This is a genomic window from Flavobacterium sp. (genome assembly GCF_017744675.1).
In the GTDB taxonomy this organism is placed as follows: domain Bacteria; phylum Bacteroidota; class Bacteroidia; order Flavobacteriales; family Flavobacteriaceae; genus Flavobacterium.
In genome coordinates this window covers 862,376-977,718 of record NZ_JAGIAV010000004.1, presented here as the reverse complement: position 1 = coordinate 977,718, position 115,343 = coordinate 862,376, and the positions used below count along the sequence as shown (strand labels likewise).

General features: G+C 36.5%; 92 protein-coding genes and 3 pseudogenes (2 of these 95 running past the window's edge). 47 read left to right on the top strand and 48 right to left on the bottom strand.

The window, feature by feature from the left end; genetic code table 11:
- Window positions 1–662, top strand: partial view of a hypothetical protein gene (locus J7574_RS14435; RefSeq protein ID WP_290969756.1) — the 3' portion only. The gene continues 31 nt to the left of window position 1, outside the view; only the last 662 of its 693 coding nucleotides appear in the window; its start codon lies beyond the left edge, outside the window; it ends in the stop codon at window positions 660–662.
- 82 nt (window positions 663–744) lie between these two features.
- On the opposite strand, the gene J7574_RS14430 is transcribed toward J7574_RS14435, so the two are convergent.
- From J7574_RS14430 to J7574_RS14420, 3 genes are all read right to left on the bottom strand, one after another.
- Window positions 745–1,182 (bottom strand): thioesterase family protein, encoded by a 438-nt coding sequence (locus J7574_RS14430; protein WP_290969754.1) that lies wholly within the window; start codon window positions 1,180–1,182, stop codon window positions 745–747.
- Window positions 1,183–1,308: 126 nt separating this feature from the next.
- Complete coding sequence (locus tag J7574_RS14425) at window positions 1,309–1,782, bottom strand: DUF1203 domain-containing protein (protein ID WP_290969751.1); 474 nt, start codon at window positions 1,780–1,782, stop codon at window positions 1,309–1,311.
- Window positions 1,783–1,858: 76 nt separating this feature from the next.
- Window positions 1,859–2,320, bottom strand: coding sequence for an SRPBCC family protein (locus J7574_RS14420; protein ID WP_290969748.1), 462 nt, complete (start codon window positions 2,318–2,320; stop codon window positions 1,859–1,861).
- A gap of 257 nt (window positions 2,321–2,577) precedes the next feature.
- On the opposite strand from J7574_RS14420, the gene dnaK reads away from it, so the two are divergent.
- The 5 genes from dnaK to J7574_RS14395 all read left to right on the top strand — a co-directional run bounded on the left by dnaK (window position 2,578) and on the right by J7574_RS14395 (window position 7,671).
- Window positions 2,578–4,461: a molecular chaperone DnaK gene (gene dnaK / locus J7574_RS14415; protein WP_290969745.1), complete on the top strand. Its 1,884-nt coding sequence runs from the start codon at window positions 2,578–2,580 to the stop codon at window positions 4,459–4,461.
- A 206-nt stretch (window positions 4,462–4,667) separates the two neighbouring features.
- Complete coding sequence (locus tag J7574_RS14410; RefSeq protein ID WP_290969742.1) at window positions 4,668–5,222, top strand: helix-turn-helix domain-containing protein; 555 nt, start codon at window positions 4,668–4,670, stop codon at window positions 5,220–5,222.
- Window positions 5,219–6,475 carry a site-specific integrase gene (locus J7574_RS14405; protein ID WP_290969739.1) on the top strand — a complete coding sequence of 419 codons (1,257 nt, stop codon included), beginning with the start codon at window positions 5,219–5,221 and terminating at the stop codon, window positions 6,473–6,475. Before J7574_RS14410 ends, J7574_RS14405 begins: the two co-directional genes overlap by 4 nt.
- Window positions 6,475–7,224, top strand: coding sequence for a hypothetical protein (locus tag J7574_RS14400; RefSeq protein WP_290969736.1), 750 nt, complete (start codon window positions 6,475–6,477; stop codon window positions 7,222–7,224). Before J7574_RS14405 ends, J7574_RS14400 begins: the two co-directional genes overlap by 1 nt.
- Before the next feature lie 108 nt (window positions 7,225–7,332).
- Complete coding sequence (locus J7574_RS14395; RefSeq protein WP_290969733.1) at window positions 7,333–7,671, top strand: helix-turn-helix domain-containing protein; 339 nt, start codon at window positions 7,333–7,335, stop codon at window positions 7,669–7,671.
- A 453-nt stretch (window positions 7,672–8,124) separates the two neighbouring features.
- Here the strand turns inward: J7574_RS14395 and J7574_RS14390 are convergent, their stop codons facing one another.
- The 7 genes and pseudogenes from J7574_RS14390 to J7574_RS14365 all read right to left on the bottom strand — a co-directional run bounded on the left by J7574_RS14390 (window position 8,125) and on the right by J7574_RS14365 (window position 14,017).
- Window positions 8,125–8,298 (bottom strand): hypothetical protein, encoded by a 174-nt coding sequence (locus J7574_RS14390; protein WP_290969730.1) that lies wholly within the window; start codon window positions 8,296–8,298, stop codon window positions 8,125–8,127.
- A 467-nt stretch (window positions 8,299–8,765) separates the two neighbouring features.
- A complete protein-coding gene (locus J7574_RS14385; RefSeq protein WP_290969727.1) occupies window positions 8,766–9,125 on the bottom strand; it encodes an MliC family protein in 360 nt (119 codons plus the stop codon).
- 277 nt (window positions 9,126–9,402) lie between these two features.
- The gene (locus J7574_RS14380) at window positions 9,403–9,636 is read right to left on the bottom strand and encodes a hypothetical protein (protein ID WP_290969724.1); all 234 of its coding nucleotides are present in this window, start codon (window positions 9,634–9,636) and stop codon (window positions 9,403–9,405) included.
- Between the two features lie 826 nt (window positions 9,637–10,462).
- Window positions 10,463–11,078, bottom strand: a pseudogene (locus J7574_RS14375) (DNA topoisomerase); the annotation flags it as partial.
- 6 nt (window positions 11,079–11,084) lie between these two features.
- A pseudogene (locus tag J7574_RS14370) lies at window positions 11,085–11,345 on the bottom strand (hypothetical protein); the annotation flags it as partial.
- 65 nt (window positions 11,346–11,410) lie between these two features.
- A pseudogene (locus J7574_RS23185) lies at window positions 11,411–11,500 on the bottom strand (hypothetical protein); the annotation flags it as partial.
- A gap of 72 nt (window positions 11,501–11,572) precedes the next feature.
- The gene (locus J7574_RS14365) at window positions 11,573–14,017 is read right to left on the bottom strand and encodes a TonB-dependent receptor (RefSeq protein WP_290969721.1); all 2,445 of its coding nucleotides are present in this window, start codon (window positions 14,015–14,017) and stop codon (window positions 11,573–11,575) included.
- Between the two features lie 1,004 nt (window positions 14,018–15,021).
- On the opposite strand from J7574_RS14365, the gene J7574_RS14360 reads away from it, so the two are divergent.
- The 15 genes from J7574_RS14360 (at window position 15,022) to ppdK (J7574_RS14290) (ending at window position 42,292) form a co-directional block, all read left to right on the top strand.
- Window positions 15,022–16,521 carry an aminotransferase class V-fold PLP-dependent enzyme gene (locus J7574_RS14360; protein WP_290969718.1) on the top strand — a complete coding sequence of 500 codons (1,500 nt, stop codon included), beginning with the start codon at window positions 15,022–15,024 and terminating at the stop codon, window positions 16,519–16,521.
- Window positions 16,522–16,559: 38 nt separating this feature from the next.
- Window positions 16,560–17,507 carry a thioredoxin-disulfide reductase gene (gene trxB / locus J7574_RS14355; protein WP_290969715.1) on the top strand — a complete coding sequence of 316 codons (948 nt, stop codon included), beginning with the start codon at window positions 16,560–16,562 and terminating at the stop codon, window positions 17,505–17,507.
- A 126-nt stretch (window positions 17,508–17,633) separates the two neighbouring features.
- Entirely contained in the window at window positions 17,634–20,432 is a 2,799-nt protein-coding gene (gene ppdK, locus J7574_RS14350) for a pyruvate, phosphate dikinase (protein WP_290969713.1), read from the top strand.
- A gap of 846 nt (window positions 20,433–21,278) precedes the next feature.
- Window positions 21,279–21,827, top strand: a complete 549-nt coding sequence (locus J7574_RS14345; RefSeq protein WP_290969710.1) for an RNA polymerase sigma-70 factor — start codon at window positions 21,279–21,281, stop codon at window positions 21,825–21,827.
- 147 nt (window positions 21,828–21,974) lie between these two features.
- Window positions 21,975–23,132, top strand: a complete 1,158-nt coding sequence (locus tag J7574_RS14340) for a FecR family protein (RefSeq protein ID WP_290969707.1) — start codon at window positions 21,975–21,977, stop codon at window positions 23,130–23,132.
- A gap of 125 nt (window positions 23,133–23,257) precedes the next feature.
- A complete protein-coding gene (locus J7574_RS14335) occupies window positions 23,258–26,731 on the top strand; it encodes a TonB-dependent receptor (protein ID WP_290969705.1) in 3,474 nt (1,157 codons plus the stop codon).
- 31 nt (window positions 26,732–26,762) lie between these two features.
- Window positions 26,763–28,259, top strand: a complete 1,497-nt coding sequence (locus tag J7574_RS14330) for a RagB/SusD family nutrient uptake outer membrane protein (RefSeq protein ID WP_290969703.1) — start codon at window positions 26,763–26,765, stop codon at window positions 28,257–28,259.
- 185 nt (window positions 28,260–28,444) lie between these two features.
- On the top strand, window positions 28,445–29,653 hold the full coding sequence (locus J7574_RS14325; protein ID WP_290969701.1) for a thioredoxin family protein: 1,209 nt from the start codon (window positions 28,445–28,447) through the stop codon (window positions 29,651–29,653).
- A 16-nt stretch (window positions 29,654–29,669) separates the two neighbouring features.
- The gene (locus J7574_RS14320) at window positions 29,670–30,887 is read left to right on the top strand and encodes a TlpA disulfide reductase family protein (RefSeq protein ID WP_290969699.1); all 1,218 of its coding nucleotides are present in this window, start codon (window positions 29,670–29,672) and stop codon (window positions 30,885–30,887) included.
- 53 nt (window positions 30,888–30,940) lie between these two features.
- Window positions 30,941–32,149, top strand: coding sequence for a TlpA disulfide reductase family protein (locus tag J7574_RS14315; RefSeq protein ID WP_290969697.1), 1,209 nt, complete (start codon window positions 30,941–30,943; stop codon window positions 32,147–32,149).
- A gap of 66 nt (window positions 32,150–32,215) precedes the next feature.
- Window positions 32,216–32,662, top strand: coding sequence for a protein-disulfide reductase DsbD domain-containing protein (locus tag J7574_RS14310; RefSeq protein ID WP_290969695.1), 447 nt, complete (start codon window positions 32,216–32,218; stop codon window positions 32,660–32,662).
- A gap of 12 nt (window positions 32,663–32,674) precedes the next feature.
- Window positions 32,675–34,597, top strand: coding sequence for a thioredoxin family protein (locus J7574_RS14305; protein WP_290969693.1), 1,923 nt, complete (start codon window positions 32,675–32,677; stop codon window positions 34,595–34,597).
- A gap of 203 nt (window positions 34,598–34,800) precedes the next feature.
- Window positions 34,801–37,575 carry a pitrilysin family protein gene (locus J7574_RS14300; protein WP_290969691.1) on the top strand — a complete coding sequence of 925 codons (2,775 nt, stop codon included), beginning with the start codon at window positions 34,801–34,803 and terminating at the stop codon, window positions 37,573–37,575.
- Between the two features lie 1,298 nt (window positions 37,576–38,873).
- Window positions 38,874–39,326, top strand: a complete 453-nt coding sequence (locus J7574_RS14295; RefSeq protein WP_290969689.1) for a hypothetical protein — start codon at window positions 38,874–38,876, stop codon at window positions 39,324–39,326.
- A gap of 212 nt (window positions 39,327–39,538) precedes the next feature.
- The gene (gene ppdK / locus J7574_RS14290; RefSeq protein WP_290969687.1) at window positions 39,539–42,292 is read left to right on the top strand and encodes a pyruvate, phosphate dikinase; all 2,754 of its coding nucleotides are present in this window, start codon (window positions 39,539–39,541) and stop codon (window positions 42,290–42,292) included.
- A gap of 649 nt (window positions 42,293–42,941) precedes the next feature.
- On the opposite strand, the gene J7574_RS14285 is transcribed toward ppdK (J7574_RS14290), so the two are convergent.
- Window positions 42,942–43,532 carry a hypothetical protein gene (locus J7574_RS14285; RefSeq protein WP_290969685.1) on the bottom strand — a complete coding sequence of 197 codons (591 nt, stop codon included), beginning with the start codon at window positions 43,530–43,532 and terminating at the stop codon, window positions 42,942–42,944.
- Between the two features lie 124 nt (window positions 43,533–43,656).
- Between J7574_RS14285 and J7574_RS14280 the strand changes: the two genes are divergently transcribed.
- The 3 genes from J7574_RS14280 to J7574_RS14270 all read left to right on the top strand — a co-directional run bounded on the left by J7574_RS14280 (window position 43,657) and on the right by J7574_RS14270 (window position 47,649).
- The gene (locus J7574_RS14280; RefSeq protein ID WP_290969682.1) at window positions 43,657–44,238 is read left to right on the top strand and encodes an RNA polymerase sigma-70 factor; all 582 of its coding nucleotides are present in this window, start codon (window positions 43,657–43,659) and stop codon (window positions 44,236–44,238) included.
- A 2-nt stretch (window positions 44,239–44,240) separates the two neighbouring features.
- Entirely contained in the window at window positions 44,241–45,197 is a 957-nt protein-coding gene (locus J7574_RS14275; protein WP_290969680.1) for a FecR family protein, read from the top strand.
- An 88-nt stretch (window positions 45,198–45,285) separates the two neighbouring features.
- Window positions 45,286–47,649 carry a TonB-dependent receptor gene (locus tag J7574_RS14270; protein ID WP_290969676.1) on the top strand — a complete coding sequence of 788 codons (2,364 nt, stop codon included), beginning with the start codon at window positions 45,286–45,288 and terminating at the stop codon, window positions 47,647–47,649.
- 1,411 nt (window positions 47,650–49,060) lie between these two features.
- Here J7574_RS14270 and J7574_RS14265 read toward each other — a convergent pair.
- The 23 genes from J7574_RS14265 to J7574_RS14160 all read right to left on the bottom strand — a co-directional run bounded on the left by J7574_RS14265 (window position 49,061) and on the right by J7574_RS14160 (window position 73,247).
- Window positions 49,061–49,681: a hypothetical protein gene (locus tag J7574_RS14265; RefSeq protein WP_290969674.1), complete on the bottom strand. Its 621-nt coding sequence runs from the start codon at window positions 49,679–49,681 to the stop codon at window positions 49,061–49,063.
- A gap of 155 nt (window positions 49,682–49,836) precedes the next feature.
- Window positions 49,837–51,387 (bottom strand): hypothetical protein, encoded by a 1,551-nt coding sequence (locus tag J7574_RS14260; protein ID WP_290969670.1) that lies wholly within the window; start codon window positions 51,385–51,387, stop codon window positions 49,837–49,839.
- Between the two features lie 4 nt (window positions 51,388–51,391).
- Window positions 51,392–51,853 carry a hypothetical protein gene (locus J7574_RS14255; RefSeq protein ID WP_290969667.1) on the bottom strand — a complete coding sequence of 154 codons (462 nt, stop codon included), beginning with the start codon at window positions 51,851–51,853 and terminating at the stop codon, window positions 51,392–51,394.
- Between the two features lie 990 nt (window positions 51,854–52,843).
- Window positions 52,844–53,569, bottom strand: coding sequence for a hypothetical protein (locus J7574_RS14250; RefSeq protein ID WP_290969665.1), 726 nt, complete (start codon window positions 53,567–53,569; stop codon window positions 52,844–52,846).
- 89 nt (window positions 53,570–53,658) lie between these two features.
- Window positions 53,659–56,637: a P-loop NTPase fold protein gene (locus tag J7574_RS14245; RefSeq protein ID WP_290969663.1), complete on the bottom strand. Its 2,979-nt coding sequence runs from the start codon at window positions 56,635–56,637 to the stop codon at window positions 53,659–53,661.
- Between the two features lie 444 nt (window positions 56,638–57,081).
- Window positions 57,082–57,366 carry a hypothetical protein gene (locus tag J7574_RS14240; RefSeq protein WP_290969660.1) on the bottom strand — a complete coding sequence of 95 codons (285 nt, stop codon included), beginning with the start codon at window positions 57,364–57,366 and terminating at the stop codon, window positions 57,082–57,084.
- Window positions 57,366–58,418, bottom strand: coding sequence for a hypothetical protein (locus J7574_RS14235; protein ID WP_290969657.1), 1,053 nt, complete (start codon window positions 58,416–58,418; stop codon window positions 57,366–57,368). Before J7574_RS14235 ends, J7574_RS14240 begins: the two co-directional genes overlap by 1 nt.
- 28 nt (window positions 58,419–58,446) lie before the next feature.
- Window positions 58,447–59,610, bottom strand: a complete 1,164-nt coding sequence (locus tag J7574_RS14230; protein ID WP_290969656.1) for a hypothetical protein — start codon at window positions 59,608–59,610, stop codon at window positions 58,447–58,449.
- Between the two features lie 36 nt (window positions 59,611–59,646).
- Window positions 59,647–60,489, bottom strand: coding sequence for a conjugative transposon protein TraN (gene traN, locus J7574_RS14225; RefSeq protein WP_290969655.1), 843 nt, complete (start codon window positions 60,487–60,489; stop codon window positions 59,647–59,649).
- An 11-nt stretch (window positions 60,490–60,500) separates the two neighbouring features.
- The gene (gene traM / locus J7574_RS14220) at window positions 60,501–61,793 is read right to left on the bottom strand and encodes a conjugative transposon protein TraM (RefSeq protein WP_290969654.1); all 1,293 of its coding nucleotides are present in this window, start codon (window positions 61,791–61,793) and stop codon (window positions 60,501–60,503) included.
- Window positions 61,794–62,068: 275 nt separating this feature from the next.
- Window positions 62,069–62,677, bottom strand: coding sequence for a conjugative transposon protein TraK (gene traK, locus J7574_RS14215; protein WP_290969651.1), 609 nt, complete (start codon window positions 62,675–62,677; stop codon window positions 62,069–62,071).
- 23 nt (window positions 62,678–62,700) lie between these two features.
- Entirely contained in the window at window positions 62,701–63,912 is a 1,212-nt protein-coding gene (gene traJ, locus J7574_RS14210) for a conjugative transposon protein TraJ (protein ID WP_290969649.1), read from the bottom strand.
- A gap of 4 nt (window positions 63,913–63,916) precedes the next feature.
- On the bottom strand, window positions 63,917–64,552 hold the full coding sequence (locus J7574_RS14205; protein ID WP_290969647.1) for a TerB family tellurite resistance protein: 636 nt from the start codon (window positions 64,550–64,552) through the stop codon (window positions 63,917–63,919).
- Between the two features lie 10 nt (window positions 64,553–64,562).
- Complete coding sequence (locus J7574_RS14200) at window positions 64,563–65,033, bottom strand: hypothetical protein (RefSeq protein ID WP_290969645.1); 471 nt, start codon at window positions 65,031–65,033, stop codon at window positions 64,563–64,565.
- Window positions 65,034–65,194: 161 nt separating this feature from the next.
- Entirely contained in the window at window positions 65,195–65,878 is a 684-nt protein-coding gene (locus J7574_RS14195) for a conjugal transfer protein TraI (RefSeq protein WP_290969643.1), read from the bottom strand.
- A 12-nt stretch (window positions 65,879–65,890) separates the two neighbouring features.
- Window positions 65,891–68,359, bottom strand: coding sequence for a TraG family conjugative transposon ATPase (locus J7574_RS14190; protein ID WP_290969641.1), 2,469 nt, complete (start codon window positions 68,357–68,359; stop codon window positions 65,891–65,893).
- Window positions 68,360–68,393: 34 nt separating this feature from the next.
- On the bottom strand, window positions 68,394–68,708 hold the full coding sequence (locus tag J7574_RS14185) for a DUF4133 domain-containing protein (RefSeq protein WP_290969639.1): 315 nt from the start codon (window positions 68,706–68,708) through the stop codon (window positions 68,394–68,396).
- Window positions 68,709–68,718: 10 nt separating this feature from the next.
- Entirely contained in the window at window positions 68,719–69,057 is a 339-nt protein-coding gene (locus J7574_RS14180; RefSeq protein ID WP_290969637.1) for a DUF4134 domain-containing protein, read from the bottom strand.
- Window positions 69,058–69,183: 126 nt separating this feature from the next.
- The gene (locus J7574_RS14175) at window positions 69,184–69,645 is read right to left on the bottom strand and encodes a hypothetical protein (protein WP_290969636.1); all 462 of its coding nucleotides are present in this window, start codon (window positions 69,643–69,645) and stop codon (window positions 69,184–69,186) included.
- Window positions 69,646–69,893: 248 nt separating this feature from the next.
- Window positions 69,894–70,088, bottom strand: coding sequence for a YqaE/Pmp3 family membrane protein (locus J7574_RS23180; RefSeq protein WP_091490775.1), 195 nt, complete (start codon window positions 70,086–70,088; stop codon window positions 69,894–69,896).
- A 72-nt stretch (window positions 70,089–70,160) separates the two neighbouring features.
- Window positions 70,161–71,339 (bottom strand): hypothetical protein, encoded by a 1,179-nt coding sequence (locus J7574_RS14170; protein WP_290969635.1) that lies wholly within the window; start codon window positions 71,337–71,339, stop codon window positions 70,161–70,163.
- A gap of 36 nt (window positions 71,340–71,375) precedes the next feature.
- Window positions 71,376–72,263, bottom strand: a complete 888-nt coding sequence (locus tag J7574_RS14165) for a helix-turn-helix domain-containing protein (RefSeq protein ID WP_290969634.1) — start codon at window positions 72,261–72,263, stop codon at window positions 71,376–71,378.
- Window positions 72,264–72,563: 300 nt separating this feature from the next.
- Window positions 72,564–73,247: a hypothetical protein gene (locus tag J7574_RS14160; protein WP_290969632.1), complete on the bottom strand. Its 684-nt coding sequence runs from the start codon at window positions 73,245–73,247 to the stop codon at window positions 72,564–72,566.
- A gap of 335 nt (window positions 73,248–73,582) precedes the next feature.
- Here J7574_RS14160 and J7574_RS14155 point away from each other — a divergent pair, with 335 nt between their 5' ends.
- Together J7574_RS14155 and J7574_RS14150 are read left to right on the top strand one after the other, a co-directional pair.
- Complete coding sequence (locus J7574_RS14155; RefSeq protein ID WP_290969630.1) at window positions 73,583–75,280, top strand: helix-turn-helix domain-containing protein; 1,698 nt, start codon at window positions 73,583–73,585, stop codon at window positions 75,278–75,280.
- Window positions 75,281–75,347: 67 nt separating this feature from the next.
- A complete protein-coding gene (locus J7574_RS14150; protein ID WP_290969628.1) occupies window positions 75,348–75,524 on the top strand; it encodes a histone H1 in 177 nt (58 codons plus the stop codon).
- Window positions 75,525–75,939: 415 nt separating this feature from the next.
- Here the strand turns inward: J7574_RS14150 and J7574_RS14145 are convergent, their stop codons facing one another.
- The 7 genes from J7574_RS14145 to J7574_RS14115 form a co-directional block, all read right to left on the bottom strand.
- On the bottom strand, window positions 75,940–76,467 hold the full coding sequence (locus J7574_RS14145) for a hypothetical protein (protein ID WP_290969626.1): 528 nt from the start codon (window positions 76,465–76,467) through the stop codon (window positions 75,940–75,942).
- 86 nt (window positions 76,468–76,553) lie between these two features.
- The gene (locus J7574_RS14140; RefSeq protein WP_290969623.1) at window positions 76,554–76,679 is read right to left on the bottom strand and encodes a hypothetical protein; all 126 of its coding nucleotides are present in this window, start codon (window positions 76,677–76,679) and stop codon (window positions 76,554–76,556) included.
- 292 nt (window positions 76,680–76,971) lie between these two features.
- On the bottom strand, window positions 76,972–77,589 hold the full coding sequence (locus tag J7574_RS14135; RefSeq protein WP_290969621.1) for an HNH endonuclease: 618 nt from the start codon (window positions 77,587–77,589) through the stop codon (window positions 76,972–76,974).
- Window positions 77,590–78,747, bottom strand: coding sequence for an AAA family ATPase (locus tag J7574_RS14130; RefSeq protein WP_290969618.1), 1,158 nt, complete (start codon window positions 78,745–78,747; stop codon window positions 77,590–77,592).
- A 244-nt stretch (window positions 78,748–78,991) separates the two neighbouring features.
- Complete coding sequence (locus tag J7574_RS14125) at window positions 78,992–79,384, bottom strand: hypothetical protein (protein ID WP_290969615.1); 393 nt, start codon at window positions 79,382–79,384, stop codon at window positions 78,992–78,994.
- Between the two features lie 304 nt (window positions 79,385–79,688).
- On the bottom strand, window positions 79,689–79,934 hold the full coding sequence (locus tag J7574_RS14120; protein WP_290969613.1) for a hypothetical protein: 246 nt from the start codon (window positions 79,932–79,934) through the stop codon (window positions 79,689–79,691).
- Between the two features lie 67 nt (window positions 79,935–80,001).
- A complete protein-coding gene (locus tag J7574_RS14115) occupies window positions 80,002–80,289 on the bottom strand; it encodes a hypothetical protein (protein ID WP_290969611.1) in 288 nt (95 codons plus the stop codon).
- Between the two features lie 521 nt (window positions 80,290–80,810).
- Between J7574_RS14115 and J7574_RS14110 the strand changes: the two genes are divergently transcribed.
- From J7574_RS14110 to J7574_RS14100, 3 genes are read left to right on the top strand one after another with little or no spacing between them, the layout of a single operon-like run.
- Window positions 80,811–83,831: a SusC/RagA family TonB-linked outer membrane protein gene (locus J7574_RS14110; protein ID WP_290969609.1), complete on the top strand. Its 3,021-nt coding sequence runs from the start codon at window positions 80,811–80,813 to the stop codon at window positions 83,829–83,831.
- A gap of 10 nt (window positions 83,832–83,841) precedes the next feature.
- The gene (locus J7574_RS14105) at window positions 83,842–85,215 is read left to right on the top strand and encodes a RagB/SusD family nutrient uptake outer membrane protein (protein WP_290969607.1); all 1,374 of its coding nucleotides are present in this window, start codon (window positions 83,842–83,844) and stop codon (window positions 85,213–85,215) included.
- A 10-nt stretch (window positions 85,216–85,225) separates the two neighbouring features.
- Window positions 85,226–87,862 carry a prolyl oligopeptidase family serine peptidase gene (locus tag J7574_RS14100; protein WP_290969605.1) on the top strand — a complete coding sequence of 879 codons (2,637 nt, stop codon included), beginning with the start codon at window positions 85,226–85,228 and terminating at the stop codon, window positions 87,860–87,862.
- A gap of 71 nt (window positions 87,863–87,933) precedes the next feature.
- Here the strand turns inward: J7574_RS14100 and J7574_RS14095 are convergent, their stop codons facing one another.
- The 3 genes from J7574_RS14095 to J7574_RS14085 form a co-directional block, all read right to left on the bottom strand.
- Window positions 87,934–88,209 carry a DUF6520 family protein gene (locus J7574_RS14095; protein WP_290969603.1) on the bottom strand — a complete coding sequence of 92 codons (276 nt, stop codon included), beginning with the start codon at window positions 88,207–88,209 and terminating at the stop codon, window positions 87,934–87,936.
- Window positions 88,210–88,299: 90 nt separating this feature from the next.
- A complete protein-coding gene (locus J7574_RS14090; protein ID WP_290969601.1) occupies window positions 88,300–89,907 on the bottom strand; it encodes a DoxX family protein in 1,608 nt (535 codons plus the stop codon).
- Window positions 89,908–90,049: 142 nt separating this feature from the next.
- On the bottom strand, window positions 90,050–90,337 hold the full coding sequence (locus J7574_RS14085) for a hypothetical protein (protein ID WP_290969599.1): 288 nt from the start codon (window positions 90,335–90,337) through the stop codon (window positions 90,050–90,052).
- A 307-nt stretch (window positions 90,338–90,644) separates the two neighbouring features.
- Here J7574_RS14085 and J7574_RS14080 point away from each other — a divergent pair, with 307 nt between their 5' ends.
- From J7574_RS14080 to J7574_RS14065, 4 genes are all read left to right on the top strand, one after another.
- A complete protein-coding gene (locus tag J7574_RS14080) occupies window positions 90,645–91,034 on the top strand; it encodes a plasmid mobilization relaxosome protein MobC (RefSeq protein WP_367272606.1) in 390 nt (129 codons plus the stop codon).
- Entirely contained in the window at window positions 91,022–92,332 is a 1,311-nt protein-coding gene (locus tag J7574_RS14075) for a relaxase/mobilization nuclease domain-containing protein (RefSeq protein WP_290969593.1), read from the top strand. Before J7574_RS14080 ends, J7574_RS14075 begins: the two co-directional genes overlap by 13 nt.
- A 17-nt stretch (window positions 92,333–92,349) precedes the next feature.
- The gene (mobC, locus tag J7574_RS14070) at window positions 92,350–94,335 is read left to right on the top strand and encodes a conjugal transfer protein MobC (RefSeq protein WP_290969590.1); all 1,986 of its coding nucleotides are present in this window, start codon (window positions 92,350–92,352) and stop codon (window positions 94,333–94,335) included.
- Between the two features lie 259 nt (window positions 94,336–94,594).
- Entirely contained in the window at window positions 94,595–95,842 is a 1,248-nt protein-coding gene (locus J7574_RS14065) for a competence protein CoiA family protein (RefSeq protein WP_290969587.1), read from the top strand.
- A gap of 17 nt (window positions 95,843–95,859) precedes the next feature.
- Here the strand turns inward: J7574_RS14065 and J7574_RS14060 are convergent, their stop codons facing one another.
- On the bottom strand, window positions 95,860–96,345 hold the full coding sequence (locus J7574_RS14060; RefSeq protein WP_290969585.1) for a hypothetical protein: 486 nt from the start codon (window positions 96,343–96,345) through the stop codon (window positions 95,860–95,862).
- A gap of 37 nt (window positions 96,346–96,382) precedes the next feature.
- Complete coding sequence (locus J7574_RS14055) at window positions 96,383–97,510, bottom strand: hypothetical protein (protein WP_290969582.1); 1,128 nt, start codon at window positions 97,508–97,510, stop codon at window positions 96,383–96,385.
- A 170-nt stretch (window positions 97,511–97,680) separates the two neighbouring features.
- Between J7574_RS14055 and J7574_RS14050 the strand changes: the two genes are divergently transcribed.
- A complete protein-coding gene (locus J7574_RS14050; RefSeq protein ID WP_290969579.1) occupies window positions 97,681–98,688 on the top strand; it encodes a DNA/RNA non-specific endonuclease in 1,008 nt (335 codons plus the stop codon).
- A gap of 61 nt (window positions 98,689–98,749) precedes the next feature.
- Here J7574_RS14050 and J7574_RS14045 read toward each other — a convergent pair whose 3' ends face one another.
- Window positions 98,750–99,109 (bottom strand): hypothetical protein, encoded by a 360-nt coding sequence (locus J7574_RS14045; RefSeq protein WP_290969576.1) that lies wholly within the window; start codon window positions 99,107–99,109, stop codon window positions 98,750–98,752.
- A gap of 198 nt (window positions 99,110–99,307) precedes the next feature.
- Window positions 99,308–99,568: a hypothetical protein gene (locus J7574_RS14040; RefSeq protein ID WP_290969573.1), complete on the bottom strand. Its 261-nt coding sequence runs from the start codon at window positions 99,566–99,568 to the stop codon at window positions 99,308–99,310.
- 513 nt (window positions 99,569–100,081) lie between these two features.
- Here J7574_RS14040 and J7574_RS14035 point away from each other — a divergent pair.
- From J7574_RS14035 to corA, 13 genes are all read left to right on the top strand, one after another.
- Window positions 100,082–100,471 carry a single-stranded DNA-binding protein gene (locus tag J7574_RS14035; protein WP_290969570.1) on the top strand — a complete coding sequence of 130 codons (390 nt, stop codon included), beginning with the start codon at window positions 100,082–100,084 and terminating at the stop codon, window positions 100,469–100,471.
- A gap of 35 nt (window positions 100,472–100,506) precedes the next feature.
- A complete protein-coding gene (locus tag J7574_RS14030; protein ID WP_290969568.1) occupies window positions 100,507–100,866 on the top strand; it encodes a hypothetical protein in 360 nt (119 codons plus the stop codon).
- A gap of 29 nt (window positions 100,867–100,895) precedes the next feature.
- Window positions 100,896–101,276 (top strand): Cas9 inhibitor AcrIIA9 family protein, encoded by a 381-nt coding sequence (locus tag J7574_RS14025; protein WP_290969566.1) that lies wholly within the window; start codon window positions 100,896–100,898, stop codon window positions 101,274–101,276.
- Window positions 101,273–102,589, top strand: coding sequence for a PcfJ domain-containing protein (locus J7574_RS14020; RefSeq protein ID WP_290969563.1), 1,317 nt, complete (start codon window positions 101,273–101,275; stop codon window positions 102,587–102,589). Before J7574_RS14025 ends, J7574_RS14020 begins: the two co-directional genes overlap by 4 nt.
- Window positions 102,590–102,811: 222 nt before the next feature.
- Window positions 102,812–103,282, top strand: coding sequence for a JAB domain-containing protein (locus J7574_RS14015; RefSeq protein ID WP_290969560.1), 471 nt, complete (start codon window positions 102,812–102,814; stop codon window positions 103,280–103,282).
- Window positions 103,283–103,476: 194 nt separating this feature from the next.
- Window positions 103,477–104,127, top strand: a complete 651-nt coding sequence (locus J7574_RS14010; protein WP_290969558.1) for a hypothetical protein — start codon at window positions 103,477–103,479, stop codon at window positions 104,125–104,127.
- On the top strand, window positions 104,124–106,280 hold the full coding sequence (locus tag J7574_RS14005; RefSeq protein ID WP_290969555.1) for a hypothetical protein: 2,157 nt from the start codon (window positions 104,124–104,126) through the stop codon (window positions 106,278–106,280). The genes J7574_RS14010 and J7574_RS14005 overlap by 4 nt, the downstream gene beginning before the upstream one ends.
- A complete protein-coding gene (locus tag J7574_RS14000; protein ID WP_290969552.1) occupies window positions 106,280–108,070 on the top strand; it encodes a hypothetical protein in 1,791 nt (596 codons plus the stop codon). Before J7574_RS14005 ends, J7574_RS14000 begins: the two co-directional genes overlap by 1 nt.
- A 635-nt stretch (window positions 108,071–108,705) precedes the next feature.
- Entirely contained in the window at window positions 108,706–109,017 is a 312-nt protein-coding gene (locus tag J7574_RS13995) for a hypothetical protein (RefSeq protein ID WP_290969549.1), read from the top strand.
- A 1-nt stretch (window position 109,018) separates the two neighbouring features.
- Window positions 109,019–109,777: a hypothetical protein gene (locus J7574_RS13990; RefSeq protein WP_290969546.1), complete on the top strand. Its 759-nt coding sequence runs from the start codon at window positions 109,019–109,021 to the stop codon at window positions 109,775–109,777.
- 120 nt (window positions 109,778–109,897) lie between these two features.
- Window positions 109,898–113,149 (top strand): DEAD/DEAH box helicase family protein, encoded by a 3,252-nt coding sequence (locus J7574_RS13985; protein WP_290969543.1) that lies wholly within the window; start codon window positions 109,898–109,900, stop codon window positions 113,147–113,149.
- 416 nt (window positions 113,150–113,565) lie between these two features.
- On the top strand, window positions 113,566–114,111 hold the full coding sequence (locus J7574_RS13980; RefSeq protein ID WP_290969540.1) for a DUF6252 family protein: 546 nt from the start codon (window positions 113,566–113,568) through the stop codon (window positions 114,109–114,111).
- Window positions 114,112–114,282: 171 nt separating this feature from the next.
- Window positions 114,283–115,343, top strand: partial view of a magnesium/cobalt transporter CorA gene (corA, locus tag J7574_RS13975; RefSeq protein ID WP_290969537.1) — the 5' portion only. It continues 13 nt past the right edge of the window; only the first 1,061 of its 1,074 coding nucleotides appear in the window; the start codon lies at window positions 114,283–114,285; its stop codon lies beyond the right edge, outside the window.

Genomic DNA, 115,343 nt, shown 5'->3' with positions numbered 1-115,343 from the left:
CAGTCCCCACATTTGCCCAAGAACTCAATACTTTTGATTTCGCCGTTATAAACTCGACTTTAATTTCTCCAAATATAGATCTTGATAAAGGCCGGAGCGTTGTTGCGGCAAATCAAGATCAATATTCAGCTTATTTTCAGTATGCTCTTACGATGTGTGAAGATGATATCATTTTTGGTGCTGGAATTGACAAATCTGAAATTGACCGCACTTATGTAGCTTACATCGGAAAAATTTGCGATAAATTTAGAGCTACGATAGGTATAGGTTATGTAGATTCTAGAAGCGGATATGAGGGAACTTTTACAGGTTTTAGTATCTCATGGCATTTTTCTGAGAATACGTATATCGGCGGAAACTTAGAAAACCTGCATTCCTCAATAATTGATTATGAGACCGATGAAAGTTTTGATTACTACAAAAAACTGGTTCCCAAAATCTTTGGAAGTTATGAAATTATCCCACGTGTGATTGCATTTGGACAGTTGAGTTCTAGAGTAAATGATATAGCTTTAAAATATCAGGTTCGCCGATTTTCAGCTGGCGGATTTTATTCGGGACATTCGGTAGGAGGTATCTTTGGAACTTTAAATATAGGAAGATTTGCAGTTTCCTGCAGTACTACTTTTGAAAAAGTAAACTTTGGGTTAAAGTTTGAATAACAAAATAAGTTTTGGTTGAGAGAAAAAATCCCAAAAACAAGATTTAAAATATTTTTGGGATTTTTTGTAAAGTAGTGTCGTTTTATAATCCGACAAAATCATCACTTTTAGGGAAAATGCTCAAAGCTTGAATTGCAATTTCTGGCGTTGGAGAAGCAAGTTTTCTCAATTTTGTGTCCATCCATGCTCCGTCAACTGTAATTGTTGCGCAAAGCGTATCGTCTTCTCTTCTAAATTCATGTACGATTGACCAGCGAGAAGCATCGGCTTTCATTTTTGAAGTTTTAGTATGAATGAATATTTTGTCAGAAAGTTTTAATTCTTTTCTAAAAACGCATTCCTCTCTAAATAAAACAGGACCAAAACCCTGTGTTTGCATTACTTTTAAAGTTAAACCCAATTCTTCTAGAATTTCGATACGATGCTGTGCGCCAAAATCGTAATAAGCGCTATGACGAACGTGAAAATTAGGGTCAAGATCTGACCAGCGAAAAGATATTTCTTTTGTAAATGAAGCCATTTTAATATTGTATTTATTGAAAATCCGAAATTACGAATAAAAAATACACGAATAGTATAAAATTACTATGCGTGCATATTTTTTTACTGTTTTCCAATTTTCAGGATTTCATTTTACAGAAAAGAATTAAGCTCTTTCGACTAAACAGTTATAGCAGCCAGGTCTTGCGTTATGAATGTGGATGTATTCTATTTTTTCGTTTTCAAAAAATTTGAAAATCTGTTCTTTAAGTAGATTTCCTTCTATAACAGCCGTTTCCTTCATTATGCCGTTTTCATCATAACCGCGTAGCGAAAGCAATCGATGATTGAGCATTTTTGGTATTTCGTTGTTTTTGAATATTGGTGTATTGGTTCTTTTTCGAATAAAAATTGCTCCGCTTGCTTGATAAGGCGAGTCTGTTTTATGATGTTTGTATGGCAAAAGAATAACTTCTTCACCTATTTCTGCATCTTCTAGACTTATCCTGCAAGGAAATCCAGGAAATTTATCAACGGTCATTTTAATGGCGCCAATTTTTTCTAGTTCTAAATCACTTAATTCGAAAATGCCTGAAAATTCCATATGATTTAAAGGCAGGATTTTAAAGTTTGCTTTCATAATTTTTTTAAGCAAAAATCATAAGTTTTAGGATGCTAGAAAATCCAAATCTTGCTATGTTTCTTTTGCCGATTTTTTACAATGCCATTTTCGCTAATTCAACTTCCAATTTATCAAAGTTTTCTTCGTTTTTATCTACAACATACGGCTTTAGTTTCTGGCATTCTTCTTCTGTTTCAAAAAGCATTTTAAAAACTACTTTGGTCTGGTTTTCGGCAACCGTTTCAAAAGTGGTTAAGATTTGAAAGAGGGGTTTCGAATGGCGTTTCCATGCAATAAGATTCGGTTTTTCTATTTTGATGAATTCACATTCGTTGGCATAATTTCCAACTTCTGGACCATGCATGATAAAGCTCCATTTTCCGCCTTCGCAAAAATTAAACTCATGAAAAGTATTCGTAAAACCTTTCGGTCCCCACCAATTTTTTAAATGTTCGGGCGTGCTCCATGCTTTAAAAACAAGTTCTTGCGGGAAATTCAAAATTCGTGTGGTTACAATTTCTGAATCTGGTGTTGTGGTAAGGATATCTGAAGTCATTTTTTTTAGTTTTTGATTGAAGATCAGTCGAATTAGTAAAGTTACATTTATTTTATCAAATGATAATTTAGTGTTTTAATGACATATAAAATTGGTTATGCCATCAATGTCAGGTTATAAAAATGTCATGTTGTCAGATGAATTTTAGGGCATTGACGCTAAAACTGACAATTTTATTTGGTTTTTTATATTGGCACAAAGATTGACTTATGCCACCTGAGTTATTAAAATTAAATCAAAAATTAAATATATAAAAAATGGGTAAAATAATCGGAATTGACTTAGGTACGACGAACTCTTGTGTTTCTGTAATGGAAGGTAACGAAGCAGTTGTTATCCCTAACGCAGAAGGAAAAAGAACTACACCATCTATCATCGCTTTTGTTGAAGGTGGAGAAATTAAAGTAGGTGATCCTGCAAAAAGACAAGCAGTAACGAATCCTACAAAAACGATTGCTTCTATTAAACGTTTTATGGGACACACTTTTGCTGAAACTGAAGGAGAAGCAAAAAGAGTTCCTTACAAAGTGGTAAAAGGTGACAACAATACTCCACGTGTGGATATTGACGGTCGTTTATACACTGCTCAAGAATTGTCTGCAATGACACTTCAAAAAATGAAAAAAACTGCTGAAGACTATTTAGGTCAAACAGTAACTGAGGCAGTTATTACAGTTCCTGCATACTTTAACGATGCTCAACGTCAAGCTACAAAAGAAGCTGGAGAGATTGCTGGTCTTAAAGTTATGCGTATCATCAACGAGCCAACTGCTGCTGCACTTGCTTACGGATTAGATAAAAAAGGAAATGATCAAAAAATTGCTGTTTACGATTTAGGTGGAGGTACTTTTGATATCTCTGTTCTTGAATTAGGAGACGGTGTATTTGAAGTATTATCTACAAACGGTGATACTCACTTAGGTGGTGATGATTTTGACCAAGTTATTATTGACTGGTTAGCTGACGAATTCAAATCTGAAGAAGGAATTGATTTACGTTTAGATCCAATGTCATTACAGCGTTTGAAAGAAGCTGCTGAGAAAGCTAAGATTGAATTATCATCTTCTGCTGAAACAGAAATCAACTTACCATACGTAACTGCTACTGCTTCTGGACCAAAACACTTAGTTAAAAAATTAACTAGAGCTAAATTTGAGCAATTATCTGATTCTTTAGTAAAACGTTCTATGGAGCCAGTTGCTAAAGCATTAAAAGATGCAGGTTTATCTACATCTGATATCGACGAAGTAATCCTTGTAGGAGGTTCTACTCGTATGCCAAGAATCGCTGACGAGGTAGAGAAATTCTTCGGTAAAAAAGCTTCTAAAGGAGTTAACCCTGATGAGGTTGTGGCTATTGGAGCTGCTATTCAAGGTGGAGTTTTATCTGGAGATGTAAAAGATGTATTGTTACTTGACGTAACTCCTCTTTCTTTAGGTATCGAAACTATGGGTGGTGTATTAACTAAATTAATTGAGGCTAACACAACTATCCCAACTAAAAAATCTCAAGTATTCTCTACTGCTGCAGATTCTCAACCATCTGTTGAAATCCACGTATTGCAAGGAGAAAGAGCAATGGCTGTAGATAACAAAACTATCGGTCGTTTCCACTTAGACGGTATTCCACCAGCACCAAGAGGAGTTCCTCAAATCGAAGTAACTTTCGATATCGATGCTAATGGTATCATCAAAGTTTCTGCAACTGACAAAGGAACAGGAAAATCTCACGATATCCGTATCGAAGCTTCTTCTGGATTAACAGCTGAAGAAATCGAAAAAATGAAAAAAGATGCCGAAGCTAACGCTGATGCTGACAGAATCGCAAAAGAAAGAGCTGAGAAATTAAACGAAGCTGACAGTACTATTTTCCAAACTGAATCTCAATTGAAAGAGTTAGGAGATAAATTGACAGACGAGCAAAAAACAGCTATCGAATATGCTTTAACTGAATTGAGAATGGCTCACCAATCTCAAGATCTTGACGCAATCCAAAAAGGATTAGACAATGTAAATGCAGCTTGGAAAACAGCTACAGAAGCAATGTACGCTCAAGGAGGTGAAGGACAACAAGCTGCTCCACAACAAGAGCAGTCTTCTGGAGACAATGTTGAAGACGTTGAATTCGAAGAAGTCAAGTAAGTACTGATTAACATCAGTTAATAATAAGTGCTAAAGCGCTGTAAACTTAATGTTTACAGCGCTTTTTCTTTTGGGGTCTTTTTTAATGGTGCTGTTTTTTAATCGTTTTTTATCATATATTTGTACCATATTTGTACCTGTCACTTAAAAGGAGACAAAGTGGAACTTATGTACCCTTATGGTACCTTAATGAGGAGACAAAGACGATGAAAAGAACTAAAAAACAATGTCTTAACTGCGGGGGGGAATTTCTGCCTAAAACCGTGACTTCTGTCTACTGCTCGCATGTATGTAGTAAAAAAGCCTACAAACAGAAGATGAAACAGCTTAAAATTGAAGAGGAGCTCAAAGCGCTTACGGATAAAATACCCGAGAACAGGGCATTTATTTCTGTTCCTGAAGCTGGCATGCTTTTTGGCATTACCAATAAATCCCTTTACCGGCTAATCGATCAAGGAAAAATTCCGTCAGCTAATCTGGGAACCCGCCTTATAAGAATTGACCGCAGAGTTATGGAAGGGATGTTCGGCTCTGCACGAAGCCTGCCGCAGACTGAAAGCGGATCGAGGAAAAAATTATATAGCCTTGAAAAAGAGGACTGTTATTCTATCGGAGAAATAGCTGAGAGATTTCAAGTATCTGAAGGTTCTGTTTACAGCCATATTAGAAAATATTCAATCCCGACCAGACAGATTGGAAAACATGTATATGCTCCAAAAAGCGAAATTGATAACTTGTATAACGGAAATGATTTTATATGAAACAATTAGCAAAAACCAAAGTGACTGTTCGTCTTAGAAAAGCAGAACACAGAAAAGAATGGTATGTTTACATAGAAAGCTATCCTGTAGAGGTTTTCGGAAAGAAAACTCCCCGGAGAGTCCGTGAATATTTGAACAGAATTGTAACAACAGTGGAATGGGACAAAAAAAGAATTTCCCGCACAGATGAAGAGGGGCGAAAATCTTACAAACCTAAACGAAGCGATAACGGAATAATATTCTGTAGAAGCGAAAGCGACCGAGAGACAATGCTGTATGCTGACGGAGTGCGAAAAATTCGGCAGAAAGAATACGATAATACAGATCTGTACAGTGATGTTGAGAGCCGAATGGCTGAACAGAAAGAGAAAGGAAAAGAGGATTTTATTAAGTATGTATCTACTGTGGCATCTAAAAGACACGCCCAAAGTTCAAAATCCATTCAGATTCATTGGGAGCGGACTGGAGAATTTTTAAAGAGCTATTCGGCAGGCAGCCTGATTTTTTCCCAGATTGGCACCAGAATGGCTGAAGATTTTAAAATATTTTTATTATCAGCTCCATGTGGCGGAACTAAAAAAGGAACCATTTCCCGCAACACTGCGAGAACGTATTTCTCCATATTTAAGGCGGCTTTGAAACAGGCGTTTATCGACGGATATCTAACTGTTGATTTATCTTCAAAAATAAAAGGCATCCCGGAGCAGGAATCAAGACGTGAATATCTTACATTTGGAGAATTGAATGTACTGGTATCAACAACTTGTGAAAAAGACGTCCTTAAAAGAGCAGCGCTTTTCTCAGCGCTTACAGGACTTAGGCATTCCGACATTCAGAAGCTCCGCTGGAAAGAGATTAGTCTGGAAGATGGTAAAGTGAAACTGCATTTCACGCAGAAAAAGACAAGAGGTGTGGAATACATGCCTATTTCCGAGCAGGCTTTTCAACTCTGCGGAGAACCGAGGCTTCCAGGGCAACTTATTTTTGAGGATCTGATGGACCCGTCATGGATTTCACGTCCGCTGAAAAAATGGGTTGAATCTGCAGGCATTAAAAAAAATATCACCTTCCATTGCTTCCGCCATACATTTGCAACACTACAGCTATCGAGCGGGACAGATATTTATACGGTCAGTAAAATGCTGGGGCATACCAACATAAAAACTACTCAAATCTATGCAAAAGTAATAGACGAAAAGAAAAACAAAGCATCAGAAGCAATACAATTGGTATCTTTAAAGAAAAAAGAGTAATGAAAATAAAGTACTTCGAATATATTGTAGTTTACCTGTCTGTGTTTTTAGTCTGTTTCTTAGTCGGCATAATTGGAAGAATGGTGCTGTTGGAAAAAGGTGCGGATGAATATACGGCGGGTGTTTTCTTTTGGATCAGCACAGGATTTGGAGTTTTAATGTTTGCAATTCTAAGTTTATTTATAAATGATTTGGCTGAAAGAGCACTAAAACGTTTTAAAAAGGCAAAAAAAAATGAATCGCCTGAAAACTGGATTCCAAATGAAAAACTTGAAAAAATTGAAGAGCAAAAACAGAATACTTTAACTAAAACAGGTTGGTCTGAAGATAAAAATTCAGCCATCGATATTGAACAGATAAGGAAAGAGAGGCAAAATGCATTCAAAGATCAGAAACAAGCCAGAATTGATACAGTGATCCGTTATGCACAGCAAGAGTTTGCAATGTATGCGTCGGATGATGATTTAAAACAATTGAGTAATAATATAATCATATATGCTGAAGAAATAAATTTTGAAAAGATTAAACCTTTAAAAGTGAAAGATCTGTCCAATTTAGATTTGTATCATTTTGGCTGGAATATCTGGAATTATTTTAAAGTAAGCAGACAGGACAGAGCCGCGCAATTTTTAAAACTGACTTTTGCTGACGCTTTAAAAGATGTGGAGGAGAACAGCATTAAAACGCATCTCAAAGACGAGGAACAGAAAGGGCTTATTAAGATAAGAGAAGATTTTAATCATTTTTAAAATGAAATAGTTACAAAACCACAGTGTTTTTTAAGTGTTTTTGTTGTATATCAGGACACAGCAAAAACACTTTTTTCATTTGTACCATAACGATTAAAAACGATAGTTATGGACATCAATAATATCTCTTTTGAAGACCTGCCTAAAGCAGTATCATACTTAGCGAAAGAAATTGCAGAGATTAAACTTTTGATTCAGAATGTGCAGGTATTTGAATCTAAAGCAAAAAGCAATCCCATCGGCATTGAAGAAGCAAGCCGGCTGGTAGGCAAAGCAAAGCCCACGATTTACGCTCTTGTAAGACAGAGAAAAATTCCTTGTTATAAATATGGTAAAAAACTCTATTTTTTTGAAGAAGAACTTTTAGAATGGATTTCTAAAGGGAAAAAGAAAACAATACTAGAAATCGAATCAGAAGCATTGAAGTATAATCATAAGAATCGATAGATAATAGCCCGCAAGAGGAGAGCAGGATCGAACTTAATCGCTCAACCCGCTTATATGCTAGGATTTTAAAATGTCTTAAACCTTAGTGCACCGATTCTGCACCGGAATTTTGATTGCTGCTTTTTTGATGTTTAACTAGTTAATATTCAGTTATATTGTTCTGTGTAATTTCATTGTAAATGATATGAATATTTTTTTATTATTAATAATTTTAATTTTTAATACTTCCCAAATGTCAAGTCTTTTGAAAATCCCTTAGCTTTTTGCTGTAAAAAGTACCAACTCCAAAAATAAATGTGCCAGGATTCTGCCATAAATTTTGATGCTTTATTTAACTAATATGATATTTTTATTCATTAATGCTGAATGTAGAATCTTTGCTTAAAAATTATTATTTAAAAAATTATAAGTACTGCAATAAATTTTTCCTTCGGTAGAGACATTTTGTTTCTGCTAACTTTTAGTTGGAGTTTCATTTTTTTCAGCTAGTACATCCTCTTCTGCAATTTCAGTTCTTTTTGGATCTTTTAGAAATTTCTTCACTGTAATTTCTGCCATAAGTCTTAAAATAGATAGTATTTCCGTTGCCTTATCCAGTGTAACATTCATGCCCTCATCGGCTAACATTTTAAGTGCTTTCTCAGGAGTAATTTTCCATTTTTCATTTTCATTATTGCCTTACATAGTCTAGCTTTTTGTAGCAAAAAAGGTATCACTTCCACTAATTTTTTGTCTATGTTTTGCAAGAATTATAATCGAAAAATATAATGGTGATGTGATCATATGCCAATTTATAAATCAGATCGAATTATTAGAAGTAGAAGACAAGTTTAGTAAAATTCAAGAAAATAAAAACAAAAATAATTCAAAGTTACCTTACCCAATAGTTTAAATAAGAAAATGGCGCTAATTGTCTTAAATTGGCGCCATTTGGCGTTTTGACAGCAACATGACAAAATATTGCTGAATTTTCTTAGGTTTTATTTTTGTTTTTAAAGTCCCACTCTTCAAGATTTTCAATCTGTGGTTCAATGACAGGAATAAAAAGCCTCAGGCAGTTTGTGAACCTGTGCGCTTTTAATTAGAGTTTTTACTTATTTCTTCGCAAAAATAATATTGCCATCTTTAGTTAAAGTCACTTCGCCGTGATGTTCTATAAATTTATATTTCTTGTTACTGCATTGAACGCCCGAAGCCGTTGTATCCTGTTTTAAATGAATAGTGTCCATATTAAAAACAAAAGTTGCAGTTCCCGCAGTGTTATCAAACTCCATATCCAGTGTATTTCCCTTATCATCTGTTAGGGAATTTGTGACAATTTCATGGCTGTCAGCATTAACAACTGCTCCTTCTGTAGCATGTTTTTCAGTTTTTGTTTTCTTGTTTCCATTCTGGCAAGAGCTGACGCTTAATATAACAGCTGCCAGTGTTACTCTTAAAAAAAATGTTTTCATATTATATTAAATGTTAAAGTATAAAATAATGAGAAATGTTGATTATGATAAATATAGAAATAACTATTTTTCCGGATGATTATTATTGGCTTTCCATAAATTTTGTGGGACATCATTTGTTTGTCTTTTAAATAATTACTCACCAGTTCTTCAGCAACAGGGTTTCTTATACTTCCTTTATCCTTTTTGCAACGTTACAATATTTGTCGTAATTAGAGTGTGATATTTGTCACCGTAACTATCAGTTTAGTAGAAGTCTAAATTATTTTATTGGATTTTATAACAATAATTTGTTTTTATTATTTGAGTGTGACAAAAGGTACAGAAAAAATGCCTTAATGCCATTATTTTTGTCCGCGCTTGCATTAAGGATTTCATCCCATATACTTTCATTGTCTGCATCTATTGCATGTATCTCAATATTGTCATCGCTTGAAGTTGCCAGCAGACCTCCCAAATAATACAGCTGTCTTTGAGGAGATGATAATGCTCCGATTTCTGATTGGGCCAATCCGGAAAGGATATTGATTATAAGCCCTGAAATGTGGCCTAAAAACTACTGAGTATCAAATTTGCTAACTAACTCCTTTAAAGTTTTTGAATGGTTTTCTAAGTGTTTTAGTATATCGAATAAGTAAATTTATACAAGTCAAAAATGGCGCAAATGCATTTTTCTTAGCTGGCTTTGTGCAATCAGTATTTTTTTTAAGCGAATTATAGTAATAAAATACTTATTTTTTTTCACTGATGTATGAATAGCTGCAAATAAGTTTTAATTGTTTTGTTCTGTCTTAGCAAAATTGAAAAACAGCTGACTTTCTGAAGCCTTTTAAAGTTTTTTTGTTTCAGTATCTGCTAAGTCCAGTGCTGCCTTTAAGAGAATTCACCCGCGGAGCGGAATACTTTCTTACTTATTCTCCTTATCCACATCATACCAATTTCTTCCCTTTATCTTTTTGATTAAAAAGCCGGTATGCTTTTGTCTTATTCCACGAGCAAAGGCAGTTCCGTGTTCTTTGGCAGAAGCTGGGCCGGGCCTTTAAGGTCTCGCTTTAAAATCTCCATCCCTTCGGGTAGTATTATTCTTTTTAAGCCTTGATATCAGTCTTGTATAGATTTAAATGCTGTTCTCGGGGCGGTAAACCGGATATAAAAAAGACAGCCCTGCAGCAATTGCAAAGGGCTGTCTTTTTCAGTCAGGCTCTTTATGGATAATTTTAAACAGCCGTCTGGTATGGGGAAGGAGCCTGGTCTGGGATTTCTTCAAAAGGTGTTTCTTCGATTTTTTCCACAGCGGTCTGCTGGGCGTTTTTTTTCATCAGGATATAAAAATCCCTCAAGGCCAGAGTTGGTGTCTGCACCCTTCCAAGTGAACAAATCCCATTGTCAGCTATTATTGAGAGCGCTTGAGTAGCGTTGATCCCTACCAGCCAGTCAGCACGGCTTCTGGCTTGGGCTGCCAGATATAATGCGTCAAATTCTTCTGCTTCTCTCAGATTATTAAAACCTTGTTTTATGGCTTTTCAGGTAAGGGAACTTATCCATAGACGTTTGAAGGGTTTGCTGTATTTTCAGGTACTTATATATATATGTACCTGAAAATAAGTTCGCCCTCTCGTCCCGCATCTGTTGCGGCTATAATGCTATCGTTGCTTTTAAAAAGCTCTTCAATGATTTTCAGCTGTTTTAAAGCTCCTATATCGGCTGAGCAGCCCTTAACTTTTTTTACCTTTCTGACAGTTAGTAAAAATGGGTCCGGGATTATCGGCAGCGATGCCTTGTCAAATCCTGTGATCCTATAATCCTCAGGCATACCCAATCCTACAAGGTGGCCTAGTGCCCATGTAACAAAATAGCCGTTACCTGTCAGATAGCTCTCTTTTTTTCTATGGCTCCGATTATAACGGCTATTTCCCTTGCTACACTTGGCTTTTTTGCAATAATTGTTATCATATTTTATTACATTTTATGCACTTTTGATTTAATAGGCGTGTTTGCTTGTTCTTGCTGCTCCATCTGTTTTGTATCATCGGGATTTGTCTGTCCGGATTTTAAAGGCTCTTTTATATTCTTTGTTGCTTCATTAGTTTTCCCATCGGAATTGACGGCTGTCTGAGTTTTATGAGCCTCAGAGGGTTTGATCTGTTCTTTGATTTTATCAGTCTCCTTGTTATAGGTGATATATCCATTATATTCCCTGCCTTTTTTATCTGCTAAGCCGCTGGGATTTCCATCACTTTTTTAGATAGATAAATTGTTTTTTAAGAGATATAAAAAAAATGTCGAAGTTCCTCTTCAAATACCAAAACACTTCCTGTAAGGGCTACTATTATAAGCACAATCAGCCCGGAGGTAAGTCCGAGCCAAAGGTGTAATAAACTATTGTTTTTTTAAGTTTTATTCCTTTTATTTTTTCAGCATTTTTTTCAAATATCAAAGAATGCTTTTTAGAACGAATAGCCCAATGTTAACAGCCAGTTTGAAGGAGCTCCAGGAAATAAGCGGATATAATCATATCCTCCAACCCAATAAGTCCTGTTAAGAATATTATTAGCATTCAGCTGAATTTTAAATTTGTTGATGTTGTAGTAAAAAGCAGCATTAAACAAAGTGTATCCAGGAAGCGTTTCTGTAGTGGTCTGGCTCATAGTACGTGTTGTTGCAAAGTTCGATCCCATTGCAATTCCAAAATCTTTTAAAACTCCATCGGTAAAATTATATCGGGTCCAGATATTACCCTGCTGTCTTGGAGTATTTGCTTTTTGTCTTCCAATTTCAACTTCAATCGGACTTTCTGTAATGAAAGCTTCGTTATAAGTATACGCAGCAGAAATACTCCAATTGCGTGTAATATTACCGTTCAAATCAATTTCGATACCTTTTGATTCTTCTTCACCAACAGATCTCATTAAGTCGGGATTTATAGGATCGTTTGCTGGATATAAAGTGTTTTTCTGCTGGATTCTGAATAGAGCCACTGTCACAAAAAGCTTTTCTTTAAACCAGGATGATTTTCCTCCAAACTCGATCATGTTGCTCTCCAACGGATTAAACGGACCTCCTGTATTTGGATTGGCTAAAGTGGAAGCTGTTTGAGGATTGTAACCCTGCACATAAGTTCCGTATAAGTTGATGTTAGGATTAAGCGTGTAAGTAAGGCCGAAGCGGGGTAAAAACGAATGCTGTTTCACTTTGGTTTCTGTTGCTTTTTTAAAGTTTACTTTATCCGAATATTCATCGTAACGAATACCAATTAAAGCTTGAAAAGCACCAAATTTAATATGGTCCTGAAGGTAAATTCCATATAATGAATAGTATGTTGGATCAATCTGGCGGGCCGCATAAAAGTATTTGCTCATATCCTTTAACTGCTGTGATGCAAAAGGATTACTCAAATCAAAATGAGCCGCGTTTGGAACTGGATTTCCTTTGCTGTCCAGTAAATAATTGGCTTTGTTTGCAGGATTGTAAACAGCAATAAAACCATTGTTTGCCGCATTTCTGTAACCACTAGCAGTCAATTGTGAACCACCTGAAGGAACCTGTTCTTGGGCGTAATCAAAACCTGCAATTAAATTATGAATTAACGCGCCTGTTTTGGCTTCATACTTAAAGAAAGTGGAAAGATTGTCAATGTAACGTTTACGTTTACGCATAAAAACCTGCATTTCGATTGCGGTCGGAATGGCGCTTCCGTCGCCCGCAGATGCATATTTATTTGCACCGCGATGCTCTAAAAGATCTTCATTATATCCTGTTCTAATATAGGATCCTGAAAATGATAAATGATCAGAAAACTGATGATTTAATGAGGTGGTTACAACATAAGTTTCCTCTTTTAAATAATCGTTTGTAGAATTTAATGAATTGGAAGTTTTTGTAGAATACAGATTGTCTTTATAAGTAGACTGTCCTCTGTCCAAGTTTCCATTTGAACTGCTGTAAATCAAATCAAAATTTACACTTGTCTTATCATTTGGAAGAAAGGAAAGTGAAGGAGCTACAACAATATTCTTATCATATTGTAAATCTCTAAATGAATTGGCATTTTCATAACCCAGGTTCAAACGGTACAAAAGTGATTTGTCTTCAGTTAGAGGACCTGTGAAGTCTGTTAATGCTCTAAGAGTGTTAAAACTTCCTGTGGAAAAACTGACACTGTTTGCAGCCTGATCCAGTGGTTTTTTAGTCACACGGTTTAAGACCCCACCTGGAGACGCGTTTCCAAATAAAGCTGATGATGGACCTTTTAAAACTTCAACACGCTCTAAATAGTTGGCAAGAGGCTGTTTCCAGAATCCTGTTGAGGTGCGCATACCGTTAAGCAGCTGGGTATTGCTTCCTCCGTTCACTCTAAAACCTCTAATTGATATATCATCATAAAAAGTAAACTGGCTCACACCGCTGAAGTTTTTTACCACTTCACCAACACGAATAGCTCCTTGATCTGCTATAAGTTCTTTGGTAGCATACGAAACAGCCTGCGGAAGATCTTTTAAAGCAATTTCTGTTTTTGCTCCAATAAAAGATTTTGTATTGCGGTATGACTTTTCTTTTCTTCCAGTAATTTCTACAGTCTGAAGTGTATTGATGTTTTCCTGTAAGATAATTAAAAGTTCAAAATTCTCGTTTTCATGCAGCTCAACAGTTTTTTCTTGTCCAGAAAAACCTATAGCTGAAAAATGAACAGTATAGGTTCCAGGTACTAGGTTTATAATTTCAAAATTTCCTTTATCATCGGAAACCGTATTTTTTTTAAGACTTTTAATGGTGATTGAAGCATAAGAAACAGCTTCATTAGATTCGGAAATAAGTTTTCCAATGATTTTGGCATTTTGTGCCATGCTGATATTGAAGGCAGCACAAAAAAGCAGTAAGTAGATTGACTTCATGATAGTTATTTAAAATTTAAGGGACAAAATTAGTTTTTATTTAGATTAAATAAAAATAAAATTAAATAAAATAAAAATATGCCGTTAAGGCCTTTTAGCTGGATTTGTTTTCTGATACGTTTTTGAGCAGGTAGTCCTGCCGAAATCCCAGTCATTTTGCTGGGGTATAGTATCTGGACTTTGTCGGGCGGAAATGTTTTGGTCTGCGGTGGAGAAACAGCATTTTTTATGTCTTTAATTTTTTACCTATTTTTATTGTTATAGCAGAAAATTATGGGTATTTGAGGTCTGAGAAATTAATTATCCAGCTGTACATTCGAATCTTAACAGCTCCTTATCTTAGCTGCCCAATATTTCATTCCAAACCAGCTAAAATAAAAGCTACAAGTGTTATTGGGATTATGAAAGTTTTAAGAAAAGTTACAAATAGACTAATTTAATTTCACGGCCGATTAAACAAATCTGTTAAGATACTATGCCTTTCGGTTTATGATATTGGATTAGTTCTTTTGAAAAAGGGATGGAATAGGATATTTTGGCATACTAAAAGTTTAAAATCAAATCTAGCAATTTAGTTTGTAACCGATTCAAAAAACTCTTTATAATATCATCTGGGTTTTATTTTTTATTCTTTTATCTCTCTTAGGGCAGTTTTATCTTCCGGTTTCTTTTCTGCTCCAGTTTCCCCTATTATTTCAGATCTTGAGAGATGTTCTGAGATGCTGTAAAAAACGAGCCTGTAATGCTGTATTTTTTTTGATTACTAAAGTTTTAGAAGTGAGGAGTTTAAATATTTACCACTACTGTGACAAAAGGTACACAAAATTTGATCTTGCGGCATTACTTTTAGCCTCGCTTAAATCTGGGACTGGACTTGAGAATTATTCTCAAACTTATATGTACCTGATTTTAGCGGCAAATCGCTGGGTAAACCATTTTTTTACAGACAGAGCATTACTGCCCCAGTACAAATAAAAAAAAAATAAATAAATAATTGAAAAGAAATGAATACAGATAATATTGAGAATAATATAGGCATTTTAGAAGAATATTTCTCAAAGTTTAGAGAAAATACAATTGGATTCGACCATCATTTTGAATCTATATATGGGACCCAAAAAATGATTTATGCTGATTGGATAGCCAGCGGCAGGTTGTACGGGCCGATTGAGGAAATTATGAAAAATAAAATTGGGCCAATGATTGCCAATACGCATTCTTTTTCAAGTGAGACTGGTAAGACCTCTACTTATGCATATAAATATGCTCGTGAGATCATCAAAAAAAAGGTCAATGCTGATCAAGGGGACATATTGGTAGCCACCGGAACTGGAATGACAGCAGCACTCAATAAACTGCAGCGTATTATGGGATTGCGTTCTAAGGATAATATTTACAATGCAAAATTGAATTTTGATGATCAAAGGCCCGTGGTTTTTATTACACATATGGAGCATCATTCCAATCAGGTTCCGTGGTATGAAACCATTGCAGATGTGGTTGTTTTGCCTTGCGATGAAAATAATTTGGTTGACCCGAGAACACTTTCAGAAGAACTTAAAAAATATCAAAGCAGAGCTTTAAAAATTGGTTCTTTTACCGCTTGTTCAAACGTTACGGGAATAATTACGCCCTTTTATGAACTGGCCAAAATAATGCACAGCAACGGCGGTTATTGTTTTGTGGATTTTGCCGCTTCGGCGCCTTATGTAGAAATCAATATGCATCCTGAGGATCCCGAGCAAAGCCTGGATGCAATTTTCTTTTCGCCTCACAAATTTTTGGGCGGACCCGGAACTTGCGGCATTTTGGTTTTTAATGGAAAATTATACAAGTCAGAATTTCCGGATAATCCAGGCGGAGGAAATGTCAGGTACACAACACCATGGGGAGGCTATTGCTATAATGATGAGATAGAAGCCAAAGAAGACGGAGGTACGCCCGGATTTTTGCAGGTTATGAGAACAGCCCTGTGTTTTGAACTTAAAGAACAGATGGGAATAGAGAACATGAAAAAGAGGGAAGCAGAATTATTATCTATTTGTTATGCGGAATTTGATACAATACCTGGATTAACAGTTTTGGGAAGCAGAGAAGCCGAAAGAATCGGCTGCGTTTCTTTTACCATTACAGATATCCATTATAATTTAATCGTAAGGCTTTTAAATGACCGTTTTGGAATTCAGGTCCGCGGGGGCTGGTCCTGTGCCAGTACTTATGCACACTCTTTATTTAATATTGATCAGCTTGGATCTGCCGCCATAGCGAAAGGCATTTTAGAAAAAGATTTAACAAGCAAGCCGGGATGGGTCCGTTTATCACTGCATCCAACAATGAGTGATCAGGAACTTTTGTTTGTCTGCGGTGCCGTAAAAAAAGTGGCGCTTTACGCCGAAGAATGGAAAGCTCTTTACCAATATAACCCATGTACTAATGAATTTGAAAGTCTTATCAAAGAAGAATCAATTGGGGAGGATGTAAAGCAATGGTTCTCTCTTCATTAATGAGATAAAAAAGATACTAACTCAAAAACAAAAATTTAATGTCAGATACAATCGAAATAATTAAATGCCTTATTATAGGTTCTGGCCCTGCAGGTTATACGGCAGCAATTTATGCTGCCAGAGCAAACATGAATCCGGTTTTATATCAGGGAATGCAGCCGGGCGGACAGTTGACTACAACTAATGAAGTAGAAAATTTCCCAGGTTATGTTGACGGTGTTACAGGACCGGAAATGATGATACAGTTACAGGAACAGGCAAAACGTTTTGGTGCCGATATCCGTGACGGCTGGGCAACCAAAGTAGATTTTTCCGGAGATATTCATATAGTCTGGATTAACGATTCAATCGAATTACACTGTGAAACTGTTATTATTTCAACAGGTGCATCGGCAAAATATTTAGGTTTGCCATCAGAACAGCATTATCTGCAGATGGGCGGCGGGGTTTCTGCCTGCGCAGTCTGCGACGGGTTTTTCTACCGTGATCAGGAAGTTGTAATCGTTGGAGCAGGAGATTCTGCTTGTGAAGAAGCACATTACTTATCTAAACTTTGTAAAAAAGTAACGATGTTAGTAAGAAGCGAAAAATTCAGAGCTTCTAAAATTATGGAACAGCGTGTTCGCAAAACAGAAAATATCGAAATTTTAATGCACCATGATACGGTAGAAGTTGTAGGAGACAATCAGGTCGTTCACGGGATTAAAGCATTAAATAAGCAGAATGGTGAAGTAATTGAGATTCCAGCAGCAGGATTTTTCGTAGCCATTGGTCATAAACCAAACACCGATATCTTCAAAGACTATATTACACTTGATGAAATAGGATATATTGTAAATACTCCTGGAACATCTAATACAAATGTTCCAGGAGTTTTTGTAGCCGGAGATGCTGCAGATCATGTATACCGTCAGGCAATTACTGCTGCAGGTACAGGATGTATGGCGGCATTGGATGCTGAAAGATATTTAGCTTCAAAGCAATAATCTAAAGTGAAAAAAAAATAAATTTTTGGAAGTGTTATATTTTCTAAATTTTTTTTATTTATTTAACTATATCGATTTCGTAAAATAAAAATCACAATAAAACTACTAAATTAACAACTGAAAATTATGTTTAATTCAAAAAAAAAGGTTTTTACTTTCGGCAATAAAAATGCAGAAGGAAATGCCGCAATGAAAGACCTGCTCGGTGGGAAAGGCTCCAATTTATGCGAAATGAATCTTATAGGCATGCCGGTTCCGCCGGGATTTACCATTACAACGGAAATGTGCCGGCTGTATATTGAAAAAGGACGGTATGCAGTTTTGGATATTATTAAAAATGAAGTAGAGGATGCTGTAAAATTTATCGAAATACAAATGGGAAGCAAATTTGGCGATCATGCAAATCCCTGTTTGGTTTCAGTTCGTTCCGGATCAAGAGCTTCAATGCCTGGAATGATGGATACTATTTTAAATCTCGGTCTAAATGAACGATCCGTTCAGGGTTTAATCAAGAAAACTAGTAACCCAAGATTCGTATGGGATTCCTATCGCAGGTTTATTCAGATGTACGGTGAAGTGGTGATGGGAATGAAACCGGAATCCAAAGAAGATCAGGATCCGTTTGAAGAAATTATAGAGCAGCTTAAAAAAGAAAAAAGGGTAAAGCAGGATAGCGAGTTTACTGCTGAAGACTTAAAAGAAATGTCAGCCCGTTTTCAGAAAGCAGTAAAAGTGGTAACCGGAAAAGATTTTCCAAATGATCCCTGGGAACAGCTTTGGGGCGCCATAATTGCCGTTTTTGACAGCTGGAGCAATAAAAGAGCGGTGTTTTACCGCCAGCTAAATAATATTCCCGAAGAATGGGGAACTGCTGTAAACATACAAGCCATGGTTTTTGGTAATATGGGAGATAAATCGGCTACAGGAGTTGCTTTTACCAGAGATGCCGGTACGGGAGAAAATCTTTTTAATGGAGAATATCTGGTCAATGCGCAGGGGGAAGATGTTGTAGCAGGTATCCGTACGCCGCAGCAGATTACCCTTGAAGGCTCAAGGCGGTGGGCCGCTTTGTCCAATATCTCTGAAAGAGACCGCTTTGAAAATTTTCCTTCATTAGAAGAAACAATGCCTGAGATTTTTGATCAGCTTACCACAATTGCCAAAAAATTGGAGCACCATTTTAAAGACATGCAGGACATTGAATTTACCATTCAACAGGGCAAACTCTGGATGCTGCAAACCAGAAACGGCAAGCGCACCGGAACTGCAATGGTAAAAATGGCTGTTGAGATGTATCATGAAAAACTTTTGGATGAAAAAACAGCAGTATTGCGGGTAGATCCAAACAAACTCGATGAACTCCTGCATCCTGTATTTGATCCCGATTCCCTTAAAAAAGCGCAAGTTATAGCACAAGGATTACCGTCATCTCCGGGCGCTGCGACAGGAAAAATTGTTTTCTTTGCAGATGATGCGGAAGACTGGTCAAAAAATGGGCATAAAATTATTTTAGTGCGAATAGAAACTTCTCCCGAAGATTTAAACGGAATGGCAGTTGCAGAAGGAATTCTTACTGCAAGGGGGGGAATGACATCGCATGCAGCAGTTGTGGCGCGCGGAATGGGAAAATGCTGCGTTTCAGGAGCTGAAAACATCAAAATAGATTATAAAAAACGTACCGTTCAATTGGAGGGAATTGTACTTACAGAAGGTGATTGGATTTCGCTGAACGGGTCAACAGGAAAAGTATATAATGGAAATATCCAAACCAAGGCAGCAGTTTTGGACCAGGATTTTGACCAGCTCATGCAAATGGCCGATAAATATTCCAGGATGCTGGTTCGTACCAATGCAGATACTGCCGAAGATGCAAAGACGGCACGCAATTTTGGCGCAAAAGGCATAGGACTTTGCCGAACCGAACATATGTTTTTTCAGGACAATAAAATCAAAGCCATGCGCGAGATGATTTTAGCAGAAGACGAAACAGGAAGAAGAAAAGCGCTTGCAAAATTACTCCCGATGCAGCGCGAAGATTTTGAATGTATTTTCAGGGCAATGGATGGTTTTCCTGTTACGATCCGATTACTTGATCCTCCTCTGCATGAATTTGTCCCGCATCAGGAGCAAAGCCAGCAGTGTATGGCAGATGAGATGGGAATTACAATCAAAGCCGTAAAAGAAAAAATAGAATCCATGTATGAGTTTAACCCAATGCTGGGACACCGTGGATGCCGTCTGGGGAATACCTATCCGGAAATTACAGAAATGCAGACCAGAGCGATAATGGAAGCGGCTATGAATCTGAAAAAAGAAGGGATTAAAAGCCTTCCCGAAATTATGGTTCCCCTTACCGGAACAGTGGAAGAAATGGAAATGCAAAAACAGATCATAACCCAAACCGCAGAAGAAATTTTCACACAATATAGCGATCGGATAGAATATAGGGTGGGAACTATGATTGAAGTGCCACGTGCTGCACTCATAGCAGATAAAATAGCTGAATCTGCAGAGTTTTTCTCTTTTGGAACTAATGATTTAACACAAATGACTTTTGGTTATTCCCGAGATGATGCGGGAAAATTTCTTCCGTTTTATCTGAAAAAGGGGATTTTAAAACATGATCCTTTTCAGGTTCTAGATCAAAATGGAGTGGGGCAGCTGATCACTATGGCGGCTCAAAAAGGTTTGTCTTCGCGTCCCGATCTTAAAATTGGTATTTGCGGGGAACATGCGGGAGAGCCTTCTTCTATAGAGTTTTGCCATAATGCTGGAATTCAGTATGTGAGCTGTTCTCCTTTTAGGGTTCCAATAGCACGCTTAGCTGCAGCACAGGCAGCAGTCAGAGAATCTTTGGCAAAACATGAAAAGCAGGAAAAAATAAAGCAGGAAAAGGTCGATATGCTTGCTAAGCTAATTATTTGATGCAAATAATTGATTATGTAAAACAGTCATGGCCACTACCTGATCATGACTGTTTTTATGCTGTAAAACTTTCCAAATAGACGTATATTACTTGTTAAGATAATCAGTATGCAGATATTCTTTTAAAGTGGCCGGCTTTCCATCGAGCAGTTCTTCAAGATCATTACCAGCCAGATTTGTGACATTGCTGAAATGACTACAGATTCCATTTTAAAGCAAACTATGAGATGGAATTGGGCCCTACGCAGCGGATAATATTTTGCCGCAAAATCGAAATGGACAAAAAATCTGAGTGAAATCCTGTTTACTATCCTGTGGATGCACAATGTTTTAAATCTACGGATTAAATTACTGTAGTAATTAAGTAATTTGTTAGCTTAGATTTAAAAATAATTTCAAAATAAGCTATTGAAAATTTTCCTAATTCATGGTTTTTAAATGAATTATTATTATAATAGCATTTTTATTAAATTATATGTTTTAAAGTTGGATTACATTAGTAAAAATGTTGTAAAATCTTACTTTATATGTTAAATTTTTATTTTTGTTAATTTTTTGTTTTTGTTTTTGTTTTTAAAACCAGATACTTTTTCACAGAATTAAATGCTTAAATCGTAAAAAAAATGTATTATTTAGTCCTATTACAGGATATTAATTCTAAATCTTTAAGAAACTGACATAAGTAAGGATATTTTTCTGATTGAGCGTAGATTACAAGTAAATTAACAATTTATCTATATTAGCATATTAATAACGTTTTAAGTGATTTTTGTTGTAAAAATTTCTTTAAATTATTGTAAGTAAATAAGTTTTAAACTTTTTTTTGGAGCCTTTAAAAAGGAAACTATGGAAGCGCAACCTTTAACATTAAAAGAATATAAGGGATTTTTTAATACACTCTATCCTTCGTTGTGCTTATTTTCTAATAAGTATGTTGAGGATTTAGAAATTTCAAAAGATATCGTTCAGGAAGTATTTATTAAAGTTTGGGAAGACAAAGTAGCCTTTCATGACAATGCTGCAATCAAATCTTATTTCTATACTTCGGTAAAAAACCGCTCGCTGGATTATTTAAAAAGTAAACCCTACCAAACGATAGGGTCTATTGGCAAAACCGATATTGCAGAATTAGAAACAGATCCGTTTTTTTTGCGTGAGGTTGTAATTTCCGAAACTTCCATTATAATAGAAAAAGCTGTAAATACGTTACCGGCAAAATGTGCCCAGATTATAAAATTAAGTATTAAGGGTTTAAGCAATGCAGAAATTTCAGAAGAATTAGGGATTTCTTTAAATACCATTAAGACGCAAAAAAAAATAGCCTATAAGCGTTTGAAACCGTTATTGAAAGATTCTTTTTTTATCATTGCATTTGTATTTGAAATCCAGAATTAGTCTCTTTATAAGCAATTATTTTTTAATAATGTTGTCAAAAATCAAAGTAAAGTAATAGCCTTAAAAAAAAAAATATAATTTTTTTTCACTTCTTTTTCACCCTCCTTTTGCATTTTGTCGTCTTAGTAATAAATAAACCATTATAAGATGTCTGTTTTTAAAAATATAATTGAACTTTGTAATCGTATAGCTTCCTCGATTCTAAAGCTTGAGAGACCTGATGCACTGCATGAGTCCGATCTTTTTAGCGATTCGGATAAGGAATACATATTGAAGCATCTTACGGATAAAAAATTAGTGCAGAAGCGTGCGGCATTAGTCAGCGAGATTGATAAAAAAGAAGGCTGGGCAGCAATTCAGGATAAAATTGAAGTTTCTGTAAAGAAAATTTATATTTGGAAATACGCTGCTGCTGCTGCAGTTTTAATGCTTGCTTCAACACTTTATTTCTTTAAAAGCGATATTTTAAAAGAAAATCAACCTCAAAAACAAGTAGTTGCAAAAGCACTTATCAATCCGGGAACAGATAAAGCAGTTCTGGTTCTTGCCAGCGGAGAGCAGGTAGTTTTAGGGAAAGGCACTGTATATAATTCGAAAGGTGTTCATAGTAACGGCACTAATATCACGTATAAAAATATTGAAGCTGCCAACGCAGCTATAACATACAATTACTTGACAATACCGCGTGGAGGTCAATTTTTTTTAAAACTGGCAGACGGTACCCGAGTTTGGTTAAACTCGGAGTCGAAACTTAAATTCCCGGTCAGTTTTACAGACGGAAAACCTCGTGAGGTAGAGTTGGTTTATGGTGAAGCTTATTTTGATGTTTCGCCAAGTACAGCTCATAAAGGTTCACATTTTAATGTTTTGACACACAATCAGAATATAGAAGTTTTAGGGACTGAATTTAATATAAAAGCCTATCTGGAATCGGCAGCGATTTATACTACTCTGGTAGAAGGTAAAGTCAATTTATCGGGGTCTTTTAATACCACTGTTTTAAGTCCCGGAAAACAATCGATAGTTGATGATCATAAAATTCGTGTGACGGCCGTAGATGTTTTTAATGAGGTTTCGTGGAAGGAAGGTATTTTTAGTTTTCAGGAAATGCCATTAAAAGATATCATGAAAGTTTTAGAAAGATGGTACGATATTAATACTGTTTTTAAAAACCATGCTGCCGAAAATGTTACGTTTAACGGGATATTAGACAAAAACCAAAAAATAGAGGAAATTTTAAATATAATTAGTAACACAAACAATATACCATATGAAATAAACCAAAGAACTGTAATTTTTAAGTAAGAAAGAGATTATAAGTTGATATAAAAAAAGGGAAAAGCGGTTCGGACGTCTAAATACAAACCAGCTTTTCCCGTGATAGGACTTATAATTAATTCAAGATTAACTGATAAACCAAAACCAAAATTATGAAAATTAAAATTATTAAAGCTGTTTTCTTTAAAAGAAAAAGCATTTCAACTTTAATTATGCGAACCATTATTCTTTTTCTTTCTCTGGGGCTTTTTAGTTTCACACCAGTAGAACTATTATCTCAAAATGTTAAAGTTGTCATAAAAAACAACCAAGAAGCAACCGTTGACGAAGTTTTCGAAATCATTAAAAAACAAACCAAGTACAGATTTGTATATCGTTCTGATATGTTTGATGATCTTCCTAAGATTAAACTTGAAAAAGGAGCAATTAGTGTAAATACACTTTTAGAAAAGAGTCTTTCAAAGGGAAATTTTAAATACGAAATGGCGTCAAATAATACGATAATTATTAAAGAAGTTTCCATTCAAAAAGAAAAAAACGGTCAAACAATAGAAATAAAAGGTAAAGTTACAGATACAAATGGACAGCCGGTTCCAGGAATTACGGTATATGTTTCCAGTTATAAACCAACTGGAACAGAAATAGTTAAAAACTTTATAATCAGAGGAACGACAACAGATTTTGATGGCAGCTTTAGTATTACGGCCGAAGTGGGTTATTATTTGGTTGCAAGCGGTATGGGATTTCAATTTTATACTGAAGAAATAACAATAAGTAAAACAATTTATGCTATTATTTTAAAAGAAGAAGTAAGTGCTCTTGAAGAAGTAATGGTTGTAGGGTATGGAACAACCAAAAAGAAGGATCTTACAGGTTCTGTAGGTTCTATTACTTCAGAGGATATCCAGCAGATTAAAACACAGACAATCGATAACGCTTTGATCGGAAAAATTGCGGGTGTGAATGTTTCAAGCAGAGGTGGTGCTCCTGGAGCAGGTTCTTCTGTTAACATTCGCGGTTTAACACAGATAAGAGGGGATAACCAGCCTTTGTATGTTATTGACGGAACGCCAATCACGATTACACCAAACTCTGAAAGTTTAGGATTAATAAATTACGGTTCAAGGGAAAATCCGCTTTTGGCTATTAATCCTGACGATGTGGAGCGTATTGATGTTTTAAAAGATGCATCTGCGGCAGCAATTTACGGATCGCGAGCGGCAAACGGGGTAATTATCGTCACTACAAAAAGAGGAAAGAGAAATCAGGCGCCGAGATTTTCTTTTAATGCATCGAGTACTTTTCAGAATCCGGTAAAAATGTATGACTATTTATCTGCAGATGATTACAAAAAGATTTCAGTGAATATTGCTCAACAATATTTAAATCTTTATCCTAAAATGTCTTGGCCTGATTTTCCAAAGCATTATGCAATAGTGAATAATCCAGATACTTATTTTGGAAAAGCAAATACAAACTGGCAAGATTTAATTACCAATAAAAATGCCTTATGGACACAATACAGTTTTAATGTAAACGGAGGAACAGATAATGTAAATTATATGATGTCTGCCGGAATACAGGATCAGCAGGGTGTCATGATCGAAAATGATTTTAAACGTTACACATTCAGTACCAATTTAGACGTCAATGTAACCAATTATTTTAAAGTTGGAGGATCTGTAAATTATAACTATTCTATCAATAAAAATAAAGGGTTTTCATCTTTAGATATTGGAAGTTTCAGACCAGATCTTCCAGCTTATAATGAAGATGGTTCTTACTTCGCTTATAATGGGATTTTTGGTGAGCAATATACCGCTTTGGGGGATGGAATGCAGGATAGAAAAAAAGCGATTTCAAAAAACCTGTTAGGCTCTATTTATGGAGAAGTTCAAATTATAAACGGGCTTAAATTTAAATCTCAATTAAATGTTTCTGTAAATTCAGATGAGTCCAATCAATTTTATACTTCAAAAAGTTTCGAAAATATATATTATGCAAAGAAGGAAAACAGACCAGGAGCAAGATTATCTATTCAGTATAATGAAAGCTGGACAACTGCTTTTGAAAATATGTTGAGTTACAATAAAACCATAAACGAAGATCATAGAATTGATGCTGTTGCCGGAGTTTCATGGAACCGAACAAGATATGATGCTAATGCCTACCGATACAGAGGTTTTCCGGATGATGATATTTTGATCAATATCGGTTCTGCTAATTTTGCGGATGGTGTTTCAAGTGAAAGTTTAGAACAAGGACTTAATTCAATATTTGGAAGGGTAAATTACAGTTACAAATCAAAATATCTAGCCACATTTACGGCAAGAAGAGATGGATCAACAAAGTTTGGACCAGACAATCGTTATGGTTTCTTTCCTTCTGTTGCTTTGGCCTGGAATATGCATAATGAAGATTTCTTAAAAGAAGTTTCTTTTATTAATCAATTAAAATTAAGAGCTTCGCTGGGAAGAACGGGATCAGACAATCTTCCGTCATTTACCTATTTAGCGTATTATAAATCCTTAGCAAACGGAGATTCTTTGTATGACGGGCAAAATGGTATAACGGTTACAGGAGTTCCAAATTCCAAAATTAAATGGGAGGAAACAGACCAGCTGGATTTAGGAATTGATTTAAGTATGTTTAATAATTGTGTAACAGCAGAGTTGGGGTATTTTCAAAAAAACACATCTGGAATTATCTTATTTACACCGCTTCCTTACGAAACGGGATCAATCAGCTGGAATACCAATGTTGCTGATGTTTCAAACAGAGGATGGGAGTTTTTAATTGGAGTGGATATCATTAGAGACAAAAACTTCAGATGGAATTCTTCTTTCAATATTGCAACTTTAAAAAACAATGTAGAACATCTTTATGGAGCCAGACTAGAAGATACAGTACTTATCGAAGGAAAGCCTCTTGGTTTAATTACTGGTTATGATGTAATTAAAATTGCGCAGACACAAGCAGAAATTGATGCCTTGAATATTTCAGCCGGAGGTACATATCAAAATACACTGACACAGCCCGGAGATTATATTTTTAAAGATATTAACGGCGACGGAAAAATTACAACAGATGACAGAGGACCAATTGGAGATATTAATCCGGATTATTTTGGCGGATGGAACAATTCGATAATTTATAAAAATTGGGATTTTTCTATGAACTGGAACTTTTCTCAAGGAGCGCGGAGACAATATGATAAAATTTCTAGGCTGGACGACTTAGATACGTTCAACAATCGTACTCGTGAGTTTTTTGATACCTGGACATCAGAAAATACAAATGCACCTTATGCGAGATATGGTTCGCCAACACACGGAGATACACAAGCTACGTCAAGGTCGATTGTAGATGCTTCTTACATAAAACTGCGTTCTGCTTCTATTGGATACAATTTACCATCTAGCTTATTTAAAGATACGGGTATTACTAAAGTAAGGCTGATTTTGAGCGGAAATAATTTAATCACAATTTCAGATTATCCGGGACTAGATCCAGAAGATGTTGTTAAGACTTCTTTTGCAAACAGATCAACTGGTTTTACAAGTGACAACGGAGCCTCTTACCCAAACATAAGAACTTTTACATTTTCATTAAATGTTACTTTCTAGTTAATAGTAAATTATTCTAAAAAAGATAGAAATGAAGAATTTAAAATATATATACATAGGTTTAGTAAGTGCAGCAATGCTTATTGCAGTTTCGTGCCAATTAACGGAAGATTTAGACAATTACAAACCGCCTTATGCATTAGAGGTTGATACGGCCATTAATAGTCAATTGTCCGCAGAATTAGCACTGACGGGGGCTTATTCTACTTTTAGACAGCAAAGTTCCCCCCAAGCGTTTCCAACATTTTACGTAGTACATGATATCATGAGTGGATATAGTAATAATGGTTCAGTCCGTACGGGATCCGAATATGTTGGCTGGGCGACTAATAATCCGATTGCAACAGGATCTCGATATACAAAGTTGATCTACAGCGGTTTGTATGATTTAATCAATCGCACCAATTGGCTTATAGAGAAAGTATCTCAATTAGATAATAAGGTTTTCACTAATCCGGGAAGAAAAACAGAGATTTTGGCCGAAGCTAAAATTTTGAGAGCTTTGGGACATTTTTATCTCTTGCGTACTTTTGGACAATTTTACGATGTTAATTCAGAATACGGAATTTTAGTTCGTACTGCACCGGTAAAAAATTCAAAAATAACACCAAGAAATACGGTTGCAGAAACTTACACAGCGATAATCGAAGATTTGGATGAAGGAATTGCAAATGCTCCAGATTTAAGAAGTAAAAAATACACCAATAAAACATTTGCAAAAGGTTTAAAAGCAAGAGTGCTATTGTATAAAGGAGATTATGCCAATGCAGCAATTTTGTGTGAGGACATTATTGCTAAGGGAGGTTCAAATTTTAAATTAGAACCAACCTACGGAGCCATTTTTGATGAACATGATTCTGATGCTATTTTTACCAGTTCAGAAGTTTTATTTGGAACAGCAGGAGAATCTGGTGCAGAAGTAGGAATGGGGGCGGGATACGACGGATATGATGCCACTATTTCGCAAGTTTATAAAAATGCTATCGCAGGAAGTATGACTGTAGGATCACAAACCATTACCTATGATGCTTCCAGAACATCCGCTTTTGTAAGAAATTTTACGTACGGAGGCTTTTACACCACTAAATACACTAATGAATCTACACCGGGAACAAAAGAGTTCTTCTATCATATGCGTATGGCAGAAGTGTATTTGATTCTAGCTGAAGCCAGTGCAAGGGCCAATAATGCCGTAACGCCGCAAGCGCTTCAGGCAATAAATACCATTAGAATCAGGGCCGGTGCAACTACCACAGGAGGCAATGGTTTTGAAACCTATCCAAGTACCATTACTTTAGCACAGTTTTTAACAGCAGTCCGTTATGAAAAATTAGCAGAATTGTATGCCGAGGGAGGCGAGTCTTGGTTTGACTTAATACGATATGATTATGCCGACGGATTTGGAAAAGGCTTTAAAGTCTCAGATGTAAAAGCATCAGCCCTAAATCCTGATAAATTTATCTTGCCGATTCCAACAGAATCTATAGATGCCGGAAATCGTGTTATTAAACAAAATCCATCGTATTAAACTTTAAATTACAGGTTAGAGAAGTGCTTTTCCTCTATAATGCTTCTCTAACTTTGTATTTCACTTTGAATTTTATAATGTAAGAAATCACTTGTTTTTTAATAAGTGAACGGCCCAGATTATGTCTTTTTATTAAGGCATTTTGAAAAAAATCATAATAACAACAAATCTTTAATCAACAAAAAATGAAAAAAATTGCAATTACAGTAGTAATGTTATTGGTGCTGCCAAAATTGAGCGCACAGGGAATTTCCTTTGAGCACAGCACATTTAAGGAAGTTCTGGCAAAGGCCAAAACAGAAAAGAAACTGGTTTTTATGGATTGTTTTACCACTTGGTGCGGCCCTTGTAAAATGATGGCCAGAGATATATTTCCACAGCAGAATGTTGGAGATTATATGAATGCCAATTTTGTAAGTATCAAGATGGATATGGAAAAAGGCGAAGGAGTCGAATTGACAAAAACATACAGTGTAAGCGCTTATCCAACACTGCTTTTTATGGATGCTGATGGCAAAGTAGTCCACAGGGCCACAGGGGCAGAGAAAGCAGAGGATTTTATTGAGCAGGCAAAGATAGCTTTCGATCCTTCCAAACAATTAAACAATCTGGAGAGACAATACCAGTGGGGAAAACGTGATCTGCCTTTTGTGGCTCAATATATAAAGGCATTATATACAGCTTACAACTTGGAATCTGTAGAAAAAGTAGGCAGAGAGGTTATTTCAACAATGAAACCAGAGCAGTATACAACAGAAGATGGTTTTACTGTTATTGCCCATGCCGGAATTGAGTATAAAAGTAAAATCTATAATTACATGATCAAAAATAAAAAAGCTTTTATTGACAAATCATATATCGGAAAAGAAAACTACAATAATTTAATTGAAACAGCCATATCTAATTATTTAGTAGAAGTTGCCACAACAAAGACACTGCCGGAATTAGACAATGCAATCGCAGAAACAGCTAAAGATTTTGTTTCACCGCAGCAGAGTGAATATAAAACATATTATTATGGACAATACTACTTAGCACAAAAGCAATATATTAAATGGTTTGAATTTAATAAAAAACAAGCAGACGAAGCATTTGCAAAAAATCAGAAAGAAGCATTGGATTCATACATCGATACAGCTTACAGTGTGGCTGTTAACCCTGATTTAAATAATGCTGGACTTGAAGAAAGAGCGATTGCAATGATTGAAAATACTAAAGATTCTTATCCAGAAGCACTTTCTGTAAATTATTGTCTGGCGAGCCTTTATCTGAAAACACGAAACAAAGCAAAAGGTTTAGAAAATATAAACACGTACATTAAGAAAATTTCGGATAAAGGTGAAGATACAGATGTCGGTATACTGGATTTAAAATCTAAAATTGAGAGTTTATAATTTTAAAGAAACTGTAATGAAAAATCTAAGCATCATAAATAGAACAGCGATTTTATTTCTGCTATTTCAAGGTTTTCCTATAATATGTGAAGCACAGGGAAAATATAAAATAGATGGTACAATAACAGGATTTAGCGACGGTAAAATTTATATGCTTACCGAAAGTAAAATTGATTCGGTCCAGGTCACAAAAGGTAAATTCCATATTTCTGGCGAATTGCAAGCTCCGGTCGAATATATGGGATTGGCAAAAACTTCAGACGAAAGAGAGATGATCGACAAAGCCTATGTGTCATTTTTTGTGGAAGCCGCACCGATGACTTTACAGCTAAATTATGCTGATTTTTCGATTACAAAAATGAAAGGCTCCAAAACTCAGGAAGATGTTTTTAAATGTACTGCTATTACAGATAAAATTCGCCTAAAATATAAGAAGGAACTGGATCATTTTGATGCGGTAGAAAAAAAGTATGATGATGCAGTAAACGCTAAAAAGAGTGAAGAAGTATTGGAAGCCATTAAATACGAATCTAACGACGCAAGATCGCTGTTATGGCCGATGTACAAGGAAACTGAAGAAGTACATATTAAATTTATGAAAGACAATCCGCAGTCGTACTACAGCATGTATTTATTGAGTATTTATACTGATAAACTTACTTACGCAGAAGCAAAATCCTATTATGATAGTTTCAATCCGTTGTATAAAAAAGGGGAATTATCCGAAAGTTTAGCTGCCGATATAGAAAAAATGAAAAAGGGAATCCCAGGCGCTGCGGCAGGACCTTTTAAGACCAAAGACATCAACGGAAATCCTTTAAAACTAGAAGACTTTAAAGGGAAATATGTTCTGATTGATTTTTGGGCTTCCTGGTGCGTACCGTGCAGAAAAGGAAATCCGCATTTATTAAAATTGTATGAAGAATACAAACCAAAAGGATTGGAAATTTTAGGTGTTGCTCATGATGATGAAAATGAAGATAAATGGAAAAAAGCAGTCGAAAAAGACGGTATCGGAGTTTGGCGCCATGTTTTGGCAGGAGTGCAGTACAAAGAAGGAACCTATGAAAGAATAAATCTGGATCAGGATATCAGCGAAGGGTATAACATTAGTTCACTGCCTACAAAAATTCTGGTAGATCCTAAGGGAATGATTGTAGCAAGATATGATGGGGCAGAAGATGATGATAAAAAAATGGATCAGGATCTGGCAGCCATTTTTGCAAAGAAATAAAGCATTAAAAGTAGTATCAGTAATTTAAGTACTGAAAAAAAAATAAAATAATTATGAAACATTTAAGTATAAAAAGAATCGTCATTTTAAGTATGATGCTGCTGGTTGCTTTTACAACGGCGGCACAGCAAAAGTTCCATATTGATGGAACAATTACCGGATTATCAAACGGTAAAATATATGCTTATCTGGACAAAGGAGCTCAGCCAATTGAAGTGAAAAACGGTAAATTTAAAATAGAAAGCACTTTGACAGAACCGGTTCTCGATCTTGCAATAGCGAAAAATACGGAAATAGATTATGAGGATGAAAAAAGCTTTATATCTCTTTATGCAGAGCCTGGAAAACAAATCCTTAAAGTTGATTACGCTGATTTTAGAAAAGCAAAATTAACGGGGTCAAAAACTCAGGATGAAAATTACAAATATCAAGCAATACTAGATCAGATTAAGAAAAAATATCAAAAAGAATTTGATAAAGTCGATGAGTTATCTAAAAAATATACGGAAGCTGCAGCTGCAAAAAAAGACGAGAAAACAACAGAAGCCATCAAATATGAAATAAATGATGCGAAAGAATTCTTAGAGCCTGCCTACGCAGAAATGACTAAAGCTTCGTTAAAGTTTATCAAAGAGAATCCAAAATCGTATCTAATCTTAAACATAATGGTATTTAATTTAAATGATATGACTTATGATGAAGCTAAAGGTTATTATAAGAATATAAATCCTCAATATGCAAATACTGAGGCAGCAAAAAATCTTTTAAAGGAAATCGAAAAAATGAAAAAAGGCATTGCAGGCGCTCCGGCAGGCTCCTTTAAAACAAAAGACATCAACGGAAATCCATTGAAATTAGAAGATTTTAGAGGTAAATACCTTTTGATTGATTTTTGGGCGTCGTGGTGTGTGCCTTGCAGAAAAGGAAATCCGCATTTATTAAAAGTTTATGCAGAATACAAACCAAAAGGATTGGAAATTTTAGGTGTTGCTGCTGATGATGATGATAAAGATAAATGGAAAAAAGCAGTCGAAAAAGACGGTATCGGAGTCTGGCGTCATGTTTTGGCAGGAGTGCAGTACAAAGAAGGAACCTATGAAAGAATAAATCTAGATCAGGATATCAGCGAAGGGTATAACATTAGTTTACTGCCTACAAAAATTCTGGTTGATCCTAATGGAATTATCGTGGCAAGATACGATGGCGGCGAAAAAGATGACGCCAGAATGGATCGGGATCTTAAAGTGATATTCTCAAAATAGAAAACAAAATTTATCTGTTTTATAATTGCTTAAGACAGGTAAAATTTACATAAAAATATAAAAAAAATGGCAAAAATAATTTCATTTCTACTATTGTGTTTTGCAATAAGCGGTAACGCTCAGGTATATAATCCGGTTAAATGGACTACAAGTGTGGTAAAAATATCGGAATCAGAATATGAATTAATAATTAAAGCATCTATCGAAAAAGGCTGGCATTTGTATTCGCAGGAAGTTCCCAAAAACGGGCCGCTAGGTACCAAATTTTCTTTTGATGGAAAAGGCGAATATTTAAAAAAAGGCAACACAAAAGAAGAAGAAGGAGATGTTGTTGATGATCCGATTTATGGAGTAAAAATTAAGTATTTCGTTAATAAAACCATCTTTAAACAGCGCATAAAAACGAAAAATGAAATACCGCAGCAAATCAAAGGAATGGTTGAGTTTATGGCCTGCGACGATACAAAATGTCTTCCGCCAAAACAGACAGAACTGGTTTTTAAAATTAGATAATATAAGGATTTTATGAAAAATATATTTTTTTTAATGACGCTTTTGACCGTGACATTAAGTTTCGGACAAAAGACAGCGCCTCTCTTATGGAAAACGGTCGTAGAAAAAATCTCTGATACAGAATACATTTTATCCGCAGAAGCAAAAATGGATGCCGGCTGGCATTTGTATTCGCAGAATATTCCTGCTAAAAGCAACTTGGCAACAACTTTTGTATTTGATGACAGCGAAGGCGGTTTTTTTCTTGTAGGAAATACAACAGAAGAAAACGGAAAAATTGCAGAAGATCCTGTTCTGAAAGCAAAAGTGAAATTTTTTGAAAGTAAAGCTGTTTTTAAACAGAAAATTGTCCTTTTGCACGAGTTAAAAACAATCAACGCAACAGTTGATTTTGCAGCAGGAAATTCTTCTGCTATTTCAGAACTTCAGAATCTTGACTTGGTTTTTGATTTAAGTAAAGCAGTTAAGTTTCAGAAAAAAGCTGCTGTTGTTTCAAAAAAAGAAGGTAATGAAGATCAAAGAGGACTTTTTAACATTTTTATCATTTCTTTTTTATCCGGTTTTGCTGCTTTACTCACGCCATGCGTCTTTCCAATGATTCCGATGACCGTTAGTTTTTTCACCAAGCAGAGTAAAAGTAAAGCGACTGGTATTCAAAATGCACTACTTTACGGTATTGCAATAATTGTTATTTATGTGGCTTTGGGCACTTTGGTCACTGCCATTTTTGGAGCAGATTCCCTAAATGCTTTGTCAACCAATGTCACTTTCAATCTGATATTTTTCGTACTGTTAATCTTTTTTGCCCTGTCATTTTTAGGTGCTTTTGAAATTGTGCTTCCAAGTTCATGGCTGACCAAAATAGATGAAAAATCGCAAGCCAGCGGAATTATCGGAATTCTGTTTATGGCATTGGCCTTAGCTTTAGTTTCTTTTTCTTGTACAGGACCAATTGTCGGAACTTTGCTGGTTCAGGCGGCAGGTCAGGGAGGTTGGGCTCCCATTGTCGGAATGTTTGGCTTTTCGATGGCCATTGCGCTGCCTTTTGCTTTTTTTGCAGCTTTTCCGGGCTGGTTAAATTCGCTTCCAAAATCGGGAGGATGGCTGAATTCGGTTAAGGTTGTATTAGGGTTTTTAGAGTTGGCATTGGCATTTAAATTTTTGAGTAATGCCGATTTGGTACTTCAATTACATCTTCTGGAAAGAGAAACATTTCTTTCTATTTGGATAGCCGTTTTTGCTGCGTTGACTTTATATCTCTTCGGGAAAATAAAATTAGCGCACGATTCTCCTTCAGAATATATTTCTGTGGGAAGATTGGGTTTCGGAATTCTAGTATTGGCTTTCACCATCTATTTGATTCCGGGTTTATGGGGCGCTCCTCTGCAATGGATTAGCGGTTTTTCTCCTCCAAAACAATACAGCGAATCTCCTTATGGATTGGGCAGTGCAGCCGCAGAAACCAAGACTATTTCAAGCCTTCCTGAAGGAGCGGAAGAAGGTCCAAACGGAATTACCGTCTTTAGAGATTATGAAGCGGGATTGGCGTATGCTAAAAAAGTGAATAAACCGGTTCTTCTTGATTTTACAGGATTTGCCTGTGTGAATTGCAGAAAAATGGAAGAAAGGGTCTGGACGGATCCCAGGATTTTATCGCATTTGAATAATGATGTGGTTTTAATTTCACTGTACGTAGATGACAAACGTCCGCTTCCAGAAACAGAACAGTTCTTCTCAGAAATTACGGGGGAAAAATTGAAATATGCAGGTCAGAGGTGGAGTGAATTTCAAATTCTCAAATACAAAACCAATGCACAGCCATATTACGTTTTGATTGATCATGAAGAAAAAAAATTAAATCAGCCAACAGCTTACAATCCAGATATCGAGTTTTATAATAACTGGCTGGAAGAAGGAATTAAAAATTTTGAATAGTATAGGAAATTAGAAAACCTTATTTTTTGTTTTATGTATCGGCTACAAATCTTTAAGAAATATTGGAAGCATGAGTTTGATTTTATCGAAGTTACGAAGCAGGAAATAGCAAAAATAATTAAGAAGAAATCGAAATTAATAATCAAGCCTCTGGGAAGAAAAATAAAATAAAGAATGTTTAATGAAATTTAAAATATAAAAGAATGAAAAAAAATATCATTTTGAGCCTTTGCTCATTTACTATATGTGCAGCATTATCTGCGCAGAGAAATGCAGTTGACTTTAAGAAAATAAAAGAGTTAGGCGGAATTGAAGAATATTTTTATCAGCCTAACGGCATGAATGTGCTGCTTTTGCAGGACAATGTATCTCCTGTTGTAACTGTTCAGATTGTATATCGTGTAGGATCTAAACATGAAGTATTAGGAAATACGGGATCCACACATCTTTTGGAACATCTAATGTTTAAAGGAACACCGACTTTCAATAAAAAAAATGGAAGCACGATTACTGATGTTTTACAAAATACTGGTGCGGAATTAAACGCCACGACCTGGTACGACAGAACCAATTATTACGAAACTTTACCCAGTGATAAAATTGCTCTGGCTTTGCAGATTGAAGCCGACAGAATGCGCAATTCTTTATTGTTGAAAGAAGATAAAGAAGCCGAAATGACGGTAGTTCGCAACGAATTTGAGCGTGGGGAAAACGATCCGAACAGTTTGCTGGATAAAGAAATCTGGGCGGCGGCCTACATTGCGCATCCGTACCATCATTCGACAATCGGGTGGAAATCGGATATTGAAAAAGCCCCAATCGAGGTATTGCATAATTTTTACAATACGTATTACTGGCCGGACAATGCGACTTTAACGATCATCGGGGATTTCAAAAAAGAAAATGTTTTTGAATTAATCGAACAGTATTTCGGCAAAATCACCAAAGCGCCAAACCCAATGCCGCAGCCTTATACCGAAGAACCACAACAATACGGACCCCGTATAATTGTAGTTAAAAAACCAGGAGAACTGGGCGTTGTAAACAAAGCCTTTAAGATTCCAGGCGCATTGCACGAAGATCTTCCAGCTTTGAATATTTTAGGTGAAATTATCGGTTCGGGCCCTTCGGCTGTTTTAAGCAAAACTTTCGTGGATACCCAAATGGGAATTTATGCTTACGCAAATGCCACCAATTTTAAAGAAGTCGGACTTTTTACCATTGGCGTTGGATTTCCGACATCCTCAAAACACGAAGATATCGATGCGAAAATAAGCGAAGTGATTGCGAAAATCCAGAAAGACGGCGTAACACAGGATGAAGTAAACCGCGTAGTGGCAAAAATTAGTGCGCAGACTATTTTGAGCCGTGACGGATCAGGCGTAATTGCATCAGATTTAAACGAAGCCATTGCATCAGGAGATTGGACAGATTATGTAACGGGAGTTGACCGGTTAAAGAAAGTAACACCCGCAGATGTACTTCGTGTAGCGCAAAAATATTTAGTCGAAGATCAAAGTACAACCGGATATTTTGTTCCGGAACAATCCGGATCAAATGATCGGGATCAGGCAAAAGCAAGTAATTTTAAACCGGAAAATGAACCGTTTTATTTCAGACATCCAAATCATGAAAATCATGATAATGAAGAAGTATCTGAAAATATTATCAAATCAGATAATAAAACTGTAAAAGAAACAGATTCACATCCCATAACAATTGAAAAAAGAACTTCGGCTTATAGGAGAGAAAAGGTTGCTGGAATTGATGTCGTTTCGGTAAAAACCTCAGCAAAAGATTTTGTGACCGTTGCAGCGAGTATTTCACTTGGGAATTATGCCAATGAAGGGAAAAATTTGATGATTCCTTCCTTAACAGTTTCGATGCTGTCTAAAGGAACCACTTTAAACAATAAATTTAAGTTTTCTGAAAAACTGCAGAAACTGGGTGTAGATATCAATATTAATGCTTCAACGACCAAAATCAATATTGGATTTAAATGTTTGAAAAAAGACCTGGATCAGGTAATTGTTTTATTGGCAGAAGAAGTAAGAAACCCGCTTTTTGACCAGAAGGAATTCGAAAATTTAAAACTGCAATTTACCGGAAATGTACAAGAAAACCTGAACGATCCGAAAGAGAGAGGAAGCATTGCCCTGGCCCAGGCAATTTATCCAAAAGCAAATCCGAATTACAGTTTAAGTGTGGAGGAAGATTTGGCGAATATTAAAAATGCCACTTTAGAAGAAGTAAAAGCATTTCATAAAAAATATTTCGGACCAGATTCGATGCATTTAGTGATTGTAGGCGATACAGAAGGCGCTAATTTGAATAATTCTTTAAAGAAATCATTCAAAAACTGGAGTGGCGGCGTGGTAGAAAACATGAAGTTTGAAGAAGCGAAAAAAGCAGCTTCCACAACCCAGGTAATTACAATTCCAGAGAAACCAAGCGCGGAATTGTTTATCGGACAATATACAGGTCTAAAAAGGGCAGACGCGGATTATATTCCGTTTTTCATTGGAAATTATGCTCTTGGCGCCGGTTTTGCAGGACGTTTGATGCAGACGGTTCGTGACAACGACGGATTAACGTATGATATTTCATCAGACTTGGGCGGAAATATCACAACAGGAGGTTACTGGTTTGTAAACGCTTCGTTTAATCCAGCCTTATTTCAACAAGGACTGGACGCTACAATGGTTCAGGTCAGCAAATGGGTAAAAGACGGCATCACGGCAGAGGAACTGGAAAACAAGAAAACCAACCTGATCGGAAGTTTTAAAGTAAGCATGGCGACCACAAACGGAATGGCAGGAACCATTTTGAACTTTATGGATAGAGGTTTAGAGCCGAGTTACATCGAACAATTTCCAAAAGATATTGAGAAAGCAACCTTGCAGCAAGTAAACGATGCGATTAAAAAATACATTAAGCTCGACAAAATGATTATCATCAAAGCGGGTTCTTTGGATTAAATTGGAATCTTTTAAAGTTGATAAAATTTTAAAGAAAGCAACAAAATTATAAGTGTAGATTTTCGCTTTTTCGGCCTTTTATTTTAAAACTTGAATTAGTAATTCATTTTTCGAAAGGAATTTAAGAGCTGTTGTAAAGACAGCTCTTTTAATAGAATATTTAATTTACCATTAAAAATTAATGTCGGTTCTCAAATACCGCCATTAGCTAATACTATAGCTACTTTCAATGGTTCAAATACAGATATCCCCGTTTTAGAAAGCATCAATATAAAATTAAATTTGAATTTCAATGTAAAAGGGAAGGTTATTAATTCAGTAATCAACTCAATGCTAACGATGTATAAGTTGGACGAAAATTTAAATACACAAAAATTTGCTGAATAAATAGAAAAGTTCAGGACAAGGCCATAGTCCGATCAATTAAATATAACCCTAACTTTTGGAAAGATAATCCTATAGTTAAGCAAACAGCCTTAGAGGATGCATTTATAAAAATGATGGAAACTAAATCAGCATTTGGCTCCATGATTGATAAAAAATAATGCGCAACCTATCAAGATTATAACAACTTATTGAAGTTGATATTCCAAAGATAAATTATGGAAGAATCTTTTAAGTACTAGTTTAATGTTGCGGGTATTTGTTAGAGGATTCGGAATAAAATTAAGCAATAGCAAAAATAGAGCAAGCCTAAAAAAGACAAAAATGAAGAGTTTAAAATTAAAAAGAGCGTAGTTAAAATAGAAAGTTTAAATGTTTGATTTTCAAAATTTATAATCATAAATAAAGGTTTAGCTCTCTTATATGCTGACTTGATTAGAATGGAAAAAAATATTCATTCAATCACTTATAATAAGTATTAACCACTTAGAAGCATATGGTACAAAGAGAAGTTTTAAAAAATTAAAAGCACCAGATTGGACGATTAATATTTTCGTAATTGTTGTTTACAGATACAGAGCAATGGTTTTCAAAAGGTTCATTTTTAAATTGAATTAGTACGAATTTTATATAACTAACTTGGAAACCTTGATAAAGAGCTGTCAAAAGCAGCTCTTTTAAAAAAATATATGATAACACATTAAACTATTTTATTCACAGCGCGGTATACTTACTTCTTCTATTAGTGAAGAGTATTTTCAAAATTCATGATATTAAAAATAAAGAAGGGATAATGTTTTAAATTATATGGAAAATATTAAAGCTTTTAAAAATTAAAGAATTTTTATTTAAGAATATAAATGTAAGTGTTGTGACAATTGTGGAAAAAGCTTAATCTAAATTATTATCAGTAAATGAAAAAAGTGATTAATTCAACTATATATACTAGTGATTCTGTACAAAAAATGTACCGTAAATTCTTTATGCTTAACCCAGCTGCAATTCTTGGGGGGATTTGTGGTACTCCTGAAGTAAATTTTACTATTTTAAAAATGAAATCTGCAAAAATAGGAAAAGAGAAGCTTATTTTTTTCAATGATGGATCAACAGCTATTTATTATTTTCTTAGTACTAATAAAGACGTTTCATTTTCAGTTCATATGAATGAATTCAGTTCCAGCCACTTTGAATTTCTTGATGCAATGCTCTGTCATTATAATTTTTTTAGATTAGATTCGGGTTGTACCAAAATAGAATTATGCCTAGAATTTAAGATCAAGTCGGGATTTTGGATGGTGGTCTTTTATTTAATGTTTTATAGGAAACTTCAGGGTAGACTTGATAATATATTGGACAAACAATTTTAGTAACTGCTATTTTTCATTTTGAATTATTGCAATTATTATTTCAGAAACTATAGTTACTAAGAATTATTTGGCTGATGATCAAGAAATATCAAATACAAAATTTTAAAACGTTTTCTACTAAAATTAAATCAATTTTATGATGTGATTCTAATAATTACTTAAAGATATAACTATTAATAACCAATAACCTATAATAACCAATAACCTAAATCATGACCAATACAGAACAAACGGTATACACTTTTGGCAATAATAAAGCAGAAGGTAATGCCTTAATGCAAGATCTTCTCGGTAGTAAAGGAGCTAAATTATGTGAAATGGATCTGTTAGGAATACCAGTTCCTGCTGGATTCATAATTACTGCAGAAATCTATAAACTATATTTTACTGAAGGAAGAAAAGCAGTACTAAAGCGTATCAAAGACGATGTCAGAAATGCTATTCAAGGCATTGAAGTACAAATGGAAAGCTGCTTCGGAAGCATAGATAACCCTTGTCTATTATCAGTTCAATCCAGTTCACATATATTAACAAAAGGATTAACAAGCAAGGTGTTAAATCTGGGACTTAATGATCGCTGCATCGATGCACTTATTAAAAAAACCGGTGATGCATACTTTGTATGGGATTCTTATCGCCGATTTATTCATATCTATGGTCAGACAGTCTTAGGTAAAGAAACTTTATCTCAAGAGAATTATGATCCATTTAAAGAAATAACAGAGAAGATTAAAAGAGAAAAAGGGATTACACCAGATAATGAGTTTTGCGTTGATGATCTAAAAAAACTTGTTTCTCTTTTAAAAAAAACGTTTAAAGACAAAACAGGACTAGAGTTTCCTCAAGATCCTTGGGAGCAGCTGTGGGGAGTAATTATCGCTGTTTTTGACAACTGGATCAATAAGCGGGCTATTTCTTACCAACGTCTCGACTGCATTTTTGAAGAATGGAGTACGGCGGTAATAGTGCAGGCAATGGTCTTTGGAAATATGGGTGAAAAGTCTGCGGCGGGCCTTGCTTTTACGCGTGATGCTTCGACAGGGATGCGTCTTTTCAATGGACATTTTCTAATCAAGACAAATAAAGGAGATGTGATTAAAAAAATTCAAACACCACATCAAATTACTAGATATTGTTCGGAGAGATGGGCTAAAATGACGGGGATCTCCGAAGAATTACGTTTATCAAACTATTCTTCTTTGGAAGAAACAATGCCGCTTATTTACGCTGAATTGTCTGCAATAGCTGATCAGTTGGAAAAACATTATAAAGATATGCAGGATATCAAATTCATAATTCAAGATGGCAGACTCTGGATACTTCGGACCAAAAATGGTGCAAGGACAAGTACTGCTATGGTAAGAATTGCAATGGACATGCAGAAAGAGGGACTCCTTACAGAGAAGCAGGCTCTTTTAAGGGTTAATCCCTATAAATTAGATGAGTTGCTGCATTCTGCATTTGATCAAAGAGGCATTAAGCAGGCACTATTAGTGGCAAAAGGTATACCGGCTTCGCCTGGTGCCGCTGCGGGACAAATTGTATTTTCCCCATTTGATGCAGAACAGTGGATAAACAAAGGTAAAGATGTCATTCTTGTGAGGGAGGAGACCACATCTGAGGATTTAAAAGTTATGACGGCAGTGCAGGGAGTTTTAACCGTCAGGGAGAATATGAATTCGCATGCCGCAGTCGTTGCCAGAGGTGTGGGAAAATGCTGCGTGTTCGGTGCGGTATTACTTGAAATAGATTACAAAGAACGTACTGTCGCTGCTGGAGACTTAATTTTAAGAGAGGGAGACTGGATTTCACTTGATGGATCTACAGGAAAAGTGTACCAAGGGAAGATTCAAATTACTAAAGCTGTCTTAAGTAAAGATTTCGATAAATTGATGATTTTAGCAGATCGGTATGCGGTTATCAAAGTGAGGGCCAATGCTGATACACAACAAGAGGCTGTTGCTGCCAGTAAATTTAATGCACAGGGGATTGGACTATGCCGTACAGAGCGTATGTTTTTGGAGGATAGTAAAATTGAAGCGATGCGGGAAATGGTACTAGCTAAAAACCTTCAGGGACGGCGTGATGCATTAAATAAATTGCTTCAGATGCAACGGAATGATTTTGAAGAAATCTTTAAAGCAATGAATGGTCTGCCTGTCACAATAAGGCTTCTTGATCTGCCTATTTATAAATTTGGATCACGCGAATTGACAAATAATGAGAAATGCATAAAGCAGAGCCAAGATAGTGTAGATTCTATACAAGATAAAACAATCTCAATACCAGAGGTCGTTCCCATGCTGGGACATCGAGGATGCGGTTTGGGAAGTACCTATCCGGAAATTACCGAGATGCAGACAAGGGCAATTCTGGAAACGGCTTTGGGCCTTAAAGAAAAGGGAGTCGGGGTTTTGCCTGAAATATTGATACCCCTTACAACAGCAGAAGATATAGAAATGCAGAAGAGCATCATCACAGATAGTGCGGAAGAGGTTTTTAAACGGTATGGAAGCCGGATAGATTATCGGGTTGGAATCATGGTTGAGATTCCAAGAGGTGCTTTAGCGGCGGATTGTATTGCAGAATTTGTTAAATTTTCATCTTTTAACACAAATGATCTTACACAGATTGTTTTTGGTTTCTCAAAGGACAATACGGATAAATTCGTTCCTCTATATTTGGAAACCGGCAGTATGAAAAACAATCCTTTTCAGGTATTGCAGCAAAATACACTAAGAGAGCTCATTAAATTAGTTTTTAAAAAGCCATTGGGAGCAAGACCTGATCTTAAAGTTAGTATCCGGAGCGAACATGGCAGGGAACCTTATACTATTGAATTTTGTCATTTGGCAGGCTTGCATTATGTCAGCTGCTCGCCTTATAGAGTGCCTATTGCACGTTTATCTGCAGCCCAAGCGGCAATTAGGCAGGAAGAGATTACTGGTGGAATTTATTTAAGATAATTCTAGTGTACTTAAACTGATTTTCAAGTTGCAATTTTTTTGTATAGCGTCTTAAAGTAGTTTTGGTAATCCAAATGATTACTTCTTGTAAATTAAGATTTACAGTGTAGTTTACGCAATATGGAATAAGTAATTAACTTCAGATAAATCAATGTCCGTTACATCAGAAATTCGGTGATGTGGTACCGGTTATAATATTGGGACAAATAAAATCAGAGCAGGTATCATTCCAGTAATTGATTTTACTTTAGGTGCAGTAATTGGTAAATAAAATGATGTTAAGTTCATTATTGTGCAGTCATTGGCAAAAAGAGGAATGATTTTGTTAGAAACTAAGAGAGTGTTTTCAAAAACCAATACAAAAAGATAAAAGAAACAACATCAAAGTTGCTTTTGTAGAATAATAACGTTATGAGATGAATATATTTGACAATGAAATAAAATGTAGTTTTTGTAAGTATAAATCTATAAATAATAAAAAAAATAATATGTGAAATTTAAATTTATAACTCAAAAAATGTTTTTTTGAGCAGTATTACATTTTAACTAGATCCGTTTTTATGTAAAGACTAAATGGCTAAATATTTAAACTATTTAGCCATTTATGAATGTTAAAAACAATTTGTTTTTTCAGCCTGATAATTATTACTTAAAATTTATAGTTTAATCCTATGCTTAAATACCCCCTGTATCCGTATCCTATTTCAGCAAATCCGCCAAGTTTTTTACCTGCACGAATACCCACGGGATTAACCTGGAAGGCAAAACCAATCCCATCATCTTTAATGCATGGCTGGTTAAGCTTTTGTAGTTCTCCAGCCTTCACAATAATACCTGCAGCAGCTGAACCATAAAAATCCAGCCAGCCTGTTTTTATGTAACTAAAGGACATCGTTGGCATTACCATCATGTAGCTGTCGGTTCTCTTAGCAATAAATTTGTAATTTTTATCTCTTACATCGATTTCTTCTATTTGAAAAACGATATCAGCGCCCACTCTTATTCGTTTACTGATTTGATTTCTATAACCAAAGCCTAAATTTCCAGAATATGTTGTCCTAGTATTTAGATCTGCTCCCAGACTTGCGGAAGAAAATCCACTTGAAAAACTTTCTCCATAGCCCAACGTTGTACCGTCGCTAAAGCTTATGTTTATTTCATGTTTACCCTTTTCTTGTGCTTTTACAGCAAGTGTGCTGAATGTTAAAAAAACGGCACTTACAATAATTGATTTTTTCATCGTGTTAAATTGTTTTATTTAGATTAACGGCAAAAACTATTTACTGCCTATTGTTAAGACGATAAAAATTAAAATACCCCTATACGCTAAAAAAAAATAAAATTCATTATAATTTTTTTATGATATGAATGATGAATTAAAGCATTTTAAACAATTATTCTATGAGCTTTATCAGCCATTATGCAATTATGCTCATAAGTACCTTCAGGATCGTGATGAAAGTGAAGATGTAGTGCAGGAACTGATGATTAAAATATGGGAAACCCGCCAGGATTTACTTTATGAAAAGGGGCTTAAATTTTATCTGTATACAGCTGTTAAGAACCGGTGCATATCCATTTTGAGAAAAAAAATATATATGCTTGACATTGATGAAATGTCTGCCGATATTGCAGAAGAAATTCCTGAAACCAAACCGCTAATAAATCCGGACCAGCTTGTAGAAAATGCATTTAATGGAATTCCTCCAAAATGTCTTGAAATTTTTAAACTAAGCCGTATCGAAAAATTAAGCTATAAGCAGATTGCGGAAAAATTAGAAATATCCGTCAAAACAGTAGAGAATCAGATGGGCAAAGCCATCAGACATATACGGGAGTTTGTTAAAAAGCATCCCAACTTAATTCTTTTGTCTAAATATTGGTATTTTAGTCATTATATGATGGGGGTTTTAAAAGAATTTGTGTTTTATTTAAAAGAGGTATAGCCATGGACAGCCAAGATATTAATGTATTATTAGCAAAGCATTTTTCAGGAGAAATTAAACCTGAGCAAGAAGCTGTATTAATGAATTGGATAAAAAATAATCCTGATGAATATATTTCGCTTAAGATTTTTTTTGCAGAAAGCCAGCAGTTAGATTCTGTTCAGTTATTTGAAACAAACGATGCCTGGGAACGTATAGCTCCGCATTTATCCTCTACAAAGGGAAATGTATTTCAATTGTACAAAAAATACATCTACGCCACAGCAGCTGCCGCAGTTTTCATTTTAATAAGCACGTTCGCCTTCTTATATGCGAATACCGGGATAACTATTAAAACAGCCAATGGAGAGGTAAAAAATATCGAATTGAGTGATGGCTCTTTAGTTACGCTGAACGACAATTCAAGTATTACCTATAAAAGGTTTTTATGGAACAGCCGCACTGTCAGCTTAAAAGGAGAAGCTTTCTTTCAGGTAAAACACGACAAAATCAGGCCTTTTTCTGTAAATACGGGCACCCTATTAGTAAAAGTTTTAGGGACCTCTTTTGTTGTCAAAACAACAGAAAAAGAAAAATCGGTGGCAGTGGTTACAGGAAAAGTGAACGTTACCGCCAATCCTATCCAACAAACAGTCGTTTTGGAGAAAAACCAGGCGGTTCATTACGCTTCCAGCAGGTTAATTAAAAGTGGCACAGCCGATAAAAACTTACTTTCATGGAAAACAAAGTCACTTTCTTTCGACAATACCCCGCTTCAAAAAGCATTTCAGGATATTGAAAGCTGCTATCATATTAAAATACATCTGGAGGAGCGAATCTCTGATTCCTGTACAGTTACCACAAATTTTAAGAACGAATCAATACAAGAAATACTTGAAGAATTCCGTTTATTGTTCGGGCTTAGTTATACACAAAAAGGCAATACTATTTGGGTTAAAAACATATCGTGTGAAAAATAATTTTTTCAATAATAATCTTTTAACCATTACACTCTATTTTGCATTTTTTTTTTGTGCCGAATCTTTACAAGCGCAAAAAAACGTCTTAATGGAAAAAAAGATTATTATCGAAAAAGAAAAGGACAGTATCGGAGCTTATATTAACGCCATTATAACACAAGGAGTAAATTTATCCCTAAGTAATAACAAGCTCAATCTTGGCAAACAGATAAATATCAGTGCAGGTACTTATAGATTGAGAACGCTTCTAAATCTTATTTTTGCATCAGAACCTGTAAAATTTCTTGAGAGAGACAGTAAAATTATTATTTACACGGTTTCGCGAGTTCCTGATCCATTTACTATTAGCGGATTTGTTTATGCCGCAGACAGTAAAGAAGCACTGCCTAACGCTACTGTACGTGTTTTGAATACGAACATTGCTGTTAATTGTAATGATTATGGTTACTATGCTATAACATTACCAGAAAACAGATATATCATAAATGCGAGTTATACCGGTTTTAACTCGCAGACAGATACGATAACAGTAAACAATACGATTAAAAAAAACTTCAATCTTGCAATGGGACTGTCCCTTGCCCCGGTTGAGATCAGGCCATCAAAAAAATCTTTAAATGAGATTTCCAGTACAATAGATGCCCAGCATGTTAACGCTCTTCCATTTCTAATGGGACAATCAGACCCGTTAAAACTTCTTACGCTAAAATCAGGCACCTACGGATCTTCTTTAAACGTGAGAGGAGGAACATCTGGCCAGAACCTGGTTTTATTGGATGGTGTTCCTATTTACAACTATAATCATTTTATAGGTTTATCATCCATCTTCGATTCGCAGGCCGTTAAGCAGATAAACTTTTTCAAAGGCGGCTATCCGGCCCGTTACGAAGGAAGGCTCTCATCGGTCATAGATGTGAAAACAAAGGATGGCGACATGCAGTCCTATCATGGTGCTGTTAACATAGGCTTATTAACAGGATCTGCTGTGGCTGAGGGACCTATCATTAAAGATAAGATGTCTTTTATGATCAGCGCAAGGAGAAGCTGGCTCGATGCGTTTAATCGCGGCAATAATTTTAAATATAACATGTATGATGCCTATTTTAAGGTTAACTATTTTATTGATTCCTCCAACAGAATCTATCTTGGCGCCTATACAGGCGGTGATCTTATCAGTTCAAGTCTTTTTAACGAACCATTTCACCTTACATGGAATAACAGAGCGTTTTCTTTACGTTGGAACAGGGTTTACAGCCCCAGGTTATTTCAGAATTCAGTTCTGTTATTAAGCAGCTATAATAACCTCTTTGCAGATGATAATGAGAAAGAAACCATAAAGTTCCGCATTACAGATGTGGGTATTGAAAACAACCTGAATTATCATTGGTCGTCATTGCTAAACAGCTCGATAGGCTTTAGAATTAATATGACCTGTTTTTCTAATAAAAATATGGAGCGGGATCAATTGATAAAGTCATTACATTTCAAAACCTATTGGGATAATGACGTAACATTTTCTGATAAATTTCGGATGAAATCAGGTCTTCATTATGCAGTATTTTTAACAAACAGCAAAGTTTATAATTCTTTTCAGCCCCGTATCAATTTTGTTTATCAATATAATGGCACCAATAGCTTCTTTGCATCGTTTGCTGTAATGGAACAATTTTATCATCAAATCGTGGAAGATGCATATGCCCTTCCAACAGATTTACGTATGCCGAGTACAGATCAGCTGCCGCCGGAAAAAGGTTCTATTTACGAAATAGGGTACGAAAAAACTTTAAGCAAAGGGTATCTCAAACTAGAGTTTTACGAAAAAAAATCCTCCAATATTTTAATGCATCAGCCCGGTTTTAATACTTCGGATAAAATTGCAATGCAGCCGCCGCTGATCGGATTTGGAAGCTCGAGAGGTTTGGAGCTTGAGTTCTCCAAACGGTTTAAAAAGTTTGATGTACAAACATCTTATACCCTCAGCAGATCAGCATTGAGGTTTCCGGCAATAAATAATGGTCAGACATTCAGCTCTCCAAACGATATAACCAATCAAATAAAAGGAACTGTTAACTGGAATTTTAATCAATTTTGGGTAATATCAATGATGTTTAACTATAGTTCAGGTCATCTGGTATCTGCGCCAGATTCTTTTTCATATAGCGATAAAAAAAACAGCTATGTAATGGCTCCAAACCAGAGCAGTGAAATATCAAGGCCTTATAACTACCGTTTACCGAGAAATTACAATATCGATATTGGTGCCTCAAAAACAAAAAAAATGAAATCTGGCTGCCAGACCAGATTGTATTTTGGAGTTAATAATTTCATAGGACAATCCCCGCCGTTTCTCATTGACACAAGTTTAACTGATGGCACATTTAATTTAGAACAAATTAGGATGTTTAAGTTTTTGCCTTACGTTGGATATACTTATATCTTTGGGGCGGAGTAATTAATGCCCTGCTTTTTTAAACGATATTTTTATAAAAAACGGTGGCTTATCAGGAATCGCTTTAAATATTGATCAGAGGCCTCACCATAGAGATTTTGTATTGAAAACAGCAGTTGTTTTGATGCTGTCTGCATATCATTTTTGGCTTGTTCAAAATCTGCTGATTCTTTCTTAACCTCTTCCGATAATTGCTTTTCGGCAGCAAGGCATAGATGGAGCGTTTTTCATTTTTTCTGTCAAAGGATTATGAAATAATCAAGCCCGCAGGCGCACCTGCATCAATCAAGGCGGAGACCGCCCTTGCGATACCCTTGATATGGCGGCACTGCGTTGCGGCCGGAATGATAAAGAAGTTCCCGGATGTTGATTTTCCGTATTCTGGTATTGTGCCGGCCAGCTGAAAACTCTGGCGGGCCGGAGCAGCAGTTTTAAAACTTTCAGCCGTTTATTTTATCCATATGGTAACGCGAGAGCCATTTTTCCATCCGCTGCAGAAGCCTTATTTCTTCAGGATTGCCTGTGGGATCCAAAAGCCCTGTCAGTGTCCTTGAGTAGTGGAATTTCCTGTCCTGAAATTCGCAGGTAAATTTAGGGATTTCATTATGGGAGACCATCCAGCTGCCGGAGGCTGTTTTTTTTATTTCGAATTTTTTCATGCTCTGCCGCACCCTCAATGCCTTGGTACGCCTTATTTTTATGTGAGGGGCAAAAATAGGGCTTTATTTTTTGTTGGCGGCTGTTTGGCTTAAGCCTTACAAGGGGGTGGGTTTTTGCTGCGGGATTGTTTTTAAGGGCTGGTGCCGCTGCGTTAATTGTGTCAGGCGGTTTTAATTTAATTTAATTTTAATTTTTTTGGAGCTTATCCCGCTATGCGCTCCAATTTTCCGCGCCGAACCCCGGCGCAGAAGTATTTCCGCTTCTATCGGGGCTAGGATGAGCTATAAATAAGTAGACCTGTATATTATTTTTTATTTGATGAGATAATCCCACTGTACATTTAAAGTAAGTCTGTTTGTCTGTCGATTTGTCAAGATGTACATATTTGTTACTTATTATTTAAAAGGGGGATTTTTGCGTGTATACCGTACTTTTTTAAATGTTAGATTTATGGTACATGTTTCTGAATCTGAAAAAGGTCGTTTAAAAAAGGAGTAATATTACCATTGTCTTGGTATTTGTGTTTTTGTATTAATGATGCAGTTATTTACCGATCTTTTGATCTTAGATCCCTAAAGATTAAAGAGACCTCCAAGTTTGATTTTGGAGCTTTGTTTAATAATATAGAGCAGTACATCCATAAACCTTACTTTGAAACCCTTTAACAGCAGGCTATAAAACCTTTACAGAAAAGCAGTTTCAATCAGGAAAGTCAGGAAAGTTAATTAATTTTTTAGATCTTTTTCAGAAATATTTACTGATAACACGCTTCGATATTATCAGGAAGTAAAATAGGATTTAGTTTTTTTCTTATTTTTTCACTGCTCAAAGAATAACAATTACCGGTAATCGCATTTGATATGTAAGCCTCCAGTCTTTTTTTCGGATCTGCTTTTTCTATCCATCCTGCTTTTTTCTCCATATCATTTGTTTGATAAGGATATGCTCCATATGTATATTCAGCCAAAAGGAGGAAAAAAACCTGATCATCCTTAAGATTTTTATTGCGCCAGTCTCTAATTTCTTCGCTTGTCAACTTATCCAAAGAATTTACCGTATAGGAGTTTGTATAATTATGCTGTACTTCTTTTAAAAGTCTGTTCCATGTATCCCTGGCAGCTGGGTAAGCCTTTTTTAAATCATCGGGTATTGCGTTGTTTTTAGAATAAACTAAGTTTATATCTTTGATCACGTTGCCTGCTGCCTGTTTATTGAAAATATCTATGCCGTAATCGCATTGTGAAGAACCTGTAGATTCCGCGGTTTCATCAATTTTGCCGTCTGTCCCATTATGAGTTTTTTTTGAACAGCAAAAAGAAAATAATATTGTAACTAATGGCAATAATATTAGGCGATTTGTGAGTGTATATTTCATAAATTATAAATTTAATTATCTTATTTAAAAATAGTTTCCTTTAATTCTGTTCTAATATATACTGTTTGTTGGAAGGAGTTCTAACGAAGAGCTTAATGCTCACCTTTATTTGGTTTTTGTCAGCCTTTGCGGTTTATTGCTGCGGCGGGCTTATGTTAAGAGCGTGTTTCAATATTTAAATCTTTTAGCTGTCTTAGTTTTTTGAAATCTTCAGATGTCATCTTGTTTTTAGCAACGTATATTTTTTCAGTGCCCGAAACTTCGAAATAAATCTCAAATTTGTTGGTACTAAGAGTTTTCGGATCTTCCTTGGCAATCTGTAGTTTGATCCATTTTAAAAACTCTTCAGGCTTGTCATCTGAAAACAAATCTAGTTCTTCTTCTTTTTTCCATGAAATATTAAGAATGATAGTGTTGCCTAGAGCATTTTTTGCACTAATCCTGTACACATATTTACAAAATAGCATAGGGTCTATTAGGGCATCGGCTCCATCTTTCATAGGAAGATGGTACATTGTGACTTTGTCGTCATATTCCAGGGAATTTTCCCCTGTTTGTTCTCTTAGATTTTCAACAGCCCTTAGTTCGCCTTCGTATTTCACTTTGAGCAGTAAAGGCTGGCTGTCGACGCATTTCACATAACTTACAGTCCTGCGGCCAAATGAAAGATCGTTTGCCGAGATCGGCTGGTAGCTCTCGTCAAACAAATTCTTGAAAGTATAGACATTTTTCTCATCGGTTAAGTCTGATCCCTTAAATTTAAGGGTTGCGTCTACGAAGACATTTAAGGAAATATCTGCATTCTGTCTGCCTTCTTGCGATACTACGATTTCATTAGGAGAAAATGAGAATCCTGCTTTCATCCTCTGTAGTTTAACAAGCCGTGCTTCATTCAAAGTTTCTGCATTTACATAGCCTATCTCACCTGTGACATTTGCCGAGGCACCATTTTTTGTAGTTGTTGTATTATTGGATTTCTTTGCACCGTTTAGATCTCCTGAACTATTAATCGTGCCTACTGCGTTTCCATCTTCATCATAAACCTTTTTTTCGCTGCCTGACTTTGAGCTGTTGCTGTTTTCTGAAGAAACTGTACTTGTATTGTCGATGCTGCTTCCAATTTGTCCTGTAGCAGTAAGTTTTGAATTAAAAGTAACCGAGTTGCTTCGTGATAAATTACCGAGTTCAACTTCCTCAAATTCGTTTTCCAATTTATCAATACTTTTGAAGGCGATCCTGTTTTCCTCTGTTGGAATGCTTATGTAAGTGTTTAAATAAGCAAGTCTGGTATTGGGATGTGTGAACCTCTTGTCTGTAAAATACCTTTTTATGTTAGAAAAAGCCAAGCGGACCTTATATTCAGTAAACTCAGTTGGTAATTCTGGCGGCGAACTATCCTTCTTAGCATTAATTGGCTTAGACATTAAGGCAATAATATCTTCCGGCTTCTGGGTTTTACTGCTGATTACTTTTAAGAGATGATGTGGCAGGCTGTCCTGCAGTTCCCATAATTGTTTAGGCTTCTCTTCCGGCTGGGCAGAAGCCTTGTAAGGCAGTACCCCGACCCTTACATCAATTACAGGGCTGGTTGTTGTCTCATTGCCAAACGGATTGTGATGGAGGTTGCTAAAAACTGGTTTAGGGCTTTTACAGCCTGTAAGATATATCAGGGTGGCCATGCAGAGAAAGTAGATTTTTATTTTCATGGTTCTATACAATTTTAAATAATTTATATTGGCGACCGGTGCCGGGTTTGCAGCTGCCAGATTTTTCTCCTAGATATTCAGCCGCAACATCGTGAAATAATGGGCGTCCGTTACAGTCTATATAAGGGTTTTCTCCCACTCCGTAGTAATAGTAACCGCTGTTTAAAGTGTAATTCTGTCCTGTAACATGGGCTGTTTTATCCGGTTTTGTCCATAAAATGCTGCCAGTTGTAGGTTCTGATAATATTGCCTGCTTAAAGTAGGAATTAGCTGCCTTATGAATGTAGGCTGGACTGTAGCCTTTAACTTCAGTAAGAAGAAGATTAATTGTACCCTCTTTACTAAGGGTAACTTCTCCTTTTACACCTTTGTTTTGTAAAGCATAATGTTCAAATTTAATGGTCTTTTCTGCGTTGCCGGGCAGGTTTTTAAGCTCCTCTACAGCATTTATAATTTTTTGTTTCATGGTTTAGAGTGTTGTTTTTTAGTTGCTTACCAATTTAACGCTTATGCAGATTGTGGCATAGCGTATTTGTACGGTATTATAAATTAATTGCAATTTAATGTGTATTTATATTTCGTAGTTCATTTTAAATTAACGGTATAAAAAAGAACAAAGAGAACAGAACAAGTTGCATTGACCAGCTTTATACTGATTCAGCTGCATGCGGTATTCATAAAATTGATGTTTAATTTTTTATAAAATAAAAATTTAAAACTCATTTTTTTGATGCGGGTAGATATCTCAAATCAAATCATCCAATTTTTCAAGCCGCGGACCAGAAGCCGCGGTTTTTTATGTTTCTATAGGAAAGATTGAAAGTCTTGAGCCGAAGTTGCCATCTTGGGGAATTCAAGCCCGTGCTGTCTGCTTTTTCCTTAATGCCCTTTATCCACAGTATCCCCGTTGCTTTGCTTTTACTTTTTATCCAAGACCCAGTATGCTTTTGTTTTATTTCAGGAGCAAAGGTAGTCCGTGTCCTTGAGCAAAAGCTAGGCCGGGCCTTTCGGAAAGTACTTCTTCTCCTAATTAAGTTATATTCTCACGGCTGGTGATAATTCAATAATTAATTTGGGATGTGGGCCACCTGCAGTGACAAGGTCATAAAGATATTTTTATTAACCCTCTGAATTGTATTATTTCGATCTTTAAGTTTAATTTTAAAACTATGTCAGAATTTGCATTCTAAACAAGAAAATAAATGACGCTTTTCTGGTTTCTATTTCTTTTGGGGATGTAGTTTATATAACCGTATTCACTTAAATCCTTTATGCACTTGTGATACGTGACAGGGCCGGTTATTTTGGCTATTTTCATAATTTCATGCCTGTAATGAGGGATGAATCTTATTTTAGGTTTAATATTATTTTTAGGAGCTTTATCTCGCTATCCGCTGCAATCTTTTGCGCCGAACCCCAGCGCAGAAGGATTTCCGCTCCTATCGGGGCTAGAGATTTACAAGTACATTTTCGCAATTTCTGATAGTCTGATCAAATAATCATTTTTGATGTTCATGCTTAATTGTCTTGTGTTGATTAATAGACGGCTGTCATTTTTGAATGTTTTTAATTTTTCACTTGGATTTGATAAATCAGACACAAATTTTACATCAAAAAAATCTTCTATCTGTTTATGTTTTAAATAATCGCCACAAGCGCATATTATTACATTAAACGATTTGTAAAAATCATTTTTCAGCAGTTCAATTCTCTCAGAATTGCTGAAAGCTTTAATTTTGCTTAATCTCGATGGCTCGAAATTAATTTCGCATAAAAAAGCATAGTTTAAAAATTCATTTTCATTTTTCTCAATATGAGGATAAATATTTTTCAAAACCGTATAATATTTAGTCCAGGTATGTCCGCCTTTCATTTTTCCCAAATACGGGTGAAATACATTTATGTAATGTTCTGAATCGTAAAATTTGGCTTTATTCGATAAAATTCCATTTTCAAGATAGTGTTTCCATTCGTTAGGATTTTCTATGCTTTCATATTGCAATTGCTTTAAATTGCTTTGATCAAAGCCTTTTTCTTTTCCTAAAATCAATATTTTGGAGTTGGGATTGCCAAAACCAACAAAGTAGGGATTAGGTTTGTTTAAATTATGTTCATTTTTATAGAATTCGGTACTTTTATTAAAAGCTGAATCCACTAATTTTTTAAAGCTTTTACTATACATTTAAGGACTTTTAAGTACTGGAGAATTTTTTTAAATTTTTGTTCATTAGTTTTTAATTTTAATAGTACTGAATGGACTGAGGTGATTGCTCATATTTTTTTTAAATATTTTATTGCACCATCGGGTTTCGGTTTGATAGAAATAAATTCAATATAGTCAGTTCCTTTAAGGTCGATCCTCATGCCCTCATTAATTATTTTCTGATCGACTTTCCAATCCGGACTGTTATAATACAGCGTCATTATATCAACTATAAAATCTGACAAGAGACTGTCAATTTTTTCATAACGTACATTAATTGTGAGGTAGAAAACGTCTTTGGAGATCGTGAAAGTGAAACCATATTTTTCTTTGTAATTCGCTACAGCTGCAAAATGATAACCTAAATCAGTATCCGATATTTTTACTATTACCTGCGGGTGTCTTGAACGCTGGTCATAGTCCTCACGACCAGGCTCATTCCTTGCTATTTCTATTTTTTTTAGCATAAGGGAAGAAAGTGCGAAATCATATTCCAGCGTATAGTGGAAGTTAATGACTTTTAAAAGTTCAAAAAGTTCAATAAATTCTTTAATATTTGGCAGGGAGCTGTCGTTATGAGCTTTTATAAAATCAATAAATTTATCTCGTGATCCAAAAATTTCTGTGACAGTATCTGAAATTCTAAAAGCAGTGTTTGAAAATGGATCTAGCTCGGTAAATTGGACGCATAAAAGTTCAATACTGTTTTGCTGCCAGAAGTCTTTTAAAATTTTATTGATTTTATCCTTATTTATCAATTTCACTCCGTGATAGACGCCGTACGTTCTGAAATTATCTACATTCCAAAGTATAGTGTCATAGCTCGATAGGTAATTTTCATATAATTCAGTTGCTTTTTCAGTTATATACTTTTCTTCTAATTGCCAAAGCTCATTCACATCCTTGATTTTCCAAATTGCAATTATTAAAAAAAGTCTTGCTTCTGTAGAAAATTCTTCGCTGCTGAATAAGGATTGATCTAGCCATTTTCGATATTCCTTAATTCTGCCTTCACCAATATGATCATAAAGATGTGAAGCAAATTTTTCTATAAGCTTATAGATATCCATGTTATAATAGCTCTCAATACCGTTCATTTCATAGATAATAGTGAGGTACTCTATAATACGATGTAATTTTTGCGGGTCGTTCGTGGAAAAATAATCCAGCCTGCCAATGAGCTGTTCCGATTTGCCCTGTGCTTTTATGTTCAGCAGCTCGTTTCTTAGTGACTGGCTTTCAACAGTGAATAAAGCTTCAAATTCAATCTGTTTGAAGTAGTTTGGAAAGATGCGCTGTTGGACCAGCATCTGAAAGTTATTAGTAAATCTTATACAGTCTTGTCCTTCAGGAGTATTCTCATTGCCAAAAAGGTATGCCATTGTTTTTACCAGCAGAACTTTATCAGTTCGGGAAAATTTTTCATCAATATTAATATGTACACCCTCACTTAAAAGTTCTGCATAAAGCTGGTAATTATCAAGATGCTTGATGCTTCCTATCGGCTCATTGGCTAAAGAATAGAAAACCTCTTCAGCAACATCTTTTCTTTCTTTAGGGACTTCTTTTAACTTATAGGTTCCTTTTACTTCGTCAACGGTTAAAAAGTCACCTCTGCTTTCATGGAGCTGTTTTACCATGTCTGGAAATTTTAGCTTAAAAAAGGTGAAATTTATAAAATCTTTGAGGTTCAGATATGAAAAATCCTCTTTGAAAAGAGAGATGTCGTACTTAATCTGGTTTACAACTCTTTTAACATCCCTGAAGTTTTTTATATAATCTTCAAAAAGCAGATTTGGTTCCATAAGAGCACTATTTAGCCTAAGCTCCAAATCGGCGGGCGCCGGGCTGAAGGGGCGGAGCATTTCTGAAATGAAGAACTGTTTCAGCAGGCTGCTCTCTATCTCAGGAAGATAAATTTCCAACTGGAAAAACTTATCGACAAACTTGGTATCTAAAATATTTCCTTTTGCAGTCAAACGCTTTACCACGTACTGCTTATCCATTGCAAGCACAAAAAATGTATTGCTAAAGTTGGCGGTATTGCGGATGAGCTTAAGGGTCTGTAGGATCTCCCTTTGGTTGAGGCGGTCTAGATCATCAATGAAAACAATTATTTTTTTGTCTGTCTTGCCAAGCATGGCATTAATGTTTTCATATAGCTCGCATGCCGAGGACTGCGAGAAGTTCGTAATATGGTTGTCCAGAAAACTTTTTAGATTTTTATTTTGATAGAGGTCCGTTAATTTTTCTGAGTAGTCAAGGATCTTATTGGAAAGTAAACCATTGTAAGGTGCCAGCTGGTTGCTCAGCAGTGTAAAGAATTCATTTATAATATCAGTCTCTTTGTGATTAAGGTAGGGCAGGAAATGAATCGAAATTATTTGATTTTTTTTAAATTCATCGGATGCTTCAATATTTTTCTTAACAAGCTGTATTACACTGGATTTTCCATTGCCCCAAGGACCGATTAATCCAATCGATATTGATTTTGGATGTTTGTCATGCAGCAGTATTGCAGTTAGTTTTTCAACAATTGGACTAAAATTTACCTGATCCTCCCCAATGGCAGAAATAGGATCGTCGCTTATTAGAAAATTATTTATGACTACAGGCTTCTTAATTGCTTTTCTAATCTGGCTGAACGCGATAAAGGCGAAGTACAAAAATGCAAGTACGAGCGCCAGGTCAATATATTTAATTGAAAACCATCTGTTTTGGACAATTGCATGCAGATTCCAGTTTAATCCGTTCATATTAAAGCGATAATAGAAAAGAAGAATCGACAGTAAAAAAATAATGAGATATTCAGCAGGTGCTGGAAGATATTTATTGATAATTAATTTTTTGAACAAAAGGAGCAGCGAGCTGATGAATGCCAACATAATAATAAGCTGGAGATACCATGTATTATATGAGGGATCGGACATCAGAAAAGTCTCGATCAATAAATTAACCGCCTTTTGGAAGTAAAGAAAAATAAAAATGAAAAAAGCAGGTAATATTATATAGGTGCTTTGAAAAAAATCGCGTAAAAACTTGCCCATAAACTAGATTTGTAATTGCAGCATTAAACTTTATGTAAATATACAATTACTTATTGACTAAAATATTTTATCTAAATTGACCATCTGACTTCTAAAAGAAACTGTTTAAAACCTTCAGCACTTGTACGGAAATACACCATTTTTTTCTTCAGTCGAACAACAATTATATTAAAAAAAATAAGAGCAGGAAATTCAAATATTATGAAATTTTAAATCATTTTAGAGCTGGTTTTACTTTTGCAATTGTAAATCCGGGTCTTTCACAAAGTACTTTTTCTCCTAAATCAAATTATATTCTCGAGGCTGGTGATGATTAATTAGTTTGGGATGCCTGCCGCTTGCAGTGACAAAGTCATAAAGATTCTTTTTTTAATCTTCTGAATTGTGTTATTTAGATAATTTCGATCTTTAAGTTGATTTTAAGACTATGCCAGAATTTGCATTCTAAACAAGAAAATAAATGACGCTTTTCTGGTTTCTGTTTTTTTTAGGGATGTAGTTTATATAACCGTATTCACTTAAATCCTTTACGCACCTGTGATACGTGACAGGGCCGGTTATCTTTGCTAATTTCATAATTTCATGCCTGTAGGCTTTGATGGGATTGATGTTGCCTTGATTTGCTCTAAACTGGAGCAGTGCCGCAAAAATTCCAATATGGGTAATGCTGATGCGCTGGTCTTTTTCTATTGACTTAAAGAATTCCGTTAAAGGATTTAATTGTTCCATCACTGCTGTAATTTAGATTTGGATGCCTTTTTAAAAGATTGATTTTTTGCAGTTTGTATAACACCCTGAATCTGCTGGCTTGATTTTTTGTCTTTTTCCAATGAAGCGATCTGCACTTTGCGAAAATGCTGGTCATAGATATTCAGAGATCTAAACTGGGGATTGGCCTCAATATAAAATTGATTTTCTCGTCCATCTTTAATCAGCACGGCAGATACTCTGTCTCCCCGCCTTAAAGCATTTTTTAGTTTCTCCATTTCATATGGATTGTATATCTCTTTTAAAGAAATGGCCTTTAAAGTCTTTTCCAAATCATACGCATATTCATTTCGAAATTCTTTTAGGTGATAATTGCCCGAAGCGTCTTTATCATTAAAGTCGAGCTGAAACCATGATTGGCTATGCGCTACTGAACGGCCTGACAATAAATTATAGACTTCATTCAGCTTAAAATTGTTTTCCAGCCCATTTTTGAAGTAATATCCCCTGCTGTCTTCCGGTGCGGAATTATTTTGCAGGCTGCTTTTAAATCCATCGAGTTCAAAATGGCCTTCAGCATTTTTTGAAAAGCAGAGCGTATGACTGATCTTTTCTTTTTCATTGATGTAGTAGGAAAGAGGAACGCTGAAATTTTCCTGTTCTTGAACGATAAGATTTTTAATTTTTTCGGATAGATCAGGAAAACCGATACGCTGGACTTTCTCGTTAATCGAATTGAAGTTTCTCTCGTGTTTTTTTGTATCACTGCGGAGTGAAAGCTGATTTTGTGTGCTGGTGATTATTTTCCTTAAGATACGTGAAATGGGACTTGGATGCAATTGTTTTGACATCCTGTGGATTTCCATTTTAAGGATTCGAAGCGTATGCTGCTCCTCAATATTTTTTGAAGATCTGTATTTCGTTCTGATTCTCTCGAACTGACGCAGTTTCTCGGCGAGTAAAGATTTGTTTTCTGCCGGAGTAATTGAAAACAGCGTACTGAAACGCTCCTCTCTTGCTTTCCATCGGCTGAATTCCATTTCTACTCTATTTACGGGAAACTGCGGGTTCATGATCTAATCTTTACTAATTTTAAAATTTCTAAACCGAATTGGACTGCTGTTTTCTTTTTTTGGGTTTGTTCGCGGAAGGTGTTTCACTGTTCTCGTCAGCGGCCTCGGACTGTTTTTTGCCAGACTGCTTTTCTGAAGTTTTTTCCCCCTCGGATTTTTTCTCTTCTTTGCTTTCCCGATGATTGATGCGCTGCAGGTTTCCGTCATAGACATTAAGGGTCTTGAACTGGGGATTTGCCTCTACGAACATTTTGCTTTCCACGCCGCCCACAACAAAAGTCACAGACTGAAGATTTCCTTTTTTAAGGGAATTCATAAGGTCTTCCTTATACTGAGGCGTATTGAGTTCTTTTATGGAATGCTTCTCTAGGCTGGCTTCCAGATCATAGCCGTAATTCTGATGGTAGTGGCTAATTTTGAAATTTCCGGAATTATCGGTCTGTTTAAAATCGAATTTTAACCAGGAATTATAGCTTTCCCCTTCTTTAGTTTTGAGATCTTTATTTACAGAGCGTCCTTCCATCAGATTATAAGCTTCTTTGAGCGTAATGCTTGTGCCGTCATTGTTGATGTAAAACGTCTGTTCTATACCCGGCTTATTTTCTTCTTTCTGGAGATTCACATGATAGGAGTTGAAAAAGTACATATCAGTCTGGTCTGACTTCTTGAAGTTCAGCTCAACTGTTACGCTGTCTTTGTTTGGTACGCCGTTGTTCATAATGCCGGTGTGCATGATTTTAAAATCCTTATCTCCTTTGAGCATGTTTTCTTTCAATTCGGTATCGAAAGTTTCTCCAAACCCGGTGTATTTCAGCTGGTCTTTCAGGTATTTTAAATTAGTCTCATTCATAATGTTTGTATTTAAGTTGTTTTGTGGTAATTGCTTGTTTTCTCCTGCCAGACGGACAAACTCCGTAAGATCAAGTTTCTCATTGCTGTACAGATCTATTCCGCTCTGCAGGACTGTCTTTAAGTCGCTTATAAGCGAATCTATCGGCACGCTCTTATAAAAGTCGATATCATGAGCCCCCACCAGACAATGGTCTTCTGCACCCATCGATGTCCTGAAAAAAGCAGTGTTGCCGCTGTCAGCCGACACATTAACAGGGTGCGCAGCATAGCGGTAGCCTAGCGAAGCCATTTCTTCTGCAAAGCTTAACAGCGTTTCTGTTTCATTGATTTTTATATTCATAATCTGTTTTTTAAGTTTTTTGGGATAGTGCCGGGATTATGGCAGCGGGATTACTTTATCAGCAAGATTTTTTTTAATGCTGACTTCCAAGTGGCGTCCGCCGCTCTTTTCCAGAAGCTGGAGCGTTAAAAGCTTATTTTCGGGAATCGTAAATTTTTCCAGTGCAAAAACTTTTACTACTTCAGACTTGTCAGGAATCACCGCAGAGGATGAAGTGCAATACAGCGGCTGAATCTCTATTTCCTGCGAGGCAGTCCGTTTTGATTTTCGCTGGTCTCTTATGAAAAAACGCAGCTGGTCGATATCATAATTGATTTTTGATTTATTTTCGAATGCGACACGCAGATACAGCACATCCTCATGAATAAATATGCCGCTGACCTCGAGTTTTATCTGAAACTTGGATTTTTTTAAGCCGCCGCTCTTTATTTTTTTTGATAATGCAAGCCAGGCCGCCTGTTCGATTTTTTTCTGATTATCGTTTCCCGAGGCAAATAGCACTTCCTTACTGGCAGCCGCAGCGTTTTCTGCTTTTATATTCAGGTCAGGGCAGTCTTCCTCGTAATTCAGCACAAATACATATAATTTTGAATCAGATGTCACTACTGTCAGGTTGGTCTGGAAAAAATATTTTCTTGCGGCTTTTACCAGCAGGATATTCTCGACTCCTCTGGCTTTCTGCACCAGCACATCAGCGCTGCCTTTATCGATGCTTTTAATCGGATAGGGAAAAACTATGCTGGTAGTTTTCGAATAGCCGATCTGAAGATTTTTATAATGGTCTTCATAAAAGGCAGTTTCCCTGCTGTCTGGCTGAGGATAAGCCAAAACAGCAACCAGCAGCAGGCTTACTAGAAACAAATAATTGATTCTTTTCATCTTTCTTTATTTTAAGGTTTTAAATTCTTTTGTTTTTCATCATACAGTAGCACCTGGTATCCTGATTTTACCGCAACTTTTATGAGTTTTACTTTTTTGCTCATAAGGCTTTTCGCTGCTTCAATGCCCATTCCCGCAGCCTGTGCTCCCCATGAATCAGCAATCCCGGTAAGCCCGAGTGTCTGAATCGAACTGTCGGCTGATGCCTTGGCCGCATCCCTGCTGATAGCACCCGGGATGTATATCCCCTCAATTCCGTCCATATCGTAGACCGAGAGCTGCACCGGAAAAATGGAACCATGATGCCGGATGTTTTCTATCTTTATTTCAAGCCTTTCGCCTTTCAATTCCGCAATGCCGTATAAAAAAGTGTTTTTTGGAATTGTTCTTCCCAGGAGCACAATATCTGAAGTGAGCCTTAGTTTGATCACCGATCCATTTACAATGGTCTGCGTTTCGTGCACGGCAGCTCCAAGTGCATTTTGCGGCTGATCTTGATTAAAATCCTCTTCTGCAGTGAAAAAAGCATTCAATTTAAAGCCCTCCTCTGCGGCGGCTGTATCTTCCTGGAGAGAAGTGATATTGTCTGCCTTGCTTCTAAGGTCTACGGAATATACTTTTCCTTTTTTATCCTGCGAATTCTGTCTTAAGCGTTCCAACACTCTTGCAGGATGCTGGATATCCAGGATATTTTCCAGCATGCCTCCGAGCTGCTGCAGTTCGGGATCCGGCGCCGTTTCACCCATTGCAGACATCATCTGTTCTAAGTTTTTAATCTGGCCGGAAATTTCATCAGACGAGCCGTAGTTTTCGAACTCCTTCATATCCTGGCCGTAATTTTTAACCGGAATCGGCTCGCTGATGGTTTTCTGAAGCTGCTTCAGCTTTTCATAGATTTTCTGTTCGTTTCTGTCCTGCGGAGTTACTGCTTTCAAACCGGTTCCTTTTTTTGAAAAACGCTGTGATGCAAAATCCAGTTCCGGGAACTCCTTCAAAGATTCTTCCAGAACTTTTTGATTGGAATAATTGGGATCTTTTTTAATCTGCTCCTGCAGTTTGATTGAATCTGCCGACGCCTTTTCATAATAGCTCATTTTATCCAAAGCGGAATCTTCTTTAAAGCTTGGAAGCGGCAGTTTAAAATTAAATCCTTTTTTTATTTCATTTTCAGCCGTTGCGGCCTCCATTTCTCCTCCTCCCAATGTATAAAAAAGAATGGTGATAAAAGGAAGCGTTATTATCGGCAGTGCCAGAAGCATTTTTCGTTTTTTTGCTTCTTTAATTGATGTTGTTTTCTGTTCCATGCCTTTATTTTTTAATCGATTAGTTTAATTTTTAAAGTCTGTTCCGAACTTCCTGTCTTTTTTGGGCCCTTTTCTGAAAAGGAATTATAAATGTTATAAAGCAGGTAAGATGCTGACAGCATAACAAATAGGCTGAGGAAAAAAATGAGCATTCTCTTTGAACATCCTTCAGAGAGACTGCTCATTTTTTCGGACCATTTTTTTTGGGCAGAGAGATAGTGCCGATTGTATGCAAATGGAGTTTCTCTTTTTTTTAAAAGTGATTTCATGATCCGTCATTTTCGGTTTTCAACAGTTAAGTCCCGGTTTTCGATCGTATTGAAACGCTCGATTAAAAAACCGTGCGGATTGTTGTCGCTTCTTGATACATTGCGAAGGCTTCCTTCGGTGATCAGGTTTCTTTTTAAAATGCTCGTGGTTCTTATGATGTTCTGCCGTGAGAAGCATTTAAAACGGTAGGGGTAGTCCTGGGTATCGACTTTTACACTGTCAATGTGGATGGTCTGGCTTATATTGCCTGAAATGATTCCGGAATAGAAGCCGTTTTCTTTCAGGTCATCATAAATTTTTTTGGCACTTTCGTCCGCCAGATAAAGCGCTTTAGTGACATTGGTCTTAATAACCTTATCATCAGGATCCAGGGTAAAGAAAAATTGGTGGAAAGTTTTAATATGGTCTCTTGCCTCAACAGGCACATTATCCCTTCTGTCCGACGCATATGCTTCCATAGCTTTTCCTGCCGCCAGGATGTATACTTTATCCTGCATGCGGCTTATAGTTTGAAAACTTCTGCTCACAGTGTAACAGCAGATCACAGCGCAGCATATAATAACCAGCAGGGTAAATCCTCTCACATATTTAAAAGCAGTGTCTATATTTTTCATTTTGGTAAACATGAGCCGGTCATTTAAGTTTGTTTTGAATTTCCTTTGAGCCTGTCGCTCATGTAATTTCCTTTCTCCTCAAAATAGGGAGCAGAGCAGGAGGAGGCCGACATGCTCTGCGACATCCTTCCCGCGGTATTTCCCATTGAATCCAGAACCATTGCGGTCCCCTGCGATGTTTTGGAAACTGCCGAACTCGCTGAGGTGCTGAAAAGGGTTGTAGTTTTCTGTGCCAGGGCTCCGCCGCCTCCCGCATGGACTATGTAATTAGCAACCGACGGGACAGTGAAGTACCCGATAATGCCGATAATCATAAAAATTAAATAAGACATATCGGTCCTGCTGAAAAACGTATCTCCGGTAGCCTGAACCTGGGAAAGGTCCAGTTTGAGCATCAGCTCCTGAATCTTACCTATAATGCTTCCAAAGATATTGGCAACAGGCAGCCAGAGATAAATATTGATATATCTTGCCAGCCAGACAGTAAGGGTATGCTGGAATCCGTCGAAGACCGCTATTCCGAAAACCAGCGGCCCCAGGATGGATAGCACAACCAGCTGGAATGTCCTGAGCGTATCAATGCATAAGGCCGCGGCCTCGAATAAAACCCGCAGTACCTCGCTCAACCATTCCTTGACGGAGTTTCTAAAACTGTAGGAGGCTTTTTCCATTGCAAACTTGATGTCATTTCCTATTCCGGTCAGCATGCTCTCATCTGAGGGGTCGGCTCCGTCATGGGTGTATTTATACCATCTGTCCCGGTCTCCGGCACCCGCTGAGCCTACGTACATCTTCCAGGGATCAGTTTCCCTGACTGCCTTTTCTTTTTCTTTTAACAAGACCGCTACTGCATTATTGGAGCCTGTGACCATAGCGGCAGTTGCCGTAACTGTAGGCTTCATAACCCCGTTAATCAGGGCAAGGACAGAAGGGAAAATCATGATGCAGAATCCGATCACAAAGGGACGGAACAGCGGATAGAAATCAATCGGTTCTGCGCTTGCGATATGCCTCCACACCCTTGAGGCAATATACCAGATGGTTCCAAATCCTGCGATTCCCTGTCCCACTGCCAGAAGATTGCCGCACAGAGGCATCATTTCATCGTAGAGCTGGTCTAATACGGAATGAAGGCTCTGCATGTCATCACCAAATCCCTGAGCCCTTGTCAAAAGAGGCAGCACGAACAGCATTGCAGAAAGAATTTTGGTTTTGTTTTTTAATGGGAGTTTCATATTTTTATTCTTTAATTATTTGAAGAGCCTTAGAATCCTGCGCATCGTTTCTTTCTTTTGCCCTCTGCAGCAGCAGTATGTTTGACGAATTATTAAAATCTCGTAGAAACAGCAGTTTGTCCTGCATCTCAATAAATATATTATCTACAGCTTCAAGCCTTTCGTCATCTGACATTCTTAATTTATCTGCTGTAACCACCATAGTGAGTTCATCAAGATTACGAAGGCTGAGGTTAAGCAGATTGCCGTAAACGGTTTCAAAGTACTTCAGCTCCTTTTCACTGAAGTTCCCGCTTTTTGAGAACCTGATCAGTCCATTGCGGCTTTCTTTTGCCAGCAGGATCTGATAATGGATAATGTCTCCGACTTTTTTGTAATTTTTTACCATCGGGCTGACCTGCATCAGGGCATCTAAAAAGGTTTTGTGAAGGCTGAAATTCCCTTCCGACATATCCTTGACCGTCTTGTAGCCTCCTGAAATCAGCTCATATCCTTTTTTCATATCGCTGAGAATCTTTTTGAACTGGGAGAGCTTTTCGATGTTTAGGATCAGCTGCTGTATCTCCGCAGATTGCGCATTTGCTTTAGCAGGGATAATTGAAAAGCACATAGTTAGTCCTAAAACCAGTATTTTTTTCATAATCATGAGTTTATAATCCGTAAACAGCACTTGCATTTTTAGAGTTCTTTTTTTCTGCTTTCCTGGATACAGAAAGCAGTCTGGCATCGCTGCTGAAAGAAATGCAGAAATTGTAATCCTCCAGCATTATTTTATGCAGCGCATCAATACGTCCAATTCTCTGGTCGTCTTTGAGTTCCAATTTGGCATCGGTAGTGATAACCAGAAGCTGTTCGAGCGTATCGCCGCAGTTCTGCAGCAGCCTTTCCAAAGAACGCTCGATATGATCCAGTTCGCTGCCATGAAATAAGTCTGCTGTTTTTAAATCAGCTAAAGTCCTTTTACAGATTTTCATTATTTTAAGCTGCATTGAAATAATTTCAGCGGCCTTATAATAGCTTCTGACTTTTGGATTGATTTTCAGAAGCGATGTGAAATAATCGCCATGGAGATCAACCTCTCCTTTTTTGGCATCACCGATAAAATTGAGTCCTTTCGACACGGCGGAATATCCTTTTTTAGCGTAGTCTATATAGACCTGAAGCGCTGCGATCTGAAGCAGGAGTTCCTTTCTCTGCTTTGCCTGGGACTGTATAATCTGAGGGGAAATGATCAGTATCGAGATTATAAAAAACAGTTTTTTCATTAGTGTTTTTTTTAAAATTATGGAATTCCGTAAAATTCTTTCACATGGTCTGCATCCGCTTCCGTTTTGGCCCTCTGCAGGCTCAGCAGTATGTTCTGCCGGTTGAACAGGGTAAGGTCATCGTAATTGGCATCAATCTGGTCTGCGGCCTTATTGATTATCTCCAGTCTTTTCAGATCGCTCATCTGTGTGGCAAAAGAATCCAGTATTAAAAAGATCTGGTCGATATTCTTTACGCTTTCTTCTAAAATGCCGGTGTAGACACGCTCCATGTAAAGAATCTCACTTTCTTTGAAATGGGCGTCTTTTCTGAAAAGGTTCCAGGCCCTTTCATATTCCGCGACCAGCCTTGTCTGTTTTTGTGTAATTTCCCTTATCCTCTGATAGTAGGTGATAATGGATTTCACTTTGGCCAGCTCTTCATAGTATCCTTTATAAAGATCCTTCTGTTTCTGTGTCCACTCCGAGATTTCGTCGAGTTTTAATTTAGACAGGACGTTTTCGGCCTGCTTCTGTGCGTTCTGAAGCCATATCGTTTTATTCTGCAGTTTCTGGATGCGAAGATCGATTGCTTTAATTACTTTTTTGGTTGCTGCTTTTACGATTTCCAATATGGGCAGCGCCGCAGTTTTTTCGGCAGATGCAGCCGGAGTGCTGATAAGCAGCAGGCAGATCAGACAGGCCGCAATTTTTGTTTTCATTTTTCTTTTTCATTAATGTCCGTTTCGTATTTCCTGAGCCATAGCGGCAATTCCCTTTCTGATGTCACCGCCGAACTTCTCGGCATAGGCATTCATTTTCACTTTCTCGCTTTCCTCGGTTGTGTAGGCAAGATATTCCTCGAGAGAAACCTCTGTCCTGTAAACCTTTGAAAGCATTCCTCCCAGCGAGATAAAAACTTCCTTGTATTTCTTTGCGGGATCATTGGCTTTATTAACCGAAAGCACCAGCGCTTTTTCTTTGTCAGTGAGACCGAGAAGTTCCTGTATCTGGTCAAATTTATTCTGGTACTTGCTCTGGTCCAGCAGGATTTTGCAGTCGCTGTTGTTGATGATGGCCTGCTTGACTACAGGTGAAGAAATAATATCCTCTACCTCCTGGGTTACCACTATTGCCTCCCCGAAGAACTTCCGCACGGTCTTAAATAAATAGCGTAAATATTCCGCCATTCCCTCACGGGCAATGGCTTTCCAGGCTTCTTCTATCAATATCATCTTTCGGATGCCTTTGAGCTTTCTCATCTTGCTGATAAAAACCTCCATGATGATAATGGTCACCACCGGAAACAGGATAGGGTGGTCTTTAATGTTATCCAGCTCGAAGACAATAAATCGTTCCTTTAAGAGATCCAGATTCTCTGCAGCGTTGAGCAGATAATCAAACTCGCCTCCTCTGTAATAAGGCCTGAGCACGTATAGGAAATTGTTCACATCAAAGTCTTTTTCTTTTACCTTGTCTCCCTGAAGTATGGCAACAAAGTCATCTTTCAGGAAATCATAAAAGCTGTTGAAGCACGGGAAGATTTCCTTATGCTTTTCCATTTTTTCGTAATAGAGTTGCAGTGCATTGGAAAGGGCAACATATTCGCTTCTGTTAAAAGTCTCATCGTCTTTTTTCCACAAAGCCAGCAGCAGGGTTTTAATGCTTTCCTTTTTCTCCGTGTCCAGATTATCTCCCTCGCTGATGTAAAACGGATTAAAGCGGATCGGATTTTTTTCATCATATGTAAAATAATAGCCTTTAACCATATCACAGAGTCCTTTATAGCTGTGGCCGACATCCACCAGTACGATATGCGTCCCCTGCTCGTAATAGCTTCTGACCATATGGTTGGTGAAAAAGGACTTGCCGCTTCCGGATGGTCCCAGTATGAACTTGTTCCGGTTGGTGCAGATTCCCATTTTTACCGGCTCATCGCTGATATCCACATGGACAGGTTTGCCGGTAAGCCGGTCTCCAAGTCTGACGCCCGTAGGACTTAAAGAGGATCTGTAGCCGGTTTCCATATTCAGGAAGCAGACTGCCTGCTCGGAGAACGTATCAAAAGTGTCGTTCATTGGAAAATCAGCCGCATTTCCGGGCATTCCCGCCCAGTAGATCTGCGCGGCTCCAACGGTTTCCTGCTTGGCTGCCGCATCCATCTGTGCCAGTGCAGACGAGACTTTGTTTTTGATGTCTTTGAGTTCTTCCTTCTCATCGGTCCATGCCAGAACATTAAAATGCGCTTTTACGGGAAGCCGCTGCTGGGCGATCGCTTCATTCAAAAAATCATTTACAGAATCCCTTGCAATCATATTCTCCCTGCTGTAGGCTGATAAGGACTGGAGCCTTAATCTTTTGCTTTCCAGTTTCTGGATTGTTTTCTGCGCATCCTCTATAAACAGATACTGGTTGTAGATGTGGCTGCAGGACAGCAGCTGACCCAGAGTAGAGGCAAACCCGATGCTGAATTTGGTTTTATCTGTCGAATAGCGGTCAAAGTTGATTCTCGATCCGCAGAGTCCAGGCAGATCGGCCGCATCGCCGAGGGTAAAAAGCTGGCAGTGTTTATCTCCGACCTGAAGGCCTTCGTTGAATTTAATATCATGGAATGCAAAAAACTTTTCTTCCCCGGCTAAAAAGCAGTATTTCTCGACAAGCCCGGTCCTGCGGCTTTCGCTTTTAAGCTGCCCATTTGAAAGACGGCTGAGCTTTATAAAACCGCTGTCTTCCATAATTCTTTTAAACTGCCCTGCCGCATCCAGAAAATCCTGCATCAGCTGGGGGTTGATTGTTTCTTCCGGGACAATTGAACTTCTGATTAGCGTTGAGAACAGTGAACTTGAATTCTTTCTGCCCTTGGGCTTTTTGGTGAGCATAATGTAGCAGGAATGATCCAGAAACGGTCTTTCATTAAAAAAGCGCTCGCTGGATCTGGTCAGAAAACTGTTGTCATCATTTGAAAAATCAGCCTTGTAGCTGCTCTGCACAAACCAGTCCTGCTTATGGAACACGCAGAATTTGGGAAGCACTTTCACCGCTTTTATCCAAGACTGGTGGAAAGCTTCATATTCCTGATCCGATAACGTGAAAATTTCAGGCAGCTCTGCCTTAAAAACAATCGTAATATCCCCTTGTTTTGATAAAATGCAGTCGTGTTCCACCGCCATAATCGGCAGTGCATTTTCCATCCTTTTCTCCATTTCCTCTTCATTTAGATTTTTTAACGTCCTACAGCTATAGCTTTTTGAAAACTGCCCTGCTGTAGACTTTTATGCATTTTGGAATCTGTTTTTTGGCCAGTGCTTTCATCATGCCGTACTCGCCGTACTGATGGCTCATCTTGTATATTTTGAATACCAGCAGCGCGCCTGATACTCCGATAAGGCCAATGCAGATCAGGGAAGGAATCCCGATAATGTACAATACGGCAAATAATATCATAAGAATAACAACTCCTCCGCCCAAATACCAGATGTACTGCGCCTTGAGTCCTTTGAATTCTATGCTCTGGTTGATTCCTTTGTTGATCGGATAAACGCTGCTGCCCATAGGTGTGCGTTTAAACCCCGAAGAAGGATTTGATTACCGTAGCCACCACTACCAGAAAGACGCAGCTGCCGAACCATGCCGCCGCCACTTTTCCCGTATCAGGGTCGCCCGCATTCCATTTCTGGTACACTTTTACGGCTCCTATAAGACCCAGTATGGCGCCCACCGCATACATAAGTTCCGTGCCGGCATCGAAGTAGCTCCTCACTTTCTGGTTGGCCTCGTTGATGCCTGCAACACCGTCCTGCGCGTAACCGCTGCCGTTAACTATCAGCAGTAAAAAAGACGAAGTAATAAGCACTTTGTTTTTTCTGCAGAAACTCTTTAATTTCCATCCACATTTTTTCATCGCACATCATTTTAAAAGTTATTCTATTATTAAAAAGCAGAGGAATACCGCTGTTGCAGCTCTATTTCTTTGTCACATAAAGCCATACCGCACGAGAGAGAACAGGGGTGGTTCCTCTGCTGTATTTTAGAAAACCGATCCTTCCCATAGACTGTCCGCTTCGCTCAGTGTAAGCTGCAGCCCGGGATATTTACTGGATTCGGAAACCATCAGTTTATTGATGTTTTCCCTTAGGGAAGAAATTTTCACATAGGGGTATTCATCCAGCAGCATGCTTAGATAGTTTTGAAACTGCTCTTTTGACAAGCCTTTTTCTGCACTTTCTGCCGCAGCCTGCTCAATTCTTATGGAAAGCTGTTCAGCATCTTCCAGCGTTTCGAAAGAACCGGAGAAAGAAGATTTGATAGTATTCTGGACTGCATGCCCTTCTTTTGTGTTTTTAAAAAAAGGAAGCCTGATTTTGGTTTCGCCTGACAGGATTTTTTTCAGGTTCCCGCTGTAGAATTTAATTATCACTGCTGCGTACCAGACCACTAATGCTATAACCGCGGCAGTAAGGTAGCTGCCCCATGAAATGTTTGTAAACATAATTTTCGCCATTTATCATTCGACATCTTATTCATATAAATCATGTGTATCTGAAGCAGATCCGATTGATTTACGTGTCAAAGGAACAATACAAATGCAGCCGCTGCAAGTACAACTTTTTTGCTGTACCCTTTTGTACCCCGAGCGGCATCAGCAGACTTGGGCATTCACGCAAAAAAAAAAATAAAAAAAGCCGGAGAAATAAATAATCCTTTTCTCCGGCCTTATAATATAAATCTTAAAGCTGTCTATTTCCTCATAGCTTTTATCAATTTGGCATTTCTTTTATCTGCTCTTGAATTCTGCAGCGAAATAACTGCCCATATTGCTGCAGGGAGCCAGCCGATCAAAGTAATCTGAAGAATGAGACAGATTAGGGCAGTAAAGATCTTTCCTCTTAAAAGAAAGGAAATACACGGAAAAAATATTGCAATTAATGTCATATCCTAGGATTTTTAATTATTTGTCGTTAATAGGCTGGATTGCTGCTGAAATTGATTTTATATATTCGATTTTTAGTAGGACCGGATTTTTCTAATCATTTTTTCCAGGCCTGCGATAGCAGTTTCTTTGTCTTTTTCTTCCGCATTATACGATTTGCTTCTCACGGATTGGTAAGACAGCTCTTTTTTAAAAGCTGTAGAAAGGTGGGGGATAATGGACTGGAAAACCAGATTCATGGAACGTGCCTTAATCAGCCTTGATTCATCTGCTGCTCTCAGAATTAATCCCAGCTGATCTGCTGAGAAATCGCATTCAACTTTTTCTTCTATGGATTTTGATTTTCGCGTACGCACTGAATTCCCCAACTCTTTTTTTTTCTCCCAGTAGGCAGTCTCGTTCTTAAACCAGTTGTCTAAAACAGGTTTGATATTCTCCATACTGGGATCAAATGTAATTTTCTCATTGGAAGGGAGATGGTTAAAGTCTTTATAATATAGAAGAAGCAGTTCAAGCCTGAGAGCGGATTCTTCTTCTTTTTCTATGTTTTTCAAAATTTCTTCAGTCAAAAGGCTGATGTATTTTCTGGAGTTGAAATTCATAGCAATCAATATCTGGTCAGCTGTTCCAAAAAACGTTTCGCCTTGAGCGGTATAATCCTGATTATTCAGCGCTTTTAATAAGTCCCGCTCATATCGTATCTGACGGAAAGTTACTTTATGCTGCGTTTTGGATCCAATAGATTCTGATAGCGCGTCAATTACGATCTGGATTTTCTCTCTGCCCTTTTCGTTTTTAGCTAAAAGGGCCTTGAGCCTACTCAGCTTCATTTTTAATTCTTTTCTCGAAACGATCAGGTAGGTTATGGGCACTCTTTCATCCATGCTTAAATAATTGGCAAACCTGTTTTCTATAAAACAAAGCATTTCATCCAGCACTTCAATCAGCTGCTCCATTAACAGAGAAAGCCTGTTTGTTTTTAATTCCTTAAAATTTTGATTTTCGATCAGGGTATCCAGAAGAAAAATTAAATTAGAGTGATACCTGCGTACTAGAAGCCGGATCTGTCTTTTCCTGAACAATGCGAAAATTTCATTTTTGATAAGCACTTGGATTCTCTGTGATTCTTTCTGTGCATTTTCGGAAATTAAAGCCAGATCTTTTTCTGATAATGCTGCAACATTTGTTTTTTTCGGATTTAAGGTCTGCACTATCAAAGAATCTAACCATTCTAAAGGATATATATTACTCATAATACTTTGTTTTAATAGCAGGCATTTAAACGAAAATCAAAGATTTTTAAAATTTTCAATAGAGTTTAAGCGGTATTGAGATGGGGAGAGCAAGGTGTGATATTTGAAGAAATCACTGAAGTTATGCACATTGGCGAATTCCAGTTCTTCAGAAATCTCAAAAATTGTCAGCTGCAGGTCTTCCAGCAGCACTTTTGCTTCGATTATCACTGCCTCATTAATAAAATCTTTAGCTGTTTTACCGGTAATTTCTTTTATTATTTTACTTAAATATGCAGGAGTGATGAAAAGGGCTCCCGCATAAAATTTTACCTGATGCTGTTTTCTGCAGTGGATAGACAAAATGGTGAGGAACTGTATGGTAAGATTTTCTTTTCTGGAAAAATTTAATAAAGTGCCGGAAGTGTATCTTGAATATATTATTTTCAATTCATAGAGAAACAGGTTAAAGCTGATGCGCTTCAGATCACTATCAGATCCATTGTGCCTGCTGTCTTGATTTACAAAGTAAATCAGTTTGTAGATCATAGACAGAACCAGATAATCCTTATCGTCAAGATTTATTCTTAAAGGTTCCTTTCTCACTATAAAATAAAAGGAATCCACCAGCTCTTTTCGCAGGGTGTTTTTAAATGCAAATTCGGCGGAAAATGTAATAATATAAAGCTGGAGCTTATCTTCGATCTCCATTATTGTGCAGAAGGAGTTTTTGGGGATTATCAGTAAATCATGCGCCTTTAGATCCTGCACTATTTCTTTAAGCTTGATTTTAAATCTGCCCGACTTAATGAGCAGTATGGACAGATTGCTGGAGAGAAATGATTCAGTTCCGGCTGTTTTGACAATATATTTTTTTATAATATGAATATCTAATCCCCCGACTGACTGGTCTTTAAGTTCAATATTTATTATATCTTTTATCATGGCAGTGTAACTTAAGGATTTAAAGCAGTTTCTTATTTAGGGATTTTCAGTAAATTTTTTTTTAATTACTGTATAGAATAAATAATAGAGATTCAGAAGCGTGGCAATGTAAAACAGATAAGCCGGTCCCCTTGTCCGCATGGATTTTTTTTCTCCGTTTAGCAGAAAGCCGGTGATTTCATCATAGCTGAATAGCACTATGATGAAATACAGGCTGGCAAGATTAAATAGGACCAGAATTATGTACAAGATGATGATCGGTTTTATTTTAGGCATGATCATTTTAATCTTAAATTAATATTAGTTGAGGTAAATGCCCAGCAGTGCAATTATGGATGCCAGGGCAGATTCATTTGCTGTAAAAAGAATTTTGGCTGGCCTGCTGCCGACAGATGTTTCCCAGTCCCTGTCTTTTCTTTCTTCGGCCGAATAAAGAGAATATCGTGAAATGGAGGCGATCGTTAAGATGGTTTCAGTTTCATCCAGATCCAGAATACTGTCTGTAAGAATAGCAGATTCATAATCCGTAATATAATTGTAAGTGATGCTGAACTCCTGCTGCCTTTGGATAATAAGGTTTTGAAGAAAATTAATAAGGCTGGCCTTGGCATAAGTCCTCATTGTGCTTCCCTGAATAATGAAAATCAGATTATTGTCTGGATCTGCCATAATAGATGCTACTATTTCATCGGTAAATTCTATCAATCGGCTGTTTTTATTGCTCTTCGTCACAGGTCTTCCACTAATAAAATTGATCTGTTCAGCGAGTTCTGAATAAGAATTTGGAATCTTATTTTTTTCGTAAAAAACATTGAGCTTTTCGTAAATTTCTTTTCCTTTTTTATCATAAGGATTATGAATGTTTTCAGCAAGCTGATACTTTTTCTCTGGCAGCTGTCCATTTTCCGACGCAGTGAAATCAGAATCGGTAGAGCATGAAATAAAAAATAATGAAACTGTGATGCATAATAAAATAGTTTTCATGATTTGGTTTGTTTGAAAGTGAATGAGAATTGCTTCTCAGTTCTTTTCACCCGGATAAGCAGAACTTTTATCCGGCACTCTGCCGGACTTTTTTTGCTTTTGAATTCATGGCAAAGCTATTGGGCTCAAATTTTCAAAACAAACGCATATATGTGGATTTTCGGTATTTATGGTATGGATTTTCGGAAAATCCATACATCATTTTTTGTTAATAAATGCTTGTAATACAATTGTTTGTGTTATTTTTGGGTTAAGTTAAAGTAAAATTATTCCGACAGCTTTGAGGAAGCGCTTCGGGATCATTCCAGAAGCATATTCCCTAAATATATTATATCATGAATAAACAAAACCTGCTTGTACTGCTTTTAGTTTTCTCCCATCATGCATTTGCACGGCAGTCCAGTTTTATCATCCCTGATTCATTAAAGCATAAAAGCTATGGATATTTAGATGATAGAATTTATAGCTTTAGGAGAGACAGCGCCAGAGCGGCTGTTTATCTGTTCGCCTATATCCATAAAGCGAAAAAGGAGAAAAACTGGAAGGAGCTGGTCAACGGGTACCAGAACCTGCTGCATGAGTCTCCTGATGAATTGCGGCCGGTCTATGCTGACAGCATGGTATACGCTGCCCGGAAGTCTAATGATGATGCGCTGATCGGCTCGGCATATCTTTCCAAAGGAATAGTATTTTATGGCCGGAAGGATCAGGAAAAAGCGATGGATAATTACCTTATGGCCAACGGTTATATTTCTAAAACAAATGATGCTTACCAGAAATATAAAGTAAAATATCATATCGCTTTGACCAAGCTTTATATAGGATTTTATGACGAGGCAATTTCACTTCTTCGCGAGTGTGCGGCTTATTACAGGGACAAGAATACAAGACCTTATTTAAATTCGCTTCATACTCTTGGGCTCTGTTACAATAAGAATGGGAATTTTGGGCTATGCACCGAGACAAATAAATTAGGGATTAAGGAATGCCGCAGGCTAAATAATCTGGAAATGATTCCCTATTTTGTCCATTCGCAGGGAATTAATGAGTTCTTTTTGAAAAATTACTCAAAGTCGATAAAAGACATCGAATCATCTTTGGACGCAGTTCAAGAGAACCATGATTTTGCCAACCAGGCAATAGGGAATTTCTATATTGGCAAGAGCTATTGGGCATTGGATAGGAAAGCGAAAGCAGCAGAGTATTTTAAGATGGTGGATAAAATTTTCAAGGAGAAAAATTACCTGCGCCCTGATCTGCGGCAGTCTTTTGAACTATTAATAAACTATTACAGGCAGAAGAAAGATTTAGGCTCACAATTGTATTATGTTGACCGGCTTTTGAAGGCAGACACACTGCTGGTGGAAACTAATAGATATATAGTCAGCAAAATTCATAAGCAGTATGATACCAAAGAGCTGCTGCAGGAAAAAGAGAATCTCCAGCGCGAAAGCGAGGATCTAAAAGAGGAATTGGTCTGGGCGAAAAACTATGATCAGATTTCTTTAATAATTTTCTTTTTTATGTTTATTGCAATTGCTATAATCACCTATCGCTATTACAAGAATAGAAGGCTTTACAAAAAGAGGTTTGAAGAGTACATCAATAAGATGGAGGAGAATAAAAATAAGCCAAAAAACGAACCCGAGAGGCTTCCTGCCGCTGATATCAAAAGCGGGACTGCCGCTTTGATATTAAAAAAGCTGGAAAAGTTTGAAAAAGAGAATAAATTTTTAGAAAGAGACTGGAAGCAGGGGACTCTGGCAGCCTATTTCAATTCCAACTCCAATTATCTGGCGGGCATCATCAAGCAGTATAGGGGAAAAAATTTTGCGGATTATATAAACGGCCTTAGGATTGACTATTTAGTAGCGCTACTGCAGAACGAAAAGAAATACAGCGGCTATTCCAATGAAGCATTAGCCCAGGAAGCCGGATTCAGCTCCACTCAGCGTTTTGCTAATGCGTTTTTATCTAAAATGGGAATGCCGGCGGTTTATTTTATCGAACAGATTAAAAAGAAAAATTATTAGATAGCTTTAATTAGGATTTCCTGATGAAGTTTTTATTTTTGCTCCGTAATTAAAAAAAACAGAAAACATGAAAGATTTATTGGTGAAAATTAATGCTGAGATCGATACTTTTAAAACGGAATCTGATTCACTGGCTGAAAAAGGAGTGAAGGCGGCGGGAGCAAGAGCCCGTAAAGCATCTTTGGAAATTGAAAAGCTTTTAAAGGAGTTTAGAAAAGTTTCTATTGAGGAGTCTAAGAAATAATACTGCTGTTGATATCTTACAGTAAAAGGTGGATAGTGGGGCTTTTGGCCCCATTGTTTTTGTTTTTATTTTAGATTTTTTGGCAGCTATTCCCGCTTTACGCTGCAATCTTTTGTGCCGAACTCCGGCAGAAAAGGATTTCCGCTCTAATCGGGGCTGTATAAAAGATTCAGCTTTTTAAAAACCATTAAAAATACGGATAATTCAAATGAGGTTTATTGACAGAAGTGTATATAAAGGTTCCGCTTTTCCCAAGTACAAACCTTTAATTTTTTCAGTAAGTTATTTGTTCAAATCCTTTTTAATAAATGTTAAATGCAGGATTTATTCAAATAGTTTCCTTATTTCCTGAATACCGTTTCAAAAATTATCTAATGTTAATAATCTTTGTTTATTCCTAATTTAATAAATTCGTTCACTGGTTGACTTGTCCAAATACTTTGTGACTATTGACAGATAGTGCTTTTTCTATTAGTTTATCTAATATATTTAATTCGCTTTCGTTCAAAATTTTTCTACTCAATTTTTTAGTTTTTGAAACATATTTTCCTCCGTATGGATTTAGTAAAATGTATTTTAAATCGCCAAAAATTTGTATTTGAATTTTGCGATTAAGCTCTCTTTCTAATTCGTTGATCTTTTGTTTACTTTCAATTCTTATTTCCACATCATCTTCATATTCTCCAAAATGATAATAAAAATATTCATAATCATATTCGTCAGTTTTTTCGATTTTATTTCTAATTTGAGAATGAATTTTATTGTAAGAAAAATGATTTCCTATTCTTGAAATTACTGGATTACAACCGTCACGATTATCACCAACTTTACCAACGTAAATTTTTATAACTTCATTTGTATCTCTAGGTGTTGCTATGAATAAATAAACTGCCCATTGTCGTTTCGTTGATTCGCCGGGAATTTTAAAGCTTTTTATTTCCATATTTTATTTGATTGGAGGAGAAAGGGAGTAGTTGAACCTCCCTTCGCATTCAGTCTTGAATTCAGTTATTAAGTTTCTATTTATTTCTATGCTTTATAGTCAGAAGTAAGACCGTCTTTCTCCACGAATGCGACTCCTAATACCATACTTTTAATAAAATTTATAATTCTTTCTTTTGTTTCGATTAAACTAATTTTTTCTATTTTTTTCATAATCATTATTTTTAAGGTTGTTGATATTAATTTTAGGTCAATAGACAATCCAATTGTGACTACGAGAATAGTAAAGTCAATAGACTTAGTAACTTTTAGAATCAAGGTTTTATATCTCAAAAGAGAGATTTTGTGTTTAATTTTTCATCTTTTTTAGTATTTCTGCCAAAGTTCTGGTGCTTTTAGACATTTAAAAGTTGATAGAAGTATTTTAGGCTACACTAAAATATTATAAAAAGGGTAATGCTATTAAATTTACAAATTTCTAGAAGCGTATGTTAATGTAAGGCTTTTATTTTATTTTTGAGAGAATTTTTATTATTTGATTTCTTAAAGAATCTGGAATTTCACGAGATAATGTCGATAGTTTTCTAATTCCTTGAGCTTCGTTTAAATTATTTATTTCAAATTCTTTCAATTCAAAATAATCATATGTAAACTGACCTTTATTCTTGGTTAAAATAACGTATTTATTTAAAATTATATTCCCATTTCTCCCTGTAATTATTTTTAAATGATCATCATATTTGTCAATATTTGGATGAATTATTTTATAATGTTGGGATTGAAAATAATTTATTCCCATTCTGGTTTCATCAACAATAAAATCTAACCTACCTTTTTTAATTTCCATATTACATCTTTTGCAAGCAACATTTAAATTTAGTTCTTCAAATCTAAGGCTTGAATATTTACTTTGTGGTAAAATATGCTCTATGTCGATTACCATACGGAATTCGCCAACAAATAATCTGCTACAGTAACAACATTTTGGCAATTCATTTTCAATGTAGTAATCCTTTATTTTTCTTTTAACATCATTAAGAAGTGGATTTGCCCAAACGTTTCCACCTGCCGCAATGACGGCTCTAATATTTATATGATCTTGATTATCAAAATTTATAGGCATCTATTCTAAATCATTGATTATTTTTTTTCCCATTTCTAAAACTTCTTCGAGCAATTTTTTTTGCTTCTCATCATATGAATTATCTTGAATGTTATTTATTTCTTTTGAAAATTCATCTAACCCAATATTTTTAGAAGCCAACAAATTCATTTTGTCTATTATATTTTCTGATAAATAACGATTTTCAGGTGTTGTAACATCGAAATATTCTTGATAAATTTCTTCAACATTAATTTTTTCATTTGGTTCAAGAACAAAATTTCCATTTGCCCCTTTAAATATTTTTAAATTTTTTGAATTCATTTCTGCACCATTTATAATTAATGGAGAATGTGTTGCAACAATAATTTTTGGTTGATAGAAATAAAATAGGTCGTTAATTCTTGTTATATATTCTATTTGCCATTTCGGATGCAAACTGTTTTCAGGTTCATCAATTAATATAACAGAATTTTCAGTTATGACAGAAGTCAAATAAATGAGTGATGTAACTAAGGTTAATTCTCCTGAACTTGCTTTATTTAAGGGAATATGCTGTCTGTTTTTATGTAGATATATGTTTATTCCACTAATTAACTTTAAAGATTTTAACTGTTTCTCATATAAGAACATTGTAAGTAGATAAGAATTTTTGATGTCTTCAAATTTTTCATTATTGAAATTTATACTTAAAATGTTTTCTTCGTAAAATTCTCTATCTACATATCTATTTAAAAAATATAGCAAGATTTCTTTTTCTTCAGCAGGCAATTCCGAATCTATTACTTTGTCACGAAAATCTGCATTAACACCTTTTAATTTAAAACTTATTATAGGATCAAAACCAATATATTCTAATGTATTTGCAATGTTTCGTAGTCTTTTCAAATCATCATTTGCCAAAATTTTAAAAGCATTGACAATTGTGTTTCTTGCTAATGTTTTACCTATAGAAGATCTAAGTATTTTGAAATTAGGATTCCGTGAATTGAATTTGTCATAAATTGTATTTGCAATTGCTATCACATTATAATTTTGACCTAAATGGAATTTTGAAATATCATTTAATAAAGTGCTTTTGCCGCTACCATTTTCACCTATTAAGATGTTTATATCCTCATCTGAATTTGATGGTAATAATAATTGAGAAGGAATGTTTTTGTTATCGAATATAAACATATATTTAATGATTTTTATCTGCAATTTTGGTAGCTTCCCGCTGATTTTCCGTAAAAATAACAGGTTTTTGACTAAATTAAGTCCATTCTTCGAATTTGCAAAATATTCAGATTAGAAAATCAACTTTCCATTAAGTCAAATGACCAAATCCGTTATAGTAGCTGTTGGTGGTTCTGGATTTTATTTAATATAATTTTTAAGAACTCTTTTCTGGTTTGAAAATCTAATGACAATATAATAAAATTTAATTTATTGGTAGAACAATTCTGTCTTTGGGCTCAGCTGACCATTGAACTTGCCATATACGTCCATCGATTTGGTCAAGCAAAATAAAATTATATATGTTTGTTGTCGGATAAAGAAAAAATCTTCCATTCTTCTCATCTTCTTTTGTAACTCTGGTTATTAAGGACAGCGGAGTTTCGAACTCATTACCTTTTGCAGACCATTGAACTTGCCACATTTGTCCATTTTTTGTGTTTATTTTAATAAATGTATACATATTTTTTGTTGCGAATAGCCTATACCCAACATCACTATCTGTAGAAATATTTTGAGTTGGTTTGTCAGATGTAATTTGAGCAAAAGCAAAAATTGTCGTCAAACTAAAAATTGTTACAAAGAATAATTTTCTCATTTGTTTCAGTGTTTTAATTGTCTTAATATTTGTATTGTTTTATGCTTATGGCTAACTTAAATTATTAAGCGATAAAAGTGCTTACGTTAGTATTATTTTGGATGTCTTTATGCCATGTTTAAGTTTCTAAATTAAACATACAAAACAGTTTTTATTTTACGGTTTTCCGTAATCTAAATAATAAAAGGTTGAAAAATAATTCTTTCATAATGAAAAGCCTACAGTATAAACACTTGTTATGTAAAAAAACACCATTGAAGGTATTTCTAAATGTATTATGACTAATAATTAGAGACAAGAAGTTTTAAAAAATGATAAATGCTAAAGAAAATATTACGCCAATAACAATTAAAACAAAAGATAGCACCATTAATATCCTTTCAATTAGTGAAACCAACCAGGCTTGTTCATATTTTTTAAAATGCTGTAAACCACCTGGACCTTTTCGATTAAATCTACGTTTATTAATTTTGTACCTAATAATAAGCCCTAAAAAAACAAAAAAGATTCCAATCGTAATTACAGTAAATTCTGAGTTAATTACTTTCATGTTTTTATATTACTTTACAAGATAAAAATAAATAAAAAAAGATGCCAAGCGACATCTTTTTTTATTGTTAGAAATACTCTTTTTCACATTCTATAAAGAATTGAGATAATGTCATCTCTTCCTTCCGTAAAATTTTTATTAGTGTATTTATAGGAATATTGTACCCTCCATCACTGGCAATTTTTGAAATAGTACTTGTTGCAAGATCACATTGGTTACCATATGCTGTATAGCTAAGCTCTTTTCCTTGCTCATCTTTTTTGCCAATTATCCATTTTTTAGCAATAAAGTTACATATATGCTTTTTAGAAAGCATACCTGAAAGTGCTAAAGATGTAGATTTATTTGTAGCCAATTTGTGTGTTTATATTAACAAAATAAATTCATTTGTAGAAAAAAATCGTTTGCGATAGCAAACGGTAGAATAATTTTCTTATATTTGCTTTAAATCCATTAGGATTGTATTTTTGCGATTCTTCATATAAAAAATATTGAAGCATTCGCTTAGAATCTCGGCTCAAAACTTGGCAGTTTAAACCACGAGATGATAAGTAAGATGCTCACGTCTATTGGCGTGGGCTCACTTATTCGTGGAGGTCATGCCAAGTACCAGAGACGTTTAAGATGAGTACCACGCTTTTTTATGCTCAAAACTCTCTATTTTTTCTTAGCGATATTTCCGTATATTTTTATTTTTCGTATTATAAAGTCGAATATTTTAAACACTTATCTATGTGAAATAAAAAATTCATACTCCTTATGACAATTAAGCCGTTTACTTAATGCATAAAAAAATGGCCCTCTACTGCAGCGACCAAACTAGAGCAGAGGACCTTAGCTAATCAAATCCATATTTAACTAACCAATCCCAATATTATGAATTATTCTTCATTTTACAAGGATGGGAAGGCACTTTATTGCATAATTTTTTCATGCATTCTGTTGTCATTTTCATCTTCATTTGCCGGACCTCGGGGCAGATATTCTAAGTTTTCTATTCAAGAAATAAAAATCCAAGGAACCATTACCGATGGAAACTCCCCGCTGCCCGGAGTCTCCATCGCGGTTAAAGGCAGGGCAGGAGCAGCTGCCATTTCAGATTACAGCGGGCAGTATGCGATAACTGCAGATTCGGGTGATACCCTTGTAGTTTCTTACATCGGGTTCAAAAAGGCTTTTATCCCAGTGCAGGGCAGAAGCAGAATCGATATTGCACTGCAATATGATACCACTACATTGCAGGAAGTAAAGGTAAATGCGGGTTATTATTCTGTAAAAGAAAGTGAGCGCACAGGAAGTATTGCGCGGATTACGTCAAAAGATATTGAAACGCAGCCAGTGGCCAACGTTCTGGCCACCATGCAGGGTAGAATGGCAGGAGTAAGTGTGACGCAGACTACAGGCGTTCCAGGCGGAGGTTTTGATATTAAAATTAGAGGACAGAACAGCCTTCGTGCCAATGCCAATGCCCCTTTATATATTATTGACGGAGTTCCATACTCTTCAGAACCGATAGGCTCAACGGTCACTTCAACAGCTTTTCAGTCCTCAACAAGCCCTCTTAACAGCATAAACCCTGATACGATAGAGAGCATAGAGGTTTTGAAAGATGCAGATGCCACCTCCATCTATGGATCACGGGGAGCAAACGGAGTTGTTCTCATCACAACTAAAAGAGGGAAAGCAGGCAAGACAAAATTCAGTCTTACCAGTTCAACCGGAGCTGGAACTGTAACACGTTTTCTGAAACTAATGAATACTCAGCAGTATCTCGACATGCGGAGACAGGCATTTGCTAACGACGGAATCCCGTATGGAGCTGCCGATTATGATGTAAATGGAACTTGGGACCAAAACCGGTATACCGATTGGCAAAGTGAACTATTAGGAGGAACAGCACAGTTGAACGATATGCAGGGCACTATATCAGGAGGAAGCAGTAATACGCAGTTTATGCTTAATGGAAACTACCACAGCCAGACTACCGTATTCCCAGGTGATTTTAAATATTTGCGTGGCGGGGGACAGCTGAATATTAACCACCGCTCGGAAGATAATAAGTTTAAGATGATATTTTCTGCAGGCTATAACATACAGGATAACAATCTCCCGTCTACTGATTATTCAAGTCTTGCCAGATTTCTTTCTCCAAATGCACCGGCATTATACAATTCAGATGGCTCTCTTAACTGGGAGAATGCAACTTGGGAGAATCCCCTTCGCAACAATAATTCACTGTTCAATTCAAAGACAAAAGATTTAATTGCCAGCACACTGCTTTCTTACGAAATTTCCAGCAGTCTTATCCTTAAAAGCAGTTTCGGATTTTCTGATCTCTCTACACTGGAAACCAAAACCAACCCTTCAACGTTGTATAATCCCATTTATAACGTCACCAGCAGCCGTTCTTCCATTTATTCCAATAATACTGACAGGTCATCTTGGATAGTCGAACCGCAGATTAATTGGAAAAAAAACATTTTAAATGGAAATCTGGACGTGCTGGCAGGCGCCACATTCCAGCAGCAGGTAAGCACCACTCTGTACCAGTATGCCAGGGGATTCAGTTCAAACAGTCTTATCTATAATCTCGCCGCAGCAAATACTATCAGCATACTGGGCAATGATGAAAGTAAGTATAAATATCAGGCATTTTTTGGCAGGATAAATTACAATTGGAATCAGCGCTACATCATAAACCTGACTGCCAGACGTGACGGCTCAAGCCGATTTGGACCTGGAAACCAGTTTGCAGTTTTTGGCGCTGCCGGAGGCGCGTGGCTTTTTTCTAATGAAAATTTCCTTAAGAATAGTTCATGGCTGAGTTTTGGCAAACTTAGGGGCAGTTATGGAACTACAGGAAATGACCAGATAGGCGACTACCAGTTTTTGAATACATTTTCAAGTTCCGGAATTAGCTACAATGGCGTTATAGGTCTTCAGCCTTCCAGACTTTTTAATCCTGATTTTGGATGGGAGATAAATAAAAAGCTTGAAGCCGCTCTAGAACTTGGGTTCTTGAAAGACCGCATTACAATGTCAGCAGCCTTTTATCAAAACCGCTCATCCAATCAGCTGGTAGGTGTTCCGCTGCCTGGTACCACAGGATTTCCAACACTGCAGGCTAATCTTGCCGCAACGGTTGAAAATGAGGGAGTTGAACTAACTTTCAATACAGTCAATTTCAATACGGAAAACTTTAAATGGTCTACCAGTTTTAATTTCACTTCGGCCAGAAATAAACTGCTGCGTTTTCCAGGCCTTGAAAGCTCTTCATACAGCCAGAGATATAGAATAGGAAGTCCATTAAACATTTATCTCATGTATAAATTAAAAGGCGTAAATCAGCAGACTGGTTTATATGAATATGAAGATTTAAATAATGATGGAAATATAACTTACCCCGAGGACAGGCAGTATGCCGCGGATCTTAATCCAAAATATTTTGGAGGCCTTCAAAACCAATTTGAGTATAAAAACTGGAAGCTTGACTTTCTATTTCAATTTGTGAAACAGCAGAATCAGATTTACCCAATGGGAGCCGCGGGAAATATGTCCAATAAACAGCAGAGACTTACAAGCAGCTGGCAGAATCCGGGAGATGTGTCCCAATACCAAATATTTACTACGGGACAGAACAGCGCAGCTGTCATGAGCCAGTTCTATTATTATGACAGCGATGCGACCCTGACTGATGCATCGTTTGTGCGACTAAAAAATATTTCAGTATCCTACAAGCTTCCTTTAATACTCAAGGAAACAAACTGTACAATTATGCTGCAGGCACAGAACCTTCTGACTTTTACAAAGTATAAGGATGGAGATCCAGAGTTTGTAACCTACGGTTATCTTCCTCCTTTAAAAATAATTTCGGCTGCCGTGCAACTAACTTTTTAAACCTTAGATTATGAAACTATTTAAAACCATAAGCATATACAGCATTGTTTTAATGCTCACAGGATGCGACTCATTTGTAGAAGTTGATCTTCCAAAATCGCAGTTAACAAATGATGCAGTTTTTGACAGTTATTCCACTGCTGATGCGGCTGTGGCTGACATATATGTAAAGATTAGAGATAATGGACCGCTGAACGGATCTTATACGGGAATATCAAATCAGTTGGGAAACTACGCAGACGAACTTACTGCATACGGTGGGCCGTCAAACCCCAGCATTCCTTTCTACAACAATACTCTTTTAGCTTCATCTGGAAATGTTTTACAATATTGGAACACTTCATATAACCAGATTTATGCCGCCAATGCAGTAATTGAAGGACTTCAAGCCAGTAAAAATATTTCAGAAGAGAATAAAGAGAGGCTTTTGGGGGAAGCATTGTTTATTCGGGCACTGTCGCATTTTTATCTGGTTAAGCTCTTTGGCGGTATTCCTTACATAAGAAGTACAGATTATAGGCAGAATAGTACTGCCAGCCGGATGAGTGTCGAAGAAGTGTATAAAAACATAATTGCAGATCTGGAAAAAGCTGTGTTGATCCTCCCTGAGAACTACAGCAGTATTCAAAGGATCCGTCCCAACAAATACTGCGGCAGAGCACTGCTGGCTCGAATATATTTGGAAAACCAATCTTATGAACAGGCAGCGAATGAAGCATCATCGATAATTAATAACACTACAGTGTATTCGCTTGCTGTCCTTAACGATGTTTTTTTATTGAATTCAAGAGAAACAATCTGGCAGCTTCAGTCAACTGCAGCCGGCCAGAATACGCCTGAAGGAACCTTGTTTATATTTGAGCAGGGCCCCCCTGCATTTACTGCTTTAAGTTCTCAGCTGGTAGATTCGTTTTCTGACCAGGATCTTAGAAAAATAAACTGGATAAAAAAAGTGCAGAACAGCGGACAGTCTTGGTTTCATGCCTATAAATACAAGGAGCGGAACTCTACTGCGGTTTCTAAAGAGTATTCGATTGTTCTAAGAACAGCCGAACAGTATCTCATACGGGCAGAAGCAAGAGCCAGAACAGGAGACCTGATAGGTGCTAAAGAAGATCTTAATAAAATCAGAACACGTGCAGGACTTGGCGGTACAACTGCCCAATCACAGGATGAAATCTTAAGCGCAGTTCTTCAGGAAAGAAGATGGGAACTCTTCACAGAATCAGGCCATCGCTTTTTTGACCTACAGCGGTTCAAAAGACTCGATGCTGTTCTGTCGTTAGTGAAACCTGGATGGGATGCCAATGACCAGCTTTTTCCTATTCCACAGAATGAGATGAGTGCCAATCCTAAACTAAGACCTCAAAATCCCGGTTATTAAATTGTAAAGTATGCTTAAACTCAATAAAGAAAAGAAACTACTTTCGAAGATACCTGCTTTAGTTTTGTTTTTAATTTTGTTTTTAGTAGCGGCCTGTCCCATGAGGGGGCAGGCAGTACTAAAAAAGCAGCTTTCTTTCTCTGATTACGCTCTGTGGGGCACTTTAGAATCTGATAGGATAGCACCGGATGAAAACTGGATAAGCTTTAGAATGACTTATCAAAACGGTGCAGACACTATGTTTGTCAAAGGTATTGCCAATGATAAAATATTTGCATTTCCATCTGCCAGCCGGACGCTTTTTACCCGAGACAACCATTTTATTTACCACTCAGGGGACTCCATACATGTTTTTGATCCTGAGAAGAATAGGAGAGAGGGTTTTCGCTCCTCTGAGAATTACAGCTATTCAGAAAGCAATAATGTGCTGATTATTAAGAAACAGGAGCAAGGTGAAATGCTTATTAAAATTCCGCTTGGAAAAACACTGATGGAAATAAAGCAGGTCAAGAAATATTCATTAAGCCCAGACTCGCGTGTTCTACTGTATACGACATTTTCTAATGGAATTAATTATCTGCATATGCTGAATCTTGGTAAAACCAACGCCTCTAAAAAAATAGCAGAGAGCACCGATTCATTTGACAATTTTACATGGGCTAAAAACTCTAAATCTGCTGCATTTTATTCAAAAAATGTATCTTCTACAATTCAATCATTATTTTTTCTTGCTTTAAATCCGCAAAAACTTTTTGAACTTAATCCTAATCTGGCCGACACGATTCCAAATAATACGCTCTTAAGTGACATATATGGGAATGCACTAACTGTCTCTGAAAACGGAAAAATGGTGTATTTCAATGTAACGCCGAAAACTTCGATTAAGAATGATCAGGAATCCAAAGTGGAGATATGGAATACGAATGACAAATGGATATTTCCTGATGAACAAATTCATGGAAAATTTAATGAGCGTCCAAAACTAATGCTGTGGCAGCCTTATCTTCGAAGCATCACTGCCATAACTGATGAAAGACTTCCCAAAGTCTTTCTGACGGGAGATTATGAACATGCCGTTTTATTTAATCCGCAGGATAATGAGCCTCAATTTGAATATCAAGGCCCAAGTAATATCTATATTATGGATGTTAAAACGGGGAGTAAAGAGTTGCTACTTAAAGGACAGTCATCAATTTACTGGGATTTAGTTCCATCGCCTCTTGGCAGATACATTGCTTATTATAGAGAAAAGAATTGGTGGATTTATGATATCAAAACAAAATCACATACGAATATCACATCAAAAACTGGAGTTTCCTTTGAAGGAAAAGTCCGTACTCTTGAACCTGATATCACTTTTGGCAATCCGGCATGGGGAAAGCAGGATAAAGAAATTCTGCTCTATGATGCATTTGATATCTGGGCAATTACACCTGACGGTAAATCAGCACGAAGACTTACGCATGGACGCGAATCAAAAATAAGATTCCGCATTGCAAAAATTCCAAATATAAATCCATTGGCGTTTAAATATAATGGAGTTGTTATTCCAAACATTGATTTGGAAGAAACACTTCTCTTGCGTGGAGAAGGAGATGATGGAAAAACAGGTTTTTTTACATGGAATAAAGAGACTGGCGAACAGCCGATTGTATTTAGGGATTCTTACTTTAGCGATCTAAATTACAGTTCAAAAAAACACACATATTTTGCCACGGAACAAAAATTTGATATGCCCCCGCGCATAATTTCCAGACAGAAATTGTCTGGAGGCAAAACAATTTTTCAGAGCAATCCTCAGCATACAAAATTCTACTGGGGAAAAACGGAGCTGATACGATTTCAAAATTCTAATAAAAAGATTCTGAAAGGTATTTTATATTATCCTGCAGATTATGACCCTAAAAAAAGATATCCGATGATAGTGAACATTTATGAAGAGCAGTCACAGGATCTGCATATTTACCAGAATCCTACATGTTACAACTCATCTGGAATCAATTCGGCTGTTTTTACCGCGCAGGGTTATTTCTTTTTTCGGCCTGATATCATTCATGAAAATGAAAATGTCGGCCCCTCATCTCTTGACTGCGTAACTGCCGGGACACATAAAATTATCGATTTGGGTCTAGTGGATCCAAATAAGGTCGCGTTGCTCGGGCATTCTTTCGGAGGCTATGAAACTTCCTTTATTATCAATCACACTAACATGTTTGCCGCTGCTGTCGCCAGTGGAGCCATAACAGATCTGAAAAGCTATTATCTAAGTGTGGGATGGAACAATTTAAAACCTAATATGTGGCGTTTTGGAACTGAAGAATGGAGACTGAGCGGAAAGACCCCTTTTACAAATCCTAAAGATTTTGACAGAAACTCCCCGCTTGAATCGATAAGACAGTTGGATACCCCCCTTCTAATGTGGACCGGAAAAGAAGATAATCAGGTTGACTGGCATCAAAGTGTTGAATACTACTTGGCTCTTAGAAGGCTTGGCAAAAAAAGTGTATTGCTTTTATATCCCAAGGAAAATCATGTGCCAGTAAATCCAATTAACCAAAAGGATATTTCAGAAAAGGTGCTACAGTGGATGAACTATTATCTGAAGGATGAAAAAATATATCCGTGGATAAAAAAAGCAATGGAATAATTATGAATTTATAGAATATAAAAATGCCGTTCAATAGAACGGCATTTACAATTAATTTTTAATTTTAAACATTATTGGTTGCGATACAAAATCTCCTGACAGTCTTGATCAGCCCCGTAGGCTTGAGTTCCGCTTGTCCCGCCACCTACATAACATAAGTTAGGGACTGGATTCGTATTACAGCTCTGAGGCTGATCAAGAATACAGTTTCCCATGAAATCTCGCGGATAGCCCACTTTAGGTGCAGTTAGTTTTGATGTGCTCTGCATCGAGGTAGTAACAAAGGCTCCGGATACTGCCAGTGCAACGACGGCAATCGGCAGTAAATTTTTGAATGTTGTTTTCATAATAACTAAAATTATATTAAACATTGATCTACTATTTTTTACAGGTGTTCGATCTTTTTATCCTGAAACCGGCCGGTATAATTTAAAAGCTCAGTTCGATTTTGTCACTTCGCTTTTTAATTCTTTTTTTATGGTTTCTTTCAGCTCATAAACTGCAACAGCATTTCCTATAAGTGCATACAGATACGTATCGGTAACGATAAATGATTTTAGTTTATCTCCTTCAATATTGTATATTGGAAAGCTTAAAAGATAGGAGTGTCTATTAAAATCGTATAGGTCAATTACGGAAGAATGTTGCCACCTTTTTTTATTCTCATATCTGCCCATTATTCTTGAATTGACAAACAGTAGATTCTTAAAAACTGAACCATGTGCATTAACAACTAATGGAGGAGCAGACATGGTTTTTCCCCTTCCGTCCTTTACAGCGGTAACTTTAATTTTTGCTTTTGAAGTAGTATCAATGGTGTGCCCCGTATAATCAATTTTGAGATCTTTCCCTGAGATAATAAACTCATTTCTGTAATAATATAGATAAATCATTTTCTCACTCTCTTCACTGTACATTAATAGACCGTCTGTATCAAAAATACCATCAATCTGTTTCTCTAAGAGAAAGCGGTTATATCTCACCTTGTTTTTATTTTCAGAATGGAAAACACCAAGTACATTTGATAGATTTTCGCCACTATTGTTACGAAATAGTATTGTAGTGCTGTCAGCTGGTTCTGCCTGCGTAAAATTAGGCATGCCGTTTAATTTTTTGGTAATTTTCCAATCTTTCACACTGCCTCTGAAAAAGGCCGGAACCCTTCCGTCTTTTAAATAAAAGTAATTTCCCCTCACGCTTAATGTTACGTTTTGGAAAGGAATACTTTTGGGGTCAAAGTCAATTTTTTCAATCCTTTTATTTTTCAGACTGCTGTCAAAGGAAACAAGGATCTGCGGATTGCTGTAGTTCCCCAAATATAATCTGCCGTTGGTAAAACCGGCAATGTAAAACGAGTTATACTCTAAATCTAGCTGCTTTATCAGTTCCGCAGTATTCTTAGGATATCTTCGTTGGAAGGGATTGCTGTAATGCATAAGCTCTTCAGACCATACAAACAAAACAATAACAGCAATTGTTCCTAAAAAGCAGGAGAAAATCATTGTTTTTACAGACGGGATAAACTGTTTTTTATTTTTAGTTTTATTTTCTATACCGCTCCGTAATATTACAGCGATAAAAGCTAAGATAACGAAGAACAGATTAAAGAACAAGTGAGCATTCCAGCTCATTTTTTCCAGAATACCCCCGCACGAACATGGAACATAAGAACTGTAATGAAGTATAATAAAAATATATACTGTAAACATAAACATGAGGCTGAAAGCTAATACTAAGCCCCATAATCTGGTTGAACTGAAAATCAACAATGCTGAAATCAGTAGTTCAGCTAGAGGAACTGTCCATGGCACCCAAGAAGCAAAAGCACTTAAAAGAGGAGACTGACCAATCTGCACTTGAAAATTTTCAAAATCAAGTAACTTGCTTACTGCTGCGTAAACGAACAGCATTACGTAAAGCAAGCAGGTTGCCTCTACAAAAATATTCTTTAAATTGACTTGTAATTTCATAACTTGAAAAATTGCATTTTCTTTTCGGTTTTGAGAAGATGGAAAAGAAAGAATCATACGCAAATTTATATGCATGATTTTATAAAACTGTTATTAAAATCAAGCCAAAAGTTCTGAAAATCAAGCCAATTGTAAATTCTTTGCTTTATCAAAAAGTGCCCATTATCATACGTTGTATTTGATGGACACTTTAATGAATTTTTCAAAGTTCAAATTACTACTTGAATGCCTGGCTTAAAGACTGAAGTTTTTCATTGAGTTCCACCAGACTTGCTTTCAGCAGACATTCCTCTGAGATGTATTTCAAATCCTTTAAACTTTCTTCTGAAACAATTCCCATAAGATTTGAATCGTCTTTTTCCAGAAGCAGTCCCTGTTCTATAAAATGGCTCAGAAGCAGAACATTTTTGCGTGAAATTTTCAAATCAATCTTCACCGTCTCACTCATGCCAGGTATACTTAAAACCGTATCAAACACCTTGGCAACATCACTTTTTGTAATCATAATTCCAGCGTTTTAAATTAATATTCAACTGCGGTAAAGATAATAAGCATATTCTCGATTCTCATGGACATAATATAACCATGATGGGCTTAATCCAAAGTGCTTAATTAATTTAGCTGGATAATTTAAATTTCAGTAAGTTAATGGGGATGGATATCTCAAATATCAGAAAGATTGCCTCGTTCCAGCAATCGGCAAGATGTCCGGTTGTTAAACAACCGAATCTTGCTGCCCTTTTACTCGGAACTCGTGGGCAGTGAAACCGCAAGCTTAAAAATGTGTGAAGAAATAATGAAAAAGCTAAATGATGGAAAAGGAAAATTCAAACAGAACACGGATTGTAGGGCTTCGTTTTACACCTGATGAGTATAAAAAAATAGAGCGAAAATGGAAAGCCAGCACCTGCAGAAAACTCAGCGATTACATCCGTATGCATTTATTCAATAAGCCCATTACAGTGAAGTATCGAAGCGAGTCTCTTGATGAATTTATGGCTGAGGTTATAAAGCTGAAAAGCGAGCTTAATTCCCTTGGAAATAACTTTAATCAGTCTGTAAAAAAACTGCATACTCTGCGGCAGATTCCGGAGTTTAAGACATGGATTTTAAACTCGGAATTAGAGCGCAAAATGCTTTTGGACAAGGTAGAGGAAATTAAAATCCACTTCCAGAAAATAACTGAAAAATGGTTGCAGTAATTAAGACGGGGAATTCTGTGCATAACATTTTTAACTACAATGAAAATAAAGTGAAAGAAGGAATTGCCGAATGTATAGGAGAAGGAAATTATCCTCTGGAAGCTTCAAAATTAACGGGTTCAATGAAGCTTAACAGGCTACTGAAACAGAATGAACTTAACGAAAATGTAAAGAGGAACAGCGTACATATTTCACTGAATTTTGATCCTTCCGAATCCGCATTATCAAGTGAAAAGATGCTTGAAATAGCATCGCAGTACATGCAGAAAATAGGTTTTGGAAACCAGCCGTATTTAATTTACAGGCATTATGATGCGGGACATCCGCATCTACATCTGGTGTCTATAAAAGTCAGGGAAGACGGCACTAGGATTGATATGCAGAATATAGGAAGAAACCAGTCTGAAGCAGCGCGAAAGGAGATTGAAAAAACGTTCGACTTGGTTCAGGCTCAGGAAAAGAAAAGCACCGCACATGAGCTTATTAAACCTGTTGTGCTTTCAAAGATTAAATACGGCAGAACAGAATCAAAAAGCGCTGTACAGTCGGTTCTTGATCATGTGCTTACGGCATATAAATACAAAAGCCTCTCCGAGCTCAATGCAGTGCTGGGGCTGTATAATGTAAAGGCGGACAGCGGAGAGGAAAATTCAAGAATATTCAAAACAAATGGTCTGGTGTACAGAACACTGGACGAGAATGGAAAACCTGTGGGCGTTCCTTTGAAATCAAGCGGATTTTACAGTAAACCGACTTTAAAGTTTCTGCAGATTAGGTTTCTGCAGAATGTTAAGACGGCATCCCAGAAGAAGAGAATTGCTAATGCTGTTGACCTTATACTTTTAGGCAGAAGCGTTTCGCTTTCTGATTTGGAATTGAAGCTGAAAAAGGAAGGGATAAACATGGTTTTCAGAAAAAGTGCACAGGGACAGCTTTATGGGATCACTTATGTGGACCACACTTCAAAATGTGTATTTAACGGAAGCGATTTAGGAAAGCCCTACAGCGCTAAATTGATAGAGCAGCGATGCCGTTTATCTTTTGAGAATGAAAAAAAAAAGGCAATTCAAGTTCTGTCTGACACATCTAAATCTAATAAAGCTGTTGGTCGGGAAAAAAATAAGGAAAACTTTTTCAAAGACCTGCAGCAGGATTTGAAATCCCTTGATTTCAAATCTGCTGTTGAAAAGATGATAGAGGTAATAACCGCGGTTGAGAATGATGCCTTTTATGTTCCAAATCAGCTTAAAAAAGCATCAAAAAAGAAAAGAATAAGAAGACGTTCCAATAATTTTTAAATCTAAAGACAATGGCTATGCAAACAGGAGAGAATGAACAGGCGCTGAGAAAAATACTGGATATGACAAGATTAATCAGTGTCATAATATTGGTACTGCATTTTTATTTTTACTGCTATGAAGCTTTTGTGCGCTGGCATCTTGCAGGTGAAATCATGGAGAAGATAATAAGCAGGATTTCCAAAACTGGATTTTTTGATGATTTCCACAAATCCAAACTTTTTGCACTGCTGCTTTTGGCAGTTTCTCTCATTGGTGCGAAGGGGAAAAAAGACCAGAAGATGAATTACAGAACGGCTTTGGCTTATATTTTCAACGGTCTGTTGGTTTACTTTGCCGCAGCGGCTGTTTTTTATCTTCCGATTAATGGAGTTTACAAATCTGGAATCTATATTAGCGTTACATCTCTTGGGTTCCTGTTGATGCTTTCAGGAGGAACTTTATTATCCAGGATAATAAAAACAAAATTTCAGAATGGCGATGTTTTTAATAAAGAGAATGAAACTTTTCCACAGGAAGAAAGGCTTTTGGAAAATGAATACTCTATTAACCTTCCTGCCCGTTATTATTTGAAAAATAAGATCCGAAAAAGCTGGATTAATATTATAAATCCATTTCGGGGACTGCTTGTTTTAGGAAGTCCCGGTTCCGGAAAATCCTACTTTGTCATCAGGCATGTTATAACCCAGCATATTAAGAAAGGATTCACCATGTTTGTGTATGATTTCAAGTATGATGATCTCTCCAAAATTGTCTACAATACGTTTGAAAAAAATAAAGGGGCCTATAAAATAATTCCCAAATGCTACTTTATAAATTTTGATAAAATCATGCACAGATGCAATCCTTTAGACCCAAAAGGAATGGAAGATATTACAGACGCATCGGAATCTGCACGCACTATTTTGATGGGACTCAACAGAGAGTGGATTAGAAAGCAGGGAGATTTTTTTGTAGAGTCTCCCATTAATTTTCTTTCCGCTGTTATCTGGTATCTCAGAAAATACAATGATGGTGAGTTTTGTACACTGCCGCATGTCATTGAACTTATGCAGGCAGATTACGATAATCTTTTTACATTACTCAGGACGGAAAAGGAAATTGAGGTCCTGATTAATCCTTTTGTCAGTGCTTATTTGAATGAGGCAAATGACCAATTGGAGGGGCAGATCGGCACAGCTAAAATTGCCATGGCGCGTTTGTCTTCTCCCCAGTTGTATTACGTGCTGTCAGGTAATGATTTTACTTTAGACATCAATAATCCGGAAGAGCCTAAGATTGTCTGCATGGGAAACAATCCGCAGAAGATACAGATTTACGGAGCAGTTTTATCCCTATATGTAAATAGATTGGTAAAGCTGGTAAATAAAAAAGACAGGCTAAAAACCAGCCTGATTTTCGATGAATTTCCGACTATTTATCTCAACAATATGGACAGCCTTATTGCAACGGCAAGAAGCAATAAAGTTGCCACCTGTTTAGGAATTCAGGATTTCAGCCAGCTTCGAAAGGATTACGGAAGAGAGCAGGCAGATGTCATAATGAATATCACAGGAAATATAATTTCCGGGCAGGTAACAGGTGATACCTCCAAGCAGTTATCAGAGCGTTTTGGTAAAATTCTGCAGGACAGGGAGAGTTTGTCGATCAACAGCAGCGACACTTCAATCAGTCGTTCCAAGCAGCTGGAAGCGGCAGTTCCTCCTTCTAAGGTTTCTGCGCTCAGTTCTGGAGAATTTGTGGGCATGGTAGCAGATAACCCCGACTGTAAAATTGAACTCAAAACTTTTCACAGTGAGATTATAAATGATCATGATTCTTTGAGAAAAGAAGAAGATAATTTTAAAGAAATCCCGCCGGTCCGCAAAATTGATGAGTCTATGATTCAGCGAAATTATCTGCAGATTAAACAGGATGTCCAAGATATTATTCATTCTGAAATAGAACGCCTATTGAACGATCCCGCGCAGGTTTATTTAGTATTAAAAAAAGAGCCGAAGTAGCGAGGGAAATCTTAGCGGTTCAGCAGTATTTAGAAGTAGAATATGGTTTTTAATTGTGCTGTTAATCAAGTTGTTAGTTTTAATGCTGTATATTAGCGTCACATATTTGACGCCGTATTAATAAGCGGTTATTTACAAGGGTTTCTGGGTTGTAGCAGGTCTAATGGCTGGTGCATTTCATAAAGAAAAAAGCGATATATTTGGGAATATTAATGTATGATTTTCTAAGGTCAATAATTTAGTTTTCATTATTCCAAGTATGCAGCATGCAATTGACACAGACGGAAAAAAAATTAGTCCTTCTTCTTCTGGGCAGATTGCCGTCTGCGGTTTCTGCGGAGAAAAAGTGCGTGGAAGATGCGGTGAAATTAACATCTGGCATTGGCAGCATATCAATAAAGTGGAATGCGATTTGTGGAAGGAGGGCGAAACCGATTGGCATCGGGCTTGGAAGAGCCGATTTCCATATGACTGGCAGGAAACAATTATAATAAAAAATGGAGAAAAACACATTGCCGATATTTTAACGGATGAAGGACTTGTAATTGAATTTCAAAATTCCGCAATCTCTCCTTCAACAATTGCTGAACGGGAAAAATTTTATGGAAAATTAATCTGGGTTATAAATGCGGAGAGTTTCAAAGGTAACCTCGTTACCGAAAATATATCGGAAAAGCAGCTGGCAGAAATCGAGAAAAAATATGCTGCAAAAATAATTCACGTGAAAAAATACAGTTCCATTGGACTGGAAAGTATAACGAAAAATCCTAATCTCAGAACCTCAGAAATTGAGACTTTGAAAGATAATTTGAATAGGCTAGAGTCTGTCACTGAACCTTTTAATATCTATGATAAAAATGCAGATACGTTTGCAGAACAGATTATAAATATCTGGGAGAATGATAATCTTTCGATAGACCCATCTCTTATGAAAATTATCACTGATGACGCACTTGTCAGCAAGAATGCGTTTTTAAGGTTAAGAGGTGATTTCAAACGTAATAAACATCATTTGGAACTGCCAGGAAAAACCAGTTCCGAAATTGAGCAGCTTTATGTTGAGCTTAATAACTTGCTGGTGCAAAGAGAAAATCTAAAGGCACTCTTATCGGAAGAATTGAAATTCGTTGCTTCTAAATACTTAATTCTGGAAGGAGAAATTGTTCACCTTAAAAATGTATTGTCTTTTTTGAATATTGAGAAAGATGCATATGATAAACAGATGCAGAGTCTTAAAACCGAAATCGACAATTACATCAATACAAACCTGCAAATACTAGAGGATAGCTATCTTGATGAAAAAAATAATAATATCAAGCAAAGGGACAAGCTGGACTTCATTTGGAAACGTGAGAGAAAAAGCTGGCTCACGGCCGCTGCGCCCATTTATTTTGACCTTGGTGATGGCAGGTTGTTTTATAGGTATTCCGATAATAAAGTTATCTGTATAACGGTTTCTGATTTTATTAGCAAATATTACCCAGCTGAAAGCAATGGGATTCTCTAATATTGTTCCTAGTGTAATCACCGCATTATTTTTTTCTCGTTACGCAGTGAGTCTTTCAAGTTTTTTAATTCTATTTTGATGTCTTCAATTTCCTGATTTTTTTTGGAATTGGAAATCCAGTTGCCGATAAATGTGAGCACAGCCATTAGAAGAAGAATAAATGTGGAAACATTCTTTAAGACATCATAGATGTTGTCCAGGTATTCCTTTCTGCCCTTGCTAAGATGTTTTTGGTCATGATACGCTGCTGTTCCTGCATCTGAAATGGAATAATACCATCTGAACCCATCAAATTCAGTTTCTTTTATTTCTTTCTCATTTACCAGATATTGCAGCTGTTGGTACAGATCAGTTTCCCGAAGGCCTGACTTATCCAGAAGTTTATGAGTTTCTAGGGCTATATCCCTTACGTCTATATTGTTCGGAGACCATCTGTCGTCTTTTCTTTCCTGAAGCGTCTGTAATAGCTGATGGCGGCTTGTATATTTTTTGTTTATTTTCATAACGATACATTTCTGTTTTGTTAATAATGCATTGATATTAAGTGTCTTCGTTCAGGATCTTTCGGATTAATTTGTAGGAGCAGAAATATTCCACATCATTATAAAGATGATTTCTCATCCTTTCTAACTCATGAATTACTATAGCATTTTCTGATTTGGCCTTCAGAATGTTGCTGAAATGATCAAATTCTCTTGGCTGTCTGTTTGTTGAAAGTTTGCCGAGCTCATAATGGTAGTATACTTTTTTTGTTTCTGCTTTGATCTTTAATGGAATTTTGATTAAATTAATGTCGGCATTGATAGGCTGGCGCTCTATATGGTCCTCCACACCGGTGAATGTGCTGAAAACAGAAATGCAGTTCTCTTGAAGTTCAACAATGCGTTTTTGTAAGTCGCTTAGAAAAGAGTCATACACAACGGAATATCTTTCATGCTCGTTTCTCCTTTTATAAACTTCCATAATGGATTTTTCGTCGTACAGAAACGTATTCTCTAAAAACGGCTTTAATTTTTGGGATATTATTTTTAAAAGTGATTCGAAAGAAACCGTGTCAATCTTCTTTTTAACTTCATCAAGTTGTTCCCAATACAGTTTAAGGACTGATTTGAGTTTTTGAATTATAATATCAAAATACATTTCCAGAAATGCACTATGTCTTTGTATAATTTCTTCAATCTCCACTTCAATGATTTCACACTTGAAATCATTGTCTGTATGATAACGCAAATAAGCGATTGTACCAGGAGAACGCTCATAGCCGAATACCGTTGAAGATATTACCCTGCCTTCAATTTTCCTGAAAGGGTGTCCTACAAGTTCATTACGGATTTCCCTGTTTATAGAATAATTTAAATCCTGTTTAAGATCACCTTTAATGATATTGGTCTTGAAAAGTATCAGCATCTCTTCAATGAAATCCTGCTGGACATATATCGCCTGTAGAAAACTGATATGCGATGCAAAATTCTCAGCGTGCTCTATGCCGTTTTTTTTCTTATAGATGATGTCGAAGGTATCATAAAAGTAACTTAGTATATCACCAAAGTAATTGCTTTGCGCCTCTGGAGAGAAATTGATCTGATTGCGGCAAAACTTATTGTCCCAGATGTAATCATTCCAAACATCTGCTATTATATCCAGTTTTTCTTTGACCTCATTTTTCATTTTCTGATTTATTTAAGGGCTTAACTCTTTTTTTAGGCTGGTACTAAATTAAGCTTTTTAGGCTTTATTATGCATTTATCTGCAATCAGCGGTATATTAGGTAATTACCCTTAGTAAAGTTTTAAAGATTATCATTAGTTTAGTGTTCGAAAATAACAATATATAGTATTATGGCAGTTTTTAATTCTCGGGATCTTTCTGTTTTAAAAAGCAGTTGCGGGTATGTAGATAATTTTATTGACGGCAGCACTGTTGTGGGGATTGATAATATTTTGACGGACCAGCAGAAGAAAATGCTGCCTGAAGTAGAGGGGAATGCATCTCATCTTTTGAAGTATACGATGCTAAGCATATGGTACAACAAGGAAAGAAAAGTTCCCTTTGTGGCCGCATACAATATAGATGGAAGTCTTAAAAGAACCGGAGCAAAAAGGGTTCAGTTCAAAGATGATCCAAGAGTTCCGGCCTCACAGCAGCTTAACGACGCATTTTATGATTTAATATATAACAGCGGGGAAACTGAATTTGAAATTGGCCACATGGCTTCACATAATGAAATGGCCTGGGGCTTAAAAAAAGAAATGCAGGCTGAACAGACTTTTCATTTTACCAACAGCGTTCCTCAAGTGGAGAAATTAAATTCCGGCTTGTGGAGCAAACTTGAGAGCTATGTTGTTAGTGAGACTAATGAAAGTGAGAACCAGAGAATATCTGTGTTTACAGGACCGATGATCGCTGACGATGACCCTTCATACGTTAAGGACAGATCATTCCAGCTTCCGCTTTTCTTCTTTAAAATAGTGGTTTTCTCTTTTGAAGGCAGGCTCTATAGTACAGCTTTTGTTATGAGCCAGCTTAAAAGGCTTAGGGAGCTTGAGCTCATCGATGCTCCTGCAACTTCCTATGAGAAAGGATTTGTTTTGCCAAAGCCCTTCAGTGACTATAAGCATAAGGAAGTTTTTCAGGTCAATATCCAAAAAATCGAGAGATACACAGGATTGAATTTTCAGTGGGATAACGTGGAGCCTTTGAATATTGAACAGGATGAAAGGAAAATCTATAAAATTGCGCAAACAGGCGGGAAGTTCAAAAATAAGTCGGCGTTTAGCGATGCTTTTATTTCACCGCCTGTTTTGACCAATATGGTTCTCCCAGGAAGAAGTAGTTCTGCTTTTTAATAAGTGCAGTATCAAGCAAGCCTTCTGGGTGCAATCGAATAGCTTTAAGCAGGTTATATCTTTAGACTACCTGTTTTCCCAGTACAAATAATTGGGGTTTATTTACACGCCCAATAAACTTTATTTCAGGTCCCAATAGGAAATCTACATGAGGATCCGGATTTCCGGTACTTTCAATTTTACCGTTATCAAAATAAGTTATCGACCCGCTCAGAGCCAATTTACCATTTGCATGATAAGCTGTAACCCCGCTCCAGGCTAATTTGCCATTATCGTGATAAGCTGTAGATCCCGTCCATGCAATTTTTCCATTAGCATGATAAGCTGTTGATCCGCTCCAGGCAAGTTTTCCATTATCATGATAGGCAGTAGGGCCGTTCCACGCAATTTTTCCGTTTTTATGATACGTTATATCTGGCATAAACAAATAAGTTAATAAATTAATAAATTAAAGTATTAATCAGTGATATCTTTTTATTCTGCATCTACTTACGAAAGTAAGAATTTATGCCGAAATATCTTTTTAAAATTAATTATTTCCTTTCAGAGATTTAAATCTGCAAATCTGCAAATCTGCAAATCTGCAAATATGAAAATATGAAATGTATAGTTAAGTATTCTATTTCAAAATCTTCTCAATGGATAAGCTACGGGCAATAGATTTCCAATTGCTATTGCTGCTTTCTAATAATTCCCAATCTCCATTTGGACTTTTAATCATATCTAAGCCTTCTCCTTCAAAGAATTCAATATGTATTTTTTTTTCCTTGTTCCAATATGCAAGTATGCTTATGGTGTTTATCCTGCCATCGCTGAGTTCGTGGATTCTTTGAATTAGACGATCCAGCTCAGTTTCTGTATTTTCAATTTCTTTTAACATATAACGATTTTTTATATTATACGCTTCACAAGGCATATTTGTTTACTCTACATGCTAAATATTTTATAAAAAAAAGTAAAATATTTTATATTTTCTTTATAATCAGGCGTTTCCGCATTCTGTTTTTAACTTCTTATAAATCAATTTGTAGCGTATTTTATTTATAACTCGATTTCTGCAAATTGCTTCTTTTCGATTTCTGCTCTTTTTTGATCTGCTTCACTTCAGCTTTAGATTCATCTTCAAACGCAATACATAATTTTTTGTTCTTTTTGGATGAATTAAGGCCTGTTTTCATTCGAAACGGATAAAAAGGCAGCCAAGTTAGCGTGCGCCGGATCCTGCAGGCGCATAACGGCCATGCCGCCCTTCGGGACTTATAGCCCTCCGTATCCTTGATGCCCGCTTTATTCTTGCTTTCTTTTTTTCCGTTTTTTCTTTTGAAAACAATTGTTTGGGAAAGGCAGGGGGAAAAGAATTTTAAAAACAGTAATCATTTAAAATTTAGAAATCATGGAAATCACAGGACGATTAACAAGAGATGCAGTTGTTGCCAAAACAGCCAACGACAGGGAGGTGGTAAATTTTTCAATTGCAGTCAATGACAGCTACAAAGCCAAAGGAAGCGCCGAAACGGTAAAAATAGTCACTTATATCGACTGCTCGTACTGGCTCAGCTCGGGTGTTGCGCAGTGGCTCAAAAAAGGCGCACTGGTGGAACTTTTCGGACGTGTAGGGGTTAATGCCTATCTCAATTCTGAGGGCAAAGCTATGGCAAGCCTTACTTTTCACACAAGCAACATCAAAATACTGGTGTTTGTCTCTGATGCGCAGGCCTTGCAAGAGCAGTCGTCTCCTGCAAAAAAGAACAGAAAGGAACAGCCTGACGACCTGCCTTTTTAATTCCAATCAAATGTATAAGCCTAAAGAAACGAGTTATGAAAGCCTTGGAAAAATCAACATACGCCGAGTATGACCTTCACGATGCATTCAAAAAGATAATCCTTACTGAGATGCAGTCTTATGACGGAACAAAAAAAGAAAAGCTGAAAGCATTCCTTGAAGACATGCAGAGAGGGGGATGCATCAGCGGTATGATATCCCAGTTTATCTATCACGCCGACTGCAAAAGATTCTATATCGAGCATTTGGATGATTTGGAAGACATCAGAAAAGAAATCGAAGATTCCCTTGGCGAAGCGGTAAAAGACAGATACGGTCTGCCTCACTACACATTTATGTGCTGGCTCTGTTTTGAGGAGTACTGCTATGACATCTACAGAACCTCTTTTGAATAAGGCTATTTGTATAATCTTAAATCTCCCTTATGAAAGCTTCAGAAAACTTTAAGAGCGCCATAGAAAACTATCTCAATCAGACCGCCCTTGCCGATGCCGTATTTGCAAAGGACTTCTCCAAGCAGTCCAAAAACTTGGAAAGCTGTTGCAATTACATTTTCGGCGAAGTGAAAAAAACGGGACTGTGTGCCTTTGACAATCAGGAAATATTCGACATGGCGGTCAAATATTATACCGATGACAGCATCGGACAGCCTCAGCCCGTAAACTGCAGAGTTGTAGCCAAAGAGCCTGCTGTGGCTGATTTGTTCACTTCCGCTCCCGAAGCTGTGCAGAAAACCGCCGTTTCAAAAACGGAGGTTACTGCTCCAAAACCCGAATCGAAAACCCTTACACTCTTTGACCTATGATACCGAAAACCATCATCGAAAAGCAGATAACTTCCCTTAGCGCAACCCTCGCCCCAGTACCGCAGAAGATTCAGGTTTGGGCAGAGAAGAACATTTTCATCAAATGGGGCGTGCTCTCACGGGGGAAATTCCACTGCCTTGACTGCGCCCATGCTTGGAAGCCTGATGCGCAGAAAGCATCCTGTAAAAAATATATTAGCTGTACCCAGTGTAATGGAAAGCTGAAAATGCAGCAGTGCAATCAGGTGCATTTCAAGGAAATCGAGTACTTTGCTGTTTTGGATATTTGCGGTGGATTTCAGGTGGTGCGCATCATCTGCTCGCACAAGAATATGAAAAAGAAATGCATGCCGACCTACTATCACAAGGAAGTGATGCAGCATTGGATAAACGAGAAAGGGGAGGCGCGCACGCTCTCGCTCGGCACCAATGTTTTCTCGCAGGCTTATGATGCATGGAAATATTACAGCCCCCTTGAAATACGCCCGAAAAGTTTTGAGTTTTCTCCCAAATACCGCATCAATCCCTATAAGGTCTATCCGTCTTCAAAAGCGATTTCTGTGTTGAAAAGGAATGGCTTCAAAGGAAGTTTCTACGGAATAGCGCCTCAGGTATTGTTTACGGCTCTTTTGAAAGATTCCCATGCGGAAACGCTACTTAAGACAGGGCAGACCGATTTTCTTGCCCATTATCTCACCTCGCACTCACAGCACATCAGGGAGAACTGGCAGGCGGTCAAAACCTGCATTAAAAACAATTACAAGGTAAAGGATTTTTCGCTTTGGGAAGATTACATCTCCCTGCTCAGATGGTTCAAAAAGGATTTGAACAATGCCGATTTGGTATGCCCCGAAAATTTGGAAGAGTTGCACGACAGGCTTGTGGAGAAAAAACGTATCATCCAAAGGCGTAAGCATATAAAAGAACTTCGCCAAGAAATACAGCAGGCGCAGATTGCCTACGAAGAGCAGAAGAAGCAGTTTTTCGGATTGGAGTTTACAAAGGAGAATCTATCTATCTGCGTGATGGAAAGCGTGCATGATTTTCTCGAGCAGGGCGATATGCTCCGACACTGCGTATTTGCCAACGAATACTACAAAAAGAGAAACTCGCTTATCCTGTCGGCTAGATTTGAGAACAAACCTATCGAGACCATTGAGGTGGCGCTTCCCTCGCTTGAAGTTGTGCAATGCAGGGGAGACAAAAACAAGAATTCCCCGCATCACAAGCAGATTTTAAAGCTTCTAAATCAGAATCTCTATCAGATTAAGAACCGATTAAAAAGTAAAAAAGAAGAAAGAGCCGAAACTTAGTTTTCGGCTTTTTTGTGCTATATCGGCGAGCAGACACTTATAGGGGGTATTGTTTCAGGGTTCAGCTTAATTCCGAAACAAAGTTCGGGAAGGAAAGGCGGTTCGCTGAAAAAAATTCCCCCATAAATGCAGGCGGAAAAACCTGCTTTATTGCGTTGCTTTTTTCGCTCGCTTTCTCATTCCCGGTTCAGGTTCCATTATTAATCTTAAAACTTGGAAATCATGGAAACTTCAAAAACACTTCAGAAATGGAATCACGTAGCAGAGATCCAGCTTATCTACAAGACCAAAGTGAAAGCTTCGGAAAGACCTTATATCAAATCTTCCAAAACGGTTTATCAATTGGCGCTCCAATGCTGGAATCCCGATACGATTGAGTTTTTCGAGGAGTTCAAGATCCTGCTTTTGAACCAGTCCAATAGGGTATTGGGCATGTATGAAGTATCCTCGGGAGGAATTGCCGGCACCTCGGTAGACTTAAGGATGATATTTGCAGCGGCCCTTAAGGCAAATGCCGTATCGATCATCATGATTCACAACCATCCCTCAGGACAGGTAAAGCCTTCTGAAGCTGACATGCAGATTACCAGAAAAGTTAGAGAAGCAGGCAAAATTATGGATATCACACTCATGGATCATCTCATTATTACTCAGGAAACATATTATTCCTTTGTTGATGAAGGCGCTTTGTAGCGCCTTCAGTTTATTATGGAGTTTAGGCGCCCTATCTCCGAATAGCATCCTTTTTAATTACGCTTTTTTCAAACTGGGCATTCGATCTGGTGTCATTTATTGCGCATTTAATTCTTAAATACATAGACAATAATTTATATATTAGCGAAAAATCTTAATTTATTTAAAAACACTATTTGTAATTTATTTATTTTATGGAGGATTTTCTCAGAAAATACAGGGACAGGCTGCGCATCATAATAATCTTGTATGTTTTCTGCGAGCGTAGCCAAGATGCCGGTTCTCCATATTTTGGACTATTCCGCACTGAAATAAAAATTCAGGCGCTGGATTTTCTGCTCAGATATCCCGATTTCCTTTCAATGGAACTCATGGATCTGATGGATACCGATAATGTTATTTCCAGAGAGGAAATAAGTTCTCTTATTGAAGGCATTTATTTAAATAATGAACCCCAGTTAAGGGTGGAAGAAATGGAAAAATTTTTCCACGGGGCTTATGAAAGCATTGATGAAGCGGTAGCATTTCATGTCAGCATTGGTTTTCTTAAACACGAAAGCAGACGAAGAACTGATGGAAAAACATATGATAAAAATTATTACGTTACCCGTTACTGTGCCGAAGGGATCGAAAGCCATCTGAAGACAATTCCTGCAGTGCAGTGGTACTTCCAGAGATGTGAACTCATTAAAAAATATTTCGGACACTTTACAGGCTCCCAGCTCAAAACCAGACAATATAATTACGCAGAATACAGCAATATCTCCTATAAGAGCCATATTCAGAATATAAACGCAAGAGTAAGGAACGAATACCAGCAAAGATTTAATAAACAGTTATTATGAGCAGTACAGATATTAATTACAGGGACTTTGTTGCTTACGTGCACAAACAATTCGAGGATAAATTATCTGTTCAGGAAATAGAAGATATACTTTTTTTGGAAGAAAGCTATAACAAAGACAGTCCGGCTTCTGTGGGTAAAGCACTCCGCCTGAACAGGCTTGTCTTTTCAGGGATAAGGAATTCCGGAGCTGCGTTAAACTTTGACCAGCATTTTCACAACGGAATTAATATCTGGATTGCCGATAACCAGAAAGGAAAATCAACAGTATTCAAAATCATAAAATTTGCTCTTACCGGAAAGGATAGCATCAAAAAAGACATAAAGCCTTGGATAGAGGAAATTCTGCTGGAGTTTACCGTAGGTAAAGTGACTTATACCTGTCATATTGATCGCACCGGGCGCGACAGGGGGAACCTGTACCGTTTTAGCATTGACCAGTATAAAAGTTATAAAAGCGGATTTAAGCTCGATACGCTGGAGAAACAGGTTGAATTTTCTTTTAGAAGCGCAATTGAACTTGAAGAGAAACTCCAGAGTTTCTTTTTTGAGCAGTTTTCATACTATGTCCTAAAATTTACCCAGAAAAACAGCGCAAAGGATTCCGTTGATCTAAATACTTCAAGTCTGAGCTGGTCGACCTATTTTAAATCAATTTATCTGGAATCCAGCAATTATAAGCATTTATTCTTCGAACAAGAAGGCATTGGGCTACAGGGGAAAAAGATTTTCGAAATGGTTCTGGGGCTGCCTCTCACTTATCCTATAAATATGCTAAAAGTGCAGCAGGATCTCGTGAATGTCAGTCTTGGACAATTAAAGCTTGTCAGCGGAACAAAGGCTGATAGTGCTAAATCTTTGAAAGCGGGACTTGAGAAGAGGTATAAGGAAGTAACAGCGGAACTGCAAACAGGAACGCAGAATGCGGCAATCATTTTTCAGGAACGTCCTTTAATGGAGGAATATGCCGCGGTTCAACAAAGGGTTGCCAGAGTCAGAAAAGAGCATAGAGAGCTTACAGAATCCTATCAGGCAGAAAAATCAAGACAAAATCGTATTGAAGATGAATCTGATAACCTGAAGAGTGACCGGAAGAAAGTGGACGCTGAAATTGTGAGGCTTCACAGACAGTTGCTGAATATGGAGCTTTATATCCAGTCCCAAAGCTTTTTTACCAATCTGGATATAAAGTCCTGTCCTCACTGTGAGATCACAGTCAGTGAGTCTAAAAAGGAAAAGGAGAAAGAGAATCATATCTGCAGCCTGTGTGGGGAAGAACCGAAGGATCAGAAGATAGAGCAGGCTGAAATTACCCAGAAATCAGCTCAGATCCAGCAGGAAATTACGACGCATCAGCAGCGTCTGGAAAAAATAATTAAAAGTCTGGATGAGAAAAAAGTCCTGATTGGCGAGGCAAAAAAGAATGTGGAAAACTACAATGAAAAAATTTCCTCGCTTCCTTCTGTTGAAGCAGACAACAAAAGAATGAATGAAATAGAAGAACAGATTGGTCAGATAGGCAGAGAACGTGAAAAGAACAAAGAGCAGCTCGAAAAGAAGGAACAGCTTATAAAGGAGCAGGCTGTTCTGGATTTCCAGCTTGAAGAAATAAGGCGTGCCGAAAGCAGTCCAGTTTCAGAAGAGTTTGAAAGCCTGAATCTAAAAAGAGCTGTTTTGGAGTTTGCACTCTCTTCACTGGAGAAAAAAAGAAACAAGTTAAATCAGGATATTTTAGAAAAACTGGAGACACTTATACTCAAAGAAGTGAATGCCTTTGGTTTAAAAAGCATAACAAGAGTCAGCATTAATGAAAAATATGAATTGATTTACACTCAGAATGAAGTGCAGATCGGCTTTAATGATTTGAGCGAAGGTGAAAAACTCAGGGCAAAACTGGCTTTTTATCTCAGTCTGATACAGCTCGATATTGAGCACAGTCTAGGAAGGCATCCGCGCTTTCTGATATTTGACTCACCCGGAAGCGAAGAAATGGTGCCCCAGCATCTTAAAGGCCTGGCGGAAATTTTTAAAAATGTGAATGACAGGTTTGAAAATGAATTGCAGATATTTGTGGGCTCAGCTTTAAGGGAATTCTCGGAGATCACTGATGAGAAGCGCACTTTTAAGAAAAACGCAGACGAATTTGTTTTTTAATGAATATTTATCACAAGCACTTAGACCTTTTTAAAACCGGAAGCATCTTTGAGCAGGTTTTGTTTTTAGATAACTTTTACACCAGTGATGAGGCCAGCCAGTTAAGCGCATTGGAGATGTCCGATGTTCTGTTTTTGGGAGCTGAGAACTCCCCAAGCCTCTATGTAAGACGCACCTGCTTTAAAATTATCATTGACCTGACCTTAACGGGAATGCTGGCCAACAGATTTAAAACTGCCGGGCTGGTTGATGATTTTTTGAACAGCGATCAGGAGGAACTGCTGATTATAAGCCTAAAATATCTGCCCTATTTTCCAGAGGTATTCACGGCGCAGACAAAGGAAAACCTTAAAGGGCTTTCTGATAGCCCCAATGCTGATATCGCCAGCCAGTGCTTGATATGCCTGGGATTGTTCGCCATTTCGGAAAATATAGTCGGCAATGATATAAAAGAGCTGACCGAAAACATTCAACATGCACAGCGATATTTTCATGCAGCATCCGATTCAGTGGAAAATCGTGACGATGCGACTTATTATCTGCTACTGCTGGAATGGATACTGGCCGCCATAGGTGATAATGCCGCTGATTCAGACGAAAAACTATCGGCTCTTGAAAAATCACTGCTACTCAGAAACCTTTATGAAAGGGACGGGCTGGAGCTTGATTTTCTTATTTTTAAAATGATAAGAAATATCAAATCCACTTATGATATGTTACGCTCATCAGAAGAGTGGCTGGATTTCAGCACAAATGTTCGCGTTCTGATGGATCTCAATGCAGAAATTGGCTTATACCGTGGTTTCAAGGGTAATGCTAAAGGGCTCATGAAAAGTATTGATGACAATTTCTTCAGTACAGTAGAAACTCATATTTATAAAGTCCACCTTCAGGCAGAAAAGAAAAGGCTCCATAAGTTAAAATCTGGAGCTAAAGAAGACCTTTTGCAATTTATAGATAAACTAACGGGTTTTTTCCCTGATGGTGAGCAGCCTAGTCCTGAAAATTACGAGCTGTTGATTTCCCTGCAGCAGAAATTTGGGGACGATGGAATTGCCGCCTACAAGAAGATAATAAATAAAAACCTGCCTTGGGAGAAAGCCATTGCCGATCTTCTCAAGAATGATATCAGCAATAAACTGCCCTTTAAAACCGGAAGTATTTATGGAGAACAGGTTTATCTTTCTTTATCATTAGAGATAGATACCCTGCTTCTCAATTACGATCAGGAGAGAAAAACAGCATTTCTGAAAATTCTCGAAGAAGTTATCAGATATTCCAGACTCACTTTTGTCGGCAATGATAAAAGCCGTTTTTCATTCCTTTACAGTAAGTCCGAAACAAACGGAAAAGGACAGGCTGCATCCGAGCTGGACCTGCAGGAGAGCATGATCTCTTTCTTCGAGCATTCCCAGATTGCTGATGGGTTGGGGCACGAGAGAGCAAAATTTGTTGACGGGGGACGCGTGGATATACTTTATCAAAAAGACGTTATTACCATTCCAATCGAATTAAAGAAATCACTCCTCAGACCTGATAAGGCTGCCTTGGAGCAGAATTATATTGCACAGGCCCAGACCTATACCTCAGGATATGACCAGCTGGGAATTTTTGTTCTTCTTGAACTGAGTGATAAAGCAAAAGAACCACCTCCTAATTTTAAAGACTGGTTTAAGATCCATCACCTGAAACCTTCAACCAATCTTCCTGTTAATTATCCTGATTTCATAATTTCAGCTGTGATACCGGGGAACCGAACAGGGCCAAGTTCAAAAAGCACCTATAAATAATACATTATTTTTAGGCAGCGCTGAAGACTCCGAGGAAGTCTTGAGGCTCATCTGGAGTTTAAAAGATTCTTTTTAATAATTTTAAATGAGGGATGTTGACCACAGACATATTGCTCGCTTTTATAAGAAGTAATATCAGATTTGAATGATACGGTTCTCTCAGTAGTCCAATAAATTTAATTTTTCAATACGTATTGCCATTGTGTTTTTGTTTGAAATGCAGATTTGCTTATAGTATTTAGGAAAGTAATCTGAGTAAATTATACTAGTAAAGGATGGAAGTTATTTAATTTGCTGGCTTTTGAAATATTTGGATGTATGTATTTATTTTCGTCTTAATAAACGCAAATATGAGTGTTTATACTTGTTGTAATGTTTCTGGACTATCCTATATTTGATGTAATTATCCAATTAATATTGGACCATCACTGCGGTAAAACATTTGTAAATCGAAGATGCTGTATCTGCATTCAGTATTATTTGAAAATTAAGGAATTGTAAGCACTTTGATCGAACTTTGGGACCGTATAATAAGTTATATTTTACGCTGTTTGTACAGGCTTTAAAAGACTTCAATGGTAAAAAGATGGATATGACTGAATTTTATTATATTTAAGAACTTAAATTTTTAAAGAATGGCAGACAACAGAGGCAGATTTCAGGCACAGGGAAAAAAGCTGGAAGAATCAGAAAGTTGGGCACAGGCACAACCAATATATCACTGCGAGGCAATTTTGCTCCTACATAAACTTAAAAAGAAACTAAAAAGAAGAGATTTGGAAATTCGACAGCAGGCATTTGAAGAATGTATTGCTTACGTAAATAAAGCAAATAAAAATGGTGGTATAGAAGCAGTTCATAGTAAGTCATTTCCTAAAAATTACAAAGAGCGAGTTGATTTGGAGATACATAAAGGGATAGCTTTTTTAACAAAAGTAAAACCTTAAAATGATGATGGTTAAAATTTCAAATTTTTACGGATTTCTAAAGGATGAAGTAATTTATAGAAAGAATGTTGATTTCTGGAAGCAAGAAATTGAAAGACTCAATCCTCACTTTAAAGACTGGATGAGCAATCACTATGCTAATGGGCTGGAAATTAATGATGGAAATCCTCTCGTTGCAGTAAGATATTCAAATATAGCAATTAGGATTATACAGACAGAAAAAAACGAGCTTCAGCCAAAATTTGCATCATGGATTAAAAATTACGAGCAATTTAATTTAAAAGAGCTAGTTGTATGTATTCAGCCGGACAAAGCAGTTTACGAAGCAACTATAGTCCTACTTAAGCTATTCTTAAAAAATAGACATCGTAGCTTTCAGCACAAGATGAATATTAAATACAATTATATATTAAACAGGTACCGTACTAATTTTTTGGTGAATCAACTTAAGCCCATTTCAGCATCAGCAGAAATTGTTAATAGTAAGTTGGAGCTTAACATGGACGCAGTTAAGATAGTTCGTGCTGTATCAAACAGATTGAAGGCTAATGAAAGCGTCTTCCGAAATGCCAAGATTAGTAAACCCTATAATAATTCGCTTGAGAAAGCTTATAGAATTACAGCGGAGATCTCGGTTCATAAACTAATCGACACTAAAAAAGCGACAAAAATCAACCTTGATTTTAAGAATTTGAAAAATCATGTTGAAAAATTGAAAAAGGAAATTGAATTAGATCATAATACTCATCACGTTCACTAATTTCACATTATGGATTTCCGTAATTGAATGAACTTGTTTTTCATTTAGTTTGTAACAGTGAATATTTTTTATGATTTAGTACACTGTAAAAAACTAATGAACAAATTTAATTAATTTAATATGCAATTAATTCTACCATCTCTCGAAATAACTCATTACCAGAAAATAGGCGACAAAAATTTTGTTAAGCAGCTTTTAGTTCCAATTAAGTCTATTCCCTTGAATGTAATTGAGGAAAACCGATTTTATTTAATTATAGAAGATGGCGGATATAAAATTTGTTTGACTACAAAAGAAGAATACATACCTTCAGGAATTGAATTTGCTCTTCTGACTAATGTTCTTCCTAGCAGGCAAAGAATTGAAAGAGGGGAAATAATAACAAAGAAGTGGTTAAGACATGCTTCATTTAAAGAGTATACGCCAAGAGAAATTACAGAGTCATGGAAAAATGACTTTATGTATAAGGAAGAAGATGAGACCACACCAGGTTTAAGACAACCTCAAATTGCAGCTCTACACATGATTATGGGGCATCTAAAGCTTCCTGTTGATGCAGCCACTGTAGTTATGCCGACAGGTACGGGTAAAACAGAAACAATGCTGGCCACTTTAGTGGCTAATAGATGTGAGAAGCTTTTAATAACAGTTCCTTCCGATTCATTACGCAATCAGATTGGCGGGAAGTTTTACACTTTAGGTCTTCTTAAACAATTTGGCGTTGTTGGTGATAAGTCTTTGTACCCAATTACAGGGGTTATTAAAAATAAATTCGAAAATCTCAATGAAGCAAATGAATTTATCAAGAAATGCAATGTTGTAGTAACTACAATGAGCTGGCTTACTAACCAGGATAACGAGACTCAAACCCTTTTCGCTAAAACTTTCAGCCATGTATTTATTGATGAAGCTCATCATGTTAAGGCTTCTTCCTGGAATGAATTTAGAAATAGATTTGAAAGCGAAAAGATAATTCAATTTACAGCGACTCCATTTAGGAATGATGGTAAAAGATTGGATGGTAAAATTATTTCTAATTTTCCTTTGAAAAAGGCTCAGGAGCAAGGCTATTACAAGAAAATAGAATTTATTTCTATTCGAGAATATGAGAAACAAAAGGCAGATCAAGAAATTGCTAAAGTGGCTGTTGAACGTCTGCGCTTGGATTTAGCAAATTCTTACAATCATATTCTCATGGCGCGTTGTTCTACGAAAGATCGTGCAAAAGAGATTTTTAAACTTTACGAAATTCACAAAGATCTTAACCCTGTAGTAATTTATTCTGGGGTATCGAATTTAAGAGAGGTTTATGACATTATACTTGAAAAAAGAACAAGAATAATTGTGTGTGTTGATATGCTTGGAGAAGGTTTTGACTTGCCTGAATTAAAAATAGCTGCATTTCATGATATTAGAAAGAGTCTTCCTATTACATTGCAGCTGGCGGGACGTTTTACTAGAACGAAGTATGATGAAGAGCTGGGGAACGCATCTTTTATAGCTAATATCGCAGATCTTGAAGTAAGAGCTGAATTAGCAGATTTGTATGCTACTGATGCTGACTGGAACGAAATTCTATCAGATACAAGCTCAGGTAAAGTAAATGAACAGGTAGAGTTCAAGGATTTTATGAGTGGTTTTAAGAAATTGAATAATACAAGTATTCCTTTTCAAAATATTAAACCCAAACTAAGTACAGTAGTTTATCGAAATAAAACTTCTGATTGGTTTCCTACTAATTTTCGGGAAGGAATTTCTGGTTATGAAGATTTTGAATTTAAATTTGATGATTTAAACAGAGAACATAACATGCTGGTTATAGTTACGGGAAAAAGATTTGATGTAGAATGGGTACATGATAAAAGAGAGATTTATGATATTCAATGGGATATAATTATCGTTTACTGGGAGACAAAAAACAACCTTCTGTTTATAAATAGTTCTGACAATGGAAGTCTGTATACCGAATTAGCTGAGGCAATAATAGGTGATAACGCAGAGTTAGTTAAAGGGATAGACGTTTTTAAATCTTTTCATAATATAAAAAGAGTTAAGCTTCAAAATGTTGGATTGAGACAGTTTCTAGGTAAAAATATTCGTTTTAGAATGATGGTGGGAAGTGATGTTGGGGAGGCATTAAGTCTTGCGGAAAAACAAAGAGGGGAAAAGGCTTTTGTAATGGGAACCGGTTTTGAAGTCGGTAACCCTGTTAATATTGGAGCTTCTTATAAAGGCAGAATTTGGACAAAGCTTCAGGGAGATCTGAAACAGTTTAAAAAATGGTGTATAGGATTGGGAGATAAATTGATTGATGAAGATATTGATCCAAATCAGATTCTTAGAGAAACACTTATTCCAACTCTTAGAACAGAGCTTCCGGAAATTTTTCCAGTATGGATTGATTGGGATACGGATATCTATTTAGATTCTGAAACAAAATATGGCTTCATAATAAATGGAAGTAAATTTGATTTGTCAAATATAGAATTATGTTTGGTTAATCCATCGATTGGTGGTGATTTGTATTTTTCTGTTAAAACTGAATTTCATGAAATTGTTTTTAAACTTGAATTATTTGAAAAAATAGATCGTGAAGATTCCTTCGCTGATTTTAAGATCACTCAACAATCATCGGAAATAGTAGAAGTACAATATGGTCGCTCTAAGCTTAGCGGTGCAGATTTTTTTGAAAAATTTATTCCTACTGTTTGGTTTGCAGATGGTTCAGCTCTTACGGGTAATGAATATTATGAGCTAAAACAGCAGATAGGGATTTATCCAAAAGACGAATTAATAGATTGGAATTGGGATGATGTGAATTTAAGTAATGAAGCGCAGGGTGTAAATCCAAAGAAAACTGATTCTATACAGTATAAAGTTATTACTGAATTAAAAAAAGGCGACTATGACATAATATACGATGATGATTACTCAGGCGAAATTGCAGATATAGTAACCATAAAAGCTAACAGTGACAAGATTGAAATAAAGTTTTATCACTTGAAATTTGCTTTAGATGGAGTTGTTAGTAATCAAATTAAGAACTTTTATGAGGTTTGTGGACAAGCACAAAAATCAGCACATTGGAAGCATAAGTCAGGAAAAGAATTCATCAATCATCTTCTTCGTCGAGAAAATAAAACAAGGAAAGGCCAATCATGTTCCAGACTCGAAAAAGGGAATAAGAACGATTTAGTAAAATTACTAGGGATTTTAAAAAATGAGATCCCGGTAGAGTTTGAAATTTTAATTGTTCAGCCTGGTTTATCTAAGAAAAATTCTTCTGATGATATTTTAACCTTATTAGGAGTTACTTCTACTTATGTTAAAGAGTTTGCAGATATTAATCTTAAAGTAATTACAAGTGTTTAATAATTTCATTTCACTAACGCCACATCGCGAATAATCCTCCAATGAGTCGGCTAAAAGCCAAGGTCTTCAGATAAAATTTACATCATTTGTCTTTTTAAGCTCCGGTAAGCAGAAAAATCTTTTAATTAATGGTTTTGTTTTACATTCAGCACCTATTTTGCAGCGATAAATTGGATTTATTTTGTACCTTATTTGTACCATTTTGTTGTAAGTTGTTGATATATAGTTGTTTTATTTTTGAAGAAGTAAAATAATTCTTTAGTATTAAGTAATTAGTACAAAGTATTAAGATAGAAAACCGAGTCAGAAATGACTCGGTTTTTTTTTATAAAAAAAATTGTAGAATGAGGTTTTCCTCAAGTATAATATTTTAGTTTGATTTAGTTTTGGAAAAAATTAACCAAAAACAAATACGTATGAAGAAAATCTTGAGCTTCGGATTTATCCTTTTAACAATCTTATTTAGTGCATGCAGCAGTGACAATAATGATGATAGTGATGTTAATAATGTTGTTTCTGCGACTATAAATGGTACAGCATGGAAATCAACCAAAGTAAATAGCGTAACATTAATTAAAGTAAAAGGCGAAAACCAGCAACGTTTTGATATTAATATACAAGATAATGCTCAAATGTTATCGTTAGCTTGCTCAAGCGAACTTACAACTGCAGATGCAATGCCTTTAAAAGCTTATACTTTTGATGAAAACAATGATATTATAGATGCATTATTTATAAATACTTATTTAATTGATGGCAACACTTTTACGGAGCATTTTGTTGAGACTGGAACGTTAACTATAACGGCAATGGATCCTGCGAAAAAAACGGTATCAGGAACTTTTAGCTTTACTTCTAAAAAAGTAGGCTCTTTACAAACAAAAGTTAATACTCCGGAAGTCGTTGAAGTAAAAAATGGCGTTTTTACGAATCTATCCTATACTGTTTTGACTACGCCTTAATTAGAATTTTAATTTGTGGAAACCGAGTCAGAAATGGCTCGGTTTTTTTATGGATTTAGTTTAATGTACAGAAGCACTGCAGTGCGTCTAACTTCAGTTTTCGACAAACTGATAATTGTCATTTCCTGTTCAAATTCTTTTTCGTAATATTACTATTGTAAATTTTCATGAATGAGAAAGATTAAATACAAGAAAGGACGCAAGCTGCAACACATTACTTTAGAGTACACTGGCACGCATAAAGACCATGAAACAGAGATGCAACTTTTTGTGTATAATGACGCAGATGTTGTAGAATATGATAAGTTTACAGTCTTGGCTCTGAATTCTTGTTTTGATTACACTAAAAACAATTGGCTCAATATTCATGGGCTGAATGATATCAATCTTATTAAAATCATCGGTACACACTTCAAGTTAGATGATTTTCTTCTTGCCGATATTTTAAATACTACCAAAAGAACGAAACTAGAAGAACAGCAAGATGTTTTGTTCTTTAATATAAAATCGCTTCTTCCTTCTGAGTATTCAGATACGATTAGTGTAGAACAATTAAGTTTTATTTTGAAAGACGGAATCTTAATTTCCTTTCAAGAAAAACGAAGTGACTTCTTTACCCATATTCGAGAGCGTTTACGTACGCATGCTGGAATAGTTAGAAGTAAAAAAGTAGATTATCTCTTATACTTGCTTTTAGACGCTGTAATGGAAAATTTCTACATTACATTGGAAGACGAAGAGGACAAAATTGAAGAATTAATCAATTTGACTAAAAAAGACGCAAAGCCCGTGATTTTAGAAAAAATTGAAAATCACCGCGATAATTTAAATTTCCTAAAACGCTCCATCGTTCCGCTTCGAGATTCATTGTATTATTTGAAAACGAAAAAAGATGATGATGAAGATAATGGATTAATTCAGAAAGAAACTTTCAATTTCTTTATTAGACTGCATCAAAAGAGTTTAGAACTTTTAGAGCAGATAGAATCGGATATGAGTGCATTGGAAAGTGCTTCCAATTTTTATTTTTCGGAACAAAGCCGAAAAATGAATGAAATCATGAAAACGCTGACGATCATTTCAGCAATCTTTATTCCGCTAACTTTTATTGTGGGAGTATACGGAATGAATTTTGAAAACATGCCAGAGCTTAAAACCCAAAATGGCTATTTTGTAGTTATGGGTATAATGTTTTTACTGGTAATAGCCCTAATCATTTATTTCAAAAGAAG

Bases quoted from the DNA above. Each gene is read 5' to 3' on its own strand.
- traK (WP_290969651.1), bottom strand. From the start codon at position 62,677: ATGAAAAATATAGACACTGCTTTTAAATATGTGAGAGGATTTACCCTG.
- J7574_RS14040 (WP_290969573.1), bottom strand. From the start codon at position 99,568: ATGTTAAAAGAAATTGAAAATACAGAAACTGAGCTGGATCGTCTAATT.
- J7574_RS14080 (WP_367272606.1), top strand. From the start codon at position 90,645: ATGGAAAAGGAAAATTCAAACAGAACACGGATTGTAGGGCTTCGTTTT.
- J7574_RS14155 (WP_290969630.1), top strand. From the start codon at position 73,583: ATGAATAAACAAAACCTGCTTGTACTGCTTTTAGTTTTCTCCCATCAT.
- J7574_RS14315 (WP_290969697.1), top strand. From the start codon at position 30,941: ATGAAACATTTAAGTATAAAAAGAATCGTCATTTTAAGTATGATGCTG.
- J7574_RS14285 (WP_290969685.1), bottom strand. From the start codon at position 43,532: ATGAAAAAATCAATTATTGTAAGTGCCGTTTTTTTAACATTCAGCACA.
- J7574_RS14395 (WP_290969733.1), top strand. From the start codon at position 7,333: ATGGACATCAATAATATCTCTTTTGAAGACCTGCCTAAAGCAGTATCA.
- J7574_RS14025 (WP_290969566.1), top strand. From the start codon at position 100,896: ATGAAAGCTTCAGAAAACTTTAAGAGCGCCATAGAAAACTATCTCAAT.
- J7574_RS14185 (WP_290969639.1), bottom strand. From the start codon at position 68,708: ATGGGCAGCAGCGTTTATCCGATCAACAAAGGAATCAACCAGAGCATA.
- J7574_RS14205 (WP_290969647.1), bottom strand. From the start codon at position 64,552: ATGAAAAAAATACTGGTTTTAGGACTAACTATGTGCTTTTCAATTATC.
- J7574_RS14095 (WP_290969603.1), bottom strand. From the start codon at position 88,209: ATGAAAACAACATTCAAAAATTTACTGCCGATTGCCGTCGTTGCACTG.
- J7574_RS13990 (WP_290969546.1), top strand. From the start codon at position 109,019: ATGATGATGGTTAAAATTTCAAATTTTTACGGATTTCTAAAGGATGAA.
- J7574_RS14430 (WP_290969754.1), bottom strand. From the start codon at position 1,182: ATGGCTTCATTTACAAAAGAAATATCTTTTCGCTGGTCAGATCTTGAC.
- trxB (WP_290969715.1), top strand. From the start codon at position 16,560: ATGTCAGATACAATCGAAATAATTAAATGCCTTATTATAGGTTCTGGC.
- J7574_RS14265 (WP_290969674.1), bottom strand. From the start codon at position 49,681: ATGAAATATACACTCACAAATCGCCTAATATTATTGCCATTAGTTACA.
- J7574_RS14010 (WP_290969558.1), top strand. From the start codon at position 103,477: ATGGAGGATTTTCTCAGAAAATACAGGGACAGGCTGCGCATCATAATA.
- traM (WP_290969654.1), bottom strand. From the start codon at position 61,793: ATGGAACAGAAAACAACATCAATTAAAGAAGCAAAAAAACGAAAAATG.
- J7574_RS14330 (WP_290969703.1), top strand. From the start codon at position 26,763: ATGAAGAATTTAAAATATATATACATAGGTTTAGTAAGTGCAGCAATG.
- J7574_RS14270 (WP_290969676.1), top strand. From the start codon at position 45,286: ATGGAAAAAAAGATTATTATCGAAAAAGAAAAGGACAGTATCGGAGCT.
- J7574_RS14410 (WP_290969742.1), top strand. From the start codon at position 4,668: ATGAAAAGAACTAAAAAACAATGTCTTAACTGCGGGGGGGAATTTCTG.
- traJ (WP_290969649.1), bottom strand. From the start codon at position 63,912: ATGAAACTCCCATTAAAAAACAAAACCAAAATTCTTTCTGCAATGCTG.
- J7574_RS13985 (WP_290969543.1), top strand. From the start codon at position 109,898: ATGCAATTAATTCTACCATCTCTCGAAATAACTCATTACCAGAAAATA.
- J7574_RS14050 (WP_290969579.1), top strand. From the start codon at position 97,681: ATGGCAGTTTTTAATTCTCGGGATCTTTCTGTTTTAAAAAGCAGTTGC.
- J7574_RS14135 (WP_290969621.1), bottom strand. From the start codon at position 77,589: ATGCCTATAAATTTTGATAATCAAGATCATATAAATATTAGAGCCGTC.
- J7574_RS14280 (WP_290969682.1), top strand. From the start codon at position 43,657: ATGAATGATGAATTAAAGCATTTTAAACAATTATTCTATGAGCTTTAT.
- J7574_RS14100 (WP_290969605.1), top strand. From the start codon at position 85,226: ATGCTTAAACTCAATAAAGAAAAGAAACTACTTTCGAAGATACCTGCT.
- J7574_RS14055 (WP_290969582.1), bottom strand. From the start codon at position 97,510: ATGAAAAATGAGGTCAAAGAAAAACTGGATATAATAGCAGATGTTTGG.
- J7574_RS14300 (WP_290969691.1), top strand. From the start codon at position 34,801: ATGAAAAAAAATATCATTTTGAGCCTTTGCTCATTTACTATATGTGCA.
- J7574_RS14240 (WP_290969660.1), bottom strand. From the start codon at position 57,366: ATGGAACAATTAAATCCTTTAACGGAATTCTTTAAGTCAATAGAAAAA.
- J7574_RS14295 (WP_290969689.1), top strand. From the start codon at position 38,874: ATGAAAAAAGTGATTAATTCAACTATATATACTAGTGATTCTGTACAA.
- J7574_RS14130 (WP_290969618.1), bottom strand. From the start codon at position 78,747: ATGTTTATATTCGATAACAAAAACATTCCTTCTCAATTATTATTACCA.
- J7574_RS14120 (WP_290969613.1), bottom strand. From the start codon at position 79,934: ATGAAAGTAATTAACTCAGAATTTACTGTAATTACGATTGGAATCTTT.
- J7574_RS14320 (WP_290969699.1), top strand. From the start codon at position 29,670: ATGAAAAATCTAAGCATCATAAATAGAACAGCGATTTTATTTCTGCTA.
- J7574_RS14305 (WP_290969693.1), top strand. From the start codon at position 32,675: ATGAAAAATATATTTTTTTTAATGACGCTTTTGACCGTGACATTAAGT.
- J7574_RS14365 (WP_290969721.1), bottom strand. From the start codon at position 14,017: ATGAAGTCAATCTACTTACTGCTTTTTTGTGCTGCCTTCAATATCAGC.
- J7574_RS14420 (WP_290969748.1), bottom strand. From the start codon at position 2,320: ATGACTTCAGATATCCTTACCACAACACCAGATTCAGAAATTGTAACC.
- J7574_RS14150 (WP_290969628.1), top strand. From the start codon at position 75,348: ATGAAAGATTTATTGGTGAAAATTAATGCTGAGATCGATACTTTTAAA.
- J7574_RS14000 (WP_290969552.1), top strand. From the start codon at position 106,280: ATGAATATTTATCACAAGCACTTAGACCTTTTTAAAACCGGAAGCATC.
- J7574_RS13980 (WP_290969540.1), top strand. From the start codon at position 113,566: ATGAAGAAAATCTTGAGCTTCGGATTTATCCTTTTAACAATCTTATTT.
- J7574_RS14125 (WP_290969615.1), bottom strand. From the start codon at position 79,384: ATGAGAAAATTATTCTTTGTAACAATTTTTAGTTTGACGACAATTTTT.
- J7574_RS14310 (WP_290969695.1), top strand. From the start codon at position 32,216: ATGGCAAAAATAATTTCATTTCTACTATTGTGTTTTGCAATAAGCGGT.
- J7574_RS14245 (WP_290969663.1), bottom strand. From the start codon at position 56,637: ATGGGCAAGTTTTTACGCGATTTTTTTCAAAGCACCTATATAATATTA.
- J7574_RS14090 (WP_290969601.1), bottom strand. From the start codon at position 89,907: ATGCATATAAATTTGCGTATGATTCTTTCTTTTCCATCTTCTCAAAAC.
- J7574_RS23180 (WP_091490775.1), bottom strand. From the start codon at position 70,088: ATGACATTAATTGCAATATTTTTTCCGTGTATTTCCTTTCTTTTAAGA.
- J7574_RS14060 (WP_290969585.1), bottom strand. From the start codon at position 96,345: ATGAAAATAAACAAAAAATATACAAGCCGCCATCAGCTATTACAGACG.
- mobC (WP_290969590.1), top strand. From the start codon at position 92,350: ATGCAAACAGGAGAGAATGAACAGGCGCTGAGAAAAATACTGGATATG.
- J7574_RS14035 (WP_290969570.1), top strand. From the start codon at position 100,082: ATGGAAATCACAGGACGATTAACAAGAGATGCAGTTGTTGCCAAAACA.
- J7574_RS14385 (WP_290969727.1), bottom strand. From the start codon at position 9,125: ATGAAAACATTTTTTTTAAGAGTAACACTGGCAGCTGTTATATTAAGC.
- J7574_RS14030 (WP_290969568.1), top strand. From the start codon at position 100,507: ATGAAAGCCTTGGAAAAATCAACATACGCCGAGTATGACCTTCACGAT.
- J7574_RS14260 (WP_290969670.1), bottom strand. From the start codon at position 51,387: ATGAAAATAAAAATCTACTTTCTCTGCATGGCCACCCTGATATATCTT.
- J7574_RS14140 (WP_290969623.1), bottom strand. From the start codon at position 76,679: ATGAAAAAAATAGAAAAAATTAGTTTAATCGAAACAAAAGAAAGAATT.
- J7574_RS14085 (WP_290969599.1), bottom strand. From the start codon at position 90,337: ATGATTACAAAAAGTGATGTTGCCAAGGTGTTTGATACGGTTTTAAGT.
- J7574_RS14190 (WP_290969641.1), bottom strand. From the start codon at position 68,359: ATGGAGAAAAGGATGGAAAATGCACTGCCGATTATGGCGGTGGAACAC.
- traN (WP_290969655.1), bottom strand. From the start codon at position 60,489: ATGAAAAGAATCAATTATTTGTTTCTAGTAAGCCTGCTGCTGGTTGCT.
- J7574_RS14005 (WP_290969555.1), top strand. From the start codon at position 104,124: ATGAGCAGTACAGATATTAATTACAGGGACTTTGTTGCTTACGTGCAC.
- J7574_RS14110 (WP_290969609.1), top strand. From the start codon at position 80,811: ATGAATTATTCTTCATTTTACAAGGATGGGAAGGCACTTTATTGCATA.
- J7574_RS13995 (WP_290969549.1), top strand. From the start codon at position 108,706: ATGGCAGACAACAGAGGCAGATTTCAGGCACAGGGAAAAAAGCTGGAA.
- J7574_RS14175 (WP_290969636.1), bottom strand. From the start codon at position 69,645: ATGTTTACAAACATTTCATGGGGCAGCTACCTTACTGCCGCGGTTATA.
- J7574_RS14180 (WP_290969637.1), bottom strand. From the start codon at position 69,057: ATGAAAAAATGTGGATGGAAATTAAAGAGTTTCTGCAGAAAAAACAAA.
- J7574_RS14075 (WP_290969593.1), top strand. From the start codon at position 91,022: ATGGTTGCAGTAATTAAGACGGGGAATTCTGTGCATAACATTTTTAAC.
- J7574_RS14170 (WP_290969635.1), bottom strand. From the start codon at position 71,339: ATGAGTAATATATATCCTTTAGAATGGTTAGATTCTTTGATAGTGCAG.
- J7574_RS14390 (WP_290969730.1), bottom strand. From the start codon at position 8,298: ATGTTAGCCGATGAGGGCATGAATGTTACACTGGATAAGGCAACGGAA.
- J7574_RS14105 (WP_290969607.1), top strand. From the start codon at position 83,842: ATGAAACTATTTAAAACCATAAGCATATACAGCATTGTTTTAATGCTC.
- ppdK (WP_290969713.1), top strand. From the start codon at position 17,634: ATGTTTAATTCAAAAAAAAAGGTTTTTACTTTCGGCAATAAAAATGCA.
- ppdK (WP_290969687.1), top strand. From the start codon at position 39,539: ATGACCAATACAGAACAAACGGTATACACTTTTGGCAATAATAAAGCA.
- J7574_RS14145 (WP_290969626.1), bottom strand. From the start codon at position 76,467: ATGGAAATAAAAAGCTTTAAAATTCCCGGCGAATCAACGAAACGACAA.
- dnaK (WP_290969745.1), top strand. From the start codon at position 2,578: ATGGGTAAAATAATCGGAATTGACTTAGGTACGACGAACTCTTGTGTT.
- J7574_RS14325 (WP_290969701.1), top strand. From the start codon at position 28,445: ATGAAAAAAATTGCAATTACAGTAGTAATGTTATTGGTGCTGCCAAAA.
- J7574_RS14020 (WP_290969563.1), top strand. From the start codon at position 101,273: ATGATACCGAAAACCATCATCGAAAAGCAGATAACTTCCCTTAGCGCA.
- J7574_RS14015 (WP_290969560.1), top strand. From the start codon at position 102,812: ATGGAAACTTCAAAAACACTTCAGAAATGGAATCACGTAGCAGAGATC.
- J7574_RS14045 (WP_290969576.1), bottom strand. From the start codon at position 99,109: ATGCCAGATATAACGTATCATAAAAACGGAAAAATTGCGTGGAACGGC.
- J7574_RS14340 (WP_290969707.1), top strand. From the start codon at position 21,975: ATGTCTGTTTTTAAAAATATAATTGAACTTTGTAATCGTATAGCTTCC.
- J7574_RS14405 (WP_290969739.1), top strand. From the start codon at position 5,219: ATGAAACAATTAGCAAAAACCAAAGTGACTGTTCGTCTTAGAAAAGCA.
- J7574_RS14360 (WP_290969718.1), top strand. From the start codon at position 15,022: ATGAATACAGATAATATTGAGAATAATATAGGCATTTTAGAAGAATAT.
- J7574_RS14275 (WP_290969680.1), top strand. From the start codon at position 44,241: ATGGACAGCCAAGATATTAATGTATTATTAGCAAAGCATTTTTCAGGA.
- J7574_RS14345 (WP_290969710.1), top strand. From the start codon at position 21,279: ATGGAAGCGCAACCTTTAACATTAAAAGAATATAAGGGATTTTTTAAT.
- J7574_RS14160 (WP_290969632.1), bottom strand. From the start codon at position 73,247: ATGAAAACTATTTTATTATGCATCACAGTTTCATTATTTTTTATTTCA.
- J7574_RS14250 (WP_290969665.1), bottom strand. From the start codon at position 53,569: ATGTATAGTAAAAGCTTTAAAAAATTAGTGGATTCAGCTTTTAATAAA.
- J7574_RS14230 (WP_290969656.1), bottom strand. From the start codon at position 59,610: ATGAATATAAAAATCAATGAAACAGAAACGCTGTTAAGCTTTGCAGAA.
- J7574_RS14255 (WP_290969667.1), bottom strand. From the start codon at position 51,853: ATGAAACAAAAAATTATAAATGCTGTAGAGGAGCTTAAAAACCTGCCC.
- J7574_RS14195 (WP_290969643.1), bottom strand. From the start codon at position 65,878: ATGAAAACAAAAATTGCGGCCTGTCTGATCTGCCTGCTGCTTATCAGC.
- J7574_RS14235 (WP_290969657.1), bottom strand. From the start codon at position 58,418: ATGAACCCGCAGTTTCCCGTAAATAGAGTAGAAATGGAATTCAGCCGA.
- J7574_RS14425 (WP_290969751.1), bottom strand. From the start codon at position 1,782: ATGAAAGCAAACTTTAAAATCCTGCCTTTAAATCATATGGAATTTTCA.
- J7574_RS14335 (WP_290969705.1), top strand. From the start codon at position 23,258: ATGAAAATTAAAATTATTAAAGCTGTTTTCTTTAAAAGAAAAAGCATT.
- J7574_RS14165 (WP_290969634.1), bottom strand. From the start codon at position 72,263: ATGATAAAAGATATAATAAATATTGAACTTAAAGACCAGTCAGTCGGG.
- J7574_RS14065 (WP_290969587.1), top strand. From the start codon at position 94,595: ATGCAGCATGCAATTGACACAGACGGAAAAAAAATTAGTCCTTCTTCT.
- J7574_RS14400 (WP_290969736.1), top strand. From the start codon at position 6,475: ATGAAAATAAAGTACTTCGAATATATTGTAGTTTACCTGTCTGTGTTT.